Source organism: Streptomyces sp. NPDC058051 (assembly GCF_042885475.1).
In the GTDB taxonomy this organism is placed as follows: Bacteria; Actinomycetota; Actinomycetes; order Streptomycetales; family Streptomycetaceae; genus Streptomyces.
This window is the reverse complement of the sequence record NZ_JBHVRW010000011.1, coordinates 110,312-221,858: the sequence shown is the minus strand read 5'-3', so window position 1 is coordinate 221,858 and position 111,547 is coordinate 110,312. Positions and strand designations below refer to the sequence as shown.

Below are 111,547 nucleotides of genomic sequence, written 5' to 3'. Positions count from 1 at the left end.
GCAGCCAGACCTCTCGTAGCCCGCCAGCCGAACGAACGGCTCCAGGCGCTCATTCAGGAAGCCGGATGCTCCAACGCCGGCCTCGCCCGTCGCGTCAACATGGTCGGTGCGGAGCGCGGGCTCGACCTGCGGTACGACAAGACCTCCGTGGCCCGTTGGCTGCGGGGGCAGCAACCACGCGGCAGGGCACCGGGAATCATCGCCGAGGCACTTGGCCGCAAGCTCGGCCGTACGGTCACGATCGACGAGATCGGCATGGCCAACGGCAAGAATCTGGCGTCCGGCGTGGGCCTGCAATTCGCCCCGACCGTGATCGGGGCGATCGAGCAGGTCTGCGAGCTGTGGCGCAGCGATGTCGGCCGCCGCGACTTCCTGTCCGGTTCGACGATCGCCTCGTCGGCGCTGGTCGAGCCCAGCCGCGACTGGCTGATCACGGGCGCCGACCCGCAGGTCGAACGGGCCGCCGGGGCCCGCGTCGGGATGTCGGACGTGGCGGCGGTGCGAGCGATGACGGCCGCCCTCGTCGACCTCGACCACCGGTTCGGCAGCGGCCATGTGCGGCCCGTCCTGGTGCACTACCTGAACAGCGTGGTCTCCGGACTGCTCTCGGGGGCGTACCGCGAATCGGTCGGACGGCAGTTGTTCGCCGCGGTCGCGCGGCTCACCGAACTCGCCGGGTACATGGCGGTCGACACGGGCCAGCCCGGGCTCGCCCAGCGCTACTACATCCAGGCGCTGCGCCTGGCGCAGGCGGCGAACGACCGGGCGTACGGGGGTTACGTACTGGCCGCGTCGATGAGCCACCTCGCCGCGCAGCTCGGCAATCCGCGGGAGATCGCCCAACTGGCACGGGCCGCGCAGGAGGGCGCACGCGGACATGTCACCCCCAGGGCGGAGGCCATGTTCTACGCGGCGGAGGCGCGCGGACACGCCCTCCTCGGCGACGTCCGCACCTGCCAGGCGGTGGCGGGCCGGGCGCAGACGGCCCTGGAGCACGCCGATCCGGGCACCGGGGACGACCCGGACTGGATCGCCCACTTCGACCACGCCTATCTCGCCGACGAGTTGGCGCACTGCTACCGCGACCTCGGCCAGCCGGATGCGGCGGCGCGCCGGGCGAAGGAGTCCCTGGACGGCCACCCGGAGTCCCGGACCCGCCGCCGGGGCATCGGCCTGGTGCTCCTCGCCACGGCCCAGGTCCAGTTGCGCGAGGTGGAGCAGGCTTGTCACACGGGCACGCGGGCCATGGAACTGCTGGGTTCGGTGCGTTCCAGCCGCGGAGTGGAGTACCTCGACGACCTGCAGCAGCGGCTGATGCCGTACGGGGACGAGCCGGCGGTACGGGAGTTCGGGGCACGGCTGGAACTCCAGGCGGCGTGACGAGCGGACGGAACGGCGGCCGACGGTGTCCGCGCGCCGGATCGCCGGGCGGGGGACTCCGCGTCGTGCGCCCCTATAACTGCGTCGTGCGAGCCCTGGGTGTTACAGCGGCTGTGAAGGTGGGTGAGTGACATCACGCGCTTGGCGAACGGCGCCGACCACCCGATAGCGTGAGCCGACGATTCCGTAGGTTCACACGTAGGAGTCCCGGTGACGCAGAGCGGACAGGGTGACGAGCAGCAGCTCCCTGCTGTACGGCCCGCGCACGAAGGTGTCGTGCTGCCCGCGGGTGGCGGCGAGCCCTGGATACCCGGAGGGGCCGCGGACCAGGCCGCCCCGCAGGGCGGCCAGCCGTGGGGGCAGCCCTGGGGGCCGCAGGCGGCGCACCAGGACGCCCCGGCGCAGCCGCAGGCACCCGCCCAGGGCCAGGGGACGTACGGGCAGGAGCAGTACGGACAGTACGGACAGGCGCCGCACGGGCAAGCACCGTACGGGCAAGCACCGTACGGCCAGGGACAGCCGCCCCAGGCGTACGGCCAGCCGCAGGGCCAGCCTCTCCCGCAGGCCCAGCCCCTGCCGCAGCCCCAGCAGCCCCAGCAGTCGTACGGGCAGCCGCTGCCGCCCGAGGCCGTGCCCGGCGCGGGCAGGGGCGGGGACGCGGAGGCCACGCAGTACATCGCGCCGGTGCCGGGCGGTCCCGCGCCCGGCGGGCTGCCGCCGGAGAACCCCGCCGAAGCCACGCAGTTCCTCGGCCAGGGCGCACCGCAGCCGCAGGCGTACCAGCAACCCCAGGCACCCGCGCACGGCGGTGACGTCGACGCGACCCAGTACATCCCGCCGGTTCCCGGCGGCGCCCCGTACGGCATCAGGCCCGGTGCCCCCGGCGACCGCCAGCCGCCCGCCGAGTTCGACAACCTGTTCCGCGACGAGGGCCACGCGGGTGCCACCCAGCAGATGCCCCGGTTCGATGCCCCGCAGCAGCGCCAGGGCGCCCATCAGCCTCCGCAGGCCCCGCAGTCGCCGTACCAGCCCGTGGACCAGGGACCGCGGACCGCGTACCAGCCCGTGGACCAGGAGCCGCAGGGCCGGACCGGACAGCCCAGGAAGCGGGCCCACGTCACGCTCATCGCGGCGGTCGTCGTCGGCTGCGCCGTCGTCGGCCTCGGCGCGGGTGCGCTGCTGAGCGGCGGCGACAGCAAGGGATCGGACAACAAGCAGCCGGTGGCCTCAGCGAGTTCACCCGCGGCCGAGTCCTCCACGCAGGCGGCGGCCGATCCGGCGAAGCCGCAGGCCGAGGCGCTCGACAAGCTGCTGGCGGACAGCAACAACAGCCGTGCCGCGGTCATCGGGGCCGTCGAGAAGACCAAGAACTGCAAGGACCTGGACCAGGCCGTGACCGATCTGAACGGCGCCGCCCAGCAGCGCCGTGATCTGGTGACACGGCTCCAGGCCCTGAGCGTCGACGAGCTGCCGAACCACGCGCAGCTGACCGCCTCCCTCACCAAGGCCTGGCAGGCGTCCGCCGCCGCCGACGAGCACTACGCCGCGTGGGCGGGGCAGGCCAAGGACGGCAAGAAGGTCTGCAAGCACGGCAAGGCCCGTCAGACCTCCGAGGCGCAGAAGGCCGCCGCGCAGAGCAGCGAGGCGAGCAAGGCGAAGCAGCAGGCGTCGGGCCTGTGGAACTCGATCGCGTCGAAGTACGGACTGACCCGGCGGGTGGCGACCGACCTCTGACGGGGACGCGGGGGCCGTGGCCGGCCCCCGGGCGCCTCACCCCTTCGCGCTCGCGTCCGACAGCGTCCGCAGGACGTCCACGAACCCCTTCCGGTCCGCGACGAGCCGCCCGTCGCGGACCACCTGGGACGTCACCCTGGTGTTCACGATGCGCGGATACGCGGACGAGCCGAGCATGTCCTTCAGGCGCCAGCGCAGCACCGGCGTGAGTCCTCCGGTGTCGGCCGGGGTGCCGCGGTTGAGGGCGGACGCGAGTTTCCTGGCGGTGATCTCCGAGGTGTCCATCGCCTTCACGACCTCGTTCAGCACGGTGTACGCGATCCAGGTGGTCTGGACGCCGGTGTCGTCGGGGTCGATCCGGTTGTCACCGAAGGCGTGCTTGCGGATCACCTCCCGCATCCGGTCCCAGCGGGCATCGCCCGAGTCCGGGTACCAGCCGGTGACGTACGCCCCCTCGAACGGGCTGTTCCGCCCGCCGGTGCTGTCGATCAGCGGCTGTCCGACGCTGCCGAGGACGGACGAGATCCGCACGTCCCCGTACGACGGTTCGAGCCGGCGGAAGGAGTCGAAGAACGTCTCCGTGCGGTCCCCGAGCACGGCGGTCACACAGCCGTCACCCGTTCCCGCCGCCTGGAGGGCCTGCCCGGCGGCCACGTCGTACGACGTGGCCGACTCCGCCGCCCGGATGTCGGCGGGCGCGGGCCGGCCGGCCTCGGTGAGACCGGTGCGCAGGATCCATGCCTGGTCCTCGCCGGCCAGGGTGTCGGGCCGCACCACGGACACCCGCTCGCAGCCGCGGGCGAGCTGTTGGGCGTTGCCCGCGAGCAGCGCCGCCTGACCGCCGTTGACGGGGTAGGAGGTGTAACTGCTGAACTCCTCGTCGGAGGCCCCGTAACCGCCGATGTAGGGGATCCCGGCGGTCTCCAGCGGGGCCATGAACGAGGTCCCGTGCCGGCTGTACGAGCCGACGACCGCCACGGCCTTCTCCTTGACGGCCCGCCGGGCGCAGTCCGCCGCGCCGGCCGAGGTGTCCGCCTCGTCGCACGTGACGACGCGCAGCTTGTGCCCGTCGAGCCCGCCGTCGCTGTTGGCCCAGCGGGCGTACGCGCGCGCCATCGCGGTCATGCCCGCCATGTTCAGCGCGTCCGGCCCGGCGGTGCCGCCCGGAGCCCATGTCACGACGGTGAGCGGCTCCCTGGAGTCCCCCGAAGCCCCAGGGAGCGCACCGCAACCGGTGACCAGCAACGCCGCGACCGCCGCCGTACTTGTGAGGAACCTGTAGGGGCGGGGTGGGGTGAGGCGTCGCCGTCCGGTCATGGGCATGAACGTTTCCGCCCGTGGGGGAACGCCACAGTGTGCCCGGCGCAACGCACGGTGACATCCGGGTGAATTACGGGGGCCGGTGCGGAGGGCTCGGAGGGGAACGTACGATCGACAACCGTGCAGCAAGGTTCGGAGAACTCTTCCCGTCGCGGCCGTCGCTCCTCCACCATGGGCGGCATGCCGCTGAATGACATGCCGTGGTGGCGCTGGCGCAGCAACGTGCGCTCGGCGCTGCACATGCTCTCCGACCCCGTCTTCCACCACGAGTGCTGGCTGTCCGGCCGGGAAGGGTACGGCGACATCACCGACGCCGTGTACCGCCTGGTCGAGGACACCTGGCTGGACAACTGGTCCGCCGAGAAATACGTCGGGACGATCTTCCGGGACTCCAACGAGTCCGCCCTCGTCGACGTCGCCGTGCTCCGGGTGCTGCGCATCATGCATCAGGTCGGCGCGGACGCCCCCGTGTCGGTGTATCTGGAGCACCACGCCTGGCCGGAGGCCGTACGGGCCGCCCGCGAGGCCCATGTGCTGCTCGCCACCAACGACGGTGAGGATCCGGACACGCCGCCGCGCTCCCTGGACGTGCTCCGCATTCTGACCAGGTCGGCCTGATCGTGGTCCGGTATGGCACGCTACGGGCATGACCGCGCCGCAGCCTGCCGAGACCACCCCGGACCAGTACGTCCTCACGCTCTCCTGCCCGGACAAAAAGGGCATCGTGCATGCCGTGTCGAGCTATCTCTTCATGACCGGCTGCAACATCGAGGACAGCCAGCAGTTCGGGGACCACGACACGGGCCTGTTCTTCATGCGGGTCCACTTCTCGGCGGACAGCCCGGTGACGGTGGAGAAGCTGCGGGCCAGCTTCGCCGCGGTCGGTGACTCCTTCCGGATGGACTGGCAGATCCACCGCTCCTCGGAGCGGATGAGGGTCGTGCTGATGGTCAGCAAGTTCGGGCACTGCCTCAACGACCTGCTGTTCCGGTCCCGGATCGGGGCGCTGCCGATCGAGATCGCCGCCGTCGTCTCCAACCACACGGACTTCGCCGAGCTCGTCGCCTCGTACGACGTCCCCTTCCGGCACATCCCGGTGGCCAGGGACAACAAGGCCGAAGCGGAGGCGGAGCTGCTGGAGCTGGTCCGTGAGGAGAACGTCGAGCTGGTCGTCCTCGCCCGCTACATGCAGGTCCTCTCGGACGACCTGTGCAAGCAGCTGAGCGGCCGGATCATCAACATCCACCACTCCTTCCTGCCGAGCTTCAAGGGCGCGAAGCCGTACCACCAGGCGCACGCCCGAGGAGTGAAGCTGATCGGCGCGACGGCGCACTACGTGACGGCCGACCTCGACGAGGGGCCGATCATCGAGCAGGAGGTCGAGCGGGTGGGCCACGGAGTCACGCCTGACGAACTGGTCGCCGTCGGACGCGATGTGGAGTGCCAGGCGCTGGCGCGGGCCGTGAAGTGGCACGCGGAGCGCCGCATCCTGCTCAACGGCCGCCGTACGGTGATCTTCTCGTAGGGCGCGGGAGGGCGCGGGAGGGCGCGGGAGAGTGCGGCCCGACGGCACACAGCCCTCAGGGCGCGCCGTCACCCTGCCGATGGCGCACCGCGCGACAGCTCACCATCATCACGATGAGGCCGGCCAGCAGCAGCACGCTGCCGGTCAAGGTCCCCCACTGGCGTGTGTCGGGGTCGCTGAGCACCAGAAGGAAGAACATCTGCCAGCACAGGGCGAAGGCGACCGTCAACTGGCCCCAGCCGTGGACGCGGGGGCGGTGGACCGCTCGCCGGTTCGTGGGGAGCACCCAGCCGCGCGTGACCGCCGCCGCGCCGGAGGCGGCGATGAGCAACGCCACCAGAACGACAGGTACCGCGAGGTAGAACTTCATGGCTCTTCCCTGCGCGTCGGACCCGCGCCGACGCCTGGGTGATCATGACACCCCTCGTACCGCGCGTCCACGCGCACCCGCGTGATCGCCCGGACAGGGATCCGGCCGGCTGTTCCGGCTAGAGCCGGCTCAGCGACGCCGCCGTGAACAGCACGTCGCGGATCGCCTCACGGTCGCCTTCCTGACCGGCCGCGGCGTCCACCGGCGGCACGCGTCCGGCCACCAGCTGGCAGAACTCGGCGCCGTCGAGCGCGATCTGCGCCACCGTGTGCGCGGGCGAGCCGACCGCCGCCGGGGAGTCCAGCGGGATGTACCAGTCGCCGCCGCCCGAGCCCTCGATCTCCAGGTGCAGCGAACGGCCTGGTGAACCGGCCGGCACCAGATGGCGGGCGGGCCCGGCCAGCCCCTTCCGGCGACGCTCGGCGAGTGCCGCCGGAAGGAGCCGGGCCGCCAGGCCGATCATCCGGTGGAGATGGGCGGGCGACGGCGCCTCGTACGGATAGTCCACCGCGTCCGCGACGTCGCCGCCGTGCACCCAGCACTCGAAGGCGCGGTCCAGCAGCGCGTCGTACATCGGGAGGGCGAAGTCCCCGTAGGAGACGGAGAGTTCGGCGACGTTGCGACCGGCGAAGGACACCGTGCGGATGAGGGCGTGGCTCTGCCCGCGCCACGGCTCGCGGATCGCGCGGGTGGCCGGCCGCAGGGCGGCCGACCAGTACATCTCCGTGCGTGCGGTGGGCGGGAGCGGCCAGTCGGCGCCCGGGCCCGTGGTGCCGTCGCCGAGCGGCACGTCGAGGCCGAGGGCGGTGCCGACCAGCCCGTCGACGGTCATGAGATGGCCGATGACGCCCGCGACTGTCGTCTTGCGGCGGACCTGCTGCTCGTTCTCGAACCACTTCAGCCGCACCGGGGCGTGCCACTCCGCGTCGCCGAAGTCACGCAGCAGCGCATCGAGCCGCGCGGTCTCCGCGTCGTACGGGGCGGCCCAGTCCGGCACCGGGATACCGGCCGGGCGGCGGCTCAGACAGGCGTCGATCACCCGGGAGCGCAGCGTCGGGTCGAGATCCAGGCTGCGGTCGGTCTGGAGCAGGCCGACCGCGTCACGCAGCCGCAGGGCCTCCTCCGCGCACGCGGCGCACTCGGTCAGGTGCGCCTCGACGGCCTCGGTCTCCTCCGCCGAGCAGGCGGACAGGGCCCAGGCGCCGAGGAGGGCCGTGAGGACGCGGTGGGGCAGCACGGGCATCGGTGCCGAGATCCGGTCGGCGGGGCCCGGTGCTGCCACGGCAGGTTCGGGCCCCGCGGCGGCGGGCCCCGGCTCCGGTGCTGGTTCCTGCTCCGGCTCCGGCGGTCGCGGGTCCGGTCGCGGCTTCTCGGGCGGGCTCATGGGTGCGGGCGGCGGCAGGGGCACGGCGCCGAGGTCGAAGTCGTCCGCGGCGGCCCGTGGGCCGGGTATGCGCGGCGCGCCTCGCACCTCGTCGTCGCCCCCGAGCCCGTTCGCGTCGTCACCGGTCACAGTGGCCGCCCGTATCCCGGCGGCGACGCCCCCTGCAGCGGGAGGGTGTGCGCGGTGGAGAGCAGTTGCAGCCCGAGCCGCAGCCGACGGCGGGCCTCGTCCTCGGTGACCCCGAGGTCGGCGGCCGTCTGCCGGTAGTCCCGGCGCTGGATGTACGCGAGTTCCAGTGCCTCCCGCAGCGGCGCGGGCATGGACGCCACGATGTAGTCGGCGCGGGCCGCGGCCGTGGCCCGGCGCACCCGCTCCTCCAGATCGGTCCGGGCCGCCGCCCCGGTCTCCTCGTCCGCGCCGTCGGGGACGCCGTCCTCCTCGCGCAGCCGCCGCACCGACTGGCGGTGGGTGAGCCGGGCCACCCAGGACCGCATCGAGCCCTGCTTCGGGTCGTAGGCGTCCGGGTTCTCCCACACGTAACCGAACACTTCGCGGGTCACCAGATCGGCGGCGGTCTCGTCGTCGAGCATCCGGTGGGCCTGGCTGTGCACGAGCGAGGCGAACCGGTCGTAGAGCTCGCCGAGGGCCGCCGCCTCGCCGCGTGCCAGCCGCTGCTGCATCTTGCGGTCCCAGCGGGGTGGTGCGTTCTTCGTCATTCGACCCCCAGCCCTGTTCCCCTCGTCACACCGAATGTAGTCGGAGGCACCGGCGATGCACGCCCTTCGGGGCAAGTGCGCCCCTGATAGAGCCAGGGATGATAGAGAAAGCACCCTCCGACGACGGCAGGTCCCGGTTGTGTGCCACCGGGTGGCTCGGTGTTTCATGGATCCGCGGCGGGGCAGCCGCGAGAAGGAACGGAAACTTCCGGAACGTCGGAACCCCCGGACGAGAGGCCCAGTCGCGTGACATTGAAAGTGGCCGAGACCGTGCAGGACGACTGGACCGTGCTGCGCATAAGAGGCGAACTGGATCTGGTGACGTCGCCCACCGTTCGCCAGTCGGTCCACGACGTGGTCGCCGTCGGCCGCCACGACGTGGTGCTCGATCTCTCCGAGGTCCAGTTCTGCGATTCCAGCGGGGTCGGCGTGCTGATCGCGGCCCGCCGTCTGATGCACTCCTGCGGGGGCCGGCTGCGGCTGATCCTGCCGGCCCGCGGCGCGGAAGAGGGTTCCCACGTCAACCGGGTGCTCGCCGCTCTCGGCGTGCGTCGGCTCTTCGACGTCTACCCCGACCGGTACGCGGCCGTCGACGACGAGGCCCGGCCGCTCTCGGCGTGAAACCTTCCGGAACCGGGTCGGCGCACCGAAAAACCGTCCGGAACCGGGTTGTCGCACCAGTGGCGCGCGTAAGCGGCACCTGACGCCTGTCGGCGTCGTACGCTCCCCGCATGGACAGCGCAGAGTATGAGCGCAAGATCGCCTTCCGCTTCGCCGCCTTCGACCAGGACGGCAACGGATACATCGATCGCGCGGATTTCAGTGCCGCCGCGGCCCGGCTGCTCACCGAATTCGGTACGACTCCCCGCAGCGACAGGGGTCAGGCGCTCTACACCGGGGCCGAGGCCCTCTGGCAGGGCATGGCGGGCATCGCCGACGTCGACGGGGACCAGCGCGTCACGCGTGAGGAGTTCGTCGGCGGGGCCGTGAAACGGCTGCGTGACAATCCGGAGCGCTTCGCGGAGATCGCCCGCCCGTTCCTGCGCGCGGCGATCGCCGTGGCGGACGGGGACGGCGGAGGGACGGCGTCCGTGCCCGCTGTGGAGCGGGCGCTGAAGGTGCTGGGCGCGAGCGCGGAGACGGCGGCCGTCGCGGCGCGGAGCCTGGACGCGGACCAGGACGGCAGGATCGCCGAGAACGAGACGGTGGCGGCGTTCGCCGACTACTTCACGGTGATCGCGCCGGACATGTGACCGGCCCGTCCGGCGCCCGCCCGCCGCCCGCGCCCGCCGGGCAACGGGCAACGGGCGCGGGACCGTGCTGTGCCGCCGGACGACGGGGCCCGCGCATGCCCCGCGCCGCCGGACGACGGGCGCGGGAGCGCCTCGTGTCGCCGGACGACGGGCGCGGGACTGCCTCGTGTCGCCGGTCGACGGGCGCGGGACTGCCTCGTGTCGCCGGTCGACGGGCGTGGGGGTGCCCCGTGCCGCCGGTCGACGGGGCTCAGGACCGCCCCGTGCCGCCGGACGTGCCGGGGGCGGAGAACCGCTCCCGCAGCTTGTACTTCAGTACCTTCCGCAGCGTCTCGTTGCGCGGCAGCGCGTCCACCACCTCCAGCCGTTCGGGCAGCTTGTGCACGGAGAGGCCCTCCGCCCGCAGGTGAGCGGTGAGCTCCGGCAGCGTCAGCGGAGCGGCACCCGCCGGCTGCTCCACGACCGCGCAGACGCGTTCGCCGCGCTCCGGGTCCGGAAGGCCGATCACCGCCACGTCCCCGACGCCCGGGTGCCGGTGCAGCAGGTCCTCGATCTCCTTGGCGGAGATGTTCTCGCCCTTGCGGATGATGATGTCCTTCAGCCGTCCGGTGAGCACCAGGTGCCCGCTCGCCTCGACGTGCCCGACGTCGCCGGTGATCAGGAATCCGTCCGCGTCGAAGGCCGCCGCCGACGCCTCCCGGTTCAGATAGCCCTGGCAGACGGCCTCTCCGCGGAGCCGTACCTCGCCGTCCGTGCCGTACGGCAACGGCGTGCCGTCCTCGCCGGTGATGCGTATCTCCATGCCCCCGGGCGGGCGTCCCTCCGTCGTGGCGAGGTGTTCCGCCGTGTCGTCGGGGGCACCCATCGTGATCATGGGGACCTCGGTCATGCCGTACCCGTGGGTGAGCTGGACGCCCATCTCCCGGACCACCGCGTGGTAGAGCTCCGGCGGTTTCGGTGCTCCGCCGCCCGCCAGCAGCCGGAGGGTGGGGATCAGCTTCCGGTCCGGGGTCCTGCGCTGCTCGGTCAGGAACATCGAGTAGAACGCTGTGGACCCGCCCGCGACCGTCACCCCGTGCCGCCGGTAGTCCTCCAGCGCCTCCGGCATCGCGAAGTGCTCGAAGAGGACCGCCGGGAAGCCGTACAGCAGCAGCATCACCGTGTAGTCGGGTCCGGCGACATGGGCGAAGGGGAAGGCCATGGAGCCGGTGTCGTCGGCCGACAGGCGCAGCGCGTGGGCCAGGCAGGAGCCCCCCGCGATCAGGCTGCGGTCGGTGTGGAGGACCCCCTTGGGGTCGGAGGTGGTGCCCGAGGTCCAGTAGATCCAGCGCACCGCCGTCCCGTCGGCGGGCGGGGGCGGCAGCACGGACGGATCGCCGTCCGGCAGTGACGCGTACGCCTCGAAGACCGAAGGCGGGTGCTCCGCCTCCGCGGCCAGCCGGTGCGCCATCGCCGTGTGGTCGAAGCCGCGCCAGACGCCGGGCACGGCGAAGAAGCCGGCCTTCGACTCGCGCAGCGCGAAGCCGACCTCGCGGTCCCGGTAGAAGGGGATGACGGGCGTCTGTACGGCCCCGACGCGGGTGAGGGCGAAGGAGAGCAGCGCCGTTTCGAGACGGGTCGGCAGCTGCCAGGCGACGACGCTGCCGGGGCGCACGCCCCTCTCCCACAGCCCGGCGGCGACCCGCTCGCAGCGGGTGCGCAGCTCGCCGAAGGTGAGGGTGCGGTCGTCCTGGATCAGGACGGGGCGGTCCGGGGTCAGTGCGGCCCGGCGCTCGATGAGTTCCCAGAAGGTGCCCGACGTGCCCAGGTCGTGTGCGGTCTCGTCCACTGCGTTCCCCGTTCGCCATAACTGACGGGTAGTCAGGTCGTGCCGAGAGCGTAGGGCGCCGCGCCTTGTCGGTCCAGGGGTGCGGGGCTAGCCTGAGTGCCGGAACTCAATCTGACGGACCATCAGATAGATGCCGTGTGCGCCGGAGGGGACACCATGACGGAACTGCCTCGGATCGTCAGCGTCGACGACCATGTGATCGAGCCGCCGCACCTCTTCTCGACCTGGCTGCCCGCCCGGTACCGCGAGCGCGGCCCGCAGCCGCTCACCGCGGGCATCGGCGAGCTGGCGTACACCGGAGGCAAGTACGTCATCACGATGGACCCGGACGGGCCGCCCACCGACTGGTGGATCTACGAGGACCTGAAGTTCCCGTACAAGCGGAACATCGCCGCCGTCGGCTTCGACCGCGACGACATGACGCTGGAGGGGATCACCCGGGCCGAGATGCGGCCGGGCTGCTGGGATCCGGCCGAGCGCCTGAAGGACATGGACCTCAACCACGTCGAGGCGAGCCTCTGTTTCCCCACCTTCCCGCGCTTCTGCGGCCAGACCTTCGCCGAGGCGCACGACAAGGAGGTCGCCCTCGCCTGCGTCCGCGCCTACAACGACTGGATGGTGGAGGAGTGGTGCGGTGACAGCGGCGGCCGGCTCATCCCGCTCTGCATCATCCCGCTCTGGGACATCGGCCTGGCGGTCGCGGAGATCGAGCGGAACGCGGCGCGCGGGGTGCGTGCGGTGACCTTCTCCGAGATCCCCACCCACCTCGGCCTGCCGTCGATCCACACCGGCTACTGGGATCCGTTCTTCGCCGCGTGCCAGGAGACCGGCACGGTCGTCAACATGCACATCGGGTCCAGCTCGCAGATGCCCGCCGCCTCGCCCGACGCACCGCCCGCCGTACAGGCCAGCCTCTCCTTCAACAACGCCATGGCCTCGATGATGGACTTCCTGTTCAGCGGGGTGCTCGTGAAATTCCCCCGGCTGAAGCTCGCCTACAGCGAGGGCCAGATGGGCTGGATCCCGTACGCCCTGGAGCGCGCCGACGACGTCTGGGAGGAGCACCGGGCCTGGGGCGGGGTGCGTGATCTGATCCCGGAGCCGCCGTCCACGTACTACTACCGGCAGATGTTCTGCTGCTTCTTCCGCGACAAGCACGGCGTCGCCTCGCTCGACGTCGTCGGGCGGGACAACGCCACCTTCGAGACCGACTACCCGCACGTCGATTCGACCTTCCCGCACACCAGGCAGGTCGCCCTCGACCACGTCGAGGGGCTGGACGACGAGACCGTCTACAAGCTGATGCGCGGGAACGCGATCCGGATGCTCGATCTGGACCTGGACAAGTAGGCGCGCGATGGACCTCGCGTACACGGAGGCCGAGGAGGAGTTCCGGGCACGGCTGCGCGCGTGGCTGACGGCCGTGCTGCCCGCACTGCCCGCGAAACCCGGCCCCGACGACTGGCCGGCGCGGCGCGCGTACGACACCGCCTGGCAGCGGATGCTGTACGAGGCCGGCTACGCGGGCCTGCACTGGCCGGCCGACGCGGGCGGGCAGGGCGCCACCCCGACCCAGCACCTGATCTTCCTGGAGGAGACGGAGAAGGCCGGCGCGCCGTACGTCGGCGCGAACTTCGTCGGGCTGCTGCACGCCGGGCCGACGATCGCCGCCGAGGGCACGGCCGAACAGCGGGCGCGCTGGCTGCCGCCGGTGCTGCGCGGCGACGAGGTCTGGTGCCAGGGGTTCAGCGAGCCCGACGCCGGCTCGGACCTCGCCTCGCTGCGGACCCGGGCCGTGCGCGACGGCGACCACTACGTGGTGAGCGGGCAGAAGACCTGGACCTCGCACGCGGAGGTCGCCGACTGGTGCGAACTGCTGGTGCGTACGGACCCCGCGGCGTCCAGGCACCGCGGGATCAGCTGGCTCGCGATGAGGATGGACGCCCCCGGCGTCACCGTCCGCCCGCTGCGCACCCTCGCCGGGTCCACCGAGTTCGCCGAGATGTTCCTCGACGAGGTGCGGGTGCCGGTCTCGCACCGCGTCGGCGCGGAGAACGACGGCTGGCGGGTCTCCATGGTGACCCTCTCCTTCGAGCGCGGTACGGCGTTCGTCGGCGAGGTCGTCGCCTGCCGCCGCACTCTGGCCGCCCTGGCCGCCGAGGCGCGGGCGAACGGCCGCTGGGACGACCCGGTCCTGCGCCGCCGGCTGGGCAGGCTGAACGCCGAGTTCCGGGCGCTGTGGCGGCTCACCCAGTGGAACGTCAGCGAGGCGCGGGGGGCCCGGCACGGCGGCGTGCCGGGCACCGGTGGCTCGGTCTTCAAGCTGCGCTACTCGCACGCCCGCCAGGAGCTGTACGAGACCGCCGCCGGGGTGCTCGGCGCGGACGCGGCCGACCTGGACCGGGCGTGGGTCCTGGACCGGCTCTCCTCGCTCTCGTACACCATTGCCGCGGGCACCTCGCAGATCCAGCGGAACATCGTCGCCGAGCGGATCCTCGGCCTGCCGAAGGGGCGCTGACGCGGCCATGGACTTCCAGCTCTCGGACGACCAGCGGGCCCTGCGGGCAGGGGTGCGGGACCTCCTCGCCGGCCGCTTCGGAAGGGACCGGATGCGGGCGGCCCTCGACGGCGGCGGGGGCATCGACCGCGACCTGTGGCGGGAGCTCGGCGAGGCCGGGTTCTTCGCCCTGCGACTGCCGGAGTCCCGGGGCGGCGCCGGGCTCGGGCTGCCGGAGGCTGTTCTCCTCTTCGAGGAGGCGGGGCGGTCGCTGCTGCCCGGTCCGCTGATCGCCACCCATCTCGCCGCCGGCGCGGTGAAGGGGGCGGCGGAGGGCGAGGCGGTGATCGCCGTGCTGGACGCCGGGCAGCCGGTGGGGCACCTCGGCGACGCGGACGCCCTGCTCGTGCTCGGAGAGCTGGAGGCGTCGGCCGTGACCGCGGGACCGGCACTGCGGGACGCCCTGCGGGAGGCCGCGAGGCCCGTACGGTCGCTCGACCCGCTCACGCCCCTGTGGCGGATCACCGGCCCCGTGGGACCGGGCGAGGAGGTCCTGCCGGGCGACTTCCCGCCGGGCGACTTCCTGCCCGGTGGCTTCCTGCCCGGTGGGGCGCGGCTGCGCGACGAGGGCGCCCTGCTCGCAGCGGCCGAACAGCTCGGCAGTGCCGCCCGCACGACCGAGACGGCCGTCCAACACGCCCGTGAGCGTGAACAGTTCGGTGCCCCGATCGGGTCCTTCCAGGCGGTCAAACATCTGTGCGCCGGGATGCTGGTCCGTGCGGAGCTGGCCCGTGCCGCCGTCTACGCGGCGGCCGTGACCGCGGACCGGATCGAGATCGCGGGCGCCAAGCTCCTCGCCGACGAGGCGGCCGTCGGCAACGCGCGCGACTGCCTCCAGGTGCTCGGCGGCATGGGCTTCACCTGGGAGGCAGACGTTCACCTGCACCTCAAGCGCGCTTGGCTGCGCTCGGGCCAGTGGCTGACGGCGGCGGCGGCCGAGGAGACGCTTGCGGCTGACCTGTGCTGATCGCGCACGGGTTCTGTGGAGACTTCGGACGCGCCGCGGCGGATGGAAACGGCCCGCACCCGGGTGACAGGCAGGCGGGGGAGCCTCACGCTGCGGAGTTACGCAGTGGAGTCGGCCGACTTCGATGCGGGCTTGTGTCCTTTGCGTCTTTCGTTACGGGGTGGAGTCGGTGCCGGGCTCGGGTACCCTCCGTTGGGTGCGAGAGGTTCTGGAACCGGACGATCCGGATGTTGCCTGTGCGGCGACTCCGGCCGGGAAGAGGTGCCCTGCTCGCATTCCAGGCAGGAGTGCCGGGCCTGCCCGGGGGACGACTCCCGCTGCCTCGGTGCGCCTCTGTTCGACTCCCCGCAACGTGCGTCGCACAGTATGCACCACGCGTACTCCTTCGCGCTGGAATATGCCCGAAGCGCTTGTTGCGGTGACTGTACGTCAACCATGCTGTCGCGTAAGGGAATCACGTTCCGTGACCCTGAGGAGGCGCGAGGCGATGTGTCCGCCGGTTCGGATGGTGTGAGCGGTGCAGGTGCTTCAGGTTCAGCTGGAGGTCGGGCCGGATCCCGCGGAGGTCGGGAGAGCCCGTAGGTGGGCGCGATCGAGACTGGTCGGGTCCGGGATGAGAGACGACGAGCCGCTGGCCGAGACGCTCATCCTGCTGATCTCGGAGCTGGTCACCAACGCGGTGGTCCACACCGGGTGCCCGGCCGTGCTGCGCATGCTCTTCGGCTCGACCGGGGCGGCCGGGACGGTGCGGGTCGAGGTGGCCGACGCCAGCTGTCGTCCGCCGCAGCAGCGTCACGCACAGGGCGAGGACACCGGCGGCCGGGGCCTGGAACTGGTCGACGGCCTCGCGGACCGCTGGGGCTGGCAGCCGGAAGGCGCGGGGAAGCGCATCTGGTGCGAGGTCGACCGGAGCGCCCCGCTGATGAAGGTGGTGCCGGCGCCCGCGGGCCCGGCGGGCGCGCAGAGGGGCCGGGGTGCCGCAGACGCATCCGACGGGGCGGGCACCCCTGGAGTCCCGGGCGCCTCGGGTGCCTCGGACGCACCGGCGGCGGACGCGGACCGCGAGGCGTACCGGCCGTCACGGGCCATGACGAAGCGTGCATAAAGGTTAAAGCAGGCTGTCCTGCTGTCTGACTGTCCGGACCGGCTGACCGGCTGTCCGTGGGCGGCCCGAACGGGCCTGATCGCCTTCAGGATCTGACCGCTTTCAGGGTCCGGTCTCCTTCAGGGTCCGCTCCCCTTCGGGATTCGATCGCTTTCAGGGTCCGCTTTCCTTCAGAGGAGGGCGACAGGGGCGACCGGAGTGCCGGTCGCGCCGACGAACGGTTCCGGCATCGCGGAGAGCAGGAAGCTGTACCGCTTCTCTTCCGCACAGGCTGTGGACAACTTCTCCAGGTTCCAGTTCTGGCCCTGGAGCATGCCCATCTCGACCAGATCCAGCGCGTGGACGCCCAGCCACAGATCCTCGATCTCGGGTGGGAAGATCTCGAAGGTCAGGGTGTCGTTGGCGACCGCTGCCGCATCGCGGACGCGGAACCACTCGGGCGTCCGGATCGAGAGACCGGGGGACGGATAGGCGTACCCGTGCCTGTCGCCCGCCAGATAGACCTGCATCTGCCCCGTGCGTACGAGCACGATGTCGCCGGACCGGACCCGGACCCCCGCCAGTTCTTCGGCCGCCTCCAGGTCCTCGGGCGTGACGGCGTGGTCGCCGGGCAGCCTGCCGACGCCGTGCGCGCGTGCCACGTCGAGCAGCACCCCGCGCGAGACGATGTGCGGGGCCTTGTCGATCCCGCTGAACCGCGCGCCGCCGTGCGCGGTGATCGTGTCGGCCGGACGGCCGTTGTAGATCTTCCCCGAGTGCGAGGCGTGGGTGAGGGCGTCCCAGTGGGTGGCGGTCTGGAGTCCCAGGACGGCCGTGTCGTCACTGGTGGCGACGGTGCCGGGGCCGAAGAGCTCCTGATTGATCTGGACCATGGTGTGCAGGGGGTTGATCCGCCCCGGGATCAACCCGCTCTGGACGCCGTCCTGCTGGAGGGGGAGCGCGAGCGGCACGCGCAGTCCGGTACGGACGGTGGCTGCCGCCTCCCGCACGACCGCGTCGGTGATCAGGTTGAGCGTGCCGATCTCGTCGTCCGCGCCCCAGCGTCCCCAGTTGCTGACCCGCTTGGCTATGTCGTGGAACTCGGCCGGCAGTGACACGGGGCCTCCCCGGGGCTTGTGTTCGTGGACCTGATGGCCCCTAAAATCTAACGGACCGTCAGAAACCGCGGGAAGGGGCCGGGCATGGGGAACTTCTTGGCAGGCAGAGTGGTGGCCGTGACGGGGGCCGGGCGCGGCATCGGGCGGGCGGTCGCGCTCGCGGCGGCGGCCGAGGGGGCGCGCGTCGTCGTGGGCGACTACGGCGTGTCCGTCGAGGGCGGTGAGCCGAGCGGTGAGATCGCCGAGTCCGTCGTCAAGGAGATCGAGGCGGCGGGCGGCGAGGCGGTGGCCGTCGTGGACGACATCTCCACGATGGCGGGCGGGCAGCGGATGGTGGACACGGCGCTCGCGCGGTACGGGCGGATCGACGGGGCCGTGTGCGTGGCGGGGATCCTGCGCGAGCGGATGCTGTTCAACATGTCCGAGGAGGAGTGGGATCCGGTGGTCGCCACCCATCTCAAGGGCACCTTCACCGTCTTCCGTGCCGCGTCGGCCGTGATGCGGAAACAGGAAGGCGGCGGCACACTGATCGGCTTCACCAGCGGCAACCATCAGGGCAGCGTCGCGCAGGCCAACTACAGCGCCGCGAAGGGCGGGATCATCTCGCTGGTGCGGAGCGCGGCACTCGGCCTGCACAAGTACGGCGTGACGGCGAATGCCGTCGCTCCGGTCGCCCGGACCCGGATGTCCGCGAACGTCCCGATGGAACTGAAGGAGATCGGCGACCCGGAGGACGTGGCGGCGCTCGTCGTCTACCTGCTGAGCGACCGGGCCCGCGAGGCGGGCATCACCGGGCAGGTCTACACGATCGCCGGCCCGAAGATCGCGGTCTGGGCCCAGCCGAGGGAGCTGCGGGCGGGGTACGCGGAGGGTGCCTGGACCCCGGAACGCATCGCGGACTTCCTGCCGGGGACGGTGGGCACGGACCCTATGCCGATGCTGGAGCGCCTGGCGGAGATGGCCGCCGCCGCGGCGGCGAAGGCGAGGCCCAACGCGTGAGACCGGCGCCGTGTCCCGGTCCGGGACGCGGTGCGTGACGTCTCGACGCGGGGCTTCTGGGCTCGGACGAGATCCAGCGGAACATCATCGCCGAGCAGGTGCTCGGCCTACCGAGGGAGCCGAGATGAGAGGCGTCGTCTTCGACGGCACGCGGACCGAGGTCGTCGACGATCTGGAGATACGTGATCCGGGCCCGGGTGAGGTGCTGGTGGCGGTGGCCGCGGCCGGACTGTGCCACAGCGACCTGTCGGTGATCGACGGGACGATTCCGTTCCCGTCGCCGGTGGTGCTCGGACACGAGGGCGCGGGGGTGGTGGAGGCGGTCGGCGCGGGCGTCGGGCATGTGGTGCCCGGCGACCACGTGGCGCTGTCCACGCTGGCCAACTGCGGGGCGTGTGCCCACTGCGACCGGGGCCGGCCGACGATGTGCCGCAAGGCGATCGGGATGCCGGGGCAGCCGTTCTGGCGGCGCGGGCAGTCGCTGTACCAGTTCGCGTCCAACTCGGCCTTCGCCGAGCGGACCCTGGTCAAGGCCGTCCAGGCGGTGAAGATTCCGGCCGGTCTGCCGCTGACGTCGGCGGCCCTCATCGGCTGCGGGGTGCTGACGGGAGTCGGGGCCGTACTCAACCGGGCGAAGGTCGACCGGGGCGACACGGTCGTGGTGATCGGCACGGGCGGTATCGGACTCAACGTGATCCAGGGGGCGCGGCTGGCGGGCGCCCTGACGATCGTCGCCGTCGACAGCAATCCGGCGAAGGAGGCGGTGGCGCGGCTGTTCGGCGCGACGCACTTCCTGACGTCGGCGCAGTACGTACGGGACATCCTGCCCAGCGGCGCTGACCACGCCTTCGAGTGCGTGGGCCGTACGGAACTGATCCGGACCGCGATCGACCTGCTGGACCGGCACGGCCAGGCGATCCTGCTGGGCGTTCCCGCGGCGACGGCCGAGGCGTCGTTCCTCGTCTCGTCGATGTACCTGGACAAGTCGATCCTGGGCTGCCGGTACGGCTCCTCGCGCCCGCAGCGGGACATCGCGCTCTACGCGTCCCTGTACCGGGAGGGCAGGCTCCTCCTGGATGAACTCGTCACCGAGACCTACCCGGTGGAGGACTTCGCCAAGGCGGCGGACGACGCGCACCACGGCCGCGTGGCACGGGGCGTGCTGGTGTTCTAGGGCCTGTGCCGAGTTGAGATCACTGGTGTGGCTGTTTCGCTGTCCCGGCCGGACCGGGGAGGTGGACAGGCGGGATGACTCGGGGTGAGCTCACGGACGACGAGTGGACCGTGTTCGAGCCGCTGCTGCCGCTGGGCGAGCGCGGTCCCATTCCTGACCTGCGCAGGCTCGTCAACGGCGTGATGTGGCGGTTCCGTACGGGCGGTCCACGGCGGGGCATGCCCGAGCGGTACGGGCCCTGGTCCACCGTCTACGGGCGGGTTCCACCTCTGGGCCCGGTCCGGGGTCTTCCAGACGCTGATGGAGGCGGTGATCGCCGAGGCCGACGCGCGCGGTCGCTGTCGAGGTGTCTCAGGGGCGCCGGGTGATCCCGGCTGTGGCGCGCTCAGCTGACGGCAGGGAGCCGGCGGGCGAAGCGGCGGACGGCATCGGTGAAGGCATCCGGGTCGTCGAAGTTCGCGAGGTGCCGTGCCCGCGGGATCAATGCGATGAAGGGAGATGCCAGAAGGTGCTCAAACGGCCAACTGCGGTCGTGGGAATCGCGCCGCAGCTCACCGACGCCGAGCTGGTCACCCTCGCGATGATGCAGGCCATGCTCGGTTTCACCTCCGAGGCAAGGTGGCTCCGGCGTGCCCGGGCCCACCTGCGGCACCCCTTTGTGCACCCTGCAGTGCGGTCCCGCAGCCTCGAAGTCACCCGTCGCCGCGGGGGAGGGTGCCGGCCGCGGCCCGCGGGGCAGTCGGGATGTGGGAACCCACCGGTGCGGGCGTGGACGGGGGCTCGGGCGGCTGGGAAGAAGGAGGCACGGTGGGCACGGGCGGGGCGAGCGGCACGGGAGTGCTGTCGGTGCCGCCCGCCCCCGAGAAGCCGGTCACCGCGGTGACGGCACAGGCGGCGCCCAGCAGGGCGCCCGCTGCGGCGAGCGCGGCGCGGCGTCGCCGGACCCGACGGCCGCCGGTGACGGCCGCGTCGACGACACCGGGCAGCGGCGGTTGCGGCCGCGCGTCGAGGACCGCCTCGAACGCGGCGCGCAGGGCGTCGCTGTCGTGCTCGTCCATCCGCTCGTCCCTCCGCTCGTCCATACCCGGCCTCACCTTCCGGCCCGTTCGCCGGTCAGCTCTTCGACGATCGTGCGCAGCCGGGCGAGGCCGCGGGCACTCTGGCTCTTGACCGTCCCTGGGCTCACCCGCAGCGCCTGGGCGGTCTGCTCGACGGTCCAGTCCTCCCAGAACCGCAGGACCAGCACGGCACGGTAACGCGGCGACAGTCGCATCAGCGCGTCCTGCATCATCAGGCGCAACTCCGGTGTCGTCGGCGCGGCGGAGGGCGGATCGGGCGGTTCGTCCACCGGCTCCTCACGCCAACTGCCCTTACGCTGTTGGTCGATGAAGGTGCGCGTCAGGATGGTGCGGGCGTAGGCGTCCACGTTTCCGTCCCGCCTGACCCGGCCCCAGGCCGCGTAGAGCTTCATCAGGGCGGTCTGGGTCAGGTCCTGGGCCTGGTGCCAGTCCCCGCACAGCAGGTAGGCACTACGCCTGAGCTGAGCCTGCCGCGCCTCGGCGAACTCCCGGAACTCCCGCTCCCGGACCGCTTCCTGCACCCTGCCGACCCTCCGCTCGCACACCACTCTGCCGGTCATACATACGGTGAATCGACCGGCGGGGTTGCATGCCGCGGGGAGAAACTCTTCCCTTGCGCTCGGTGCAACCCGTCCGCGCCGGCTTCCGTACTCCTCTCACATCAGGGCGCCGTGGCACAGGCGGCGACCCGCGAACCGAGACAGAGGAAGACTGTTGCCCAAGCACCGCACGTTCCCCCGAAGCCGCCGCAAGATACTCGGGCTCGCCGCCGGAGCCGTCCTGGCTGCCGCGGCCACAGCCGGCATCGCCACTGCCGCGACCCCGTCACATCAGGAGCAGTCGGCGCCCACCGCCCCCAAGGAGAGGGCGGCGACCCCGGCCCCGGTTCCTCCGACCGAGGAGAGGGCGGCGACCCCGGCCCCGGTTCCTCCGACCGAGGAGAGGGCGGCGACCCCGGCCCCGGTTCCCCCGGCCGAGGAGAGGGCGGCGACCCCGGCCCCGGTTCCTCCGACCGAGGAGAGGGCGGCGACCCCGGCCCCGGTTCCTCCGACCGAGGAGAAGACGGCGACCCCGGCCCCGGTCCCACCACACCACGCGTAGGCCGCGTCTAACACGGTGGGCTGACCACTGCGGGACAGGTCGTGCGTTGCGCCGTCCAACCGGACAACGCAACGCACGATCACCGGCCCGCGTTCTCTCCCGTACGGGATCCGTGCCGCACCACGGAAACGCGCAGGCGCCTGTCGCGCAGCCCCCTGATTCGGTGTTGTCGCGGGTGTTGCCCATCCCTTAAGAAGGGACAGGCAAAAGCCGGTGAACTGGACCGATTCCTTCGGCAGGAGGTCGGCCGGTTCCGGGCGCAGGCGTTCGAGGGTTGCCCGGGTCCTCCGGATGGACCGTCCACCCCGCATGGGGACAGCCCGAAGCGGCCGGACGGCGTGCGCCGCGTCGAACGCGCGGGAAAGCTGTGGCCGCGGACGAGGCGTACTCCTCTCGCGCCAATCTCGCCTACCTGCGTGGACGCAGGATCCGAGCGGTGATCCCGGAGAAGACCGACCAGGCGGTCAACCGCAAGAAGAAGGTCTCCGCAGCCTCACATGAAGGCCAGTGGGCCCGTCGGCCAGTGGGCCCGTCGGCCCGTCGGTCAGCCGCCGAAGGGGCCGCTGTCGCGCCGGGTGATGCCGGGCCGCGTGTTCACGGACCACATGTGGGTGCACTGCGGGCACTGGAGGTGGACGACCGGTCCGTTGTTGGATATCAGATAGCGCCAGTGCTCACCGCAGGTACGGAGGTCGGCGCAGGTCTCGCACTGACGGGCGTCGTCGCAGACGGGGCACGGCATCCAGGCGCGGCGGGCCGCGTCCGCCTGCGGATCAATGGGCAGCCGCACGGCCCGGTCCTCTCCCCGGCAGGACGCCGTTCGCCACCAGCAGGTCATAGGTGCGCTGCTGCTCGGCGTCCAGGCCCGAGTAGAGGAGGGCATACGCCTCGTCCTCACCCTGAAGCGCGGCGACCGGATCCCAGTCGGGCCCGAGCGCGGCCACGACCTCGGCCCGTCGTCGGACTTCCTCGATCGTCAGATCGATCGTGAAGGGTATGAGACTGTCTGGATTTTCCTTCTTCATGGCGAAACTTCCGATGTGAAGGTGGATATCCACCTGCTTATCAGGAGAAAGCGGCGGCAGGGAAGGGTGACCTCAGTCGCTCCGAGGGCGAGCGGCTTGCCGTTCCCGGGAAGGAATCTCCTGGATCGGTCGGCGGCGGCCCGTTGTTGCCGGCGCCAGGGCCTCGGTGGCGGACGCGCTCCCCGCCTGGCACTGTGACGCACTTCATGGCCGGGCGTCCGGTGTACCTGTTGTGGCCGGGGTGGCCGGGGTGGCCGGGGTGGCCGGGGTGGCCGGGGTGGCCGGGGTGGCCGGTCAGGTCCTTCCGGCGCGGAAGGTGCGCCGGTACGCCGTGGGGGACACCCCCAGTGCCGTCTGCAGATGCTGCCGCAGTGACGTGGGCGTCCCGAAGCCCGAGTCCCTCGCCACCTGGTCGATCGACAGGTCCGTCGACTCCAGCAGGTGCCGGGCCCGCTCGACCCGCTGCCGCGTCAGCCACTGGACGGGGCTGACGCCGACCTCCTCCCGGAACCGGCGGGTGAACGTCCGTACGCTCATCGACTCCTGCTGCGCCATGTCGCGCAGCAGGATCGGACGGTCGAGCCGGCCGAGCGCCCAGGCGCGCGCGGAGGTGGTGGCCGTGAACGACGCGTCGGGCACGGGGCGTTGGATGTACTGCGCCTGCCCGCCTTCCCGGTGCGGGGGTACGACCGTGCGGCGGGCGACCTCATTGGCGACGGCCGTGCCGTGGTCCCGGCGCACGATGTGCAGGCAGAGGTCGATTCCGGCGGCGACCCCGGCGGAGGTCAGGACGTCCCCGTCGTCGATGAACAGGACGTCCGGATCCACCTGGACCTGGGGGAACAGCTGTTGGAAGTGGTCGGCCGACGACCAGTGCGTGGTGGCGGGGCGCCCGTCGAGGTACCCGGCGGCAGCCAGCACGTAGCCGCCCGTGCAGATGGAGACCATGCGGGTGCCGGGCCTGATGTGCGCGAACGCGGCGGCGAGTTCGCCGGTGAGCCTGCCCTCCGTGTAGACCGGGCCGAGTTCGTACGACGCGGGGATCACGACGGTGTCGGCGGTGGCCAGCGTCTCGGGGCCGCGTTCGACGGTGATCGTGAAATCCGCGTCGGTGCGGACCGGGCCGGGCGGGCGTACGGAACAGGTCACGACTTCATAGAGCTTGCGACCCCTGTTGTGCGGCTCGGAACCGAGCGAAAGCCCGAAAATCCTTTGGGGGATGCCCAGTTCGAAGGGGAGCAGCCCATCGAGGGCCAGGACGACGATGCGGTGCGGCACGGGCGGACTCCCTTCACCCCTAGTGGTATAGACCTTAAGCTGATACTTGTCACTGCTGTGAAGGAAAAGCCGGCAGAGCACATGCGCATTCCCGCCGTCGACCGCGAGGGTGTCACGCTTCCCGCGCCCCGCGCGCCTCATTCGCCGAGTGCGGGACCGGGGGGCGGAGGGCCGGGGGACGGCCTGGGCGGAGGGCCGGGGGACGGCCTGGGCCAGGATGCGGGCGGCGGCCTGGGCGGAGTGCCAGGGGGCGGCCTGAGGCGAGTGCCGGGGGGCGGCCTGGGCGGAGGGGCGGCGACCGCGCTCTGGAACCGCAACTTCCGGCTCTTCTTCGTTGCCCGTACCGCCGCGCTCTTCGGTGACGGCATGATTCCGGTGGCGCTCACCGCGGGCCTGCTGGGGGCCGGCCGGCCGCACGCGTCGGTGGGGTTCGCGCTGGCGGCCTGGATGGGGCCGCTGGCACTCTTCGTGCTCTTCGGCGGCGTGCTGGCGGATCGTTTCACCCCGCGCCGGATGATGCTTGTCGCGGATGCGTTGCGCCTGGTCGGGGCCTCGGTGCTGGCGGTCGCCTTCGCCACCGGCAATCCGCCGTTGTGGGCGGTGTACGCGCTCAGCGCCGTGGCCGGTGTGGGGGCCGCGCTGTTCCAGCCGGGGGTCGCGTCGACCGTGCCGCGGGTGGCCGCGGACGTGCAGCGCGGCAACGCGGTGCTCCGGGTCTCCGAGGCGCTGATGACCATGGCGGGCCCGGCCTTCGCGGGTGTGCTCGTCGGACTGACCGGCGCCGGAGCGGTGTACGCGGCGAACGCGTCGACGTTCCTCGTGTCCGGCCTCTGCCTCTTCCTGCTGCGGCTCGCGCCGGCCCCGTCGGACGAGGCGCGGCGCGGCACCTTCGTCGCCGAACTGGTCGACGGATGGCGGGAGTTCCGGGCCCGAAGCTGGCTGTGGGGCGTGATCGCGGTCTGGACGGTGTACGGCTTCGCGGTGCTCGGCCCGATGCTCCCGCTGACCGCGGTCGAGGTCACGGAGGCGCACGGCTCGGGAACGTACGGCGTGATGATGGCGGTGAACGGCGCGGGCAGCGTCGTCGGCGGGCTGTTCGCCCTGCGCCTGAGACCGCGCCGCCCGCTCGCGGCGGGGGCCGTCGCGCTGACCGCGGTCTGCGTGAACCTGGTGGCGCTGGGCCTCGGGCTTCCCGTGGCGGCGCTCGGGGCGGGGCAGTTCGTGGCGGGTGCGGCGTCCGCGTTCTGGCTGGTGATGTGGTCGACCACGGTCCAGACCCACGTGCCGCCCGAGGCGCTGAACCGCCTGCACGCGTACGACGTGGCGGGCTCCCTGCTCATGCTGGCGGCGGGCCGGGCGCTGGCGGGACCGGTCGCGGACCGCGTGGGCGCGCCGAAGGTGCTGCTGGCCGGCGCGGTGATCAACATGGTGGCGGTGGCGGTACTGCTGGCCGCCCGGCCGATCCGCCGGCTGGAGCGGATCGGCTGAGGGAGGGGGCGGGCCGTCGAGGTGCGAGGCGCTGCCCCGTGGCCGGTACCGCCTCGGTAGTCGGTACTGCCCCGGCGGTCGGTACTGCCCCGGCTACTTGTTCCGGGAACGCTCCTCGGACTGCTGCATCTCGATGACTTGCAAGACATGGGTGCTGGTCTGCTTGCGCACGGTACCGGCCACGAACAGTGCCGCACCGAAGACGGACAAGGGTGCCGAGATCCCCAGAATGGTCAGCTGCTTGGGCCACGCGGTGACCATCTCGCAGTGTGTGGTGACCGTGAAGCAGACCGTGTCGTGCTGGTCCACGAGCAGGAAGCCCAGCCACACCCACAGAACGCAGGCGACGATCAGCAGCGCGGCACCCCACAACTGCATGAGCACGGAGCCGCGGTCGAAGTAATGGCGTGCTTCCCACTGCATGAGATCCCCCGGTTCGGCTTACGTCGAAGGCGCGGCGCACGGGTCGCCGACCGATGCGCCGAAGGCGCGGCGCACGAGGCGCCGGCCGACAGGCGATCGTACGCGCATACGAGTCGCTGCCCGGCTGGAAGCCGTCCGCCCTTGTGGCCCGATTCCTGCGAAGCATGTCCCTCCGGCCACTCGTGAGGCGTACGTGGCGGCCCGATGCTGAGTGACGTGACCCAGACAACCGAAAGCGCAGCCCGGGACGACGACCGCCGGGCAGGCCGCACGCCCGCACCGCAGCCCTCCCGGCGGCGCGTCCACCGCGCCTGGATCGTCGCCGTCGTCACCTTCGTGACGATCATCGGCGGCGCCGCCTTCAACTCCCTGCCCGGTCTCCTCATCGACCCGCTCCACACGGAGTTCGGCTGGTCGCGAGGGCAGATCGGGCTCGCCGTCTCCATCGACCTGGCGCTGTACGGGCTCACCGCACCGTTCGCCGCCGCGCTGATGGACCGCTTCGGCATCCGCCGGGTCGTCGTCGTCGCGCTCAGCACGGTGGCGGTCGGAGCGCTGGGCAGCGTCTGGATGACGGCGGCCTGGCAGCTGATGCTCTACTGGGGGCTGCTCGTCGGACTCGGTACCGGCTCCATGGCGATGGCCTTCTCCGCAACGGTCACCAACCGTTGGTTCGTCGCCCGGCGCGGCCTGGTCACCGGCATCCTCACCGCGGCGGGCGCCTCCGGCCAACTGGTCTTCCTGCCGCTGTGCGCCTGGATCGTGGACGCGCACGGCTGGCGCCCGGCCTCGGTGACCGTCGCGCTCGCGGCCCTGGTCGTCGTCCCGTTCGTCTGGCTCCTGCTGCACGACCACCCGGCCGATGTGGGCCTCGCCCCGTACGGCGGCACCTACGTGGAGAAGCCCGCACCCGCGCGCGGGGCGGCGAGGCGCACCCTGCGTGTACTGATCGACGCCGCGCGCACCGGACCGTTCTGGCTGCTGGCCGGCACGTTCGCGATCTGCGGGGCCTCGACCAACGGTCTGATCCGGACACACTTCGTGCCGTCGGCCCACGACCACGGCATGCCCATCACCGCCGCGGCCTCGCTGCTCGCCGTCATCGGTGTCTTCGACGTCATCGGCACCGTCTTCTCCGGCTGGCTCACCGACCGTTTCGACGCCCGCAGGCTCCTCGCCGCCTACTACGCCCTGCGCGGCGTCTCCCTGCTGTTCCTGCCGATGCTGATGGCGCCGTCGGTGCATCCGCCGATGCTGTTCTTCATCGTCTTCTACGGGCTGGACTGGGTCGCCACCGTTCCGCCGACGCTGGCCCTGTGCCGCGAGCAGTACGGCGAGGACAGCGCCATCGTCTTCGGCTGGGTCCTCGCCTCCCACCAGGTGGGCGCGGCGCTGGTGGCGTTCCTGGGCGGTGTGGCACGCGACGTGTTCGGCTCGTACGACGTGGTCTGGTACGCGGCGGGTGCGGCGTGCGCGATGGCGGCGCTGATGGCGCTGGTGATCCGACGGGTCCGGGAGCCCTCGGACGCCGCCGCCGGACTCGGCTGATGACGGTGGCGGACTCTGCTGAGGTGGCGGTCGCCGTGGCGGACCCTTCGACCGGCTGACCGAGATTCACGGGCGTCGTCCGGCACGCCCTCGGAGCGGGCCGGTCGTCCGCCGGTCGTCCGCCGGTCCGGTCCGATCGTCTGCCGATCCGGTCCGGGGACCGGCGCACGCTCATCCGGGCAGCGGTCCGAATCGCCCGAAAACACCCCGGTGGAACAGCAGTGGATCACTTCCGTCCGCCGCCGCCCCCAGCGCCTCCACCCGGCCGACGACGATCAGATGGTCACCCCCGGTGTGGACGGCCTGGACGCGGCAGTCGATCCAGGCCGGTACGGAGTCCAGCAGTGGCGACCCGGTCGCGGGAGCCGGCCCGTACGCCACCCCCGCGAACTTGTCGGCCCCGCTGACCGCGAAGCTCCGGCACAGCGCGCCCTGGTCCGCGCCGAGGATGTTGACGCAGAACGCCCCGGCGCGGGCGATGCGGGGCCAGGTCGTCGACGTACGGGCGACCATGAACGTGACCAGGGGCGGGTCCAGGGAGAGCGAGGCGAACGACTGGCAGGCGAAGCCGGTCGGCGCGCCTGTGTTCTCCGGGTCGTGCGCGGTGACGATCGTGACTCCGCTGGCGAAGTTGCCCAGCACGCTGCGGAATTCGGCCGGGTCGACGGGTGGCCGCTCGTCATCGGCGACGGCCCGCAGATCCGGACGCGGCAACGGATCGACCGGCGCCGGCCCGGCGGTGGTGGAGGCGCCGACGGACCTGAGGTACCGGACGGCGGTGGCGGCCATGCCTGCGTGTCCCATCACGCTTTCATTGAAACTGACACGCTGTCAGATAGGAAGGGCAGGGGCAGGGTTCCCCGCGCGAACCGTTGGGCGGTGAGCCCGGGCCCGTCCCCCTCGCAAGATCGTCCGGGCCGCGCTCGGCCTCGTACCGTGACCGTCACCACCGGGTCGTGGATGTCCGCGATCCGGTGGTCCGGGACGCGGCGGCGCGCGACATCAAAAGCCCAGAGAACGTGGGCAATCACCCTTCCCTGACCCACCCTGCCTCCCGTCACCCACACGAGTGAGGTTCGCCAACTGAGCTGGAAATCGGTCCGCTTGGCTGACATATGCTCGCCGCGACCACCCCAGACATGCGACGGCCCCCGGCCGGGACTGGCATCCCGATCGAGGGCCTGACCAACGAGGAAGAGAACGCTTCCCGATGGATACCCAGCAGATTAGCGCGCCCTCGCGCGCCCCGTCCCGCGTACGCAGGGACGGAACGCCGTCATCCGGTGTCGTGCACGACAATTCCCGGCACACCAGCCGCTTCACGGTTGTCGGAAACCACCTCACCCAGCACCGCGAGCTCTCCCTCACCGCGATCGGGCTCGCCGCGCACATCCAGTCCCTGCCCGCCGGGGCGAAGGTCGGCATCAAGGAGCTCGTCGGCCGCTTCCCCGAGAGCGAGGCCCGGATCGCCGCCGCGTTACGCGAACTCGAAGCGCATGGCTACCTGCGACGCACCAGGGCACGCCTGGCCAATGGCCGGATCGTCACTCGTACCGTCTCCTGCAACCAGCCTGCCGACCGGCGGCTCACAGACGCTCTGCCGGGCCGCGCGTGTCCGCCGCGCCCGCAGCGTACGGCCCGGCCGTCGGTGCCCGTCCGGCCCTGTGGGGAGCCCGAGGCCGACGACGCGCGTCCGGCCAGGTCCCGGACCCGCGCCACGCCCCCGCCCCGTCGTGAGCCCGCGCCGCTGCTCGTACCGCGTCCTGCCTTCCCCGCAGCGCCTCTCCTCCGGACCGCCACCGACCTGCTCGTCGGACTGCACCACCAGGACCCGCGCCTGCTGCTCTCCGCACAGGACGTGGATGCCCTGACTCCGGGGGTCGCCGCGTGGCTGGAGCGCGAAGTCGGCCCCGGCGCCGTGGAGCACGCCCTGACCAGCGAACTGCCGGCCGAAGGACTGCGCCGACCGGCGGGGTTCCTCGCACACCGGCTCACGGCCCGGCTTCCGGCACCGCCTCCGTTCCGGCCCCCGACCGCCTCCTCGTCCCGGCCGCTCCCGCTGCAGAACTGCGAGGGCTGCGACCGGGCATTTCGCGCGACGGACCCGGGAGAGTGCCCCGACTGCCGGACCGACCACTCTCATCCGACCGCCCGACAACTCTAGGAAACCCACATGGTCAGCTCGTCCCACGAGGCGATGCACCGCATCTTTCAGGAGTTCCTGGGGCTCTTCTCCCGCGTCTCCGAGGTACTGGGGGTCGAGATCGGCCCACCCGCCTCGGCCACCGTCGTGCCCACGGACCTCACCGAGAACCGGCCTGTCGAACGCCGCGTCGACACCCTTCTGCGCATCGACATGGAGGACGGCCAGTCCTACCTCCTGGCGATCGAGGCCCAGGGCAAGAAGGACCCGGAGAAGCCGGTGAGCTGGATGTACTACCTGTCGTACCTCCAGGCGAAGTACAAACTGCCGCCCATGCTCCTGGTCGTCTGCCAGGACCGGGCCACGGCCGAATGGGCCGCACACCCGTTCACCGCCGGCCACCCGCGGTCGCCCGTGCTCACCCTGCACCCCCTCGTCGCCGGTCCGCACAACATGCCGGTGATCACCGACGTGGCCGAGGCCCGCAAGGATCTGGCACTGGCCACGCTGGCGGCGATCACTCACGCAGGCGATCCGGACATCGATGCCATACTGAAAACGCTGTCGACCGCTCTGCGGGACGTACCGGAAACCATCGCCGACCCCATCGTCGAGCTCACCGCACAGGGCCTGGGCAACCGTCCGGCCGCACAACAGTGGAGGAACCTGGTGGCCGTGGACCTTTCCTTTTACAAGTCACCCCTGTCGGAGGAGATCCGGGACGAGGGGCGAGCAGAGGGCCGGGCGGAAGGTATCGCGCGGGGCATCTTGCTTCTTCTCGCGCAGGTCGGTGTCGAGGTGTCCGACGAGGCGCGGGAGCGCATCACTGGCTGTACTGATCTTGATGTGCTGAGTCGTTGGCTCCTGCGTGCCCCTACTGCCGTGTCGGTCGAGGACGTCTTTGCCGAGAAGTAGGTGAGGGACTGCGACCGGGGCCCCGGATCCCTCACCGCCCCCGGTACTTCGGAGCGCGCCGCTCCAGGAAGCTCGCCACGCCTTCGTCGGCGTCCTGCGTCGTCATGTTGATCTCCTGGGCCATCGCCTCCGCCGCGAAGGCTGTCGCACGGTCGGAGTCCAGGGACACGTTCACCAGGTGTTTGGTGAGGGCGATCGCCCGGGTCGGGCCGTCGGCCAGGCGCTGAGCCCATGCGCGGGCCGCCGTCTCCAGCTCCTCGTCCGGGACCACCCGGTTGACCAGCCCCAGACGTTCCGCGTCCGTCGCCGGGAGCGAGTCGCCGAAGAACATCAGCTCCTTGGCGCGCTGCGGACCGAGCAGGCGCGGCAGCAGGTACGCGCCGCCGCCGTCCGGCACGAGACCGCGACGTACGAACACCTCGATGAATTTAGCCGACTCGGCGGCCAGCACCAGATCGCACGCGAACGCGAGGTGCGCGCCGAGGCCGGCGGCCGTGCCGTTGACGGCGGCGATGACCGGCTTCTCGCAGTCCAGGACGGCGGCGATCAGACGATGCGCGCCGAGCCGGATCGTACGGGCCACATCACCCGGCACCCGGTCGCCCGGCACCCGGTCGCCCGGCACTCGGTTGTTCGTTGTGGGGGCTCCTGTCGCCGGGGCACCCGCCGACGGTGTGCCGCGCAGGTCGGCGCCCGCGCAGAAGCCTCGGCCGGTGGCGGTGAGGACGACGGCCCGGACCGCAGGGTCGGCGGAGGCCTCGGCGAGGAGCGCGATGACGCGTTCCCGCTGGTCCCAGGTGACGGCGTTCATCGCTTCGGGGCGGTTGAGCGTGATCCAGGAGACGCCGTTGTCAGTGGCGTGGAGTATCAATGAATGGAGCGGGTCGGCCGGTGCGGCGGGCCCGGTCGGTTCGGTGTGCTCGGCGGTGTCTTCGGGGGAGGACGGCATGAGGCAGCTCCTTGGCGGGTGGTGGCGGGACGGTCGGCGGGCCCGGTGGCGCGGCAGCCGGGGCCGGGGCGGGCGGCGCGCCGGCCGGTCAGCGGCAGACGGCCAGCGCGTCCAGAGCCACCGCGCCCTGGCCCCGCCCCAGCACCATCAGCGGGTTGATGTCCAGCTCGGCAAGGTCGTCGCCCAGTTCCAGCGCCATCCGCTGCACGCGCAGCACGACCTCGACGAGCGCGTCCACATCCACCGGTGGTCCGCCGCGTACACCCTCCAGCAGGGCCCGGCCGCGCAGCTCCGCCAGCATCGACCGCGCCTGCTCCTCGCCGAACGGTGGTACGCGCACCGCCGCATCGTGCAGCACCTCGACCAGTACGCCGCCGAGCCCGACCGTCACCGTCGGCCCGAACAGCGCGTCCTGCGTGATGCCGACCATCATCTCGACACCCCGCTCGATCATCTGGCAGACCAGGATGCCGTCCAGTTCGACATCCTCGTAGCGTGCGATGTCGGTCAGTTCGCGGTACGCGTCCCGCACCTGACTGGCGGAGGTGAGACCGACCTTGACCAGGCCCAGTTCGGTCTTGTGGGCGAGCCGGGCGCCCGACGCCTTCATGACGACCGGGTAGCCGACCAGTCCCGCGGCCCGGACGGCCGCCGCGGCGCTGGTCACCAACTGCTCGCGCGGTACCCGGATTCCGTACGCCCGGAGCAGCTGCTTCGCCGCGTGCTCGCTCAGCTGCTGACCGGGGCGCATCAGTGCCTGCGCCTTGCGGAACGACGGCGACGGTGTGCGCGGAGCCTCGTCGAACGGGGAGCGGTAGGAAGCGGCGAACCGGTGGTGGTCCAGATAAGCCTTCACCGCGGTGATGCAGTTGCCGAAGGTCCGGAAGGTGGCGACGCGGGACGAGCCGAGCAGCGTCGTACGGTAGGCGTCCTCCGTCCCGACGGGCGAGCCCCAGACCACGCACACCAGCTTGTCCGTGGTCTCCGCCGCATCCACCAGGTCCTGGGCGAGTTTGTCGCTCATCGGGGGGAAGGGGCCGGTGATCGGACAGATCAGCACCCCGACGCCCGGGTCGGCGAGGATCGCGTCGATGATCTTCCGGCCGCGCCAGTCGCCGACCGGATGGCCGCCGTTGTCGACCGGGTTCGCCACGTTCAGATAGCCCGGGATCCACTCGTGCAGTTCACGCTGCTTCTCCTCGGACAGGGCGGGCAGCTTCAGCCCGGCTCCGGTCGCCAGGTCCGAGAAGTGAGCGCCTGTGCCGCCCGAGATCGAATACACGACGACCCCGTCCGCCTGCGGCTTCCGTGCCCGGGCCAGCAGGGCCGCGGTGTCCTGGAGTTCGTCGAGCCCGTCCACCCGGATGACGCCGAACTGCCGCATCGCGGCATCCACCACCTGGTCCGCGCCGGTCAGCTTGCCGGTGTGTGACGCGGCCGTCCTGGCCCCCGTCTCCGTACGCCCCACCTTGACCGCCACGACCGGTACACCGGCCCTCGCCGCCCGGTCGGCGGCGAGGAGAAAGGAGCGCCCGTCCTTGAGCCCCTCCACGTAGCAGGCGATGGCCCCGACCTCCGGGCGTTGTGAGAAGTACGAGATGAAGTCGGCGGTCTCCAGGTCCGCCTCGTTGCCCGTGGGCGCCCAGTGCGAGAGCCGTACGCCCAGTTCCTGAAGGGTGTAGACGGGGCGTCCCTGGTGGCCTGACTGGGTGATCAGCGCGATGGCCGGGCCGTCCAGATCCTCCCGGAACCTCTCGAAGGCGTTGAGGTTGGTGTTCGGGCCGAGCAGCCGAAGCCCGGACCGTTCCACCGCCGCGGCCAGCCGGGCCTGGGCGGCGGCGCCCTCCTCGCCGGTCTCGGCGAATCCGGAGGCGAAGGCGACGGCGAACCTCACCTTGGCCTGGCTGAGTTCCTCGATCACCGGAAGCGGGTCGCCGACCAGCAAGACGGCCAGATCGACCTGTTCCGGCAGGTCCGCGACGGAAGGAGAACAGGGCCGCCCGAAGACGGACTCCCTGGTGGGATGCACGGGGTGCAGCCGGGCCCCGACCCGGTCGGCCCAGGCGACCAGTTGCCGGGTGATCCCGGTGTTGGGCCGCCCGTCGGTGTCGGACGCGCCGATGACGGCCACGGACTCGGGCCGGAAGAACCGGTCCAGATCCGGCACGGGCGCGTGCAGCGGACGGCCGCTGACATCGAGATCGCCCTCCGTGGCGGCAGCCGCCATGCTGTGGACGATGGCGTACGGCTCTTCGCCGCAGGCCACCACCCTGGCGCGGAAGTCGGTGGTGAGGGTGCCGTGAGTCGATCCAAGCATCGTTCCGCCCACTCCTGCTCGAAGTCGTCGGGTGATCGTGCCCGGTCAGCCTGAAACTGACACATTGTCAGGTTAGCGAACTGACGGCCCGTCAGGAATGGGTGTGCAGACAACGGCTGAGAGGCCGGATGCCTCGACGGGGCAGCCTGTGGGGAGGGGGTGGGGGAGGGGGAGGCAGGAGAAGGCAGGTCGGGCGGGGTCGGGCGGGGTCGGGCGGGGGAGGGCTGGGTGTGGTCGGTCCGGCTGGGTGTGGTGGGGCCGGGCCAGGCCGGGTGTGGGTGTGGTCGGTCCGGGCTGAGCGTGGGCCGGGCTGGGTGTGGTCGGGGCGGCCCGCGCCATGGAGGCGAAGACCGCTGTCGATTTCAGTGGCGCCCGGCGAGTTATCGCCCAGGCATGTCGGCCGCCTCGACGACGGCCATGCCCTCGAACTGAAAACGCTCCAAGTCGTCGTAGTAGTCAGGAAATCCGCCCCTCCGTGTGGACAGCTTGACGGTTGCTCCGTGGTCGAGGAAGTCGTCGTCCACGCCGATGGAGATGATGCCGACCAGCAGGTCCGCCGATTCCAGGCCGTGAGCGGATTTCATCGCGCAGGAGAGGAATTCTCTCGCGCGTGCCACGAGTCCGGGCAGGAAAACATCCCTGCTCTCGTCGAGTCCGGTGGGTGGAATCCAGACATCGTTCACATCGAGCTCGTGCCGTGAGACCTCTTCACGGGTCCAGTCGGACCGCCAGCCGGATCCATGCATCCCCCGGAGGAGCAATGATCCGGCCGGCCCGACCTCCCACCCCTCGTCGACAAGGCTTCTCAACTCGCCCGGAAGGTCCTCGCCCGGAAGGTCCTCGCCCGGGAGGTCTTCGCCCGGCAGGTCTTTGCGTGGGAGGTCCGCAGGCTCGCGCCAAAGAGGCCGCATCGACGAATTCATTCTCATGGGGCTTCCATGTCAAAATACTGATACGCCTTCGTGATGGCGCTTCGGGGGACCTGCCTGGCAGTTTTCGAGGAGAGCTGTTTCCCGGTTTCCGAGACCCAGCTGCCATTGGTCGGATTGTAGTAGTACTTGGTGGGGTCCGCGCCTCGTCCCATGAACTGAAGATGGATACCGGCTCCAGGCTTTCCGGGGCTCTGGTTCTCGATATCGACGCGGAATGAATTGTCCTTCGCCTTGAACACCGTCTTGCTGTTGATCGTCGGCGCGTCCTTCGGCGTGGTGATGGAGCAGGGGCCGGGCGGGGTGTTGTGGACGAGCACGCTGCTTGAGCCCACGCCGACGTAGTACGAATGGAGACCGGCGACGGTCAGGTCGTGGGTGGTCTCCCGCCGGGTGAAGTGAGCGACGGACACGACGGGGAGGGCGGCCCCTGAAGGCAGCCGGAGCAGGTCGCCGGCTGTGAGGTCGTCGGCGTCGGCCCAGCGGCGTTCGTCGACCAGCCAGAACGGGTGCGTGCCGGTCGTGGTGACCGTCCCGGCGGCGGTCGTGAGCCGGACGAAGTCCTTGTCGGCCTCGGTGGTGATGACATGGGTCACCGGCCGCGCGGCGGTGAGGCGCTGCTCCGGGTCGGTGGCGGTCACCCGGTCCCCGACGCGGATGTCCTCGATGGCCCGGCGGGTACCGTCGGCGAGGAGGACCAGCGTGCCGGACGGGAAGCTGTGGGGCTTGACGCAATGCGCGGTGTCCCGTTCACGTTGCGCCCCTTCGACGAGCTGTTTCGCCTCGACGGCGGCCAGGGCGCGGGCGTCGATGAGGGTGTTGGCCCGCAGCGGGATGGTGTAGCGGACCGTCCTGCCGCCGCTGGCCCGTGACTCGGCCTCGGCCTGTGCCTTGTACCGTGCGGCGACCGAGGAGTAGACCGACCCGGCGCCCGGATTGGAGCACCTCAGAGTGCCGGAGACGCTGTTGCCGGTGATGGGGAAGGTGCCGCGCGGGCTGGTGCACTGGCCCGCCGACTGTCCCCCGATGGAGAAGGTCGCGCTCAGAATGGCGGTGACCTCCCCCTTGGTGACGCGTTCCTCCCGGGCTGTGGAGGAGACCTGGCCCGTGAAGTTCTGGACGACGGAGCAGCCGGACGAGCCGCAGTTCATGTCCCCCGAGCCGTCGAGGGTGAAGTTGATGCCGTGGTCGCTCGCGTCCTTGAGCTGGTCGGCGTACTTCAGCAGGGTGTCGAACATGGCATCTATCGCCGCACCGACGATCGGCGTCAGGTCCATGCCGTCGGAGTCGCCCCCCGCCAGCGGCCCGGTGGTCACCTTGGGGATCTCCGTCGGTGTCTTCCCGTCCCGGAGCCGGTCGAGCGCGTCGGACACGTCGTAGGGCTCCAGGCGCAGCACACGATGGGGTTCCTGCTCGGTCACCAGCAGCCGGCCCGCCGAGGTGTCGACCCCGAGCGCGGGTTTCCCGCCCACGGTCAGGGGCTGCTGCGTATCGTTCGCCGGCTGTGGTGTCTCTTCGAGTTCGGCCAGGGACTTCGACAGCACCGCCGCAAGCTCCGCCGGGGCCGGCGTGCGGCTGAGCGCCTCGTCCACGAGTTCGGAACCGTCGTCGAGTCCGACCATCCACTCGCTGGGCTTCTCGGTGCCCGGCTCGGCATCCTGGGCGGGGGCCGGGTCGTCCTGCCACCGCAGGAAGGTCTTGCCGCCGATACGGAGGACGTCCCGATCGGTCTTCTTGTTACCGGAGCTCGTGGTGCCGAACTGGCTTCCACCGGCGGTGACGGTGATCTCGTTGTCCGTGATGCCGAAGGCCGATGTGTCCTGGTACGTCAGACCGGAGGCGTTGGCCAGGCCGGCGACGGCTTGATGGAACGGCTTCAGGTTCCGCCTGGCCTTCGCGTCGTCGGACCCGGAGGAACCCGAACCCACCCACGCCAGCAGCCCGGCCACCAGGGCCAGGACCAACGTCCCGATCCCGCCGAAGAGCAGCACGCGCTGACGTCCGGACAGCGCCCGGAACCTCAGCGCCCAGGAACGACGCCCCACCGTCGGGGCGTAGGCGGGCGGTGGCGGCACGAACCTCGCGTCCGCATCCGGCCCGCCTCCGGCCGATGGTTTTCCCTCGACGGGCCCGGGCTCTTCCATGACGTCCCCCTGTGATCAGCCGATGACGCACCGCCGTGTCGAGATCACCGGGTCCGTGGTCAGACGCACGTCATGTATGGCCTCGGCAAAGGGAGTTGAGCCCCTTGCCGCACCGGTGCCGCTCGGCGGATACCGAGGTGGTGTCTACCAGCCGCCCGGCAAGAGGCATATCCGGTTTCCGGTTCTTCTTCCGGTTCTTCACGAATGCTGCGCATGGCGGCGGGGCTGAGGGGCGGAGGGGGTGCGGGGGTGCCGAGGCGTGGGCGGGCGGTGTGGCGACGGGTTCGGCACGACGGGTGAAGAAATACGACATGAGGTGTCGGGTTTGGGGTCGAGCATGGTCGCACCGGTCGGCGTCGATGGCGCGCGTGCACCGGGCCCCATCGATGGACGAGGACCTCAATGGAATTCATGCGCGAAACGTCGGCACCGGACCTCCACGGAAAGATCGCGCTGGTCGCGGGGGCCACGCGGGGCGCCGGGCGCGGCATCGCGGTCCAGCTCGGCGCGGCGGGTGCGACGGTCTACGTCACCGGCCGCACGACTCGGCAGCGGCGCTCGGAGTACGACCGGCCCGAGACGATCGAGGAGACCGCGGAACTCGTCACCGCCGCGGGCGGAACGGGCATCGCCGTGCCGACCGACCACCTGGTGCCCGAGCAGGTCCGTGCGCTGGCCGAGCGCGTCGACGCCGAGCAGGGGCGGCTCGACGTGCTGGTCAACGATGTCTGGGGCGGCGAGCGGCTGTTCGCGTTCGACCGGCCGGTCTGGGAGCACGACCTCGACGACGGACTGCGGCTGCTCCGGCTGGGTGTGGAGACGCACGCGATCACCAGCCACTTCCTGTTGCCGCTGCTGGTGCGGCAACCCGGCGGGCTCGTGGTCGAGATGACCGACGGGACCTCCGCGTACAACGCGACGCGCTACCGCAACTCGTACTTCTACGACCTGGTCAAGAACAGCGTGCTGCGCATGGCGTTCGTGCTCGCGCACGAGCTGGAGCCGCATGGCGGTACGGCGGTGGCGCTCACCCCGGGCTGGCTGCGCTCGGAGATGATGCTCGACACCTTCGGCGTCACCGAGGACAACTGGCGCGACGCGCTGGCCACAGTGCCGCACTTCTGTATTTCGGAGAGCCCGTCGTACGTCGGACGCGCGGTCGCGGCGCTGGCCGGCGACACCGGCGTCGCGCGCTGGAACGGCCGGTCGCTGTCCAGCGGGCAACTGGCGCAGGAGTACGGCTTCACCGACCTTGACGGCTCGCGCCCGGACTGCTGGCGCTATCTGGTCGAGGTCGACGAGGCCGGCAGATCAGCGGACGCGGCGGCGTACCGGTGACGGACACCGCTCACGGGCGGTGGTCGGACGTGCGACGCCGCGGGCCGTGGTCGGGTTCAACGCCGCGGGTCGGCGTGGGCGGCGGTGTGTCCCGGCTGCCGGCCGGTCCGCGCGGGGCTGCCGGCCGGTCCGCGGCGGGCCGTCGGCCGGTCCCGCCCTGTCCAGGCCGCCGGCCGCTCCCGTCCCGTTCCGTCCAGGCCGCCGGCCGGTCAGCCGACGCGTGACAGCCGCTTGGCGATCTTCCGTGCGTCCAGGGCCATTTCGCGGAACATGCCGCTGATCGGGTTGGTGAACCCGGTGAAGTACAGGCCGGGGGCCTGCTTGGGGGTGCGACCGCCGTGCACCAGCGGTCGGCCCCGCGCGTCCAGGACGCCGAGGTGGCCGACCAGCCCCTCCAGGGCCCGTCGGTAGCCGGTCGCCGCGATCACCGCGTCCGGGGTGACCCGGTCCCCGTCGGCCAGCACCACCGCGTCCTCGTCGAACGATTCGACGGCCGCCACCGGTACCACCCGGCCGCTCCTCACCGCGTCGATCAGCCCCACGTCCTGCACCGGAATGGCGCCGTCCTTCACCCGTGAGTAGAGGCCGGTCTCCGGGCGGGGCAGCCCCTGGGCTGCGAGGTCGGGCACGGCCATCCGGGCCATCAGGCGCCCGGCGCGGTCGACGAGCCGGACCGGCAGTCTGCGTACCAGGATCCCGGTCGCCTGTGCGGGCCAGCCCGCCGTCGAGCGGCGCACGATGTGCGGCACGGTGCGCACGGCGATCCGTACCCGGGACGCTCCGCCCTCCACCAGGTCGGCGGCGATCTCCGCGCCCGTGTTGCCGATGCCGACGACGAGGACGTCCCGGCCCGCGTACGGGGCCGGGGCGCGGTAGTCGGAGGCGTGCACCAGATCGCCGGTGAAGGTGTCGCGGCCGGACCAGTCGGGGATGCGCGGGGTGTGGTTGTAGCCGGTGGCGACGATGACGGCGCGGCCGGTCAGCACCCGGCCGCCGGTCGCGGTCAGTTGCCAGTCCGCCCCGTCGGGGGCCCGGTCGATCCGCGACACCTCGACGCCCGTCACCACTTCCAGCTCGTGGTGCTCGGCGTACTTCTCCAGGTAGCGCACCACATCGTCCCTGGCCACCCAGCGTCCGAACCGGCGCGGCATCGCAAGCCCCGGCAGCGCCGACCAGCGCCGGGTCGTGTGGAGGTGAAGGCGGTCGTAATGGCGGCGCCAGGACGCCCCCACGTTCGCGGACTTCTCCAGCACGACCGCCCGTACCCCCTGCTCGCGCAGGGCCGCCGCGGCGGCGAGGCCGCCCGGGCCGCCGCCGATGACGTATACGGGACGGTCCTCGGTGAGGTCTATGCCGGTCGGTGCGGTGCTACCGGCGGTACGTGCGCTGTCGGGCATGGTTCGGAGCGTAATCGCGCCCTCACGCGATGGGTCTCGGCCGAGACCGGAATCGGTTGCGAATTGATCACGGGCGTGCGGATCCCGCGCGCTTCCCGTACACCCCTTGCGCATGTCGGCGCCATCGGGTCAACTGACGTACCGTCAGATACCTGATGTGGGAGGCCCCGTGCAGACGATCTGGCTCGGCGGCGCCGAGTGGCTCGCCGTCCTCCGGATAGGCCTCGGCCTGTGGTGGCTGGAGAGCTGGCGGCACAAGGACAAGAAGGGCTGGTTCGAACGCGGTACGGGCATCGCCTGGGCCGCGGACGTGGCGGGCAAGCACCGGTGGGCGGCCGTGCGCACGGGATTCCAGCGGATCGTCGCTCCGCGCCCCGGGTTCATGGCCCACGTCGTCGTGTACGCCGAACTCGCCCTGGGTCTCGGCCTGATCGCCGGATTCCTCACCCCGGTCGCACTCGTCGCCGGGCTCCTCCTCAACCTCCTCTACCTGGTGCTGATGATCCACGACTGGGCCGAGCAGGGGCAGAACGCGATGATGGCGCTCATCTCGCTCGTGGCACTGTTCGCGATGTCCTGGCAGACCTGGTCCCTCGACGAGGCGATCGGACTCTTCCTGTGACCACGCCCGCCGCGCGCTTCGACCGGCCCGAACCCGACGCCTTCACCCGGCCCTACTGGGACGCCGCCGCCCGGGGCCGGTTGCTGCTGCGCCGCTGCCGCGCCTGCGGGCGCGCCCACCACTACCCCCGCGAGTTCTGTCCGCGCTGCTGGAGCGAGGACGTCGTCTGGGAACAGGCGAGCGGGTACGCCACGCTCTACACCTGGTCGGTCGTCCACCGCAACGACCTGCCGCCGTTCGGCGCCCGCGTTCCGTACACCGCCGCCGTCGTCGACCTGGCCGAGGGGCCGCGGATGATGACGGAGATCGTGGACTGCGCGGAGTCGGACCTGGCGATCGGCATGCGCCTGCGGGTTGCCTTCCGGCAGGAGGAGGGTGCGGAAGCGGTCGCGGTCTTCCGCCCCCGGTAGCGCGGCACCGGGGGCGATTGAGGTTGCCGAGGGGCGGTCGGCGAAGAGGGCGGCCGGAGGTTCAGCGCGTTCGTCGGTCGGCGACGGCCTCGGCGCGTCGGGCGAGAGCCTTGTTCATTGCGTGGAACTGGGGAAGCGTGTCCGACGTCAACTGCCCTTTCACGAACGGCACGGCGACGCCGGTGAAGCTCTCGCGCTGGGTCAGGCGAACCCTGCCGGGCCCGGTCTCCTCGATGACGAAGCGGTGTTCACCGTCCGCGATCCATCCAGGCTCCACCCTGCCCAGCCAGCGCAGTTCGTGTTCCGGTCTGACGGTCAGGGCTTCGGGGGTGAACGTCGACTCCCCACCGGCGTCGCGCATGACGATGCGCATGCGGGCCCCTTCTTCGAGGCGGCCGCCCGACGACGTCACCTCGGCCGAGACCATGAACGGATTCCACTGCGGGTACGTGGCGAAGTCCGTCAGCACCTGCCAGACCTCCTCGGGCGTCGCCTCGATCTCTATCGAGGCGACGAGCCGCACCGGCCGCAGGTTGGACCATGCGGTGTAGCCGGCCAGCAGGGCGATGACGGCCGTCAGCGCGGCGAGCGCGCGGCGCCGGCGGCGGGAGAGGCGGGAGAGCCGGGAGAGACGGGAGAGGCGGGAGAGGCGGGGGAGAGTGGGCGGGGCGGAGGGAAGGGAGGGGGCGGGCGGAGCGGGCTCGGAGGACTGGGGTGCACGGTCCATTCTCGGTTCCTCTTCTCTTCTTCGGGTTCTTCTTTCACGTCAGGTCGCGCGAGGCTCAGGTCAGGTGACGTCAGGTGACGTCAGGTGACGTCAGGTGACGTCAGGTCGTGTGAGGCTTGCGTCGGCTTGTGCCGGGTCGCGTCGGGACGCGCGAGGTCGCGTCGCGTCGGGGAGGTGGTGCGGTCGTGCTGGAGCGGCGGGACGGGGCGCGTCAGGCGTACGCGCCGGAGAGCGCCCCGGTGACCAGCCGCTCGACGTACGCCGTGTCGAGGGGCTGCCCGGTGATGAGCAGCCGGTAGTAGAGGGCGCCGGCGAGCTGGTCGAAGAGGACGCCCGGATCGATGTCGGCACGCAGCTCCCCTCGTGCCCCGGCCCGCGCGATCAGGTCGAGCGCCAAGGCGTTGCGCCGCGCGAACATCGCGCGGACCGCCGCTCCCACATCGGAGTGCCGTGCCGCGGCGGCCGTGATCTCCGCGACCAGACCGGCGGACGACTCACCCGCCGAAGCGGGGAGCCCCGCCCGCCGCATCCGGTTGAGCCCGTCGACGATCTCGTCGAGATAGCGCGTGAGGTCGGCGCGGATGTCGCCGCTGTCCTCGACCGGTACCCGGTCCTGCATCCGTGTCACCACGGCGACGATCAGATGGTCCCTGGTCGGCCAGCGCCGGTAGAGCGTCGTCTTCGCCACGCCGGCGCCGACGGCCACGTCGTCCACGGAGAAGCGGTCGTACCCGCGGTCGAGCAGCGATTCCAGGGCAGCGTCGAGGATGCGGGCATCCGTGTGTTCCGCGCGGGGGCGACCGCGCCGTGCCGGTGGCTCCATGACCCAACCTCTTTTCGCTACGACCGTTTCGTAAAGAGGTTAGAAGAGAGTCATGAATAACGCAACGGTCGTAGCGAAATGAGCGGTGAGGTGTTCGCTCTTCCCGGCCGCGTGGGTGCGGCTTCGTGTGTACGACCTCGCGTGGACCGGCTTCGTGTGACGGCCGCGTGCGGCCCGGTCCCGGCCCGGCCCCGGCCGCCGTGTGCGCCTACAGTCCCGGGGCTCCCCACACCGGGAACCACCGGGCCAGGTCCTTCTCCATCCTGAGGTCGTCCCCGAGCGTCGCCCGGACCTGCAACTCCAGCTGGTTGTCACGCTTCTCGCCGCTGCCCGGCACCGGCGCGAACGGATAGAACGTGCCGCGCTTGTAGAGGTAGACCAGGGCCAACGAACGGTCCCGCCCGTCCCGGAAGCCGATCAGGGAGCAGAGCAGCTGCGGGCCGAAGCCGCCGTCCTGGAGCAGGGTGTTGACCGCGTGCAGGTCGTTGACCAGGGAGGCCGTGTCGTCGGACGGCTGGCGGGCGAGCAGCCAGGTGTAGCCGTACGCGTCCTGGCTGAACTCCACCGGGATGCCGCCGCGCTCGGTGTCCGCGTCGAGCAGTTCGCGTACGTCCTGCTGGATACGGGCGAAGGCGCCGCCCTCGACTCCGGCGAAGCAGACGGAGCCGAGGCCGGTGGGGGTGAATCCGGCGCCGGCCTGGAGGGTGAGGGCGGCGGAGGGGACGGCGAACAGCTGGTCGAGGTCGGGGCGGACCGGTTTGCTGCGGCCCAGGATGACGTCGAGAAGACCCATGGAACGTTCCTTACGGACGGGCGAGGTCGGCGGAGATGCGGGCCAGTTGGTCCAGGCGCTGTTCGAGGGTCGGGTGGGAGGAGAGCAGCCGGCTCAGGCTCTCCTTGGAGGAGAACGCGGGAACGAAGTAGAAGGCGTTGTACGGCTCCGCCTTCCGCAGGTCCTCGGTCGGGATACGGGCCATCTGGCCGCTCACCTTCGTGAGGGCGGAGGCGAGTGCCGAGGGTCGGCCGGTGAGCAGGGCGGCGGTGCGGTCGGCGGAGAGCTCCCGATAGCGCGAGAGCAGCCGGGTGAGCAGGAAGCTCAGCACGTACACGACGGCACTGACCAGCGGGATCAGCATGACCGCGATGCCTACGGGGTCGTTGCTCCGGCTGCCGCGGGACAGGCCGCCCCACAGAGCGACACGGGTCAGGATGCCGGCCAGCACTCCGAGGAAGGAGGCGATCGTCATGACGGCGACATCGCGGTGCGCGACGTGCGACATCTCGTGCGCGAGCACACCCTCCAGCTCTTCCGGTTCCAGCCTGCGGAGCAGTCCGGTGGTGGCGCAGACGAGGGCGCTCTTCTCGCTCCGGCCGGTGGCGAAGGCGTTCGGTACGTCGCTCTGCGCGATCGCCACCCGGGGCTTGGGCATATTGGCCAGGGCGCAGATCCGGTCGACGGCGCCGTGCAGTTCCGGTGCCTGCTCGGGGGTCACCTCCCGGGCGCCCATGCTGAAGGCCGCGATGCGGTCGCTGAACCAGAACTGGGCGATGAAGAGTCCGCCGGTGATGATCAGAATGAGCGGCCAGGCGCCGCGCACCGCCGCGAGCAGCACACCGACCAGCACCACGTACAGCAGCCCGATCAGGAACATGGTCGTCACCATGCGCGTGGTCAGCCCGCGGTCGGGGGCGTAACGGGAACGGGTTCGGCTCATCGGTGCCTCCAGTCCTCACCTTCTCCCATAGTGCCCCTTTGCGGTTGAATTCGAATAAATTCGAATAAAGCGGTGGCCTGGGGTGGACGCTGGAGCGGCGGCCCGGGTGCGGGCCGGGCCCGGGCCCTACGGCCAGAGCAGTTCCCGCGCCCACTCCGCGCCGTCCCGGCGGTAGCGCAGCCGTACATGGCGCCGTCGCGCGTCACCCTGGAAGAACTCCACCTCCCGCGCCTCGACCACGTACCGTGTCCAGCTCGCCACCTCCACGTCCGGTTCCGCGCGGGCCCGCTCCCAGGCCGCGTCCGAGGCGCGGTTCAGCTCCTGGCAGGAGCCGAGCACCTCGCTCTGCCGCCCGACCAGTGCCGATGCCAGCGCCCCGGTCGAACGGGCGTGCAGATCGGCCCGGCTCTCGGCGGGCGCGCAAGCGGTGACGGGACCTCGCACCCGTACCTGACGCCCCTGTACCGGCCAGTAGAAGCCGAGTGCGGCATGCGGTCGTGCGGCGAGCTGGCGGCCCTTCACGCTGGTGCGGTGCGTGGCGAAGTGCCAGCCGCGCTCGTCCGCGTCGTGCAGCATCAGCGTCCGCACATCGGGCCGGCCCTCGGTGTCGACGGTGGCCAGCGACATCGTGTGCGGTTCGGTCTGCCCGGCGGCCACGGCCTGCGCGAACCAGGTGTGGAACAGGGGGAGCGGGGCGGTCGGCGCGGCGGCCGGATCGAAGGCGGGCAGCTCGACATCCCATACGCGCTGCGCGTGGAGCAGCTCCTGGAAGGCGTGGTGGGCGGCGTGCGGATCAGGAGTCGCATCGTTCATGGGGCCCCATCATGCACGCAGGACAGTCCACAGGGTGCCGGACAGCCCACAGGGCGCCGTCCCGGCCATGGGGGATGCCGGGTGGCGCCCTGTGGGCGTGCGCTCAGAGCGGTGAGCGCACGGTCATGTGGTCGTGCGGTCGTGCGGTCATGCGGTCATGCGTGGGCAGTCGTGCGGTTGGCAGTCGTGCCGTCGTGCGGTTCGCGGTCCTGCCGTCGGTCGTCCGGCCGGGTGGCCGGGCGGCCTCAGTGCGCCGGGGCGTATCCGGGCTTCGGGTCCTGGCCGTGCGCGTTCTGGCCGCGGTCGCCCTCAAGGCACATGAGGACGAACAGCGTGATCTCGCCCACCAGCGGGACTATGCCGAACAGCAGCCACCAGCCGGAGCGGCCGGTGTCGTGCAGGCGGCGCGCGCCGACGCCGAGGGTGGGCAGGATGATGGCGACGTAGTAGATCGCCACGATGACCGGCGTCGAGCCGATCACCGCGTCGATGATCGCCAGGATGATGATGGCGATGATGTTGAACAGCGTGTACATCCAGAACTCCTGGCGACGCGCCCGGCCGCTGAACACGGCGTACTTCTTCAGGACATCGAGATACCAGTGCATGTGTCCCCCCAGGGGCAGCGGTGAGCTCGTCCTCGATGGATCGAGCCCGGAACGCCAGAACATAAATGGCTTGAAGTGCCCGGGTCAAAAAGTTATGAAGAGGGCGTTCCCGGGCAGCCCCTGTCCGGGCGCCGACGCCTCATCCCCGCCCCAGCACGACCGTCCCCGACGAGCAGAACCAGCCACCCGTTCCCGATGCCACCGCCAGCTCCGGGAGCCGCCCGCCCGGCCTGCGCACCTGGCGCTCACCCGCCTCGCCGCGCAACTGCCGTACCGCCTCCACCAACAGGAACAGCCCCCGCATCCCGGGGTGGCAGGCTGACAGGCCGCCGCCGTCCGTGTTGACCGGCAGCTCGCCGCCCAGACCGGTCCGGCCCTTCTCCACGAACGGGCCGCCCTCGCCCTTCGCGCAGAAGCCCAGGTCCTCCAGCGTCACCAGCGTCATGTAGGTGAAGGCGTCGTAGATCTCGGCGAGGTCGATGTCCGCGGGCCGCACCCCCGCCCGTGCGAACGCCAGACGGCCCGAGACCGCCGCGGGGGAGACCGTGAAGTCGTCCCACTCGGACAGGGCGGAGTGCGAGACGTGTTCACCCGAACCGAGGATCCACACCGGTTCCTTCGCCGTGTCCGCCACGTACTCCTCGGCGGCCAGCAGCACCGCGCAGCCGCCGTCGCTGCGCACGCAGCAGTGCAGTTTGGTGAACGGATCCGCGATCACCGGCCCCGACAGGACGTCTTCCACGGTGATCGGGTCACGGAACATCGCGTCGGGGTTGGCCGCCGCGTTCGCCCGCGCCCGGACCGCCACCTCGGCGAGCTGCTCCAGCGTCGTGCCGTACTCGTGCATGTGGCGGCGGGCGGCCATCGCGTACTTGGCGATCAGCGAGTGCCCGTACGGCACCTCGAACTGGAGCGGGCCGCGCGCCCCGAAGGAGAGGTTGGACGTCCGGCGCCCCGCCCTGATGTCCGCACGCGCCGTCGATCCGTAGACCAGCAGTACGGCACGGGCGTGACCGGCGGCGATGGCGTCCGCCGCGTGGGCCGCCATCACCTCCCACGTCGCGCCGCCGACCGCGGTGGAGTCCACCCAGGTGGGCTTCAGCCCCAGATACTCCGCGACCTCGACCGGGGCGAGCGCGCCCAGTCCGGCGGAGGCGAAACCATCGACGACGGACCGGTCCAGACCCGAATCCGCCAGCGCCCGGCGGGCGGCCTGGGCGTGCAGGGCGTACGGCGTGGCCTCGTCGACGCGTCCGCAGTCGGCGAGGGATATGCCGACGACAGCGACCTTGCGGTGGGAAGAAGGCATGGATCTGACGGTACATCAGATAATGGGCGGACGGACCGCCCGGGCGAGGCCGGGACCTTCCCTCGCTCCCGCGTGTGCGGCTCTGTGCATCTGCCGGATTCGGGCCTAGCATGACGGACCGTCAGATCAGGGGCTCGGCGCCTCTGAGGGGAAGGAGCCCGATGATGGACGCCGCCTTCACCGCGGAACAGGACGAGATCCGCCGCACCCTGCGCCACCTGCTGGCCGAACACGGCGGACCCGACGGCCTCAGGAGCGGCGCACGGACTGCCGCCGGGTACGACGAGGCCCTGTGGCGGACGCTCGCTCGGGACCTGGGGCTGCCCGGGCTCGCCTTCCCGACGGAGCTCTCGGGCGCCGGCCGCGGGCTACCGGCTGAGGACTCGGGCGCCGGCCGCGGGCTACCGGCTGAGGACTCGGGCGCCGGCCGCGGGCTACCGGCGGAGCTCTCGGGCGCCGGCCGCGGGCTCGCCGAACTTGCCGTCGCCTGCGAGGAGACCGGCCGTGCCCTGCTGCCGTCGCCCCTCATCGCCACCGTCGCACTCGCCGCTCCCCTGATCGCCGCCCTCGGCACCGAGGCCCAGCGCGCCGCCCTGCTGCCGCGCATCGCCACCGGCGGACTGACAGCGGCCCTGGCCGTCCCCGGCACCTCGCTCGCCACCGCGCTCGGCCTCACCGGCGACCTCACCGGCGGCACCTGGGCGGGTGGCGGCCGGGCGGGCGGCATGCAGGCCCGGCCCGTCGGCGGCGCGGCCGGCTGGCGGCTGTACGGGGAAGCCGCGCAGGTCCTCGACGGGCACCGCGCGGGACTTCTGCTGGTCGCCGCCCATGCCGGTGGCTTTCCGCGCAGTCGCACACTGCTCTTCCTGGTGCACCCGGACGCGGCGGCCGGGGTGGTCCGGACCCGCCGGACCTCACTGGACGAGACCCGCCCGCTGGCCCGGATCCAGCTGCGCGACACCGGCGCGGAACTCCTCGGCGCGGACGACACCCTGGATGTCACCGGCGCACTCGCCGCAGCCGGACAGAGGGCCGCCGCCCTGCTCGCCGCGGAGGCGGTGGGGGCGGCGGCGAGCGCACTGGAACGGGCCGCCGCCCACGTCATGGCGCGCGAACGGCCCGGTCCGGCGACCGGCCCCATCCAGGGTGTGAAGCACCACCTCGCGGATCTGTACGTGCGCGTGCAGGCGGCCCGCTCCGCCGCGTACTGCGCGGCCCGGGATCCGGCCACCGGGGGCCTCGCTCTCGCCCAGTGCCTGGAGGCGCTGCGCATCACCGCCGCCGAGACCGCCCCGTTGCCCGGCGGCCCCGGCGTCACGGGGGAGCAGGAGGCGCACCCGTACGTCGGACGGGCCGCGGCCGACGAACTGCTCTTCGGTCCCGTCCACCGGCTGCGCGACCATGCGGCGCGGCAGGCGGGGCTGTTCGCGTCACCGGCGGGACAGCGGTCCGTGCCACCGGCCGGGCAGCCGTCCGCGTCCCGCGCACGCGTTGCCCCGGCGTCGGCCGAGGAGGTGGCGGTCTGATGGCGCCCGGGGTCCGGCTGGTCCAGAAGGTCTCCTCGACGCGCACGTTCGCGAGGATCGCCCCGTACGTCGTCCCCGCCATGGACCGTGCGGTGCACCGGCTCACGCGCGGCAAGGTGCTGCTCAGCGCCCGGATGCTGCCGGGGCTGATCCTCACGGTGCCGGGGGCGAAAAGCGGTCTGCCCAGGACCACTCCACTGGCCTGCATGCCGGAGAACGGGCAGGACGGGAGCTGGATCCTGGTCGGCAGCAACTTCGGCCGCACGGGGCACCCGGCCTGGACCGCGAACCTGCTGGCCCGTCCCGACGAGGCCGTCGTCAACTGGAAGGGCCAGGACATCCCGGTGCGCGCCACCTTGCTGAAAGGGGCGGAACGGGACGCCGTATGGCAGGCGGCGCTGACGTTCTGGCCGCCGTACGCGACGTACCAGGCGCGGGTGGAACGGGAGATCCGGCTCTTCAGGCTGGAGCGTCGGAGTGACGCCGGAGCGTGAGGCGCGCCCCGGTCGCGATGGTCATGCGCGGGGGCGGCGCGTGGAGATGGTGCGCGGAAGTGGCGCGTGGCGACTGCGCGCGGGGGCGGTGTGCTGAGGCGATCCGTGAACACGGGGCGCTGGAAGGGCTGGTGGGGTGCTGCGCGGAACGGTCCGGGCGTGCCGACGGCGGACCACCTGAGTGGTCCGCCGTCGACGAGACAGGACCTGGAACGCCCGGAACGTTCCGCGCGATGCCCAGGAGGTGAGTGGCCCGGCGCGGCGCTACCTGGTCGGCTTCTTGCCGGTGATGCCGAGATGCACCAACAGTGCGAGATTCGGCTTGAGTTCGGCCTGCTTCACGCCCCAGGTCGTGAAGCCCTTCTGGTGCGAGGCGACCGCGGCGAGCATCGCGACCAGCGAACCGGCCATCGCGGCGGCGCTGACGTCCTTGTCGACCTTGCCCTTGGCCTGGAGCTCCTTCACCGACTCCGTAAGGGAGTTGGTGACCGAGTTCAGGATCTTCATGCGGATCTTGTAGAACCGCTTGTCGCCCTCGGCCGCCCCGAGATCGACCACGCGCAGGATCGCGTCATGATGTCGCCAGAAGTCGAGGAATCCCTCGACGAGTTGTTCGGCGGTCTGCCATCCGGCCTTGCCGGCCCAGGAGCGGCCTGCGACCAGACCGGTCAACTCGGCGCCCTCCTTGGCCATTTCTTCGGCGATTTCGAGGACGGCGCCCTCGACGTCCGGAAAGTATTGGTAGAAGGTCGCGGGGGAAGTCCCCGCCTTGCGGGCGACGTCGATGACTTTGACGTCCCGGTACGGCGAGGAACTGAGCATTTCGCTGAGGCAGTCGAGCAGCTTCTGCCGCGTAGCCTGTCCGCGTCGACCGGCCACGCGGCCGTCGACGGTGCGTACTTGTCCTGTCATGCCGTCAGCTTACCGAGGGGTGATCGGAGCGCGATTCGGCCGAGTGCAAATGGGGAGCGCCGCAGACGCGCTGGGGGGCGTGGCCGGATGTCGACGGGTGCACCCACAGGGGGATAAGTGTTATCAACAGCCTGTGGATAACTTCGGTGGATAACTTTCTGTGCCGCGGCGAGCAAGGAACTCTTTTGCCGAAAATCTGTTCGATCCGGACAGGTCGAGGCGCGGCGCGCGGCGCCCGCGGTTACGTTTGCCGTGACGAGCGTCACCTCTGCGAGCGACGGTTGCCCGCGTGCGCATGCGGACAGCTGCCGATGAACCGTGAACAGACAGACCGCGAACAGACAGACCGCGAACAGATCGACCGCGACCCACCGCGACCCACCGCGACGGAAGGACCCGGGCCCATGGCCGCATTCGCGCACTCCGTGCCGTGCTGGGTGGACGTGCAGCTTCCCGACCTGGAGGCGGGCAAGCGCTTCTACGGTGGGCTGTTCGGCTGGACCTTCCGGGCCGGTGACGGCCCGTACGCGGACGCCTTCAGCGAGGGGAAGCTCGTCGCCGCGCTCGCCGCGAAGCAGGATGGCCGGATGCCGACCGCCTGGGGCATCTACTTCGCCACCGACGACATCACCGCGACCGTCGCCCGCATCAGGGAGGCGGGCGGTCAGGTGATCACCGACCCGATCCGGGCCGGCCGGGCCGGAGCGCTCGCCCAGGCGGCCGACCCCGGCGGAGCCGTCTTCGGCCTCTGGCAGGCCGGTGACCGCGAAGGCTTCCAGAAGCACCACGAACCGGGTTCCTTCTGCTGGACCGAGGTCTACACCCGGCAGGAGGACCGCGTCGACGCCTTCTACGAGGAGGTCTTCGGCTTCCAGGGAACGGATCTCGGCGGAACCGGTGCGGAAGACTCCGGCGCGGACGAAGCCGGTGCGGGCGGACCCGAGCAGCGGGAACCAGGGCAGGGCAAACCTGAGCGGGGCGAACCCGAGCAGCGCGAACCCGAACGGCGCGAACCCGCGGCGGCCGAGACAGGTGCGGCCGAGGCCGGCGTCACCGAGGCCGGCGTCACCGAGGCCGGTCCGGGGGGAGCCGAGCAGGGCGGACCCCGTGCTGCCGAGTCCGGCGCCGACTTCCGGATGTGGTCCCCGGCGGGCACGGAACCCGGACCGGACACGGCGATCGGCGGGCGCAGCGTCATCACCGACGCCTTCCCCGCCGAGATGCCCAGCTACTTCCTCAGCTACTTCGCCGTCGAGGACTGCAACACCACCGCCGGGCACGCCGTGCGCCTCGGCGGACGCATCTCCGCGCCGCCCTTCGACATCCCGTACGGGAGGATGGCGGTCCTCCAGGACGATCAGGGTGCCGTGTTCGCCGTACTTCAGCCCGCTGTGTCCGAGAAAGGGGCAGAGTGAGCTGTGACACCCCGGACCGCCCCCGGGTTCGCAACCGGAGCTTCAGCCAGGAACAATCGGGGTGCGCACCGCCGGGTGGTGCCCAGTGGTGAGACGCCGTACAGAGCGGGTTTTCGCGGACTTCTGTTGCTGAGGTCCGTACGGGGAGGTGGCAGGCACGTGATGGAGCAGCTGACGCAGCACGACCCGAGAAGGATCGGCCCGTTCGAGGTGCTGGGACGGCTCGGGGCCGGCGGCATGGGGCTGGTCTATCTCGCCCGCTCGGCTTCGGGCCGACGGGTGGCGATCAAGACGGTGCGCACGGAACTCGCCGAGGACCAGCTGTTCCGGGTCCGCTTCACGCGCGAGGTGGAGGCTGCCAGGGCCGTCAGCGGCTTCTACACGGCCGCGGTGGTGGACGCCGACCCGCGGGCCGCCGTGCCGTGGCTGGCCACCGCCTATGTGCCCGCCCCCTCGCTCGAAGAGATAGTGAACGAGTGCGGGTCCATGCCGGTCCAGGCGGTGCGCTGGCTGGCCGCCGGTATCGCCGAAGCCCTCCAGTCGATCCACGGTGCGGGGCTCGTCCACCGCGACATGAAGCCGTCGAACGTGCTCGTCGTCGAGGACGGCCCGCGGGTGATCGACTTCGGGATCGCGTCCGGGGTGTCCAACACCCGGCTGACCATGACGAACGTCGCCGTCGGCACGCCCGCGTACATGTCGCCCGAGCAGGCACGGGACTCGCGCAGCGTCACGGGCGCCAGTGACATCTTCTCGCTCGGCTCGACGCTGGTCTTCGCCGCCACCGGCCATGCGCCGTTCCACGGGGCCAACCCCGTCGAGACCGTCTTCATGCTGCTGCGCGAGGGCCCGGATCTGGCGGGCCTTCCCGACGAACTGCGGCCACTGATCGACTCCTGCATGCAGATGGACGCCGGGCTGCGCCCCACCCCCGCCGATCTCCAGGCCCAGCTCGCCCCGCACCTCTTCGCCTCCGAGGACGACAGCGGCACCGCCTCGGCATGGCTGCCGGCCTCCGCCACCGCGATGATCGAGCAGCGCCGCGGCGGAGGCCGCAGAACCCCGGCGCCCGCCCCCGCCCCCGCCCCCGCCCCCGCTCCCGCACCTGCCCAGGCCCCGGCGCCGCCCCAGCAGCCGCCCGGCGCCGAACAGGACACCTTCTGGCACGGCGGCGAACCGGTCTCCCCGGCCCCGCAGGCGCCCGACGGAGGCGGTCCGGTGCGGCTGGCCGGCGCGAAGGTGCCGATCGGTCCCGGCCCGCGCGCCCAGGACGTGCGGGCCACCGCGACGGCCACCGCGGACGCCGGCCCCGCGACCGGCTGGGTGCGCCCGCCCGCCGGTGTGAACGGCACGGCCCCCGTCGCCCCGCCCGCCCCCCTGCCTGCGCCCGCGCACGCCCCCGAGGCCGCGCCCCCGGCTCCCGACCGCTGGCGGCCCTGGCGGTTCCGGATGTCCAACGACGTCTGGGGAACGCCCGTCGTCGCCGGGGACCTCCTCTACGTCACCTCGTTCGAGGTGCACGCCCTGGACATCGGCAACGGGCGGCGCCAGTTCAAGACCCGGGACGTCGCCTGGGTGATGGCCGTCGAGGGCGGCCGGATCCACGCCTCCGACGGGCCGTCGCTGTATGCCCTGGACGCGGCGACCGGCGCCGAGCTGTGGCGGCTGCAGACGGACGGCTGGGTCTACTCCCTCAAGGCCGAGCGCGGCACCGTCCTCACCGGCACCCGCGGCGGCGGCGTCCAGGCGTGGGAGGCGTCCACCGGCGAGAAGCTGTGGGAGGGCGGCGGCGTACAGACCGACTTCGAGACACCGGAGGCCGGGCCCGCGATCCACGACGGCACGGTCTACCTCTGGCAGGACGCCCGGCTGCGCGCCGTCGACGCCCGTACCGGCAGGGAACGCTGGTCGTACCCCATCGGCGACGCGGCCTCCTGCGGCGGTGTGCCCGTCCGGGTGACCGCGGCGCCGGACGGTTTCGTGTACGTCAGCGCGGGGGCACGGGTCCTGGCCGTCGACACCGTGTCCGGTCATGTCCGCTGGCACTTCGAGTCGCCCGCGGTCTTCCTCTCGCCGCCCGGGTTCGCGCCCGGGCCCGCCGTCACCGGCGGCGGCGTGTACCTCGCCGACTACCTCGGCACGGTGTACGCGATCGACGCCTCGACCGGCAAGGACCGCTGGCGCATCGCCACGGAGGCCCGGCAGTCGGTCGAACCGGTCCTGGTGGCGGGCGGGAACGTCCATGTCGGCAGCGGCAGCGCGCTGTACACGCTCGACGCGGTCACCGGCACCCCGAAGTGGCGGTTCGCGGCGGGCGGCGAGGTGGTGGGAGCGCCGGTGGTCGCCGACGGCCGGATCCACTTCGGCTCCGCCGACCACGTCCTGTACACCCTGGACGCGGCGGGCGGCCAACTGCGGTGGAAGCTGGCGACGGGCGGCGAGATCACGGGGTCGCCGGTGGCGCGGGGAGGCGTCGTGTACGCGTGCAGCAAGGACCGCTGCGTGTACGCGCTGGACGCCCTGAAGGGCACCGGCACGGGCAGCCGCCCCCGTAGTTGAGGCTCCGCGAACGTAAGGCTCCGTGCGGGGAGGCCCACCCTCGTCCGGTTTCCGGTCTCCGGCCGAAAGTCGCCCGACAGGCTCTCAGGAGCGCCAAAGGCGTCTGCGGTGCGGCGGCCGGTCCTCGCCGTGGTCCGCGTCCGGCGCGACGGGGTGCGGCGCCGTGTCCTGGTCCTCGGGGGCCGGGCGGCCCGCTGAAGCGGGGTCTCCGTGCGCGTCCGGGCGGCCCGTCGGAGCAGGGCCTGTGTACGGCTCCGCCTCGGGCTCCGGCAACGTGCTCGTCTGCACGGACGGCCCCGGCTCCTGCGTGGGCGGCCAGGTGTCCGGGTGCTCCGTGCCGGGTGCGGGATAGGGCCGGTCGCTGCCCGTGCGGGAGGGACGGCGCCCACCACGGCGCCCACCATGCCGCCCCGACATGAGCGCGGCGCCCAGCAGCAGCAGCACCCCGCCGCCCACCGCGCCCGCCACCCCCCACCACAGCCCGGAACCGTCGCTCGCGACCGACAGACTGCCCGCCGCCAGGCCCTGGCGCACCATCCACAGCACGGTGAATCCGAGCACCACCACACCCGCCGCCGCCACCAGCAGCCGCGAGCGCAGCACCACGCCGACCACTGTCAGTACAGCGGCGACGAGAAAGGCCAGGAAGATCGAGCCCAGCAGTCCGGGCCGGCCGGCGGTGACACCCGTACCGGTGAACAGTTCCTCGATCCGGTAGTGGCGGCCGAGACGGCCGTCGTACCAGTCACGGAAGGGGCTCAGCACGGCGGCCGCCGCTCCTACGAGAGCGAGGACCGAGCCGAGGACATTGCGGATCATCGTCGGCCTCCTGCCTGCGGGCCGACCGCTGTCACGGTTCAGCACCGCTCTCCGCCTCGACGCTACGCCCGGCCCATGCCCCTCGCCACCGTGCGCTACGGTGTCGCGCGGTCGTTCGAACACATGCACTGCGCGTACGGAAATACACGTCAGTACGGACATCGACACAAGGGGGGCTGCATCGATGATGCGGCAGCACATAAAGCTTTCGGCGGTACTCGTCGTCGTGGTACTCGCGCTCACCGGCTTCTCGACCTCCAGCCACGGCGGCCGAAGCGGCAAGAGCAAGAGCAGGGGATCCAGCAGCAGCGGCGGCGGCTGCTCCAACTCCAAGAAGAGCAACGGCAGTTACCACAGCAGCGACTACGACGACAACGACTCGTCGAGCGGATCGTCCACCGGCAACACCGGTTACGAGACACCGGCCCCGAGCGCCACAGCCTCGGACGAGCCCCAGGCGTACGTCTTCCGCTGCGCCCAGCCCGGCAAGGGCAAGCGCAAGGCCGTCACCTCCTCCGCCGTCCGGCTCACGGCCGGCGCCGCCGGTTCGCACACCTACGAGGTCGATGTGACCTTCCTCGACGCGGCGGGCAACACCGTCGACACGGGTGAGGCGAACGTGGACGTCGAGGGCGGCGAGACCGAGACCGTCACGGTGCGGATGGACAGCCCGCGCAAGGTCTCCCAGGTGAAGAAGTGCCGGGTCGAGGCCGAGCTGAGCTACTGACCTCAGCGCACCCGGAACGCGTTGCCGCCCCGCCCCTGAAACATCTCGGCCTGCCGCTCCGCCGGCAGGTTCCCGAGTGCGATCAGGTGCGGGGCATGGGCCAGGGCCTGCGCCCTGGCCGCCTCCTTCGCGGACCACACCGCCCGCACCGTCCCCTGCACGGCCCGGGTCGGGTACGCGGCGATCACCTCCGCCGCCCGCAGCGCCGCCGCCACCGCGCCGCCGGGCGCCGTCACCTCACTGACCAGCCCGATCTCGTACGCCCTGCGGGCCGAGACCCGTTCGGCCGTACCCATCAGGGACATCCGGGCCACCTCGCCGAACGGCATCCGCTGGGCCATGGAGATCGCCTCGAACGCGCTGACCATGCCGTACGTCGTGTGCGGGTCGAAGAACGTCGCCTCCTCGGACGCGATCACGAACTCCGCCTCGCCCAGCAGATAGAACGCCCCGCCGCAGGCCATCCCCTCCACGGCGGCGATCACCGGCTTCCACAGGTCGTTCGCCTTCGGTCCGATCGCGATCAGCGGGTCGTCGATCGTGTACGGGGACGACGGCTGCGGCACCTCCGCACCCCGGTCGATCCCCGTGCTGAAGGCCCGCCCGCCCGCACCGGTGACGACGACGGCCCGCACCCCGTCGTCGTACCGGAACGCCCGCCAGGCGGCGGCCAGTTCGGCAGCCGTCGCCAGGTCGATCGCGTTGAGCCTCCCGGGCCGGTCGAGGGTGACGAGCGCGACCCCGGTCTCCTCGTCCGTCTCCGTCCGCAGCGCCATCGCCGCTCACCTCTCCAGCAGCCAGCGCACCAGGGTCACTTCGGGACCGGCCGGGCAGAACACCGCCCGCACCGGCGCCCCGATCCGCAGCCGCCCCGGATCGACGGAGTTCAGCGGGGCGTCCGGGCCGCTCACCACGTTCCCGACCAGCCTGATCTCCGGTGCTTCCGCCAGTTCGACCACGACGGCGTTGTACGGGGCCTGCGCGGCGTACGCGGGCAGCAGCGGCGGATGCGGCAGCACGTACGACCAGACGCGGCCCCGTCCGCTCATCGGCCGCCACTCGCTCGCGAAGGACCGGCAGCGCGGGCAGCACGGCCTGGGCGGGAAGCGCAGCCTTCCGCACTCCGGGGCCGCGCACGCCTGGACGCGGAGTTCGCCGCGGGCCGCGTACTCCCAGAAGGGGGCGCCGTCCTCGTCCACGACGGGCAGCAGCAGGGCATCCATCCCGGTCAACTCCTCAGTTCCTCAGCAGTACGGCGGATGTGGGTACGCCCTCACCGGCGGTGACCAGACACGTTCCGGCGTCCGGCACCTGGGCGGTGGAGACGCCGCGCAACTGCTTCACGCCCTCGGTGATGAGGTTGAAACCGTGCACGTACGCCTCGCTGAGCCCGCCGCCCCCGGTGTTGATGGGCAGCCGCCCGCCGCTCTCCAGCGCCCCGCCCTCGGTGAACGCGGCGCCCTCGCCGCGCCCGCAGAAGCCGTAGCCCTCCAGGGAGAGCGGAATGAGCGGCGTGAACGCGTCGTAGATCTGCGCGACATCCACCTCGTCCGGGCCGAAGTCGGCCTGCTTCCACAGCTGCCGGGCGGCCGTCCAGGCAGGTCCGCTGAGCGGGTCGTCGTTCCAGTAATTGACCATGCCGTGGTGCTGGGCGGGCAGTCCCTGGGCGACGGAGTGGATGTAGACGGGCTTCTGCCGGCAGTCGCGCGCCCGCTCGGCGGAGACGACGACGCAGGCCAGCGCGCCGTCGGTCTCCAGGCAGTTGTCGAAGAGGCACAGCGGCTCGCTGATCCAGCGCGAGGTCATATACATGTCGCGGGTCAGCGGGCGCTCGTACATCACCGCGTCCGGGTTCTGGTTGGCGCGGTTGCGGCAGGCGAGGGCGACGTTGAAGAGATGGTCGCGGGTCGCCCCGTACTCGTGCATGTAGCGCCGCGTCAGCATGCCTATCTCGTCGGCCGGCCGCAGCAGCCCGTAGGGCCGGGTCCACTGGGCGGGGGTGGGCAGTTGGACGGAGGTGTTCCGCCAGGGCCGGGGCCCCGATCCCCGCTTCCGTGACCGCCAGGCGACCCCGACACCCGCCTGCCCGGTCGCCACGGCGGCGGCGAGATGCGCGACCGTCGCGCAACTGCCGCCGCCCCCGTACCCCACCTTGCTGAAGAAGGTGACATCGCCCGCCCCGATCGCCTTGGCGACCTCGACCTCGTCGGTCTCCTCCATCGTGTACGACGCGAAGGCGTCCACCTCCGAGGCGGCGATGCCCGCGTCGTCGAGCGCCGCGACGATGGCCCGGCAGGCCAGGGTCTTCTCGGACTCGGGCAGTCGCTTCGCGAAGGCCGTCTGCCCGATACCGGCTATCGCTGTCACGTCCTTGAGTGCCGCCACCGCCACCTCCGAGACCGTCACGACCGCTGACAGCGGCTGAGGCTACAGCTAATCTGACGGATAGTCAGCTACTGCGTCAGGGAGGGCCGGCGATGCGCGGTGACGAGGAGTGGGGCAGCGTTCCGGAGCTGGTACGGGCGGCAGCGCGACGGTACGGGGACCGGGAGGCGGTCGTCGACGGCCGGACCCGGATCTCGTACGCCGAACTGGGCGACCGCGTCGAACGGGCCGCCGCCGCCTGCATGGCCTCGGGCGTCGAGCCGGGGGACCGGGTCGCGGTCTGGGCCCCGAACAGCCTGGACTGGATCGTCAGCGCACTGGGCGCCGTCACGGCGGGAGCGGTCCTCGTCCCCCTCAACACCCGCTTCAAGGGCACCGAGGCGGCGTACGTCCTGGAACGCAGCCGGGCGAAGCTGCTCTTCGTCACGGGCACCTTCCTCGGCACGTCGTACGTGGCGTCCCTGCGCCGGGCCGACGTGCGACTCCCGCACCTGGAACGGGTGGTGGTCCTGGCGGACAGCGCCCCCGACGACTACGTCACCTGGAAGGACTTCCTGGCGGCGGGGGAGCGGGTGGAGCCGGAAGCGGTGCGCTCCCGGGCCGCAGCCATCGCCCCCTCGGACCCCTCCGACATCATCTACACCTCCGGCACCACGGGCCGTCCCAAGGGTGCCGTCATCACCCACGCCCAGACCCTGCGCTGCTACGCGATCTGGAGCGAACTGGCGGATCTGCGCGAGGGCGACCGCTATCTGATCGTGAACCCCTTCTTCCACACCTTCGGCTACAAGGCGGGCGTCATCGCGTGCCTGATGCGGGGCGCGACGATGGTCCCGCAGCCGGTGTTCAACGTGGACACGGTCCTGGCCAACATCGCCGCCGAACGCATCTCGGTCCTGCCGGGCCCGCCCACCCTCCACCAGTCCCTCCTGGACCACCCCGCCCGCGGCGCGCACGACCTCTCCGCCCTCCGCCTGGTGGTGACGGGCGCGGCGGTGGTCCCCCTGCACCTGGTCGAACGCCTGCGCACGGAGCTCGGCATCACGACGGTCCTCACCGCCTACGGCCTCTCCGAGGCGAGCGGCATCGTCACGATGTGCCGCCGCGACGATCCGGTGGAGACGATCGCCTCGACGTCCGGCCGGGCGATCCCCGGCACGGAGATACGTGTCCTGGCCGCCCCGGGTACCCCCGGTGAGGTCGTGGTCCGCGGCTTCCACGTGATGCAGGGCTACTTCGAGGACCCGCAGACCACCGCCGACGCGATCACCTCCGACGGCTGGCTCCACACCGGCGACGTGGGCGTCCTCGACGAGGACGGCAACCTCCGGATCACCGACCGGATCAAGGACATGTTCATCGTCGGCGGCTTCAACGCGTACCCCGCGGAGATCGAGCAGCTTCTGGGCCTGCACCCGGATGTGGCCGACGTGGCGGTCGTCGGTGTGCCGGATCCCCGGCTGGGCGAGGTGGGCATGGCCTACGCGGTGCGCAGACCGGGCGCGACGGTGACGGCCGACGACCTGATCGCCTGGTCCAGGCGCGAGATGGCGAACTACAAGGTCCCGAGGGCGGTCGAGTTCGTGGCGGAGCTGCCGCGCAATGCGAGCGGCAAGGTGGTGAAGGGGGAACTGCGGGAGCTTCGGCCCGAGGGGTGAAGAAGAGGCGCGGTTGCGCCGGCCGGACGCGGACGACCAGCGGCCGCGACGGCTCCCCCTCCGCGCCGCCGCGGCCGCTCCCCGTGCTGGAGAAGGTCTTAGTTGGGCTTCGGTGCCGACGCGTGGGCGTCCAGGGTGGTGATCTCCTCGCCGGACGCGTGCGCGTCGGTCGGCTTGAGCGGTTCGCTCGACGCGTGAGCGTCCTGCGTGGTGACTTCCTCGCCGGATGCGTGCGCGTCGGTCGGCTTGAGGATGCTGTTGTTGTCGGCCATGAAGGTCAACTCCTGAAAGCGTGGACGTAATGGTTGGTGTGCCCGTCCGGCGGTTCCCCCGTGGATCGCCGGACGGGCATTCCAGGGCCGTTCACCCTAGCGGTGAGGCCACACGCCGACCCGTCTGCCCCCCGACGCGACGGACCGGTGTGTAAGAGAGTGCCGGGGAGCGATAAACGAATGATGAACGCGGTACACGAACCTCAGATCACTGTGGCCGGATACAGAAGGGCGCGCACATGGGCGGCTTCGGTCGCCCCCAGGTCCTCGAAGACCGTGAGCGCCTCACGCCAACAGGCCTGCGCCCGGTCGGTCTGACCGAGAGGGGTGAGACTGAGGCCGAGCACCGTGAGGATATTGGCACGTCTCCACTCGCCGCCGATTCCGTGCAGTACGGCGAGGGCCTGCTCCGCCTGTGCGGCAGCCTGCGCAGGTTCGTGGGCGGCCAGGTCCGCCTCTGCCAGCCGGAACAGCGTCATGCCGAACCAGAACTGCTGCCTGCTGTCCCGGAAGACGTCCAGGGCCTCGGTGAGTACCCGCCGCGCCTGGGACGTCTGGCCCGCACCGGTGAAGGCCAGACCGAGAGCGTATTTGCCGTTGGCCAGGCGGAGGGCCTGTTCTCCGCCATCCGATTCGTAGAGGGCGATGCCCTGCTGGGCCAGACTCACCGCACTCATCTTCCGGTCCGTGGCCAGGTGAACCCTCGACATATTACAGAGCGCCGATGCTTCGGCCGACTTGTTGTTGTCCGCTCGGAAGGCGGCCAGAGCCTGGGTGAAATGGGATTCTGCGTCGGCATGGCGGTTCTCGTAGAGGGCGATGATCCCGAGTTGGTTGGGGGCCTGACCGGACGAGACCGGGTCTCCTGCGGCCAGCCCCAATTCCCAGGCCCGCTGTGCGTCGTTCTCCGCATCGGTGAACCGGCCCGAGATGCTGTGCACATGGGTCAGCATGGTGCGCGCGCGAGCTTCTGCGTGAACGTCGCCCGCGGTCCGGGCCGCCTCGGAGACCGCAGTCGCCGCCTGGGTGAACTGGTGTGAATTGGCTCCCGATTCGCCCAGATCCACAGCGGCCATGAGGAGATCGGCCGCTTTGCGGAGCATGCCCAGCGCCGCGGACTGCCGGGCGCATGCGAGCAGTCCGCTGGACTCGTTGAAAAGCCAGTCCAGCGCCGCCGCGGGGGTCGAGAACGACAACCCCGGGCAGAGCGTCGGTTCGAAGTGGTCGAGCACGCGCTCCCCCGGCCGCTCCAGCGCGTACACCTCCGCCGCCGTGGCCAGATAGAAGTCCAGCAGCCGCGACAGCGCCAACGTCCGCTCCTCCGGCTGCTGTTCGTCCCGTTCCACGCAGGAACGCGCATAGAGCCGCACCAGGTCGTGGTAGCGGTACCGGCCCGGCGCCGCCGACTCCAGGAGGCTGGTGTCCACCAGGGCCTCCAGCAGGTCCTCGGCCGCGTGCGCCTCCAGGTTGAGCAGGGCCGCCGCGGCGGCCAGGGAGATGTCCGGGCCGTCGGCCAGGCCCAGGAGGCGGAAGGCGCGGGCCTGGGCGGGCTCCAGCTGGCCGTAGCCGAGCTCGAAGGTGGCCTTCACCGCGAGGTCACCGGCCTGGAGTTCGTCCAGCCGGCGGCGTTCGTCGGCGAGCTTGGCAGCCAGCACGGAGACCGTCCAGGTGCGGCGGGCGGCCAGGCGGGAGGCGGCGATGCGGATGGCCAGGGGGAGGAAGCCGCAGGCGGCGACCACGTCGAGAGCGGCCTCGCGCTCGGAGGCGATGCGCTCCTCGCCCACGATGCGGGTGAAGAGCTGGAGGGCTTCCTCCGGAGACATCACGTCCAGGTCGACCAGGTGCGCACCGGCCAGGTCGACCATGCGGACACGGCTGGTGACCAGGGCCGCGCAGCCCGCGGTGCCGGGGAGGAGCGGGCGGATCTGGGCGGTGTCGTGGGCGTTGTCGAGGAGGACCAGGACGCGGCGGCCGTCGAGCGTGGAGCGGTAGAGGGCGGCGCGTTCGTCCAGGGAGTCGGGGATCGCCGAGTCCGCCGTGCCCAGGGCGCGCAGGAAGGCGCCGAGGACTGTCTCCGGTTCGGCGACGCGCGCACCGGCGCCCTGCAGATCCACGTACAGCTGGCCGTCCGGGAAGTGCTGCCGTGCCTGATGGGCGACGTGTACGGCGAGGGTCGTCTTGCCGACGCCGCCGATGCCGGCCAGGGCCGAGACGGCCATGACCGAACCCTCGGCGGTGGCCAGCCGGTCGCCCAGGTCCCGCACGAAGGAGGTACGGCCGGTGAAGTCCGGGACGGTGGCCGGGAGCTGGGCCGGGCGCACCGGTGCCGGTGCCGGGGCCGGTTCGTCGGCCGGGCGGGCCAGTTCCTCGTCGGCCCGCAGGATGCGCTGCTGGAGCTGGGACAGTTCGGGGCGCGGGTCGACGCCCAGTTCGTCGGCGAGGAGCCGGCGGGTGTCGGCGTACACCGCGAGCGCCTCCGCCTGCCGCCCGCTGCGGTACAGGGCGATCATGAGGAGTTCGCGCAGCCGTTCACGCAGGGGGTGCGCGGCGGTGAGCGCGGTCAGCTCGGAGACCGCCTCCGCGTGGCAGCCGGACTCCAGGTCGAGGTCGAGGCGGGTCTCGGTGAGCTGGAGTCGCCATTCCTCCAGGCTGGTGCGCTGATTCTCGGCGTACGGGCCGGGTACGGAGGCCAGGGCCTCGCCGTCCCACAGACCGAGCGCCTTGTTGAAGAGGGCGCGGGCCTCGGAGCGGTGGCCGCCGGCCCGGGCCTTCTCCGCATCGGCGGCCAGCTCCTGGGCCACGGTCAGGTCGAGGGCGTCCTGCCTGGTGCGGATCGCGTAACCGCCGGCGTCGCTGGCCAGTGTCTGCGGGTCGAGGATCTTGCGGAGCCGGGAGGCGTACGTGCGAACGGCGGCGAGCGCCTGCGAGGGCGGTTCCTCGCCCCAGATGGCGTCGATGAGTTCGGCCGCGGTGGCCGTGCGGCCGCCGCGCAGGAGCAGCGCGGTCAGCAGGGCGCGCTGCTGCGGTGAACCGGACGGCAGCGCCTCTCCGCCCCGCCACGCCCGCACCGGGCCGAGCACGGAGAAGCGTAGATCGGCGCCGTCGGCCGGCCGCTGTTGCGGAGCGCGCTGCTCCGGAACACGCATGCGCGGCCGGTTGTCACGGTCCATTGCTGCCCCCTGCCCTGCTCGCCCCGCCGATCATGCTGGTGCTGTCCGCTGTGCATTCGCATGGTCCACCCACGGGCCCGTCCGGCGCCGGGTGGATCCGGATCGTTCGGTACCGCTGGTAGCGCGCTCAACAGTCTGCCTTGTTTTGGGCGGACACGTCAGCAGCGGGTGACTCTCTGCACAAGCCCTCGACAACGATTATGGGACGATGGGCGGCACCGGGAGCTGACGGTTCGTCAGATCGGCGCTACCGTGGTGGGCATGGAGACCTTCCCGAAGATCATCTCGGTGGACGACCACACGGTGGAGCCCGCTCATGTCTGGCAGGACCGGCTCCCGTCCAAGTACCTCGACCGCGGTCCGCGCATTGTTCGCGCGCCGCTCAAGGAAATGACCTTCATGGGCGGCAGGTTCGCGCCCGTGATGGGCGCGAAGGGCGATGACGGGCCGATCGGCGACTGGTGGGTGTACGAGGATCTGCACCGACCGCTCACCCGGCTCGACACCGCGGTCGGCTACGACCGGGACGAGATCAGGCTTGAGGTCATCACATACGAGCAGATGCGTCCGGGTTCGTTCTCGGTCCCCGACCGGCTCGCCGACATGGACGTCAACCATGTCCAGTCCGCCCTCTGCTTTCCCACCTTCCCCCGGTTCTGCGGCCAGACCTTCACCGAAGCGAAGGACCGCGAGCTGGGACTGCTCGCGGTGCGGGCGTACAACGACTGGATGGTGGAGGAGTGGTGCGGACCCGAGGCGCGGGGCCGGCTCATCCCGCTCACGCTGATCCCGCTCTGGGACGCGCGGTTGGCCGCGGACGAGGTCCGGCGGAACGCGGCGCGCGGGGTGCGCGCGGTCGCGTTCTCCGAGATACCTCCGCATCTCGGGCTGCCGTCCATTCATACGGACGAGTGGGATCCGTTCCTGCGGGCGTGCGACGAGACGGGGACGGTGATCGCGATGCACATCGGCTCGTCCTCGAAGATGCCGTCCACCTCGCCCGACGCCCCGCCCGCCGTCGGTTCCACCATCACCTTCGCCAACTGCTGCTTCTCGATGGTCGACTGGCTGATGAGCGGCAAGTTCGAACGGTTCCCGAACCTCCGGATCATGTATGCGGAGGGGCAGATCGGCTGGATTCCGTACATCCTGGAACGCGCCGACGTGGTCTGGGAGGAGAACCGGGCCTGGGGCGGTGTCTCCGACAAGGTCCACCGCCCGCCGTCGGAGCTGTTCGCCGAGCACGTCCACGGCTGCTTCTTCGATGATGCCTTCGGGCTGAAGAACCTGGAGTCGATCGGCGTGGGGAACGTCCTGTACGAGACGGACTACCCGCACTCCGACTCCACATGGCCCAAGTCGCGCGAGGTCGGCGAGGCGCAGATGGGGCACCTGGACGCGGAGACCGTGGACCGCATCGTGCGCCGCAACGCGATCGACCTGCTGGGGCTGACGGACGACGGGCTGTGGGCCGGGCCCGGAGGGCGGTAGGTGCCCGGAAGAACGTGACACCCGGGCCGTGGAGTGTCACGTTCTTCCGGCCCAAGGGCCGTCCGGCAATCCGTCGCGCGCCCGCCAGGGACTACGCGACTGCCCTTACGCGCGCGCGGAGGAGCCCATGCCTTCCTGCGCGCGTGCGGACGTGCTCATGCCTACGCGCGTGCGGAGGAACTCATGCCTACGCGCGTGCGGACGAACTCATGCCTTCCGGACCGGTTCCTGAAGTTCCGTCACCCACTTCTTCCGGTCCTCCGGACACTCCAGGCTGATCTCGCGGGCGTACCCGGCGGACCGGTAGCCGTTGGCGTCGATCCAGCGGGCCAGGGCCTGGGACGTCGGGAGCACGCCGTCCATCGAACCCCGGTGGACGATGGTCGCCGCCTCGAAGGGGGGCAGTTCGACCACCGTGACCCCGGTGCCGCCGACCGGACCCACCGGGGCGGAGACCGTCACGCCGGCATGGACGACGACCGCGCCGCCGCCCTCCGGAGCATCCGCGTAGTACGCGATCCCCGGGCCGCTCGGGCTGACCCCGGCCGTTTCCAGCAGCGGGAGGAGCCGGTCGTACAGCGGGCCGATCACCGGAGTGATGCCCTCCGGCTCATAGCTCGCCGCCGTGCCGGTCAACTCGGCGACCCGTACCGCGGCAACACTCTTGACTACTACATCGTCGACAGACATGCGTCCCTCGCTCTCGATCGATCGGAGCCTCGCCTCGACCTGAGCCAGCCGGGCGGCCGCAGCCGCCATGGCCGCTTCCAGCTCCGCCTGCCGCAGCCGCAGCATCCCGCGCAGCTCCTCCGGCCCCACCTGCTCGTCGAGGATCACCCGCACCTGCTGCAGCGTGAAGCCGAGATCCTTGAGAGCGATGACGCGGTTGAGGCGGGCGAACTGGGCGGCACCGTAGAAGCGGTAACCGGTGGCGTGGTCGGTGCGGTCGGGGCGCAGGAGCCCGATGGCGTCGTAATGGCGCAGCATCCGGGCCGACACCCGTCCGAACCGGGCGAACTCTCCGATGGTGAACATGATGTCTCCCAGTGCACCGGTTCACACGGTGTCAAGGTCAACCACGGCGGCGGTGCCGGTCCCCGCCGGGGCGCGAGAGAAGACGGGGCAAGGCAGGAGCCCTGCTCCTCCACCGAGGTGGAGGGGCAGGGCTCCTTGGGTACTGCTAGCCGGCCGCGATCGGCCGACCCGGGCAACTAGGCCGGGGTGACGTTCTCAGCCTGCGGACCCTTGGGCCCCTGAGTGACGTCGAAGTTCACGACCTGGTTCTCCTCAAGGGAGCGGAACCCGGACGCGTTGATCGCGGAGTAGTGGACGAAGACATCCGGGCCGCCGCCGTCCTGGGCGATGAAGCCGAAGCCCTTTTCAGCGTTGAACCACTTGACGGTTCCGGTAGCCATAAGCCCTCCTTGGGCCAAAGGGTTGCCCTGCTCCAGAACCTGCAAAGAAGTCTGAAAACTACAAAAGCCTGCGGGTTACATGCTCCGCAGGCTCTGTACTGCAAGGGAAACCAAACTGCAACTTGCGTCGAGCCTAGCACGCAGGGTGTACGGAAGGGTAGAGGGAAAGATCACTTCACCCGGATGTTTGATTGCCGCGCTGATCGGCTGACGAAGCGGGTGTCCCGGGGCGTGTCGTGGAGGCGCCTTCGAAGGCCGTCGGAGAGAGACTTCGACGCGCCTCGCGGGACGCCGGGGCGGGCTCCCGGGGGCGCCGTGGACACCGCGGCGGGGGCTCCCGCGGTGGTGCCGACGCCTCCCCGGGAGTGGCATCCGGTACGCCCCGCGCACCCGGTGCCGTCCGCTCGGCCCCGCGGGTCTAGCCTCGCGATGTGGACAATTCAACCGTCTCAACCGTCGCAGGCGACCACCGTCGCATCCGGCCGCGTGTCGGCCACATCCAGTTCCTGAACTGCCTCCCCCTGTACTGGGGTCTGGCCAGGACCGGAACCCTGCTCGACATGGAGCTCTCGAAGGACACCCCGGAGAAGCTCAGCGAGCAGCTGATCAGAGGCGATCTGGACATCGGCCCCGTCACGCTGGTCGAATTCCTCCGCAACGCCGACGACCTGGTCGCCTTCCCGGACATCGCGGTGGGCTGCGACGGTCCCGTCATGTCGTGCGTGATCGTGTCGCAGGTGCCGCTCGACCAGCTGGACCGGGCCCGGGTGGCACTCGGCTCGACCTCGCGCACCTCCGTACGCCTGGCCCAGCTGCTGCTCGCCGAGCGCTACGGGGTCAGCCCGGACTACTACACCTGCCCGCCGGACCTCGGCGTGATGATGCAGGAAGCGGATGCCGCCGTGCTGATCGGCGACGCCGCGCTGCGCGCCAACCTGCACGACGCGCCCCGGCTCGGCCTCCAGGTCCACGACCTGGGCCAGATGTGGAAGGACTGGACCGGGCTGCCGTTCGTCTTCGCGGTCTGGGCGGCCCGCAAGGACTATCTGGCAGCCGAGCCCCATCACGTGAACAAGGCGCACGAGGCCTTCCTGGCCTCGCGGGACGTCTCCCTGGAAGAAGTCACCAAGGTCGCGGAACAGGCGGCGCGCTGGGAGTCCTTCGACGCGGAGGTGCTGGAGCGGTACTTCACGACCCTGGACTTCCGCTTCGGTCCGGACCAGCTGAAGGGCGTACAGGAGTTCGCGCGCCGGGTCGGCCCGACGGCCGGCTTCCCCGCGGACGTCAAGGTCGAGCTGCTCGGCGGCTGACCGGTACGGGCCGACCGGTACAGGCCGACCGGTACGAGGGGTGACGGGAGGCGGGACGCGGGAGCGGAGGCGGGCGTCGAGCGCGCCGCGCACACGAATGGGCCGGGATATGGGGGAATCCCGTGCCGCCGGGTCGGAAATCCCTTCCGGTCCCTTCTCCCCGTCCTTCTTCCGGCCCTTCTCCAGCCGTCTTCCGGTCCTTCTCCAGCCGTCCGTTTCTCCTCGCTCGGCTATCGATTCGATTCGGGTAATACGCGGCGAATAGTCGAATCCCGGATGGCGTCCCGGGAGAGTCCCGGTCACGTACGGGAATCGCTCGGGTGAACGACGCATTCACGCCTTTTGTTGTGTCGAAAGCGGGTGTTCGTTCCCTTGAGGGGGAAAAGGGCGGATGGTTTCCTCTGTGACCCGATGACCTTCGCCGCCTAGGCTTCGGTCGGACAGGTCCGGCCGGTCCACAGGGGGGAAGTCCATATGCAGCCGCTGGAAGCCGGCGAACCGCTGACCATCGGTGCCTACCGACTGCTCGGCAGGCTCGGTGCGGGCGGCATGGGCCGGGTCTATCTGGGGCGCAGCGCGGGCGGACGCACCGTCGCGGTCAAGGTCGTGCACCCCCACTTCGCTCTCGACGAACAGTTCCGGGCCCGCTTCCGGCGGGAGGTGGACGCGGCGCGGCGGATCGGTGCGCAGTGGACGGCGCCCGTCCTGGACGCCGACCCGGACGCTCCCATTCCGTGGGTGGCCACCGGCTACGTGGCCGGTCCCCCGCTGTCCCTCGCGGTCGCCGAGCACGGGCCGCTGCCCGAGCACGCGGTGCGGACCCTGGGCGCCGGACTCGGGGAGGCGCTGGCCGCGGTGCATGCCCAGGGCCTCATCCACCGCGACGTGAAACCGTCCAACGTGCTGCTCGCCCTCGACGGCCCGCGGCTGATCGACTTCGGGATCGCGCACGCCGTCGGAGCCTCGCTCACCTCCACCGGGGTCTCCGTCGGCTCACCCGGCTACATGGCACCGGAGCAGATCCGGGGCGGGGACATCTCGGGTGCGGCCGATGTCTTCTCGCTCGGTGCGGTGCTCGCGTACGCGGCGACCGGCACCGCTCCCTTCCTCGGTGACTCCTCCGCCGTACTGCTCTACAAGGTGGTGCACGAGGAGCCCGAACTGGGGGAGTTGGAGGGCGAACTGCGGGACGTCGTCGCCGGATGCCTGGCGAAGTACCCGGAGGACCGGCCGACCCCCACGGAGCTGGCCCGGCAGTTGGCGCCGGGCGGAGCGGCCGCACTGGTCGCGGCGGGCTGGCTGCCCGGCCCGCTGGTGCGCGAGGTCAGCCGGGCGGCGGTCGCGCTGCTGGATCTGGAGCCGCAGGACGCACCGGCGCAGTCGGGGCCGGTGCCGTTCAGCGGCGCGTCGTGGGGCGCGAACGGTGGGTTCGGCGGGTTCGGCCCACCGGTGGAGCCGCCCCCGGCGCATGAGCCGACCCGGCCGGCGTCGTGGCCCGCCGCCGCCCGTACGGACGAGACGGCCGGTCCGGCCGGGCTCCCCGGACAACGTGCGGCCGACCCCCGTTTCTCCGTCACGCTCAACGCGGACTCCGGCCCGGTCCGGCCCGATGCGCACCGGGGCCGGAGGCTGAGCTGCACCGTCGCTCTCGCCGTGGCGGGTGCGCTCGCCGCCGTCACCGTGGGCGGTGCGTTCCTCTTCGATCTGCTGCCGGGCGGAGACGGCCGGAACACCGCCGAGCACGGCGACACCGGCCACACGCCACCGGCCGCCACGCCCTCCGAGGCGTCCCCGCGGCCGTCGGGCTCGGACACCGACGGTGCGGAGCAGATCAGCGAACTCCCGAAGGCGTTCGTCGGCACGTGGAAGGGCCCCCTCACCGAGAAGACCACCGGGCAGCCGCACGGCACGCTCACCGCCGTGTTCACCGCGGGCAGGAAGGGCTCCGACGTGGTCCGGATGACCACGGAGATCAGCGCGCTCGGCCTGACCGTCCGCTGCGACAGCATCGCCACCCTCTCGTCCGGCACCGACAGGGAACTGACGCTGCGGGAGCGCGCCGACCCCGAGCGCCCCGGCGACGGGGCCCTCTGCACCTCCACCACCACCGACGTCCACTTCACGCGAACCGCCGACGACACCCTCCTGTTCCGGTCGGAGGAGAACGGCGCGGGGCTTCCGCACGGCACGCTCAGCCGGTCCGGCGGCTGACGCCGGCAGGGGCTGGCGTAGGGTGAACCGGTCCGTGGATCCGTTGAAAAACTGCCGAAAGGTGACAGCCCGGTGACCGAGAAGGCCGACCTCCAGCCCATCCTCGACCGAGCCGCCGAAGGCGGTCGGATCACTCCGGAGGAGGCCCTCGACCTCTACCGGTCGGCGCCGCTGCACGCGCTGGGAGCGGCGGCCGACGCCGTGCGCCGACGCCGTTACGCGGGCACGGAGCACATCGCGACGTACATCATCGAGCGGAACATCAACTACACGAACGTGTGCGTCACGGCGTGCAGGTTCTGCGCCTTCTACGCCGCTCCGAAGGACAAGGAGAAAGGCTGGTCCCGCGACCTCGACGACATCCTGCGCCGTTGCGCGGAGACCGTCGAACTCGGCGGCACGCAGATCATGTTCCAGGGCGGCCACCACCCGGACTACGGCGTCGAGTACTACGAGAAGCACTTCTCCGCCATCAAGCAGGCGTTCCCGCAGCTCGTCATCCACTCGCTCGGCGCGTCCGAGGTCGAGCACATGGCCCGGATCTCCAAGGTCTCCGTCGAGGAGGCCATCCAGCGCATCCACGACGCCGGCCTCGACTCCTTCGCGGGTGCGGGCGCCGAGCTGCTGCCGGCCAGGCCGCGCAAGGCGATCGCTCCGCTCAAGGAGTCCGGCGAACGCTGGCTGGAGATCATGGAGATCGCGCACCGGCTCGGTGTCGAGTCCACCTCCACCATGCTGATGGGCACGGGCGAGACCAACGCCGAGCGCATCGAGCACCTGCGGATGATCCGCGACGTGCAGGACCGGACGGGTGGCTTCCGCGCGTTCATCCCGTACACGTACCAGCCGGAGAACAACCACCTGAAGGGGCAGACGCAGGCGACGCTCTTCGAGTACCTGCGGATGATCGCCATCGCCCGGATCTTCCTCGACAACGTCGCCCACATCCAGGGGTCCTGGCTGACCACCGGCAAGGAGGTCGGCCAGTTGTCGCTGCACTACGGCGCCGACGACCTCGGCTCGATCATGCTGGAGGAGAACGTCGTCTCCTCGGCCGGTGCCAAGCACCGCTCCAACCGGCTGGAGATCATCGACCTGATCCGCAAGGCCGGCCGCGTACCGGCGCAGCGCGCCACGACGTACGAGCACCTCGTCGTCCACGACGACCCGGCGAACGACCCGGTCGACGAGCGGGTGGTCTCGCACATCTCGTCCACCGCGATCGAGGGCGGCACCGCGCACCCGGAGCTGAAGCTCCTGAACGCCAACTGAGGCCGCTTTGCTGACGGTGCACGCCGCCGACGCGGTGCACGGCGCCCCCGACGGGGCCGACTCCGTGGCCGTGGACGGCGGCGTGATCGCCGCCATCGGTCCGTACGGGCAGCTGACCGCCGCCCATCCGCAGGCCCGGATCCGGCGGTGGTCCGGTCTGATCACCCCCGGGCTGCTGAACGCGGGAGCACCGGCGCTGCTGGAGGCCGCCTACCATCCGGATCCGCGCGAGGCGGACGAACTCGGCGGCGACCCGCTCACCGGTGACGCGCTCACCGCACTCGGCATGGACGACGCCCGCTGGGGCGCGAGTGCCCGGCGCGGACTGCAACGGATGCTGCGGCACGGCACGACCGCCGTCCGGGGCCCCTTCGCACGCCCCGCCGTGCGCACGGCGGTTGCCCGCTCGGGACTGCGCGTCCACGCCCCGGGCCCCGTGCCGGAGCCTGTCCGCCTCGATCCGCTGGCGTCCGTGGCGGCGCCGGAGGACGCGTTCGCGGCGCCGCTCGTCGTCGGCGGGCCCGCGGATCTGGCGGTGTTCGGGGTACGGGACCTCGCGGAGCTGCACACCGCGGGCGGCGGCAGCTGCGTCGCGACGGTGCTCGGCGGGCGGCTGGTCTTCCGCCGCGGCTGAGGCCCGTCCGACGCCGGGAGCGGGCCGTTCGCGGGACCGGCGACGGGCGGCCACGGGACCGGGGGCGGGGCGGACGTGGGACCGGGGACGGGGCGGACGTGGGACCGGGGACGGGCCGTTACCGGACCTGCGGGCCGCCCAGGTAGTGGCCCTCGGCGTCGTAGGGCCAGGCGTTGGAGACGCATCCCTTCAGCCCGTAGATCTGCTGCATCATCGCGGGGGCCGGGCGGCCCTTGCCCGGACAGGTCTCGTGGCCGTGGCCCAGCCAGTGCCCGACCTCGTGGTTGATGATGAGCGCCCGGTAGTCGGCGAGCGGGCCGTGGAACTCGGGCGAACCCTGTTGCCAGCGCTTGAGGTTGACGACGACGTCGGTGCCGACCCGGCAGTTGACCTCGCCATGGGTGTCGAGGCCGCCACGCCCGCAGATGGCGTCGGTCGTCCCCGGGGTGGCGATCCGGATGACCAGCCCCGCCGGGCCGCGGGTGACCTGGCGAAAGGTGTGCTCCCCGTCGTGCGACCAGCCCCGTGGCGCGGCCAGGACGCGGGCGATCTCGGCCGCGGCCACGTCGGCGTCGACACCGGAACCGTCCTCCACCTCGACCCGGTAGGCCAGGCCCCTGCCGGTGTCCGAGGCGCCCGCGCGGGCGACGGTGAACCTGCCGGTGTCCGACGAGGCCCCGGAGGACGCGGCCGTCCTCCCCTCGGCGCCGGTGCTCCCCCGGGCCCCCAGCACGGCGGTGGCACAGATCAGCACCGCCGGGACGACGGCCGCGGCGAGCAGCCGTTTGCGGTCGCGTTCCGGCCACCGTCGTCGGCGTGCTTGCTGTGCGGACATCTCAGCTCCCCTGACTCCCGTTGGAATGATGGCCCCTCCTTTACTGACCGTCAGTGGTCCGCATCGGTTCAGTCCCTCCGGGGCCGAGTGTCGACCGGTGCGAAGTACCACGGACCGGGCTGCTTGAATGGGCGGGTGACCCGAGCCTCCCTGGACAAGCAGCCGCACGAAGTCGCCACGATGTTCGACGGAGTGGCGGCGAACTACGACCTCACCAACGACGTGCTGTCGCTCGGCCAGGCCCGGCTCTGGCGCAAGGAGGTCGCGAAGGCGGTGGATGCCCGCCCCGCGCAGAAGGTCCTCGACCTGGCGGCGGGCACGGCGACGTCCTCGCTCCCCTTCGCCGCGACGGGCGCGTACGTCGTCCCCTGCGACTTCTCCCTCGGCATGCTGCGGGAGGGCAAGAAGCGCAATTCCTGGCTCCCCTTCACCGCGGGTGACGCCACCGCACTGCCGTTCCGCGACGAGACGTTCGACGCGGTGACGATCTCCTTCGGGCTGCGCAACGTCCAGGACACGGATGCCGCGCTGCGCGAGCTGTACCGCGTGACGAAGCCGGGCGGCCGGGTGGTGATCTGCGAGTTCTCGCAGCCGACCTGGGCCCCCTTCCGCACGGTCTACACCGAGTACCTGATGCGGGCGCTGCCACCGGTCGCGCGCGCGGTGTCGTCCAACCCCGACGCGTACGTCTATCTCGCCGAGTCCATCCGCGCCTGGCCCGACCAGGCCGGACTCGCGGCGAAGCTTCAGCAGGCCGGCTGGGCCAAGGTCGCCTGGCGCGATCTCACCGGTGGTGTGGTGGCGCTGCACCGGGGCGTACGCCCCTGAAGCAACGCTCCGGAGCTGTCCCGTCGGCGGGAGCCGGACGGTGGGGACGGCGCGTCCAGAGCTACGTCGCGGACGACGGCACCGAGTACGCCGTCCGCACCACCGAGCGCGACCTCCCCTGGTCCGACGCCCGGAAGACCTTCGACACGGCCCTGTCCACCCGGTCCTTCAACGACGTCGGCCCACCCCCGCGGTCACGGCGTCAGCGTCAACCGGAAGCAGTCGACCTGCCGCCCCGTCACCGGGGCGGCGAAGCTCTCCGCCCGCTCCATCCCCAGGCGCCGGGCCACGGCGACCGACCGGTCGTTCTCCGCGTCGATCGCCGCCACCACCCGCTCGACCCCGGCCGCGCGCAGCCGTTCCAGGGTGAGGCGGGCCGCGGCGGTGGCGTAGCCCCGGCCCCAGGCCGGCCGGGCCAGCCGCCAGCCGATCTCGATCTCGCCCACCGGGCCGTACGTGGTCGGCGGCCAGGGCTGGGCGCCGGTGAAACCGGCCACCGCGCCGTCCTCGCCGACCACCGTCCACAGGCAGTACCCCAGCTCCGCGTCGTGCCTGCGCTGTCGCGCGGTCCACTCCTCGTACATCGAGAATTCCGCCGGCTGACCGCCGAAGAACTCCATCACCTCGGGGTGGTCGAAGGCGCGGTGCCAGGACACGGCGTCCTCGTCGGTGGGGACGCGCAACTGCACGGCGGGAGCGGCGTAAGGCGCGGTCGACATCGGGGAGCCCTTCGGAAGGTTGATCAGCAGGCCCCCCTAGACTGCACGGGACAGGTGCCGCGCGGCACGCGATTTCGAGTCTTCGGGAGATCCGACCGTGACCGAGCCCCTCTCCGAACACAGCGCGGATGTGATCGTCGTCGGGGCAGGCCCGGCCGGCTCCACGACCGCGTACTACCTCGCCAAGGCCGGACTTGACGTCCTCCTCCTGGAGAAGACGGCCTTCCCCCGGGAGAAGGTCTGCGGCGACGGCCTCACCCCGCGCGCCACCAAGCAACTCGTCTCCATGGGCATCGACATCTCCGAAGAGGCCGGCTGGCTCCGGAACAAGGGCCTGCGCATCATCGGCGGCGGCGTCCGCCTCCAGCTGGACTGGCCCGACCTCGCCTCGTACCCGGACTACGGACTGGTCCGCAAGCGCGACGACTTCGACGAGCAACTGGCCCGCCAGGCACAGAAGGCGGGCGCGCGGCTGTACGAGCGCTGCAACGTCGGAGCCCCCGTGGTCGACGACCGCACCGGCCGCATCACCGGCGTGCACGCGAAGATCGGCGAGGAGAAGACCCCGGTCACCTTCCACGCCCCGCTCGTCGTCGCCGCCGACGGCAACTCCACCCGGCTGTCGCTCGCCATGGGCCTGCACCGCCGCGAGGACCGCCCGATGGGCGTGGCCGTGCGTACGTACTTCACCTCGCCGCGCCACGACGACGACTACCTGGAGTCGTGGCTGGAGCTGTGGGACCGCCGCGGCGCCCAGGACCGGCTCCTGCCGGGCTACGGCTGGATCTTCGGCATGGGCGACGGTACGTCCAACGTCGGCCTCGGCATCCTCGACTCCTCCTCCTCCTTCCGGGAGCTGGACTGGCGCGAGGTCCTCAAGGCGTGGTGCGCCTCCATGCCGGAGGACTGGGGCTTCACCCCGGACAACATGACGATGCCGATCCGCGGCGCCGCCCTCCCGATGGCCTTCAACCGCCAACCGCACTACACCAAGGGCCTGCTGCTCGTCGGTGACGCGGCGGGCATGGTCAACCCGTTCAACGGCGAAGGCATCGCGTACGCCATGGAGTCGGGCCAGATCGCCGCGGACGTCATCGTCCAGGCCCACGCCCGCGCCACGCCGGCCCAGCGCGAACTGGCGCTGACCAACTACCCGAAGGTGCTCAAGGAGACCTACGGCGGTTACTACACGCTGGGCCGTGCCTTCGTGAAGCTGATCGGCAACCCGAAGGTCATGAAGATCGCCACCCAGCGCGGACTGACGCACCCGGTACTGATGCGGTTCACGCTGAAGATGCTCGCCAACCTGACCGACCCGACGGGCGGCGACGCGATGGACCGGATCATCAACGGCCTGTCGAAGGTGGCCCCGAAGGCCTGACCGCGCGTCTCCGGGCGTGAGCCGGCCTGTCCGGGAGGTGCGCCGGAGTTTCCGGGGCTGTCCGGGAGGTGCGCCGGAGTTTCCGGGCGTGCGCCGGTGTCTCCCGGCGGTGGTGTGCCCGGGTGGCGGTTCGTCCGGGGGAGCGGTGGCCGTGGCGGATGCCCCCGCACCGCGGCGCGAGGGCTGTTCGCCCCGGTTCACAAGCGGCAGCAGTCCGGTGCCCGGCAGGTGCGCGCCGTGGGCGACGCCTGCCGCGGGCGAGGTCGCGTTTCGGTCGATCCAGGACGTTCCGAGGGGCGCGCGCCGGGTCGGCGCCGCACACGACGACGGGCCGTCGCTCCCGAGCGGGGGAGAGACGGCCCGTCGCCGAGCGCCGGGAAGGCGCTTGTGAATCAGAGAACGCGCCGGACCGGGTGAAACCGCCGGACCGGGGCGCTCCGCGGGCCCGCCGGGCCGGGTGGACCCGAACCGGCCGGCTCCGCCGGATTCCGCGGAATCAGAGCACGCGGACCGCGCCGGACGGCGGGTCGTAGGAGAGCGGACGCTGCACCACACCGGTGCTGGAGTTCTGCGCACCGACGAACTCGCCGCCGCCCACGTAGATCCCGACGTGGTACGCGCTGCCCGCGCCACCCCAGTACAGGATGTCGCCGGGCTGGAGGTTGCTCAGGGAGACCTGGGTGCCCGCGGTGGACTGGGCCTGCGAGACGCGCGGCAGGTCGACGCCGACCGAACGGAAGGCGGCCTGGACGAGACCGGAGCAGTCCCACGAGTTGGGGCCGGTGCCGCCGGACACGTACGCGTCGCCGACCTGGGCCTGCGCGAAGGCGATGACGGACGCGGCGGAGCCGGTGGCGCTCGACGAGGACGAAGAGGCGACGGCGGTGGAGCCCGAGGCCGCGCTGAGCGTCGTACGGGCGGTGGAGCGGGAAGCACGCTCGGCGGCCTCCGCCTTGGCCTTGGCGGCGGCCTCCGCCTTCTTCTTGGCCTCTGCCTTGCGGACCGCCTCGGCCTTGGCCTTCTTGGCGGTCTTGGCCGCGGTGGCGGCTGCGGCGTCCTCCTGCGCCTGCGTCTGAAGGTCCTGGGCGACCTGCTGCGTGGCCTGCGCGGACGCGGCGACGGCGGTGGAGAGCCCGGAGGTGAGGGTGGGCATCTCGATGGTCTGGGTCACCGGCTCCGCGTGAGCCGGACCGGCCGCGCCTGCGACCGCGATGGTGCTGAGGACGCCACCGGCAACTCCGGCCCGCAGCGCCGTCTTCGGCGCGTTTCGGCGGGGCTTCCGGTGGCTGGGTATGTGAGCGGTGTGGGACATGAGTACTAGCGCTATCAGGGCTCCGGGGTTCCCATCAAGAAACGTGTGTTGCGACACAGTTACGTCCGGAATCTGTGAATCCGCTTTCCGGCGGCCCTTATTGACGCCGTAACGGGCAAACCGGGCATGCCTCATCAGCGCCGTGATCACGGGCTTTCGGTAATACGCCCGAATTGCCCGCCACTTACCATCCGTTCACACCGATGGCCAAGCCCGCTTTTGTTGGGATCCACGCGCGGTGACGCAGGTCACAGGCGGGCGACGGTGCGGGGCGCGGGCGGGCGACGGTGCGAGGCGCGGGTGGGCGACGGTGCGAGGGAGTGCGAGCCCGCCTGTCGGCCGGAGCTCCGTCGGGGCTCGCGAGTGCCGCCCATTCGTCCGGAAGATCGCACATGTACGCACACGTCCACTTCGCTCCCCGGGGGCCCCTCGTGCGAGTGAGCCCAGAATGGGGCAGAACCCCTTATCACCCTCGGGCTGTCCATTGCCAATTTGCCTCCACGGGTATCTGATTGTTATGGGAAACATCGCGTTGACCAGCACTAACAGCATCAGATGTCACCTCTCGTGATCGCTCGGCCGCTTTGCGTGTGAAGATCACCGCTCAGGCGGCTTCGTGAGCCTTCGCCGGGTGGTGGAGATCACAAACTCGTTGTCGTACCCCGTGTCGCAGATCACAGGATGGCGGGCATAGGATGCGGGGCAGTCGGGCTTGTGAACTGCCTCACATGTGCACGATCTTGGTGGGGTGGCGAGCCGAATCGCCCGATGCGGTCCAACGGTCAAGGACGACTGGAAGGAGCGAGGAGCGTGAATGCCTACGCGCCCATCCTCGTGCTCGGCGCCCTCGGGGCAGGGTTTGCGATCTTCTCCGTGGTCATGGCCACGCTTATCGGCCCTAAGCGGTACAACCGAGCAAAGCTCGAAGCGTACGAGTGCGGCATCGAACCCACGCCCACTCCGGCCGGCGGCGGCCGCTTCCCGATCAAGTACTACCTGACGGCGATGCTCTTCATCGTCTTCGACATCGAGATCGTCTTCCTCTATCCCTGGGCGGTCACCTTCGACGCCCTGGGGATCTTCGGGCTCGTGGAGATGCTGCTCTTCGTGCTCACCGTCTTCGTCGCCTACGCGTATGTGTGGCGTCGCGGCGGTCTGGAATGGGACTGAGGGGCTGAGGGGCACACCATGGGACTCGAAGAGAAGCTGCCCAGCGGCTTCGTGCTGACCACTGTCGAGCAGGCCGCCGGCTGGGTACGGAAGTCCTCCGTCTTCCCCGCCACCTTCGGCCTCGCCTGCTGCGCCATCGAGATGATGACGACCGGGGCCGGGCGCTACGACCTGGCCCGTTTCGGGATGGAGGTCTTCCGCGGATCGCCGCGGCAGGCGGATCTGATGATCGTGGCAGGGCGGGTCAGCCAGAAGATGGCACCCGTCCTGCGGCAGGTCTACGACCAGATGCCGAACCCCAAGTGGGTCATTTCCATGGGGGTTTGCGCGTCATCGGGCGGAATGTTCAATAATTACGCCATTGTTCAAGGTGTTGATCATATTGTTCCGGTCGATATCTATTTGCCGGGTTGCCCGCCGCGGCCCGAGATGTTGTTGGACGCGATCCTCAAGCTCCACCAGAAGATCCAGGGCTCCAAGCTCGGGGTCAACGCGGAGGAGGCCGCCCGCGAGGCGGAGGAAGCGGCGCTCAAGGCACTGCCCCTGATCGAGATGAAGGGGCTGCTGCGATGAGCGAGAACCGGAACCACGACCAGCGGGACAGCAACGGCGTACCCGCGCCGCGCGACGAGTCCGGCGAGGTCATCGGCGTACGCCGGGGCATGTTCGGCGCCAACAACGGCGGCGACACCTCCGGCTACGGCGGCCTCGTCCGCACCGTGACCCTCCCCGGCGCCACGCCCCGCCCGTACGGCGGCTGGTTCGACGAAGTCGCCGACGAACTCGAAGGGGCCCTGGAGGAACAGGACCTGCTTCCCGCCAACGCCATCGAGAAGGCCGTCGTCGACCGCGGCGAACTGACCTTCCACATCGCGCGCGAGCACCTCGTCCGGGTCGCCCGGACCCTGCGCGACGACCCGGCACTGCGCTTCGAGCTCTGTACGGGGGTGAGCGGCGTCCACTTCCCCGGCGACAAGGGCCGCGAGCTGCACGCCGTCTACCACCTGCGCTCGATCACGCACGGCCGGCTGATCCGCCTGGAGGTGTCGGCCCCGGACAGCGATCCGCACGTCCCGTCCCTCGTCGCGGTCTACCCGACCAACGACTGGCACGAGCGCGAGGCCTACGACTTCTTCGGGCTGATCTTCGACGGGCACCCCGCCCTCACCCGGATCATGATGCCGGACGACTGGCAGGGCTTCCCGCAGCGCAAGGACTATCCGCTCGGCGGCATCGCCGTCGAGTACAAGGGCGCCCAGATCCCGGCTCCGGACCAGCGGAGGTCGTACTCCTGATGTCTACTCCCCACGCAACGCCCCGGGCGACGACCGAAGGGACCGTATACACGGTCACCGGAGGCGACTGGGACGAGGTCGTCGAATCGGCGGTCAAGTCCGACGACGAACGCATCATCGTCAACATGGGCCCCCAGCACCCGTCCACGCACGGCGTGCTCCGGCTGATCCTGGAGATCGACGGCGAGACCGTCACCGAGGCCCGCTGCGGCATCGGCTACCTCCACACCGGCATCGAGAAGAACCTCGAATTCCGGAACTGGACCCAGGGCACCACCTTCGTGACGCGCATGGATTACCTGACGCCGTTCTTCAACGAGGCGGCGTACTGCCTGGGCGTCGAGAAGCTCCTCGGCATCGAGGACCAGATCCCCGACCGGGCCAGCATCCTGCGCGTGCTCCTGATGGAGCTCAACCGGATCTCCTCGCACCTGGTGTGCATCGCCACCGGCGGCATGGAGCTCGGCGCCACCACGATCATGATCTACGGCTTCCGGGACCGTGAACTCGTCCTCGACCTCTTCGAGCTGATCACCGGCCTGCGGATGAACCACGCGTTCATCCGGCCCGGAGGACTCGCCCAGGACCTGCCGCCCGGCGCGATCGACCAGCTCCGCGAGTTCGTGAAGACCATGAAGAAGAACCTGCCGGAGTACGACAAGCTCGCCACCGGCAACCCGATCTTCAAGGCCCGCATGCAGGACGTCGGCTATCTCGACCTGACCGGCTGCATGGCACTCGGCGCCACCGGCCCGATCCTGCGCTCCGCCGGACTCCCGCACGACCTGCGCAAGACGGACCCCTACTGCGGATACGAGAACTACGAGTTCGACGTCCCCACCGCCGACAGCTGCGACTCCTACGGCCGCTTCCTCATCCGGCTGGAGGAGATGCGCCAGTCACTGCGGATCGTCGAGCAGTGCATCGACCGGCTCGCCCCCGGACCGGTGATGGTCGCCGACAAGAAGATCGCCTGGCCGGCCCAGCTCGCACTCGGTCCGGACGGGCTCGGCAACTCGCTCGACCACATCAAGAAGATCATGGGCACCTCCATGGAGGCCCTGATCCACCACTTCAAGCTGGTGACCGAGGGCTTCCGCGTCCCGGCCGGACAGGCGTACACCGCGGTCGAGTCGCCCAAGGGCGAACTCGGCGTCCACGTCGTCTCGGACGGCGGCACCCGCCCCTACCGGGTCCACTTCCGCGACCCGTCCTTCACCAATCTGCAGGCCATGGCGGCGATGTGCGAGGGCGGCCAGGTCGCCGACGTCATCGTCGCCGTCGCGTCCATCGACCCCGTGATGGGAGGCGTCGACCGGTGACCGAAGCACGTCAGGAAGTCAGTCTGGGGATGCCGCAGCTCCCCGCCCCCGCCTACCCGGCCGAGGTGCGCGCCAGGCTCGAAGCGGACGCGAAGGAGGTGATCGCCCGCTACCCCGACAGCCGCTCCGCGCTGCTCCCGCTGCTGCACCTGGTGCAGTCCGAGGAGGGCTACGTCTCCCGTACGGGCATGGCGCTCTGCGCCGAACTGCTCGGCCTCACCACCGCCGAGGTCACCGCGGTCGCCACCTTCTACACGATGTACCGGCGCAGGCCGAGCGGTGACTACCAGGTCGGTGTCTGCACCAACACGCTGTGCGCGGTGATGGGCGGCGACGCGATCTTCGACCGGCTCAAGGAACACCTCGGCGTCGGCAACGACGGGCCCGATATGACAACCGAGGACGGCAAGGTCACCCTCGAACACATCGAGTGCAACGCGGCCTGCGACTTCGCCCCCGTGGTGATGGTCAACTGGGAGTTCTTCGACAACCAGACCCCCGAGAGCGCGACGCGCCTGGTCGACGACCTGATCGCGGGGCGCACCGTCGAACCCACCCGCGGCGCGCCCCTGTGCTCGTACAAGGAGACGTCCCGGATCCTGGCCGGCTTCCCCGACGCGCGCCCCGGCGCCGTCGAGGCATCCGGCGGCGCGGGCCCCGCCTCGCTGGCCGGCCTCCGCCTCGCCCGGGGCGAGGAGCCGCACCCCAAGGTCGTCTCCCCGCGCGGCGAGCAGTCCCGCGGCGACCAGCCGCACGATCCGTCACCGTCCGAGCACCTCAGCTCGCACGACGCACCGCAGCAGACGTCGGCCTCCGACCCGGACCACCCGGCCGGTCCCGCCGCAAAGGAGGGGGAGTGATGACGTTGGCAGCCGAGATCAACGGGAACGGGAACGGTGGCAGCCCCGAGAAGCTGCTCGCCCCCGTCCTCTCCGCCTTCTGGGACGAACCCGAATCCTGGACCCTGGAGACCTACCGGCGTCACGAGGGATACGAGGGACTGCGCAAGGCCCTCGCCATGGCGCCGGACGACCTCATCGCCTACGTCAAGGACTCCGGTCTGCGCGGGCGCGGCGGCGCGGGCTTCCCCACCGGGATGAAGTGGCAGTTCATCCCGCAGGGCGACGGCAAACCGCACTACCTGGTGGTCAACGCCGACGAGTCGGAGCCCGGCACCTGCAAGGACATCCCGCTCCTCTTCGCCAACCCGCACTCCCTCATCGAGGGCATCGTGATCGCCTGCTACGCGATCCGGTCCTCGCACGCCTTCATCTACCTGCGCGGTGAAGTCGTCCCCGTACTGCGGCGGTTGCACGAGGCCGTGCGCGAGGCGTACGAGGCGGGCTTCCTCGGGAAGAACGTCCTGGGCTCCGGACTCGACCTGGAACTCACCGTGCACGCGGGCGCCGGCGCGTACATCTGCGGTGAGGAGACCGCACTGCTCGACTCGCTCGAAGGGCGACGCGGCCAGCCCCGGCTGCGACCCCCCTTCCCCGCGGTCGCCGGTCTGTACGCCTGCCCCACTGTGGTGAACAACGTCGAGTCCATCGCGTCGGTTCCCGCGATCCTGAACCGGGGCAAGGACTGGTTCAAGTCGATGGGCAGCGAGAAGTCCCCCGGCTTCACGCTGTACTCGCTCAGCGGCCATGTCGCGAGCCCCGGCCAGTACGAGGCCCCGCTCGGCATCACGCTGCGCCAGCTGCTCGACATGAGCGGCGGCATGCGCCCCGGCCACCGGCTGAAGTTCTGGACCCCGGGCGGCTCGTCCACCCCGATGTTCACCGACGAACACCTCGACGTGCCGCTCGACTACGAGGGCGTCGGCGCCGCCGGTTCCATGCTCGGCACCAAGGCGCTCCAGTGCTTCGACGAGACGACCTGCGTCGTGCGCGCCGTCACCCGCTGGACCGAGTTCTACGCCCACGAGTCCTGCGGCAAGTGCACACCCTGCCGCGAAGGCACCTACTGGCTCGTGCAGTTGCTCCGCGACATCGAGGCCGGCAAGGGACAGATGGCCGACCTCGACAAGCTGAACGACATCGCCGACAACATCAACGGCAAGTCCTTCTGCGCCCTCGGCGACGGCGCCGCCTCGCCGATCTTCTCCTCGCTGAAGTACTTCCGCGAGGAGTACGAACAGCACATCACGGGCCGGGGCTGCCCCTTCGATCCCGCCAGGTCCACTGTCTGGGCCGACGACAAGAACGCTCACCAGGGGGTGAACGCATGACAGTCACCACGAGTGCGCCCTCCGGGGGCGGCGAGGCGGCCCTTCCGCCCGAGGACCTCGTCACGCTGACGATCGACGGCATCGAGATCAGCGTGCCCAAGGGCACGCTGGTCATCCGGGCCGCCGAACTCCTCGGCATCGAGATCCCGCGCTTCTGCGACCACCCGCTCCTCGACCCGGCCGGCGCCTGCCGGCAGTGCATCGTCGAGGTCGAGGGCCAGCGCAAGCCGATGGCGTCCTGCACCATCACCTGCACCGACGGCATGGTCGTGAGGTCGCAGCTCACCTCGCCCGTCGCCGAGAAGGCGCAGAAGGGTGTGATGGAGCTGCTGCTCATCAACCACCCGCTGGACTGCCCGGTCTGCGACAAGGGCGGCGAGTGCCCGCTGCAGAACCAGGCGATGTCGCACGGCGGCGCCGACTCCCGCTTCGACGGCAGGAAGCGCACGTACGAGAAGCCCCTCCCGATCTCCACGCAGGTGCTGCTGGACCGTGAGCGGTGCGTGCTCTGCGCGCGCTGCACCCGCTTCTCCAACCAGGTGGCGGGCGACCCGATGATCGAGCTGATCGAACGCGGCGCGCTCCAGCAGGTCGGCACCGGCGAGGGCGACCCGTTCGAGTCGTACTTCTCCGGGAACACCATCCAGATCTGCCCGGTCGGGGCGCTGACCTCGGCCGCGTACCGGTTCCGCTCCCGGCCCTTCGACCTGGTGTCGTCGCCCTCGGTGTGCGAGCACTGCGCGGGCGGCTGCGCGACCCGCACCGACCACCGGCGCGGCAAGGTCATGCGGCGGCTCGCCGCCAACGACCCCGAGGTCAACGAGGAGTGGGTCTGCGACAAGGGCCGCTTCGGCTTCCGCTACGCCCAGCAGCGGGACCGGCTCACCACTCCGCTGGTGCGCAACGCGGACGGCGTCCTGGAACCGGCGAGCTGGCCCGAGGCGCTGGACGCCGCAGCCGCCGGTCTGAACGCCGCGCGCGGCAGGACCGGGGTCCTCACCGGCGGCCGGCTGACCGTCGAGGACGCGTACGCGTACAGCAAGTTCGCCCGGGTCGCGCTCGACACGAACGACATCGACTTCCGGGCCCGGGTGCACAGCGGCGAGGAGGCCGACTTCCTGGCCGCCCGCGTCGCCGGGCGCGGCCGGGACCTGGACGGCACGGGTGTCACGTACACCTCGCTGGAGAAGGCCCGGACGGTACTGCTGGTCGGGTTCGAGTCGGAGGAGGAGGCGCCCGGCGTCTTCCTGCGGCTGCGCAAGGCGAACCGCAAGCACGGACAGCGCACCTACGCCGTCGCGTCGCACGCCACGCGCGGCCTGGAGAAGGCCGGCGGCACACTGCTCCCCGCGGCTCCCGGCACCGAGACCGAGTGGCTGGACGCGATCGCGGGCGGCGTCGGACTCGACGGCGACGGTGCCGTGGCGGCCGAGGCGCTGCGCGGCAAGGACGCCGTGATCGTGGTCGGCGAGCGGCTGGCGGGCGTGCCGGGCGGGCTGACCGCGGTGCTGCGGGCCGCCGCCGCGACCGGGGCCACACCGGTGTGGATTCCGCGCCGGGCCGGCGAGCGCGGTGCGGTGGAGGCGGGCGCGCTCCCGTCGCTGCTGCCCGGCGGCCGTCCGGCGACCGACCCGCGGGCCCGGGACGAGGTGGCCGCCGTCTGGGGCGTCGCCGAACTCCCGTCCCGCTTCGGCCGTGACACCGGCCAGATCGTGGAGGCCGCGGCCACCGGCGAGCTGGGCGCACTGGTCGTCGCCGGGGTCGAGCCCGTGGACCTGCCGAACCCGGCACGGGCCCTGGAGGCGCTGGACCAGGCCGGCTTCCTGGTCTCGCTGGAGCTGCGGCCCAGCGAGGTGACCGAGCGGGCCGATGTGGTCTTCCCGGTCGCCGCGGTGGCCGAGAAGGCCGGCACCTTCCTCAACTGGGAGGGCCGGGCCCGGATGTTCGACGCGGCGCTGAAGCCCGAGCAGATGACGCGGTCGCTCGCGCCGACCGACGCCCGGGTGCTGCACATGCTGGCCGACGCCATGGACGCCCCGCTCGCGCTGCCGGATCTGACGTCCGTACGCCGTGAGCTGGACCGGCTCGGCGGCTGGAGCGGTTCGCACGCCGTCGATCCGAGCGAGCCGGCGCAGCCGCTGCCCAGGCCCGGCGACGGCGAGGCGATCCTCGCGGGCCACCGGATGCTGCTCGACCTGGGCCGGCTCCAGGAGGGCGACGACGCACTGGCCGGCACCCGGCACGCCTCGGTCGCCCGGCTCTCCGCCGCCACCGCGGCCGAGACGGGCGTCAAGGACGGTGACCTGCTGGCCGTCACGGGCCCGGCGGGCAGCGTCGCACTCCCGTTGAAGGTCACGGACATGCCGGACCGGGTGGTCTGGCTGCCGCTGAACTCCGTCGGGCGGGGCGTCCCGGCCGACACCGGCGCCCGGCCCGGCAGCCCGGTCCGGATCGGTCCGGCCGCCCCGGGCACTCCCGACGTCACACCGGAGGTGGGGGCGTGACTTCCTTCGCTGAACTGGCCGCGGCACCGCACAGTGCCGTACTCGCCGCCGAGGACCTGTCGATGTTCGGCACCGACCCGTGGTGGCTCGTCGTCATCAAGGCGGTGTTCTGCTTCGCGTTCCTGATGGTGACCGTGCTCTTCTCCATCGTGTGGGAGCGCAAGGTCGTCGCCTGGATGCAGCTGCGCATCGGCCCCAACCGGCACGGCCCCTGGGGCATGCTCCAGTCGCTCGCCGACGGCATCAAGCTGATGCTGAAGGAAGACCTCGTGGTGCGGCGCGCCGACAAGGTCGTGTACGTGCTCGCGCCGATCGTCGCCGCCGTACCGGCGTTCATGGCGATCGCGGTGATCCCGTTCGGACCGGCGGGCAACGAGGTCTCGATCTTCGGGCACCGTACGGCGATGCAGCTCACCGACCTGCCGATCGCGATGCTCTACATTCTCGCGGTCGCCTCGGTCGGGATCTACGGCATCGTGCTGGCGGGCTGGTCGTCCGGGTCGACGTATCCGCTCCTCGGCGGCCTGCGCTCGTGCGCGCAGATGATCAGCTACGAGATCGCGATGGGCGCCGCGTTCGCCTCGGTGTTCCTCTACTCCGGGTCGATGTCGACGTCGAAGATCGTGGAGGCGCAGCAGGACCGCTGGTTCATCCTGCTGCTGCCGGTCTCCTTCATCATCTACATCGTCACGATGGTCGGTGAGACCAACCGGGCCCCGTTCGACATGCCGGAGTCCGAGGGCGACCTCGTCGGTGGCTTCAACACCGAGTACTCGTCGATCAAGTTCGCGATGTTCATGCTCGCCGAGTACGTCAACATGGTCACCGTCTCCGCGGTCTCCACGACCCTGTTCCTGGGCGGCTGGCAGGCCCCGTGGCCGATCAGCACCTTCTGGGAGGGCGCGAACCACGGCTGGTGGCCGATGCTCTGGTTCGTCATCAAGGTCCAGTTGCTGCTGTTCTTCTTCATCTGGCTGCGCGGCACCCTGCCCCGGGTCCGCTACGACCAGCTGATGAAGCTCGGCTGGAAGGTCCTGATCCCGGTCTCCGTGGTCTGGCTGATGCTGGTCGCGACGGTACGGGCGCTGCGCAACGAGGGGTACGACTTCACCAGGATCGTGCTGTACGTGGCCGGGGCCGTGATCGCGATCCTGCTGATCTCCTTCGTCGCCGACATCTTCCGCGACAGGAAGGGCGGGGCCGCCGAGGCGGAAGCGGGACCGGAGCCGGGATTCGACCCGATGGCGGGCGGATTCCCGGTGCCGCCGCTGCCCGGACAGACCTTGCCGCCGGTACCGCGCCGCAGACCGCGGGGCGAGCGGGAGCTCGTTGTCAGTGGCGGCCCGGATACTGAGAGTGACGACAGTCGGATGGGCGGAAGTCCGAGTGACGGAAAGGAGGCTGACGGTGTCTGAGTCATCAGAGCCCTCGGGAGAGAAGTTCCAGAACCCGGTCGCCGGCTTCGGCGTGACCTTCAAGGCCATGTTCAAGAAGCGGCTGACCGAGCAGTACCCGGAAACGCAGAAGGTGACGGCGCCGCGCTTCCACGGCCGGCATCAGCTCAACCGCCACCCGGACGGCCTGGAGAAGTGCGTCGGCTGCGAGCTGTGCGCCTGGGCCTGTCCGGCGGACGCGATCTATGTCGAGGGCGCGGACAACACCGACGAGGAGCGCTACTCCCCGGGTGAGCGCTACGGCCGCGTCTACCAGATCAACTACGCGCGCTGCATTCTCTGCGGTCTGTGCATCGAGGCGTGCCCGACCCGGGCGCTGACGATGACCAATGAGTTCGAGCTCGCCAACACCACCCGCGAGAGCCTCATCTACACCAAGGACGAGCTGCTCGCGGGCCTGGAGGAGGGCATGGTCGACACCCCGCACGCCATCTACCCCGGGATGGACGAGCAGGACTACTACCGGGGCCTGGTCACCGGGGCCGCATCCGGCACGGTGCGCCAGACCGCGGTCACCAAGGGCGAGAAGCCGTCGGACGAAGCATCCGGGAACAGCGGCGACAGCGAGAACAGCGGCTCGGCGCAGGGGGTGGGCGCATGACCGGCCTGGCCGCCGCGGCCTCCCAGACCTCGACCGGGGAGGCCTTCCAGTTCTGGGTGCTGGGCACCGTCGCCGTGATCGGCGCGCTGTCCACCGTACTGATGAGAAAAGCCGTGCACAGCGCGCTGAGCCTCGCCGGGACCATGATCGTCCTGGCGGTGTTCTATCTGGCCAACGGCGCGTACTTCCTGGGCGTCGTCCAGATCGTCGTCTACACCGGCGCGATCATGATGCTGTTCCTCTTCGTGGTCATGCTCGTGGGTGTCACGGCGGCCGACTCGCTGAAGGAGACGCTCAAGGGCCAGCGCTGGCTGGCCGCGGGCTGCGGGCTCGGCTTCGGTGTCCTGCTGATCGCGGGCATCGGCAACGCCTCGCTGAACAGCTTCAACGGGCTCGGCACCGCCAACGCCGAGCACGGCGGGAACGTCGAGGGGCTGGCCAGCCTCATCTTCACCAAGTACGTCTTCGCCTTCGAGATCACCGGCGCCCTGCTGATCACGGCGACGGTCGGCGCGATGGTGCTCACCCACCGGGAGCGCACCGAACGGGCCAAGACCCAGCGGCAGTTGTCGGAGGAGCGCGTCCGGGGCACGCAGGTGCCGCCGCTGCCCGCCCCCGGCGTCTACGCCCGGCACAACGCGGTGGACATCCCGGGTCTGCTTCCGGACGGCACCCCGTCCGGGCTCACCGTCATGGGGACACTGCGCGACCGCGGGCAGATCCGCGATGTGTCGAAGGAGTCGCTCGACCAGCTCAAGGCGCTGGCGCAGCGCTCGGAGAAGCGGCTCGGCCGTGACAACGACGAAGAGGAGGTCGCCAAGTGAATCCGGTCAACTACCTCTATCTCGCGGCCCTGTTGTTCACCATCGGCGGGGCCGGGGTGTTGATCAGGCGGAACGCGATCGTGGTGTTCATGTGCGTGGAGCTGATGCTCAACGCCTGCAATCTCGCGTTCGTGACCTTCTCCCGGATGCACGGCAATCTCGACGGGCAGATCATCGCCTTCTTCACGATGGTCGTCGCCGCCGCCGAGGTCGTGGTCGGGCTCGCGATCATCGTGTCGGTGTTCCGTTCCCGCCACTCGGCCTCGGTCGACGACGCCAGCCTGATGAAGCTGTAAGGGGACGTTGAATCGTGGAGAACCTGATTGCGCTGCTCGTCGCGGCGCCTCTGCTCGGAGCCGCGGTCCTGCTCTGCGGCGGCCGGCGGCTGGACCGCGCCGGACACTGGGTCGGCACCCTGCTCGCCGCGGTGTCGTTCGTCATCGGCGTCGTGCTCTTCCTCGACATGCTGGGGAAGGGCGCGGAGGACCGGGCGCTGCACCAGAAGCTGTTCAGCTGGATCCCCGTCGAGGGTTTCCGGGCCGATGTGGCCTTCCAGCTCGACCAGTTGTCGATGACGTTCGTGCTGCTGATCACCGGTGTGGGCACGCTGATCCACATCTACTCGATCGGCTACATGGCGCACGACGAGCGCCGGCGCCGCTTCTTCGGCTATCTGAACCTGTTCCTCGCGGCGATGCTGATCCTGGTCATCGCCGACAACTACCTGCTGCTGTACGTCGGGTGGGAGGGCGTCGGTCTGGCGTCGTACCTGCTGATCGGCTTCTGGCAGCACAAGCCCAGCGCGGCCACGGCCGCCAAGAAGGCGTTCCTGGTCAACCGGGTCGGCGACATGGGCCTGTCGATCGCGATCATGCTGATGTTCACCACGTTCGGCACGTTCGCCTTCGGTCCCGTCCTCGGGGCGACCGGGGAGACGAGCGAGGGCAAGCTGACGGCGATCGGCCTGATGCTGCTGCTCGCGGCCTGCGGCAAGTCGGCCCAGGTGCCGCTGCAGTCCTGGCTCGGTGACGCGATGGAGGGCCCGACCCCGGTCTCGGCCCTCATCCACGCCGCGACCATGGTGACGGCGGGCGTCTACCTCATCGTCCGGTCCGGCGCGATCTTCAACGCCGCCCCGGACGCGCAACTGGCCGTCGTGGTCGTCGGCGCGGTCACACTGCTCTTCGGTGCCATCGTCGGTTGCGCGAAGGACGACATCAAGAAGGCCCTCGCCGGGTCGACGATGTCGCAGATCGGCTACATGATCCTGGCCGCCGGGCTCGGCCCGATCGGCTACGTCTTCGCGATCATGCACCTGGTGACGCACGGCTTCTTCAAGGCCGGGCTCTTCCTCGGCGCCGGTTCGGTCATGCACGGCATGAACGACGAGGTCGACATGCGGAAGTTCGGCGGCCTGCGGAAGTACATGCCGGTCACCTTCGTCACCTTCGGCCTCGGATACCTGGCGATCATCGGCTTCCCCGGCCTGTCCGGATTCTTCTCCAAGGACAAGATCATCGAGGCTGCCTTCGCCAAGGGCGGCACCGAGGGCTGGATCCTCGGTTCGGTGGCCCTGCTGGGCGCCGCGATCACCGCGTTCTACATGACGCGCGTGATGCTGCTGACGTTCTTCGGGGAGAAGCGCTGGCAGCCCGACGCCGAGGGACACGAGCCGCATCCGCACGAGTCCCCGAAGTCGATGACCATCCCCATGATCGTCCTGGCCTTCGGGTCGGTCTTCGCCGGGGGCCTCTTCTCCGTCGGTGACCGCTTCCTGAACTGGCTGGAGCCGGTCACCGGACACAGCCACGGACACGCCCCGGTCAGCGCCACGACCGTCACGGCGGCCACCATGGTCGTGCTCGTCATCGGTGTCGCCATCGCCTGGGCGATGTACGGACGGGGGCCGGTACCGGCCGTCGCCCCGCGCGGCTCGCTGCTCACCCGGGCCGCCCGCCGCGATCTCCTCCAGGACGACTTCAACCACGTGGTCCTGGTCCGCGGCGGTGAGCACCTCACCCGCTCCCTGGTATACGTCGACCACACCCTGGTCGACGGGGTCGTCAACGGCACGGCCGCCTCGATGGGCGGGCTCTCCGGCCGGCTGCGCAAACTGCAGAACGGCTACGCCCGCTCCTACGCGGTCTCGATGTTCGGCGGTACGGCGCTCGTCATCGCCGCGACCCTGCTGATGAGGGCGGTCTGATCACATGTCCTTTCCCCTCCTGACAGCGACGGCCGCGCTCCCGGCGATCGGTGCGATCGCCACCGCCGCCGTCCCGGCCGCCCGGCGCACCACCGCGAAATGGGTGGCGCTGGTCTTCTCGCTGGCCACGCTCGTGCTGGCGGGCACCGCGCTCGTCCGCTTCGAACCGGGCGGCGACCGCTACCAGCTCACCGAATCGCACGCCTGGATCAAGGACTTCGGTGTCCGCTACGAACTGGGCGTCGACGGCATCGGGGTGGCGCTCATGGCGCTCACCGCGCTGCTGATCCCCTTCGTCATCCTGGCCGGCTGGCACGACGCCGATCCCCTGGAGACCACGTCCTCGCGCTGGCGCCCGACCCAGGGCTTCTTCGCCCTGATCCTGATGGTCGAAGCGATGGTGGTCCTCTCCTTCGAGGCCACCGACGTCTTCCTCTTCTACATCCTCTTCGAAGCCATGCTCATCCCGATGTACTTCCTCATCGGCGGCTTCGGGGACCGGGCGCACACCGGCAGCGACGAGAACGCGGCGGCGCAACGCTCGTACGCCGCGGTCAAGTTCCTCCTCTACAACCTGGTCGGCGGCCTCATCATGCTGGCCGCGGTGATCGGCCTGTACGTGGTCGCGGGCACGTTCTCGCTCTCCGAGATCGCCGAGGCCCGGGCCAGTGGCTCGCTCTCCATGGCCACCGGCACGGAGCGCTGGCTCTTCCTCGGGTTCTTCTTCGCCTTCGCGGTGAAGGCCCCGCTGTGGCCGCTGCACACCTGGCTGCCCAACGCCATGGGCGAGGCGACCGCCCCGGTCGCCGTCCTGATCACCGCGATCGTCGACAAGGTCGGCACCTTCGCGATGCTCCGCTTCTGCCTCCAGCTCTTTCCGGAGGCCAGCAAGTGGGCGACCCCCGTGATCGTCGTCCTGGCGCTGATCAGCATCGTGTACGGGGCGCTGCTCGCGGTCGGCCAGCGCGACATCAAGCGGCTGATCGCCTACGCGTCCATCTCGCACTTCGGCTTCATCATCCTGGGCATCTTCGTGATGACCAGCCAGGGCCAGTCGGGCGCCACGCTCTACATGATCAACCACGGGATCTCGACCGCCGCGCTGATGCTGGTGGCGGGCTTCCTGATCACCCGGCGCGGTTCGCGGCTCATCGCCGACTACGGCGGGGTGCAGAAGGTGGCGCCGGTCCTGGCCGGCACGTTCCTGATCGGCGGCCTGGCCACCCTGTCGCTGCCCGGACTCGCCCCGTTCGTCAGTGAGTTCCTGGTCCTGGTCGGCGCGTTCAGCGCGTATCCGGCGGCGGGCATCGTCGCCACGACCGGCATCGTCCTCGCCGCGCTGTACGTCCTCGTCCTCTATCAGCGGACGATGACGGGCCCGGTGAAGGCCGAGGTCCAGGGCATGGCGGACCTCAAGGTCCGGGAGCTGGTGGTGGTTCTCCCGCTGATCGCGCTGCTGCTCTTCCTGGGGGTCTACCCGAAACCGCTGACGGAGATCGTCAACCCGGCGGTGCAGCACACCATGTCGGACGTCCAGAAGAAGGACCCCCAGCCTGAGGTGGAGGCCGCCAAGTGACCGCAACAGCTGTCCACAGCCTGTGGACAACGGCGGGCGGGGTGACATCGGCCGCCCCGGCCGAGAAGTTCAAGGCACCGGTCATCGAGTACACCCAGCTGACCCCGGTCCTCATCGTGATCGGTGTCGCCGTCGTGGGGGTACTCGTCGAGGCCTTCGTGCCGCGCCGGGCCCGGTACCACACGCAGGTCTTCCTGACGGTCGTCGCCCTCGCCGCCGCGTTCGCCGCGGTCGTCGGCCTCGCGGCCGGCGGGTACGGCACGACGAAGGCGCACATCGCCGCGATGGGCGCCCTCGCGATCGACGGACCGACGCTCTTCCTGCAGGGCACCATCCTGCTGACCTCGCTCGTCGCCGTCTTCACCTTCGCCGAGCGCCGGCTGGACCCCGCGGCGCACGGCAAGCACGTCGACTCGTTCGCCGCGCAGGCCGCTTCGGTCCCCGGCAGCGACAGCGAGAAGAACGCGGTCAGGGCCGGGTTCACCACCACCGAGGTCTTCCCGCTGCTCCTCTTCTCGGTGGCCGGCATGCTGGTCTTCCCGGCGGCCAACGACCTGCTGACGCTCTTCGTGGCGCTGGAGGTCTTCTCCCTCCCGCTCTACCTCCTGTGCGCCGTCGCCCGCCGCAAGCGGCTGATGTCGCAGGAGGCCGCGGTGAAGTACTTCCTGCTCGGCGCCTTCTCGTCGGCGTTCCTGCTCTTCGGGATCGCGCTGCTGTACGGGTACGCGGGCTCCGTCTCGTACGGCACCATCGCGAACGTGGTCGACGGCTCGATCACCCAGATCGACCCGGCGCTCGCCGACACCATGGGCAACGACGCGCTGCTCCTGATCGGCGGCGCGATGATCCTGACCGGTCTGCTCTTCAAGGTCGGCGCCGTCCCGTTCCACATGTGGACCCCGGACGTCTACCAGGGCGCACCGACCCCGGTCACCGGCTTCATGGCCGCGGCCACCAAGGTCGCCGCGTTCGGTGCGCTGCTGCGCCTGCTGTACGTGGTGCTGCCGGGCCTCGCCTGGGACTGGCGGCCGGTCATGTGGGCGGTCGCGATCGTCACGATGCTGGGCGGCGCGATCGTCGCCATCACCCAGACCGACATCAAGCGGCTGCTCGCCTATTCCTCGATCGCCCACGCCGGCTTCATCCTCGCCGGTGTCATCGCGACCACTCCGGAGGGCATCTCGTCGGTCCTCTTCTACCTGGGCGCGTACTCCTTCGTGACGGTCGGCGCCTTCGCCGTCGTCACGCTGGTGCGCGACGCGGGCGGCGAGGCGACGCACCTGTCGAAGTGGGCCGGGCTCGGGCGGCGCTCGCCGCTGGTCGCCGCGGTCTTCGCGGTGTTCCTGCTGGCCTTCGCCGGTATCCCGCTCACCTCCGGATTCTCCGGAAAGTTCGCCGTCTTCAAGGCGGCGGCGGACGGCGGTGCGGGCGGCCTGGTCGTGGTCGGTGTGATCTCGTCGGCGATCGCCGCGTTCTTCTACATCCGGGTGATCGTGCTGATGTTCTTCAGCGAGCCGAGGGCGGACGGCCCGACGGTCGCCGTCCCGTCCCCGCTGACGACGACGACGATCGCGGTCGGTGTCGCGGTCACCGTGGTGCTGGGCCTGGCCCCGCAGTACTTCCTGGACCTGGCGAGCCAGGCGGGAGTCTTCGTGAGGTAGCGCACACGCGCACAGCGGCATCGGCGCCGGACGGGCTTGAGAAGTCAAGCCCGTCCGGCGTTGTCGTTGGCGGCGCCTATCGTGGCAGGGGACGGCGGCAGGACAGAACGGGACGACCTCGGGGGACCGGGCAATGGGCGCGACAGGCGGAACCATGGACATGACCGAGAGCGATGCGCGGCAGACGCTGCACCGGGTTTTCGGATACGAGGCGTTCCGCGGCGAGCAGGAGGCCGTCGTCGACCACGTGGTGGCGGGCGGCGACGCCGTCGTGCTCATGCCGACCGGTGGCGGGAAATCCCTCTGCTACCAGATCCCGGCCCTGGTCCGTGCCGGTACGGGCGTCGTGATCTCCCCCCTGATCGCGCTGATGCAGGACCAGGTCGACGCGTTGCGGGCGCTCGGCGTGCGGGCCGGCTTCATCAACTCCACGCAGGATTTCGACGAGCGCCGCTCCATGGAGGCCCAGTTCGTCGCCGGTGAGCTGGACCTGCTCTATCTGGCCCCGGAGCGGCTCCGTCTGGACACCACGCTGGGCCTGCTCTCGCGCGGCGAGGTCTCCGTCTTCGCGATCGACGAGGCGCACTGCGTGGCCCAGTGGGGTCACGACTTCCGCCCGGACTACCTGGCCCTCTCCGTCCTCGGCGAGCGCTGGCCGGACGTCCCGCGCATCGCCCTGACGGCGACCGCGACCGATGTCACGCACCAGGAGATCACCCAGCGCCTGGGCATGCACGACGCGAAGCACTTCGTCGCCGGCTTCGACCGGCCCAACATCCAGTACCGGATCGTGCCGAAGGCCGACCCGAAGAAGCAGCTGCTCTCCTTCCTCAAGGAGGAGCATGCCGGGGACGCGGGCATCGTCTACTGCCTCTCGCGCAACTCGACCGAGAAGACCGCCGAGTACCTCTGCCGCAACGGCATCGAGGCCGTCCCGTACCACGCGGGTCTGGACGCGGGCACGCGCGCCGCCCACCAGTCCCGCTTCCTGCGCGAGGAGGGCCTGATCGTCGTTGCGACCATCGCGTTCGGCATGGGCATCGACAAGCCGGACGTGCGCTTCGTCGCGCACCTCGACCTGCCGAAGTCCGTCGAGGGGTACTACCAGGAGACGGGCCGCGCCGGGCGGGACGGGCTGCCGTCCACGGCCTGGATGGCGTACGGCCTCCAGGACGTCGTCCAGCAGCGCAAGCTCATCCAGGGCGGCGAGGGCGACGAGGCGTTCCGCCGCCGCGCGGCGTCCCACCTCGACTCGATGCTGGCCCTGTGCGAGACGGCCGGCTGCCGCCGCGCCCAGCTCCTGACGTACTTCGGCCAGGAGCCCGCCACGGCCTCCTGCGGCAACTGCGACACCTGCCTCACCCCGCCCGAGACCTGGGACGGCACGGTGGTCGCGCAGAAGCTGCTGTCGACCGTGGTGCGGCTGAAGCGGGAGCGCGGACAGAAGTTCGGTGCGGGCCAGATCGTCGACATCCTGCTCGGCCGCAAGACGGCGAAGGTCATCCAGTTCGACCACGACCAGCTCTCTGTCTTCGGTATCGGCGAGGAGCTGTCCGAGGCCGAATGGCGCGGAGTCGTACGGCAGTTGCTGGCTCAGGGGCTGATCGCGGTCGAGGGCGAGTACGGCACGCTGGTGCTGACCGAGGAGAGCGGTTCGGTGCTCGGCCGACAGCGCGAGGTGCCGCTGCGCAAGGAGGCGCCGAAGCCCGCGTCGCGCTCCACGAAGGGCGAACGCAAGACGAAGTCCCAGGCGGCCGTCGCCGAGCTGGCGCCCGAGGCCGTCCCGGTCTTCGAGGCGCTGCGGGCCTGGCGCGGCGCCCAGGCCAAGGAACAGGGCGTTCCGGCGTACGTCATCTTCCACGACGCGACCCTGCGCGAGATCGCCGCGCTGCGGCCGGACTCGGTGTCCGCGCTGGGCGGCATCAGCGGCCTGGGCGAGAAGAAGCTCGCGACGTACGGGGAGGGCGTGCTGGAGGTGCTCGCGGAGTTCACCGGGGCTGCGGTGGCGCCGGAGGCCGCTGCGGCGGCGGAGCCGGTGGCGGCCGGGCAGATGCCGGTTCCGGCTGTGGCTGTGGCTGCGGCTGCGGTGCCGGTGGCCGGTCCGGCGGCAGAGACGGGCCCCACGCCGGTTCCGGCTGCACCGGCGTTCGCCGACGCGGACCCGGAGTTCGGCTGGGACGAGGAGCCGCCCGAGTACGAGTGAGGGCCGGGCCCGGGCAGCTTCGGTGCGGGCGGCGGGCCTCCTGGGGTCCGCCGCCCGGCGGCGATCGCGCTGAGGTCGCGTGTGAGTGACCGGCCCGCCGGTGCCTGCCGGTCTACTCCGGGGCCGCTGCCCCGTGCCGTTTGACGATCGCGGTGAGGTCGACGTCGAGGGGGAAGGGAGTGTCGACCTTCATCCGGTCGTGGAAGATGCCGGTGGAGGTGTAGGTGCCGGTGGCCGGTTCCAGCTCGAAGACGTAGACCACTGCCCTGCCGTCGTGGTTCTCCACCCGCCAGTAGTGGGGGATCTTCGCCCGCGCGTACTTCAGGGGCTTGGTCTCCCGGTCCCGGGTCAGGGACTCGTCGGAAACGACTTCGACCGCCAGCAGCACCATCTCGGCCGGGAACCGTGTCTGCTGCAGACTCTCGACCGAATCGGCGCGCACCACGATCACATCGGGCTCAGGTCGGTTCTGCCAGTCGACGTCGATGGTGAATTCCCGGAAGACCTCCAGGTCGAGTGGTGCGCGTGACTGCAGCTGCCACTTGAGGAAGTCGATCGCGCGCTCGTGGAATACGGACTGCGGACTCACGAAAACCAGGCTCCCGTCGATCAGCTCCGTGTGCGGAGGCAGATTCGGGAGTGTGTCCAGGTCATCGGAGGTCCAGCCGCCCACGGGCGGAACCGCCCACCTGGGCTCGTTCGCCTCGGGTTCGACGCTCATCAGTGCTCCCATGCGCGGAAGTCTCGCGGTTCTGTCCAGCGTATCGGCCGGGAACCGGTTCCGAACCGCGCGAACAGGTGAACCAAGTGCGTGCGTTTGACGACCGCGCCCGGCAGGGGCGCGGTCGTCTGCCGGCAGGTGTCAGGCCGACGGAACGATCCGCCCCGTGACCTCGCCGAGCCCCACCCGGGTGCCGTCCGGGCCCGGGGCCCAGGCGGTCATCGTCACCGTGTCGCCGTCCTCCAGGAAGGTCCGCTTGCCGTCCGGGAGGTCCAGCGGGTCGCGGCCGTTCCAGGTGAGTTCCAGGAGCGAGCCGCGCTGTCCCGGCTCGTCGCCGCTGACGGTGCCGGAGCCGTACAGATCGCCGGTGCGCAGCGACGCTCCGTTCACCGTCATCTGCGCCAGCATCTGGGCCGCCGTCCAGTACATGGTGGCGAACGGCGGCTCGGCGACCGGCTGTCCGTTGATCGCGACGGAGATCCGCAGGTCGAGGCCGCCGGCCTCTTCCGCGCCCGCGTCGTCGAGGTAGGGCAGGAGCGGGAGGTCGCGGGCCGGGGGTGCGATCCGGGCCGAATCCAGGGCTTCGAGCGGGGTGACCCAGGCCGAGACGGACGTGGCGAAGGACTTGCCGAGGAACGGGCCGAGCGGGACGTACTCCCAGGCCTGGATGTCCCGCGCCGACCAGTCGTTGAGCAGGCAGAGCCCGAAGACGTGGTCGCGGAAGTCGCCGAGCGCGACCGGGCGGCCCTGCTCGGAGCCCACTCCGACGACGAAGCCGACCTCGGCCTCGATGTCGAGCTTGACGGAAGGGCCGAAGACGGGGGCCGCGTCGGCGGGCGCCTTGCGCTGGCCGGACGGGCGCACCACATCCGTGCCGGAGACGACGACGGTGCCCGACCTGCCGTGGTAGCCGATCGGGAGGTGCTTCCAGTTGGGCGTCAGCGCGTCGCCGTCCGGCCGGAAGATCCTTCCGACGTTGGTGGCGTGGTTCTCGCTCGCGTAGAAGTCGACGTAGTCCGCGACGGCGTACGGCAGATGGAGCGTCACGGACTCCACCGGGTGCAGCAGCGGTTCGATGTCCTCGCGGTGGGCCGGCACGGTCACCCAGGCGGTCAGTGCCCGCCGGACGTCGCGCCAGGCGGTGCGGCCCGCGGCCAGCAGCGCGGTCAGGTCCGGCTGGGCGAGCAGCCGTGCGTAGGGCGAGCCGAGTGCGTGTGCCGCGGCTCCGGCGTCCAGTACGTGGTTGCCGATGCGGACGCCGACCCGGCGGTCCTCGGGGTGGTCGGGGGTGGAGAACACACCGTACGGAAGGTTGTGCGGACCGAAGGGGTCGCCCTCGGCCAGATCGAGCGGGCTGCTCTGCTCGGGCATGTGTTGCCGCCTCGCTTTCCAGGTCGCTTGGGGGACACGTTACGTCGGTGCCGCCGCCTCGCGGGAGTGTCCCAACTGCTCCTGATGCCCGAAAAGTTCCGCCGTATGCCCCGGGGTGCGGGGGCGCGGCGCGGTGGCGGGTGCCGTCCACCGCGCCGCGCCACGGCGGCGGATCAACCGGCCGTGCGCGGGATCCGCTTCTCCCAGGTCCGGTGGAAGACGACCTCGCCGCCGTCCTTGCACACCACCTCGTCGGACGTGATGAAGTCGGTCTCGTCCGCGCTGATTTCGGAACGCGTCTCGATCCGCACGTCCCACGCCATCTCCGGCCGGTGCAGCCGGATCGTCCAGTCGGAGCGGGTGTGGGCGGAGAGCGGGTCGTTCTCCCGGATCGTGTACGTCTCCAGGGCGTCCTCGGTGAATTCCAAACCGTCCGGGTAGATACGGGTGCCGCCGTAGCGCGGGTCGACCTCCAGCCGCCATTCGCCCTTGGCCACATCGCGGACCACCAGGCGTTCGGGTAGCTGTGCGTCGAGGGTCACCGGGTGGACGACACCGAGCGGCTCCGACTGTTCCGGCTCCTCGAACCGGATCGCGGGGTCCTCGGTGTGCCGGCGCACCGGCAGTTCGACGAGGCTGCCGTCGGCGTCCAGGGTGAAGCCGACCGACCCGGGCTGCGGCCAGATCCACGGCCAGTACGCGGAGGAGACCGCGAGCCTGATGCGGTGGCCCGGCGGGAAGGTGTGCCCGATGCCGTTCAGCTCGAAGGTCACGTCCTCGGTGCCGCCCACCGGCCAGTCCTCCGCGTGGTCGCGGCCGTGCCGGGCCGAGAGGTTGAGCGCGCCGCGGGTCACCAGGGTGGAGGAGCCGTCCGGGGCGACGTCGCAGAGCCGGGCGATCGCCTGGCCGCGCGGCACGTCCATCCGGATGCGCAGCTTCACCCGGGGACGGCCCAGGATCTCGATCGGGGCGCCCTCGACGGGGAACTCGAAGCACACCGACTTGGCGTCCTCGTCGCGCTGGTCGGGCGGCAGGTCGGCGTCGTTGCCGAACGGGAAGAAGCGGCCCGCGTCCAGGCCGGTCTGCTGCGGGGAGTCGACGATCCGCGGACCGCCCTGGAGCGCGTACGCGACCGGGCTGACGTTCTCCGAGGGCCAGGCGGCATCGCCGACCCAGCGGCCGGGCAGCGTCTCGTACACCGTGGCGGGCCGGTGCGACTCGCTGATCCAGGACCGCAGCAGCGGCTCGGCCATGACACCGGTGTCCTCGTCCTTCAGGTGCTGGTCCCACCAGCGCAGCGTCTCCTGGAGGAAGCCGATGGCCGGGCCGGGCGGCAGACCCCGGTCGGGGTACTGGTGCGACCAGGGGCCGATCAGCCCGCGCACCCGGTCCGGGCCGAGGTGTTCGACGAGCCGCAGGACGGTGTCGCGGTACGGGTCGTGCCAGCCGCCCACCGCGAGGACCTTCGCCGTGATCGCGGAGTAGTCCTCGCAGACGCTGCCGTGCTTCCAGTAGGCGTCCCGGGTCTGGTGCGCCAGCCAGGTGTGAAGATACGGCTCGACCTTCTCCAGCCGCTTCAGCCACATGTCCTTCCAGTCCGTGCCGACCTGTGCCGGGTCCGGCGGCCGGGAGACGAAGGCCAGCATCGTGGCCGCCCAGGCGTGCATGTCGACGGCGAGGACCGAGCCGCCCATGTAGTGGACGTCGTTGTCGTACCGGTCGTCGGTCGAGCAGACGGTGACGATCGCCTTCAGCGGCTCGGGGGCCAGTGCCGCGATCTGGAGCGAGTTGAAGCCGCCCCAGGAGATGCCGAACATGCCGACCCGGCCGGAGCACCAGTCCTGTTCGGCCAGCCAGTGGATGACGGCGACGCCGTCGGCCAGCTCCGTCGCGTCGTACTCGTCGCCCGGCATCCCCTCGCTGTTGCCGTGCCCGCGCACGTCCACGCGGACCGAGGCGTAGCCGTGTCCCGCGTACCAGGGGTGGCGCTGCCGGTCGCGCGGCGCCGTCCAGTCGCTCAGCCGGTACGGCAGGTATTCGAGGAGCGCGGGGACGGGCTCCTCGGTGACCGGCCGCCAGATCCGGGCGTAGAGCCGGGTGCCGTCCGGCAGCGGGATGTGGACGTCCTCATGGGTGGTGTCGTACGGGAACGAGGTGCGGATGTGCATGGCGGTACCTCAGTGGATGGGGTGCATGGTGCGCTTGAGCCAGGGGGCCGCTGCGATGACGGCCACACCGGCCACCACCGCGATCGCGCCATTGACACCGAAGTAGGCAGGGTTGGAGACCTCGCCGTACAACTTCACGACCTGGGCCTGGATGCCGTTGGCGAGGGCCAGCGAGAGGAACCAGAGCGCCATCGTCTGGCTGGCGAACGCCCGGGGTGCGAGTTTGGTGGTCGCGGACATGCCGGAGGTCTCCAGCAGGATGTCGCCGAGGCCGAGCAGCAGGTACGAGCCGACGATCCACCAGGCGGCCATCCGGTAGGTGTCGCCGGTGTGGCCGGAGGTCGGCAGCACCATCAGCAGGAACGAGAGGCCGCCGAGGATCACCCCGATCGCGATCTTGTTGGAGGCGTGCGGCTGACGCGGGCCCATCCGGGCCCAGACCGCGGCGACCACCGGGGCGAGCGCGACCTCGAAGGCGCCGAGCGCGGAGGCGTACCAGCTCGCCGGGAAGTGGAAGCCGAAGATCTCGGTACGGGCGTTGGCCGACGCGAGCAGCATCATCGTCGAGTACGCCTGGAAGAGGATGAAGTTGAAGACGACGGAGGCCAGGAACAGCACGACGTACGGGCGCAGCCTGCCGCGTTCCTCGGCGGTGACGCGCGGGCTGCGGAACATCACCGCGAAGTACACGACCGGTGCGATCACCGACACGAGGGTGAGCAGGTCGACGAAGCGGTCCAGGGTCAGCAGCCCGGCGAGTGCCAGCGCGGTGGCTGCGGCGGCGACCACGACGGCGCCGGCCGCGATCAGCCGGACGGCGCGCCGCATCGGTGCCGGAGCCAGCGCGAATTCGGCGGCGTGCTTTCGGCCGACCAGGTGACGCCGGCCCAGCACGTACTGGATCAGACCGAGCGTCATGCCGAACGCGGCGGCCGAGAAGCCCCAGTGCCAGCTCGCGTGGTCGCCGAGCCAGCCGGTGACCAGCGGGCCGAGGAACGCTCCGACGTTGATGCCCATGTAGTAGAGCGCGAAGCCGGCGTCGCGGCGGTCGTCGGCGGTGCGGTAGAGCTTGCCGACCATGGTCGCCACATTGGGCTTGAGCAGACCGGTTCCGGCGCTGATCAGACCGAGCCCCGTCCATGTCATGGCGTCGGTGGGCACCGCCATGGCGTAATGCCCGCACGCGATGAGGATTCCGCCGTACAGCACGGCGCGGTACGAGCCCAGGATCCGGTCGGCCAGCCAGCCGCCCGCCACGGAGACCAGGTAGACCAGGGTGCCGTAGGCGGCCGAGACGGACGCCGCGGTACCGGCGGCCATGCCCATGCCGCCGTGGGCGACGGTGTCGGCGAAGTAGAGGACCAGGATCGCCTGCATGCCGAGGAACGAGAACCGTTCCCAGACCTCCAGGCCGGACAGGGTCATCAGGCCCCGTGGCTGGCCGAAAAAGGCATGGTCGTCGCCGCGTGCCGATGAGGTCGGCTCGGTGTCCGTCGCCGTGTGGGACAAAGGGAGAACTCCTGATCGTATGAGCTGATCCCGAACATACCGGCGGTGGCGGGAAGGCGCCCACGGTGATCCAAAGGGGACCGGATACGCTGACTTGAGTGATGACAGCGACACATCGACATTCCGTGTGAACGTCAGCAGACAGGAGATCCCCTCGTGACCGTCGTCGGGCCGTTCGGACTGAGCGTGCGGGACCACGCTCTTGAGGCCGATGTCCAGGCCGGTTTGGCTGCTGTCGAGTCGGGGCTGCTCGAAGCCACCAAGAGCGGCGTGCCCTTCATCACGGAGGCCGCGCAGCATCTCGTGCACGCCGGGGGCAAGCGTTTCCGGCCGCTGCTGGCCATGCTGGCCGCTCAGTTCGGCGACCCCGACGCGCCGGGTGTCGTGCCCGCCGCCGTCGTCGTCGAGCTGACGCACCTTGCGACGCTCTACCACGACGACGTGATGGACGAGGCGGACGTGCGCCGCGGTGTCGACAGCGCGAACACCCGCTGGGGCAACTCGGTGGCCGTCCTGACCGGCGACTTCCTCTTCGCCCGCGCGTCGCACATACTGGCCGACCTCGGTCCGGAGGCCGTACGCATCCAGGCGGAGGCGTTCGAGCGGCTGGTCACCGGCCAGATCCTGGAGACCGCGGGTCCGGGCGACGGGCGCGACCCGGTCGAGCACTACCTTGAGGTCATGCGCGGCAAGACGGGCTCGCTGATCGCGGTGGCCTGCCGGTTCGGCGCGATGATGGCCGGTGCGGACGAGAGCGCCGTCGACATCCTCACCCAGTACGGCGAGCGGCTCGGCGTCGCCTTCCAGCTCGCCGACGACGTACTCGACATCGCCTCCGACTCCCACGAGTCCGGCAAGACCCCCGGCACCGACCTGCGCGAAGGCATCCCGACGCTTCCGGTGCTCCAGCTGCGGGCCCGCGCTGCGGCCGACGGAAAGCCCGAGGACCTGGAGCTCGTGGCCCTGCTCGACGGCGACCTGAGCGACGACGCCCGGCACGCCGAGGCGCTGCGCAGGCTGCGCGCCCACCCGGCGCTGGAGCAGGCCCGGCGGGACACCGTCCGGTACGCCGAGGAGGCCCGCGCGACGCTGGCGCCGCTGCCCGGCGGCTACGCGAAGGCCGCGCTGGAGGAGATGTGCGACGCGGTGGTGCACCGGGCCGGCTGAGCGGGCCTGTGTGCGGCGGAGCCGTACGACGCGGTGAGGCGTGCCCCGGACCGGACCGGACCGAGCTGAGCGGGCCTGTGCTCGGCGTCCCCTACGGGTCGTCGGGCGTCCGGGCCCCGGGCGTCATACCGAAGAGGTAGGCGGGATTGCTCCCCGGGGCTGACGATTCCGCGCCGCCGTTTTGGTCAGATGGAGAACAACCACTCCTGAGCGAATCGGTGAGAATGGCGGCACGGAGTGGACGAGTGCATCCGGACGGAAGCCGCCGACCACGGAGGTAGGGCACACATGGCACCGAACGACAGCGCAGAGACCAGCGGCGGGACCAGGGGCACCGCCGTCGGCCGTCGAAAGGCGGCCCGCTACATCGTCCCGGTCGGGGTGGCGGGGGTGGCGGCGGCGACGATCGGGCTCGTCCCGGCGCTCGCGAGCACCGGTGACCCCGACCTGCCGGAGATCAGCGCACAGCGGCTCATCGAGAAGATCGCCGCCTCGGACACCCAGCAGCTCTCCGGCACCGTGAAGATCAGCACGGACCTCGGCATCCCGTCACTCGGCGGACTGGCCGGCGCCTTCACCGGAGGTTCCGGCGACACCGGAAAGGGCGGCTCGACCGCCGACCCGCAGACGAAGCTGACGGAGCTGGCGTCCGGCACGCACACCCTGCGGGTGGCCGCCGACGGCCCCGACAAGCAGCGGGTGTCGATCCTGGAGGACGCGGCGGAGTACAGCCTGATCCGCAACGGCGACCAGGTCTGGGCGTACGACAGCGGAACCAACCAGGCTTACCACGCCGTCGGGGACGGGAGCGGGAAGAGCGGCCGGTCCGGGCATGCGGCCGAGGCCCCCGAGTCCGTGCCGACCACGCCGAAGGCACTCGCCGAGCAGGTCCTGAAGGCCGCGGGCCCCACCACGTCGGTGACGGTCGACGGCACGGCGCACGTCGCCGGACGCGACGCGTACAAGCTGGTCATCAAGCCGCGGCAGAGCGGCTCCACGATCGGCTCGGTCACGGTGGCGGTCGACGCGAAGAACGGTGTGCCGCTGAAGTTCACGCTGCTTCCCCGCAGTGGCGGCAAGGCGGTCGTCGACGCCGGATTCACCCAGGTCGACTTCGCGAAGCCGGGCGCCTCCTCGTTCACGTTCACCCCGCCCAAGGGCGCGAAGGTGACCGAGGCCGACGACGCGGAGGCCCGGCAGAAGACGGACGGGGCCGGGGGCCTGGGCATGTTCCCGGGGCTCGGGGAACTGGGCGCAGGGGGAAAGGGCACAGCGGGGAAGGGCACAGCGGGGAAGGGCTCCGACACGAAGGTCATCGGCGAGGGCTGGAACGCGATCGCCGAGATCAGCACCCCGGGCGGCACCGGACTCCCCTCGAAGGCGTCGGGTGACGTACCGGGCGGGGCGCAGCAGTTCCTGGACGCGCTGGGCGACAAGGTCTCCGGCGCCTTCGGCTCGGGCACGGTCTTCAAGACCCGCCTGGTCAACGCGCTGCTGACGGACGACGGCACCGTGTACGTCGGCGCGGTCACGCCCGACGCGCTGGTCAAGGCGGCCGACAGCGCCTCCTGACGGCGGGGCGCGTCGCGCTTCCGCCGCCGGCCACCCGCCCCGCCGTACTCTCCGTACGGCGGGGCGGTCCGCTGAGGGGTGTCCGGCCCGATCCGGCGGACAGGCCCTACCCGACCCATGGGGGTGTACGCATGACAGAACCCGGGACCGTGACGGAGCCGGGGGCGGCCGGGCCCGAGGCCGCGGCCGGGCCTGAGGGCGTGGCAGATCCTGGGGCCGTGGCCGGGCCTGAGGGGGTGGCAGATCCTGGGGCCGTGGCCGGGCCCTCTGGGGCTGTGGCCGGGCCCGGGGCTGTGGCCGAGCCCGCAGTGATCGAGACACGGGGCCTCACCAAGCGGTACCGCGGCGGCCAACTCGCCGTCGACGGCCTCGACCTCAGGGTGCCCGGCGGCAGCGTCTTCGGATTCCTCGGGCCGAACGGATCCGGGAAGACCACCACCATCCGGATGCTGATGGGCCTGATCGACCCGACGTCCGGCACCGCGCGGGTCCTCGGCCGTCCCATGCCGGGCGCGGCCCGTGCGGTGCTCCCGCAGGTCGGAGCCCTGATCGAGGGCCCGGCGCTGTACGGCTTCCTGAGCGGCCGGGACAATCTGCTGCGTTACGACCGCGCCGACCCGACCGCGGATCCACGCACCCGCCGGGCCCGGGTCGGGCAGGCCCTGGACCGGGTCGGGCTCGCCGCCGCGGCCGGCAAGAAGGCCAGGGCGTACTCGCTCGGCATGAAACAGCGCCTCGGTCTCGCCGCCGCCCTCCTCCAGCCGCGCCGCCTGCTCGTCCTGGACGAGCCGACCAACGGCCTGGATCCGCAGGGCATGCGGGAGATCCGCACCCTCGTCCGGGAACTGGCCGCGGACGGCACCACGGTCTTCCTCTCCTCCCACCTCCTCGACGAGATCGAGCAGGTCTGCACGCATGCCGCGGTGATGGCCAGAGGCCGGCTGATCATTCAGGGCCCGGTCGCGGAACTGGCGGCAGGGGCGCGCGGTCGGCTGGCCGTCACCACCCCCGACCCGGGCGAGGCGGCCGGCGTCCTCAAGGGCCTGGGAGTCACCGGCATCACGCTCGACGGCGACCGGGTGAGCGCGGAGGCCCCAGCGGGCGACGTCGAGCTCGCGGACCTCAGCGCGGCGCTGGTGCACGCGGGCGTGCGCCTGCGGTCCTTCGGCGTCGAACGGGCCTCGCTGGAGGACGCGTTCGTCGCACTCACCGGAGAGGGTTTCGATGTCGCAGGCTGAATCCGCACCCGACGCAACGGCTGCACCCGAAGCACCCGCTGCCCCCGACGCGAGCGCCGCAGTGGTGGCAACGGCCGCAACCGACGCAACTACTGCAACCGACGCAACCACTGCACCTGCCGCAACCGCCGGGCCGGGCAGGGCGGGCAGGGCAGGCAGGCCGGGCAGGGCGCCGAGCCCGTTGTGGACCTTCGGGATCCTCCGCTCCGAACTGACCACCACCCTCCGCCGCTGGCGCACCCTCGCCCTGCTCGGGGTGCTGGCCGCCGTTCCCGTACTGATCGGGATCGCGGTGAAGATCGAGACGAACCACGGCTCGTCGCCCGGACCGGGCGGGGGCGACGGCGGGGGAGGCCCCGCGTTCCTCTCCCAGGTCACCAACAACGGCCTGTTCCTCGTCTTCGCGGCCCTCGCCGTGACGCTCCCGGTCTTTCTCCCGATGGCCGTCGGGGTCGTCGCGGGCGACTCGATCGCGGGTGAGGCCAACGCCGGTACCCTGCGCTATCTGCTGGTCGCCCCGGCGGGCCGGACCCGCCTGCTGCTGACGAAGTACGTCTCCGTCCTCACGTTCTGCCTGGTCGCGACCCTGGTCGTGGCCCTTGCGGCGCTCGCCGTGGGAGCACTGCTCTTCCCGGTGGGTGAGGTCACCACGATCTCGGGCACCCGGATCGGGTTCGGCGAAGGGCTGCTGCGGGCCGGGCTGATCGCGGTGGTGGTCGCGGCGTCACTGATCGGATTCGCGGCGATCGGCCTGTTCGTCTCCACTCTCACCAGCAGCGGGATCGCGGCCATGGCCGCCACCGTCGGGCTGCTGATCACCGTGCAGATCGTGGACACGATCCCGCAGCTGAGCGGCGTCCACCCGTATCTCTTCCCGCACTACTGGATGTCGTACGCGGATCTGCTGCGCGCACCCGTGTACTGGGACGAGGTGGTCAAGAACCTGGGACTCCAGGGCCTGTACGCGGCGGTGTTCGGCTCGGCCGCGTGGGCCCGCTTCACGGCGAAGGACATCACGTCCTGACGCCCGGAGCACGGCCCTGCGAAGGCCCTCGCGCCGTCGGCCGGGCGAGCCGTCCCCCGATCGGCTCGTCGCGGCACGAACGGCACGAACGGTGCGAACAGCAGGAACGACACGACACGGCACGTTCCGTTTCCGCTTGAACATTGTTCGACTTCTGGCGACAGACTGTCAACAAGGAATGGCTCAAACGCACCTATGCTCACCGAATGATCACATCGCAGAGTTCGCTGCGCCGTAGCGAGAGATCACGACGGGCGACCCTGGAGGCCGCCCTCGACCTGTGTACGGAGAAGGGGTACGGCCGCGTCACCATCGAGGCCATCGCAGCCAGAGCGGGTGTCAGCAAGAAGACGATCTACCGTTGGTGGCCGTCAAAGAGTGCGGTGATGCTGGAGGCGTTCACCGACGCGCTGGTCGGCTCGACACCGTTCGTCGACACCGGTGACGTCGCCGCCGATCTGCGGGCCAATGTGGCGGGTGCGGTGAAGCTGCTCTCCACGCCGCCCTACGGCCCCGCGTACGCGGGCATCCTCTCCGAGGTCCACCACGACGACGCACTCGCCGAAACGGTCAGGACGAAGCTGATCGACCCCCGCTTCGACGAGGCGGTCGCGCGCCTGCGCCGGGCCCAGGAGCAGGGTCAGGTGCCGCCGGGAGCGGATCTTCCCCTGGCGGTGGAGATGCTGTACGGCCCGGTGTACTACCGCCATGTGTTGCGCAAGCCGGTGCAGGACGAGGAGACGATCAGGGCGCTGGTCGATCACGTGCTGAGGTCGTTGGGCGCGCCGCAGCCGCAGCCGCAGGCGTATCCGCAGCCGATTCCGTCGCAACCGCTGCCACGGGACGGCGGGGGCGACGGGGACGGCGGGGACAGCGTCGATGGCTGACTGAGAACCACCGGCGCTGTTGTCACCCGTAGACCCGCTCCAGCACCTCCGCCACGCCGTCGCCCTCGTTCGACGATGTCACCTCGTGTGCCGCGGCCCGCACGTCCGGATGGGCGTTGGCCATGGCGACGCCGTGGCCGGCCGCGCGGAACATCGGCAGGTCGTTGGGCATGTCCCCGAAGGCGATCGCGGTGTGCGGGTCCATGCCCAGGTACTCGGCGGCCAGCGCGAGACCGCTGCCCTTGTCGACGCCGTACGGCTGGAGTTCGACGGTGCCGGGGCCGGAATGGGTGACAGAGGCGAGGTCGCCGACCACGGTACGGGCCGCGGCGGCCAGTGCCTCGTCGGTGAGCTCCGGGTGCCGGATCAGGACCTTGATGACCGGTGCGGACCACAACTCGTGGCGGTGACGGGTCCGTTGGGCGGGAAGCGTGGGGTGGGGCATCAGATATCCGGGCTCGATCAGCGTCCGGCCCTCGGGGCCGTCCTGGTCCACGGCCGCGTGGACCGGACCCACATGGGCCTCGATCTTGCCGAGCGCGGTGTCGGCCGCCTCCCGGTCCAGGGTGACCGTGCGCACCACCCGCCCGGCCCCGGCGTCGTACAGCTGGGTTCCCTGCCCACAGACCGCCGGTCCCCGGTAACCCAGTGCGGAGAGCAGCCCCCGTATGCCCGGCACGGGCCGCCCGGTGACGACGAGATGCCGCGCCCCCGCCCGCGCGGCCAGGGCGAGCGCGGCCCGCGTGCGGGGGCTCACGGTGTCGTCGTGGCGCAACAGGGTGCCGTCCAGGTCCGTGGCGACGAGGGCATATGCGGAGGGGATGGGCATGGATCAAGCCTACTGGTGGCTCTTCCCGCGTTCCGGTGATCGCCGGGGACCGTCGGCGCCCGCTCGCCGGCGCGGTCACTGTACGACGCCGACACAGCAACGCCCCACCGTGCGTTGCGCGATGGGGCGTTGCTGTGTTGCTGCGTCGGTGGTTCAGAGGGTGCTGAAGTCTCCGGCCTTGACGCCCGTCACGAAGGAGGCGAAGGCGTCGGCGGGGATGTCCAGGACCGGGCCGTGTGGGTTCTTGGAGTCGCGGACGGGGATCACGCCGAGCGAGTCGGCGAGGTTTGCGGCGACCTCCACACAGTTGCCGCCGTTGTTGCTGTAGGAGGACTTGAACCAGCGGGGGGATTCGGTCGTCACGGGGAGCCCTTTCGTAACTGGCTGATCACGGTTGCGGATGCAGCTTGGGGCAGCGCTTCGGCGGGACCATCGGACCCGCTCACTGGCACGGTCTCCATGCGAAGCCGGTACAGCGACGCCCGCCCGTTGCGTTGCGCGATAGGGCTTTGCTGCGTCGGTGGTTCAGAGGGTGCTGAAGTCTCCGGCCTTGACGCCCGTCACGAAGGAGTTGAACGCGTCGGCGGGGATGTCCAGGACCGGGCCGTGTGGGTTCTTGGAGTCGCGGACGGGGATCACGCCGAGCGAGCCGGCGAGGTTTGCGGCGACCTCGACGCAGTCGCCGCCGTTGGAACTGTAGGAGGACTTGAACCAGCGGGGGGATTCGGTCGTCACAGGATGCCCTTTCGCAACTGGCTGATCATGGCCACGGATGCCGCTTGGGACAGCGCTTCGGCGGGACCATCGGACCCGCTCACTGGTGACATGGTCACTATGCGATGCCGATACCGCAATGCCCCACCGTGCGTTGCGCGATGGGGCGTTGCTGCGTTGCTGCGTCGGTGGTTCAGAGGGTGCTGAAGTCTCCGGCCTTGACGCCCGTCACGAAGGAGGTGAACGCGTCGGCGCGGACGTCCAGGACCGGTCCGTGCGGGTTCTTGGAGTCGCGGACGGGGATCACGCCGAGCGAGCCGGCGAGGTTTGCGGCGACCTCGACGCAGTCGCCGCCGTTGTTGCTGTAGGAGGACTTGAACCAACGGGGGGACTCGGTCGTCACAGGATGCCCTTTCGCAACTGGCTGATCACGGCCACGGATGCCGCTTGGGACAGCGCTTCGGCGGGACCATCGGACCCGCTCACTGGTGACATGGTCACTATGCGATGCCGATACCGCAATGCCCCACCGTGCGTTGCGCGATGGGGCATTGCTGCGTTGCTGCGTCGGTGGTTCAGAGGGTGCCGAAGTCTCCGGCCTTGACGCCCGTCACGAAGGAGGTGAACGCGTCGGCGCGGACGTCCAGGACCGGTCCGTGCGGGTTCTTGGAGTCGCGGACGGGGATCACGCCACGTGAAGCGGCGAGGTTTGCGGCGACCTCGACGCAGGCGCCGCCGTTGTTGCTGTAGGAGGACTTGAACCAGCGGGGGGATTCGGTCGTCACGGGGAGCCCTTTCGTAACTGGCTGATCAGGGCCACGGATGCCGCTTGGGACAGCGCGTCGGCCTGCAATTGATGGTAGGCCGTCAACAGGGGCAGTGCCGAAGCGCTGTCCCGGTCAAGATGGCCTTGGTGGGCCGACTCCGCGTAGGACATGAGCTGTCGGTTCGGCAGCGTCAGTATGTACAGCGGCAGGTCAAAGGGGCGGCGCTCCGCCATTGCGAACGGGGCGATCTGGAGCACGGTGTTCGGCCGCTCGGCGAACTCTTCCAGACGCGCCAACTGTGCGTCCATGACGTCAGCCCTGCCAATGGGCCGGCGGACACAGCTTTCGTCCAGCACCGCAAGGATCAGCGGCGGTTGCGTGCGGGCGAGCGCGGCTTGCCGTTCCGCGACGATCGAGACCCGCTCGCTTGCCTGGTCGGCTGTGATCGCCCCCCGCTTGACGGCGCTCTGCGCGAGAACAGCCGCGTACTCGGGTGTCTGGAGCAAGCCTGGCATGACGCCCACTTCATACAGTCGGATCTCCGCAGCCCGGCCTTCGAACCCGACGTACTCAGGGAAGCCCTCCAATAGGCTCCCGTGCCGGATCTCCCCCCATGCGCGTTCGAAGGCTTCTGCTGTTCCGACGAGCCCGAGGGCGGAATCCAGGCTGCGCGAAAATCGGAGGGTTGGCGGTTTGCGGGCCGTCTCCACAGCAGAAATATGCTGACTGGAGTACCCCGTGTTCCCGGCCAGGTCTTCCTGGCTCCATCCGTGAGCCTCCCGCGAACTGCGAAGCCGCGCCCCGTAGGCCGCTTGTGGGCTGCGTTCAGGGTTTAAGTCCTTGCGGTTGACCATTGGTTATGTGACCCTCCCTTCCCTTCTGGCTAGTTGAAGAGATCCTGACCATAGGTCACGCTGGGCCGCCCTGGTAGTGGAATCACTACGGAGAGGAGCGGTCCGTGTCTGAGGAGAACGGCCCTTCGAACGGGCAGGCATCCGTCCGCGTTCCGGCGCCCGGTGCGCTCTTGGCGGATGTCAGCCGTGGCGGCCGGGTCGGGGAGTTCCGCGGGATTGCCGGCCCGTACTGGTCCCTTCGGCCGCTCGGCGGCGGGGCCGAGTGGGAGGCCGAACCCGAGTGGGTCCGCTCGCTCACTCCCGCTGAGCGGCTGTGCGCCGAGAACGCGTTGCGGAATCTCAGAAGCAGTCGGGGTGGGCTATGAGCGTGCAACCCGCTGCCACGCAGGGCCAGTTCGCCGCCGCAGCGTACGCGGGTGACGGACGGGCAGCCTTCTGTCTGGGCAAAACCCTCGTTGCGTCGCCCCGGCTCGCACTCCGGTGGCTCCGGGGGCAAGCCGAACGGCTTGCGGGCGGGCTGGATCCGGAACCTGACGCCCCATGGATTCACCGGTCCGTGTTACGGCGGGTGTCCCCGTCCGTACGTGACGCACCGGCCGAGTTGCGCGCCTGGGCCGCCGACGACGAGCGGCAGGACGCCGCGCTGCAACGCCTCGCCGCGGGAACCGAGTTCGCGTTCCTCACCAGAGACGACACGTGCTGGTACGGGCTCACCGCCCGCCCCTTGCCCCTACCGGAGTTCACCCCCGAGGCGGGCGCGCTGATCAGCGCGTAGCCCGCACGAGCCGCTGACCGGAGTCGCTGACCAGTGCCCCTGACCAGAGCCCTGTCCGGTTGCCCTCCCCAGGGTGGGGCTCTGTGTTGACCCGATACCTACAGAAGAGAACCGAAGTGTTACTGCAATGCACCGCCTACACCGGCGTTCCCGAGGCGGAAGCGCTCGTTGCGCTCGCCACCATGCCGGGCGGACCCGACGACCCCCCGGAAGCCCTCGACCGGGACGACTTCGTCCTGTGCGAACTCGGCGAGCACGACGACGGGACCGAGCACGCCGCGCAACTCTGGTCGGCCGAGACGCCCGCCGAACGGGACCTGTGGCTGTTCTGGACCGACGCCGGTGCGCAGGAGTGTACGTACCGCTTCGCCGAACTGTCCGCCTGCCCCGCCGTGATCAACAGCCAGTCGGTCCACGACGCGCACGCGTGCATGCTGTTCGTCCAGCACCCCGGCGCGCACTCCTGGGAGGTGACCGATCCGCTCGGGGATCTGCTGAACGAGCAGGCCTGGGACGACGTGCGACGGGTGCGGTACGGGGATGACCCGCTGGGCGGGGACTGAGGACTGCCCTCAGGAGCGTTCCGCCGGATCATGTACGCGTGATGGCGCCGAGTTGCTTCTCGCAGACCGAACCGCGCTCAGCGGCAAGGCGTTACGCACCCTCGGGTGCGGGCAGGACGGCCAGTGCGGTGTCCGCGATGCTCCGCAGTGTCTTCGGGGCCAAACCGGCCTTGCCCACTGCCTCGATACCGCGGACCACCGACAACAGCAGTGCCCCCAACTGCTCAGGGTCTGCGGCCCTATCGATGTCGCCATGACGCTGGGCGGCACTGACCTCCGCTCGCAGCAGGGCCAGGAGTGTCGTCATGGTTTCGGCCGAACGTCGGGCGATCGCCGGATCGTGCTGGGCCAACTCCGCTGCACCTTTGGCCACCAGGCACCCCCGGCGTTCGGTGTCGGAAGCGGCGTTCTCTGCCATCAGGCGCACGTATCCCGACAGCCGGGGCAGTGCCTCTTCGTCCGGGCCGCCTGTCAGCTGCCCTTCGGC

105 protein-coding genes and 3 pseudogenes (2 of these 108 cut by a window edge) are annotated in these 111,547 nt (G+C 70.9%); 58 read left to right on the top strand and 50 right to left on the bottom strand.

Going from position 1 to position 111,547, the window contains the following annotated elements:
- On the top strand, positions 1-1,380 hold the 3' portion of the coding sequence (locus ACFVUT_RS19710) for a transcriptional regulator (RefSeq protein WP_389652742.1). Its footprint begins 3 nt before the window's first position; the window shows 1,380 of its 1,383 coding nt (coding positions 4-1,383); its start codon lies off the left edge, out of view; the stop codon is at positions 1,378-1,380.
- Positions 1,381-1,590: 210 nt separating this feature from the next.
- Positions 1,591-3,114, top strand: a complete 1,524-nt coding sequence (locus tag ACFVUT_RS19705; protein WP_389652739.1) for a hypothetical protein — start codon at positions 1,591-1,593, stop codon at positions 3,112-3,114.
- Positions 3,115-3,150: 36 nt separating this feature from the next.
- Here the strand turns inward: ACFVUT_RS19705 and ACFVUT_RS19700 are convergent, their stop codons facing one another.
- Positions 3,151-4,431, bottom strand: coding sequence for an ABC transporter substrate-binding protein (locus ACFVUT_RS19700; protein ID WP_389652736.1), 1,281 nt, complete (start codon positions 4,429-4,431; stop codon positions 3,151-3,153).
- 174 nt (positions 4,432-4,605) lie between these two features.
- On the opposite strand from ACFVUT_RS19700, the gene ACFVUT_RS19695 reads away from it, so the two are divergent.
- Together ACFVUT_RS19695 and purU are read left to right on the top strand one after the other, a co-directional pair.
- Positions 4,606-5,052 (top strand): hypothetical protein, encoded by a 447-nt coding sequence (locus ACFVUT_RS19695; protein ID WP_389652966.1) that lies wholly within the window; start codon positions 4,606-4,608, stop codon positions 5,050-5,052.
- 28 nt (positions 5,053-5,080) lie between these two features.
- Positions 5,081-5,959 (top strand): formyltetrahydrofolate deformylase, encoded by an 879-nt coding sequence (gene purU, locus ACFVUT_RS19690; RefSeq protein ID WP_389652734.1) that lies wholly within the window; start codon positions 5,081-5,083, stop codon positions 5,957-5,959.
- A gap of 55 nt (positions 5,960-6,014) precedes the next feature.
- Here purU and ACFVUT_RS19685 read toward each other — a convergent pair whose 3' ends face one another.
- The 3 genes from ACFVUT_RS19685 to ACFVUT_RS19675 all read right to left on the bottom strand — a co-directional run bounded on the left by ACFVUT_RS19685 (position 6,015) and on the right by ACFVUT_RS19675 (position 8,429).
- Positions 6,015-6,329 (bottom strand): hypothetical protein, encoded by a 315-nt coding sequence (locus ACFVUT_RS19685; RefSeq protein ID WP_389652731.1) that lies wholly within the window; start codon positions 6,327-6,329, stop codon positions 6,015-6,017.
- A 118-nt stretch (positions 6,330-6,447) separates the two neighbouring features.
- Positions 6,448-7,842 carry a zf-HC2 domain-containing protein gene (locus ACFVUT_RS19680; protein ID WP_389652728.1) on the bottom strand — a complete coding sequence of 465 codons (1,395 nt, stop codon included), beginning with the start codon at positions 7,840-7,842 and terminating at the stop codon, positions 6,448-6,450.
- Positions 7,839-8,429, bottom strand: coding sequence for an RNA polymerase sigma factor (locus tag ACFVUT_RS19675; protein ID WP_389652725.1), 591 nt, complete (start codon positions 8,427-8,429; stop codon positions 7,839-7,841). Before ACFVUT_RS19675 ends, ACFVUT_RS19680 begins: the two co-directional genes overlap by 4 nt.
- 246 nt (positions 8,430-8,675) lie before the next feature.
- On the opposite strand from ACFVUT_RS19675, the gene ACFVUT_RS19670 reads away from it, so the two are divergent.
- Positions 8,676-9,050: an STAS domain-containing protein gene (locus ACFVUT_RS19670; protein WP_389652722.1), complete on the top strand. Its 375-nt coding sequence runs from the start codon at positions 8,676-8,678 to the stop codon at positions 9,048-9,050.
- Between the two features lie 110 nt (positions 9,051-9,160).
- Positions 9,161-9,682, top strand: coding sequence for an EF-hand domain-containing protein (locus ACFVUT_RS19665; RefSeq protein WP_389652719.1), 522 nt, complete (start codon positions 9,161-9,163; stop codon positions 9,680-9,682).
- A gap of 250 nt (positions 9,683-9,932) precedes the next feature.
- On the opposite strand, the gene ACFVUT_RS19660 is transcribed toward ACFVUT_RS19665, so the two are convergent.
- Positions 9,933-11,510, bottom strand: a complete 1,578-nt coding sequence (locus ACFVUT_RS19660; RefSeq protein WP_389652716.1) for a class I adenylate-forming enzyme family protein — start codon at positions 11,508-11,510, stop codon at positions 9,933-9,935.
- A 156-nt stretch (positions 11,511-11,666) separates the two neighbouring features.
- Between ACFVUT_RS19660 and ACFVUT_RS19655 the strand changes: the two genes are divergently transcribed.
- From ACFVUT_RS19655 to ACFVUT_RS19640, 4 genes are all read left to right on the top strand, one after another.
- The gene (locus ACFVUT_RS19655; protein ID WP_389652714.1) at positions 11,667-12,860 is read left to right on the top strand and encodes an amidohydrolase family protein; all 1,194 of its coding nucleotides are present in this window, start codon (positions 11,667-11,669) and stop codon (positions 12,858-12,860) included.
- Positions 12,861-12,867: 7 nt separating this feature from the next.
- On the top strand, positions 12,868-14,028 hold the full coding sequence (locus ACFVUT_RS19650) for an acyl-CoA dehydrogenase (protein ID WP_389652712.1): 1,161 nt from the start codon (positions 12,868-12,870) through the stop codon (positions 14,026-14,028).
- Between the two features lie 7 nt (positions 14,029-14,035).
- Positions 14,036-15,034: an acyl-CoA dehydrogenase family protein gene (locus ACFVUT_RS19645; RefSeq protein ID WP_389652709.1), complete on the top strand. Its 999-nt coding sequence runs from the start codon at positions 14,036-14,038 to the stop codon at positions 15,032-15,034.
- Positions 15,035-15,551: 517 nt separating this feature from the next.
- A complete protein-coding gene (locus ACFVUT_RS19640; RefSeq protein WP_389652706.1) occupies positions 15,552-16,139 on the top strand; it encodes an ATP-binding protein in 588 nt (195 codons plus the stop codon).
- Between the two features lie 170 nt (positions 16,140-16,309).
- Here ACFVUT_RS19640 and ACFVUT_RS19635 read toward each other — a convergent pair whose 3' ends face one another.
- Complete coding sequence (locus ACFVUT_RS19635; RefSeq protein WP_389652703.1) at positions 16,310-17,236, bottom strand: cyclase family protein; 927 nt, start codon at positions 17,234-17,236, stop codon at positions 16,310-16,312.
- An 84-nt stretch (positions 17,237-17,320) separates the two neighbouring features.
- On the opposite strand from ACFVUT_RS19635, the gene ACFVUT_RS19630 reads away from it, so the two are divergent.
- The 3 genes from ACFVUT_RS19630 (at position 17,321) to ACFVUT_RS19620 (ending at position 19,777) form a co-directional block, all read left to right on the top strand.
- On the top strand, positions 17,321-18,235 hold the full coding sequence (locus ACFVUT_RS19630; RefSeq protein ID WP_389652701.1) for an SDR family oxidoreductase: 915 nt from the start codon (positions 17,321-17,323) through the stop codon (positions 18,233-18,235).
- 124 nt (positions 18,236-18,359) lie between these two features.
- Entirely contained in the window at positions 18,360-19,409 is a 1,050-nt protein-coding gene (locus tag ACFVUT_RS19625) for a Zn-dependent alcohol dehydrogenase (protein ID WP_389652698.1), read from the top strand.
- 74 nt (positions 19,410-19,483) lie between these two features.
- Positions 19,484-19,777: a transposase gene (locus ACFVUT_RS19620; protein WP_389652696.1), complete on the top strand. Its 294-nt coding sequence runs from the start codon at positions 19,484-19,486 to the stop codon at positions 19,775-19,777.
- A gap of 17 nt (positions 19,778-19,794) precedes the next feature.
- Here ACFVUT_RS19620 and ACFVUT_RS19615 read toward each other — a convergent pair.
- Positions 19,795-19,899, bottom strand: a pseudogene (locus ACFVUT_RS19615) (alpha/beta hydrolase); the annotation flags it as partial.
- Positions 19,900-19,917: 18 nt separating this feature from the next.
- On the opposite strand from ACFVUT_RS19615, the pseudogene ACFVUT_RS19610 reads away from it, so the two are divergent.
- Positions 19,918-20,067: pseudogene (locus ACFVUT_RS19610) on the top strand (IS982 family transposase); the annotation flags it as partial.
- 34 nt (positions 20,068-20,101) lie between these two features.
- Here ACFVUT_RS19610 and ACFVUT_RS19605 read toward each other — a convergent pair.
- The 3 genes from ACFVUT_RS19605 to ACFVUT_RS19595 all read right to left on the bottom strand — a co-directional run bounded on the left by ACFVUT_RS19605 (position 20,102) and on the right by ACFVUT_RS19595 (position 21,603).
- The gene (locus tag ACFVUT_RS19605) at positions 20,102-20,491 is read right to left on the bottom strand and encodes a hypothetical protein (RefSeq protein WP_389652693.1); all 390 of its coding nucleotides are present in this window, start codon (positions 20,489-20,491) and stop codon (positions 20,102-20,104) included.
- A gap of 8 nt (positions 20,492-20,499) precedes the next feature.
- The gene (locus tag ACFVUT_RS19600; RefSeq protein WP_389652964.1) at positions 20,500-21,009 is read right to left on the bottom strand and encodes a SigE family RNA polymerase sigma factor; all 510 of its coding nucleotides are present in this window, start codon (positions 21,007-21,009) and stop codon (positions 20,500-20,502) included.
- A gap of 309 nt (positions 21,010-21,318) precedes the next feature.
- Positions 21,319-21,603: a hypothetical protein gene (locus ACFVUT_RS19595; RefSeq protein WP_389652976.1), complete on the bottom strand. Its 285-nt coding sequence runs from the start codon at positions 21,601-21,603 to the stop codon at positions 21,319-21,321.
- 335 nt (positions 21,604-21,938) lie between these two features.
- Here ACFVUT_RS19595 and ACFVUT_RS19590 point away from each other — a divergent pair.
- A pseudogene (locus ACFVUT_RS19590) lies at positions 21,939-22,070 on the top strand (IS5/IS1182 family transposase); the annotation flags it as partial.
- 63 nt (positions 22,071-22,133) lie between these two features.
- Here the strand turns inward: ACFVUT_RS19590 and ACFVUT_RS19585 are convergent.
- The 3 genes from ACFVUT_RS19585 to ACFVUT_RS19575 all read right to left on the bottom strand — a co-directional run bounded on the left by ACFVUT_RS19585 (position 22,134) and on the right by ACFVUT_RS19575 (position 23,892).
- Positions 22,134-22,379, bottom strand: coding sequence for a hypothetical protein (locus ACFVUT_RS19585; protein ID WP_389652690.1), 246 nt, complete (start codon positions 22,377-22,379; stop codon positions 22,134-22,136).
- A complete protein-coding gene (locus ACFVUT_RS19580) occupies positions 22,363-22,614 on the bottom strand; it encodes a DUF6400 family protein (RefSeq protein ID WP_389652687.1) in 252 nt (83 codons plus the stop codon). Before ACFVUT_RS19580 ends, ACFVUT_RS19585 begins: the two co-directional genes overlap by 17 nt.
- Positions 22,615-22,908: 294 nt before the next feature.
- Positions 22,909-23,892, bottom strand: coding sequence for a GlxA family transcriptional regulator (locus ACFVUT_RS19575; RefSeq protein WP_389652684.1), 984 nt, complete (start codon positions 23,890-23,892; stop codon positions 22,909-22,911).
- 57 nt (positions 23,893-23,949) lie between these two features.
- Here ACFVUT_RS19575 and ACFVUT_RS19570 point away from each other — a divergent pair, with 57 nt between their 5' ends.
- Positions 23,950-25,380: an MFS transporter gene (locus ACFVUT_RS19570; RefSeq protein WP_389652681.1), complete on the top strand. Its 1,431-nt coding sequence runs from the start codon at positions 23,950-23,952 to the stop codon at positions 25,378-25,380.
- A 93-nt stretch (positions 25,381-25,473) separates the two neighbouring features.
- Here ACFVUT_RS19570 and ACFVUT_RS19565 read toward each other — a convergent pair whose 3' ends face one another.
- Complete coding sequence (locus ACFVUT_RS19565; protein ID WP_389652678.1) at positions 25,474-25,803, bottom strand: hypothetical protein; 330 nt, start codon at positions 25,801-25,803, stop codon at positions 25,474-25,476.
- Between the two features lie 216 nt (positions 25,804-26,019).
- On the opposite strand from ACFVUT_RS19565, the gene ACFVUT_RS19560 reads away from it, so the two are divergent.
- Entirely contained in the window at positions 26,020-27,351 is a 1,332-nt protein-coding gene (locus tag ACFVUT_RS19560; RefSeq protein WP_389652675.1) for an MFS transporter, read from the top strand.
- Positions 27,352-27,522: 171 nt separating this feature from the next.
- Here the strand turns inward: ACFVUT_RS19560 and ACFVUT_RS19555 are convergent, their stop codons facing one another.
- Positions 27,523-28,140, bottom strand: coding sequence for a flavin reductase family protein (locus tag ACFVUT_RS19555; RefSeq protein ID WP_389652962.1), 618 nt, complete (start codon positions 28,138-28,140; stop codon positions 27,523-27,525).
- Positions 28,141-28,561: 421 nt separating this feature from the next.
- Between ACFVUT_RS19555 and ACFVUT_RS19550 the strand changes: the two genes are divergently transcribed.
- Together ACFVUT_RS19550 and ACFVUT_RS19545 are read left to right on the top strand one after the other, a co-directional pair.
- The gene (locus ACFVUT_RS19550; RefSeq protein ID WP_389652672.1) at positions 28,562-29,515 is read left to right on the top strand and encodes a helix-turn-helix domain-containing protein; all 954 of its coding nucleotides are present in this window, start codon (positions 28,562-28,564) and stop codon (positions 29,513-29,515) included.
- Between the two features lie 9 nt (positions 29,516-29,524).
- Positions 29,525-30,409: a hypothetical protein gene (locus tag ACFVUT_RS19545; protein ID WP_389652669.1), complete on the top strand. Its 885-nt coding sequence runs from the start codon at positions 29,525-29,527 to the stop codon at positions 30,407-30,409.
- Positions 30,410-30,440: 31 nt separating this feature from the next.
- Here the strand turns inward: ACFVUT_RS19545 and ACFVUT_RS19540 are convergent, their stop codons facing one another.
- The 4 genes from ACFVUT_RS19540 to ACFVUT_RS19525 form a co-directional block, all read right to left on the bottom strand.
- A complete protein-coding gene (locus tag ACFVUT_RS19540) occupies positions 30,441-31,358 on the bottom strand; it encodes an enoyl-CoA hydratase/isomerase family protein (RefSeq protein ID WP_389652667.1) in 918 nt (305 codons plus the stop codon).
- A gap of 88 nt (positions 31,359-31,446) precedes the next feature.
- Positions 31,447-33,675: an acetate--CoA ligase family protein gene (locus ACFVUT_RS19535; RefSeq protein ID WP_389652664.1), complete on the bottom strand. Its 2,229-nt coding sequence runs from the start codon at positions 33,673-33,675 to the stop codon at positions 31,447-31,449.
- Positions 33,676-34,055: 380 nt separating this feature from the next.
- A complete protein-coding gene (locus tag ACFVUT_RS19530) occupies positions 34,056-34,604 on the bottom strand; it encodes a hypothetical protein (RefSeq protein WP_389652661.1) in 549 nt (182 codons plus the stop codon).
- Positions 34,601-36,748 (bottom strand): Hint domain-containing protein, encoded by a 2,148-nt coding sequence (locus ACFVUT_RS19525; RefSeq protein WP_389652658.1) that lies wholly within the window; start codon positions 36,746-36,748, stop codon positions 34,601-34,603. Before ACFVUT_RS19525 ends, ACFVUT_RS19530 begins: the two co-directional genes overlap by 4 nt.
- Positions 36,749-37,159: 411 nt before the next feature.
- Between ACFVUT_RS19525 and ACFVUT_RS19520 the strand changes: the two genes are divergently transcribed.
- Entirely contained in the window at positions 37,160-38,086 is a 927-nt protein-coding gene (locus tag ACFVUT_RS19520; RefSeq protein WP_389652656.1) for an SDR family oxidoreductase, read from the top strand.
- Between the two features lie 209 nt (positions 38,087-38,295).
- Here the strand turns inward: ACFVUT_RS19520 and ACFVUT_RS19515 are convergent, their stop codons facing one another.
- On the bottom strand, positions 38,296-39,483 hold the full coding sequence (locus ACFVUT_RS19515) for a flavin-containing monooxygenase (RefSeq protein WP_389652653.1): 1,188 nt from the start codon (positions 39,481-39,483) through the stop codon (positions 38,296-38,298).
- Between the two features lie 169 nt (positions 39,484-39,652).
- Here ACFVUT_RS19515 and ACFVUT_RS19510 point away from each other — a divergent pair, with 169 nt between their 5' ends.
- Together ACFVUT_RS19510 and ACFVUT_RS19505 are read left to right on the top strand one after the other, a co-directional pair.
- Positions 39,653-40,105 (top strand): DoxX family protein, encoded by a 453-nt coding sequence (locus tag ACFVUT_RS19510; protein WP_389652650.1) that lies wholly within the window; start codon positions 39,653-39,655, stop codon positions 40,103-40,105.
- Complete coding sequence (locus tag ACFVUT_RS19505; RefSeq protein ID WP_389652647.1) at positions 40,102-40,515, top strand: Zn-ribbon domain-containing OB-fold protein; 414 nt, start codon at positions 40,102-40,104, stop codon at positions 40,513-40,515. The genes ACFVUT_RS19510 and ACFVUT_RS19505 overlap by 4 nt, the downstream gene beginning before the upstream one ends.
- A 61-nt stretch (positions 40,516-40,576) precedes the next feature.
- Here ACFVUT_RS19505 and ACFVUT_RS19500 read toward each other — a convergent pair whose 3' ends face one another.
- From ACFVUT_RS19500 to ACFVUT_RS19470, 7 genes are all read right to left on the bottom strand, one after another.
- Positions 40,577-41,242, bottom strand: a complete 666-nt coding sequence (locus ACFVUT_RS19500; protein ID WP_389652644.1) for an SRPBCC family protein — start codon at positions 41,240-41,242, stop codon at positions 40,577-40,579.
- A gap of 211 nt (positions 41,243-41,453) precedes the next feature.
- Positions 41,454-42,065, bottom strand: a complete 612-nt coding sequence (locus ACFVUT_RS19495; RefSeq protein WP_389652641.1) for a TetR/AcrR family transcriptional regulator — start codon at positions 42,063-42,065, stop codon at positions 41,454-41,456.
- A gap of 208 nt (positions 42,066-42,273) precedes the next feature.
- Positions 42,274-42,858: a hypothetical protein gene (locus ACFVUT_RS19490; RefSeq protein ID WP_389652638.1), complete on the bottom strand. Its 585-nt coding sequence runs from the start codon at positions 42,856-42,858 to the stop codon at positions 42,274-42,276.
- Positions 42,859-42,868: 10 nt separating this feature from the next.
- Positions 42,869-43,780, bottom strand: coding sequence for a zinc metalloprotease HtpX (gene htpX / locus ACFVUT_RS19485; protein ID WP_389652635.1), 912 nt, complete (start codon positions 43,778-43,780; stop codon positions 42,869-42,871).
- A 126-nt stretch (positions 43,781-43,906) separates the two neighbouring features.
- Complete coding sequence (locus ACFVUT_RS19480; RefSeq protein ID WP_389652632.1) at positions 43,907-44,593, bottom strand: pyridoxal 5'-phosphate synthase; 687 nt, start codon at positions 44,591-44,593, stop codon at positions 43,907-43,909.
- A gap of 245 nt (positions 44,594-44,838) precedes the next feature.
- Positions 44,839-45,201: a DUF805 domain-containing protein gene (locus ACFVUT_RS19475; RefSeq protein WP_389652629.1), complete on the bottom strand. Its 363-nt coding sequence runs from the start codon at positions 45,199-45,201 to the stop codon at positions 44,839-44,841.
- A gap of 139 nt (positions 45,202-45,340) precedes the next feature.
- Positions 45,341-46,510, bottom strand: coding sequence for an acetyl-CoA acetyltransferase (locus ACFVUT_RS19470; protein WP_389652627.1), 1,170 nt, complete (start codon positions 46,508-46,510; stop codon positions 45,341-45,343).
- Between the two features lie 164 nt (positions 46,511-46,674).
- On the opposite strand from ACFVUT_RS19470, the gene ACFVUT_RS19465 reads away from it, so the two are divergent.
- Positions 46,675-48,036 (top strand): acyl-CoA dehydrogenase family protein, encoded by a 1,362-nt coding sequence (locus tag ACFVUT_RS19465; RefSeq protein WP_389652959.1) that lies wholly within the window; start codon positions 46,675-46,677, stop codon positions 48,034-48,036.
- Positions 48,036-48,530 (top strand): nitroreductase family deazaflavin-dependent oxidoreductase, encoded by a 495-nt coding sequence (locus ACFVUT_RS19460; protein WP_389652624.1) that lies wholly within the window; start codon positions 48,036-48,038, stop codon positions 48,528-48,530. The genes ACFVUT_RS19465 and ACFVUT_RS19460 overlap by 1 nt, the downstream gene beginning before the upstream one ends.
- Before the next feature lie 264 nt (positions 48,531-48,794).
- On the opposite strand, the gene ACFVUT_RS19455 is transcribed toward ACFVUT_RS19460, so the two are convergent.
- Positions 48,795-49,442 carry a TetR family transcriptional regulator gene (locus tag ACFVUT_RS19455; protein WP_389652621.1) on the bottom strand — a complete coding sequence of 216 codons (648 nt, stop codon included), beginning with the start codon at positions 49,440-49,442 and terminating at the stop codon, positions 48,795-48,797.
- 404 nt (positions 49,443-49,846) lie between these two features.
- On the opposite strand from ACFVUT_RS19455, the gene ACFVUT_RS19450 reads away from it, so the two are divergent.
- Together ACFVUT_RS19450 and ACFVUT_RS19445 are read left to right on the top strand one after the other, a co-directional pair.
- On the top strand, positions 49,847-50,857 hold the full coding sequence (locus ACFVUT_RS19450) for a VOC family protein (RefSeq protein ID WP_389652618.1): 1,011 nt from the start codon (positions 49,847-49,849) through the stop codon (positions 50,855-50,857).
- 162 nt (positions 50,858-51,019) lie between these two features.
- Positions 51,020-53,416, top strand: a complete 2,397-nt coding sequence (locus ACFVUT_RS19445; protein ID WP_389652615.1) for a PQQ-binding-like beta-propeller repeat protein — start codon at positions 51,020-51,022, stop codon at positions 53,414-53,416.
- Positions 53,417-53,500: 84 nt separating this feature from the next.
- Here ACFVUT_RS19445 and ACFVUT_RS19440 read toward each other — a convergent pair whose 3' ends face one another.
- The gene (locus ACFVUT_RS19440; protein WP_389652613.1) at positions 53,501-54,235 is read right to left on the bottom strand and encodes a hypothetical protein; all 735 of its coding nucleotides are present in this window, start codon (positions 54,233-54,235) and stop codon (positions 53,501-53,503) included.
- A gap of 184 nt (positions 54,236-54,419) precedes the next feature.
- On the opposite strand from ACFVUT_RS19440, the gene ACFVUT_RS19435 reads away from it, so the two are divergent.
- Positions 54,420-54,962: a hypothetical protein gene (locus ACFVUT_RS19435; RefSeq protein ID WP_389652610.1), complete on the top strand. Its 543-nt coding sequence runs from the start codon at positions 54,420-54,422 to the stop codon at positions 54,960-54,962.
- Positions 54,963-54,964: 2 nt separating this feature from the next.
- Here the strand turns inward: ACFVUT_RS19435 and ACFVUT_RS19430 are convergent, their stop codons facing one another.
- The 3 genes from ACFVUT_RS19430 to ACFVUT_RS19420 are packed head-to-tail and all read right to left on the bottom strand — an operon-like array spanning position 54,965 to position 57,347.
- Positions 54,965-55,738 carry an enoyl-CoA hydratase/isomerase family protein gene (locus ACFVUT_RS19430; protein WP_389652608.1) on the bottom strand — a complete coding sequence of 258 codons (774 nt, stop codon included), beginning with the start codon at positions 55,736-55,738 and terminating at the stop codon, positions 54,965-54,967.
- 6 nt (positions 55,739-55,744) lie between these two features.
- The gene (locus tag ACFVUT_RS19425; protein ID WP_389652605.1) at positions 55,745-56,185 is read right to left on the bottom strand and encodes a Zn-ribbon domain-containing OB-fold protein; all 441 of its coding nucleotides are present in this window, start codon (positions 56,183-56,185) and stop codon (positions 55,745-55,747) included.
- Positions 56,186-56,198: 13 nt separating this feature from the next.
- Complete coding sequence (locus ACFVUT_RS19420) at positions 56,199-57,347, bottom strand: lipid-transfer protein (protein ID WP_389652956.1); 1,149 nt, start codon at positions 57,345-57,347, stop codon at positions 56,199-56,201.
- 92 nt (positions 57,348-57,439) lie between these two features.
- Here ACFVUT_RS19420 and ACFVUT_RS19415 point away from each other — a divergent pair, with 92 nt between their 5' ends.
- Positions 57,440-59,005 (top strand): FadD3 family acyl-CoA ligase, encoded by a 1,566-nt coding sequence (locus tag ACFVUT_RS19415; protein ID WP_389652603.1) that lies wholly within the window; start codon positions 57,440-57,442, stop codon positions 59,003-59,005.
- A gap of 98 nt (positions 59,006-59,103) precedes the next feature.
- Here the strand turns inward: ACFVUT_RS19415 and ACFVUT_RS19410 are convergent, their stop codons facing one another.
- Positions 59,104-59,277 (bottom strand): hypothetical protein, encoded by a 174-nt coding sequence (locus ACFVUT_RS19410; protein WP_389652600.1) that lies wholly within the window; start codon positions 59,275-59,277, stop codon positions 59,104-59,106.
- A 203-nt stretch (positions 59,278-59,480) separates the two neighbouring features.
- On the bottom strand, positions 59,481-62,447 hold the full coding sequence (locus tag ACFVUT_RS19405; protein ID WP_389652597.1) for a BTAD domain-containing putative transcriptional regulator: 2,967 nt from the start codon (positions 62,445-62,447) through the stop codon (positions 59,481-59,483).
- Positions 62,448-62,708: 261 nt separating this feature from the next.
- On the opposite strand from ACFVUT_RS19405, the gene ACFVUT_RS19400 reads away from it, so the two are divergent.
- Positions 62,709-63,938 (top strand): amidohydrolase family protein, encoded by a 1,230-nt coding sequence (locus tag ACFVUT_RS19400; RefSeq protein WP_389652594.1) that lies wholly within the window; start codon positions 62,709-62,711, stop codon positions 63,936-63,938.
- A gap of 207 nt (positions 63,939-64,145) precedes the next feature.
- Here ACFVUT_RS19400 and ACFVUT_RS19395 read toward each other — a convergent pair whose 3' ends face one another.
- Both ACFVUT_RS19395 and ACFVUT_RS19390 read right to left on the bottom strand, forming a co-directional pair.
- On the bottom strand, positions 64,146-64,973 hold the full coding sequence (locus ACFVUT_RS19395; RefSeq protein WP_389652591.1) for a MerR family transcriptional regulator: 828 nt from the start codon (positions 64,971-64,973) through the stop codon (positions 64,146-64,148).
- A gap of 176 nt (positions 64,974-65,149) precedes the next feature.
- The gene (locus tag ACFVUT_RS19390; protein ID WP_003967102.1) at positions 65,150-65,353 is read right to left on the bottom strand and encodes a cold-shock protein; all 204 of its coding nucleotides are present in this window, start codon (positions 65,351-65,353) and stop codon (positions 65,150-65,152) included.
- 431 nt (positions 65,354-65,784) lie between these two features.
- On the opposite strand from ACFVUT_RS19390, the gene ACFVUT_RS19385 reads away from it, so the two are divergent.
- The 4 genes from ACFVUT_RS19385 (at position 65,785) to ACFVUT_RS19370 (ending at position 70,780) form a co-directional block, all read left to right on the top strand.
- Entirely contained in the window at positions 65,785-66,663 is an 879-nt protein-coding gene (locus ACFVUT_RS19385; RefSeq protein ID WP_389652588.1) for a menaquinone biosynthetic enzyme MqnA/MqnD family protein, read from the top strand.
- Positions 66,664-67,137: 474 nt separating this feature from the next.
- A complete protein-coding gene (locus tag ACFVUT_RS19380) occupies positions 67,138-68,874 on the top strand; it encodes a serine/threonine-protein kinase (protein ID WP_389652585.1) in 1,737 nt (578 codons plus the stop codon).
- A 72-nt stretch (positions 68,875-68,946) separates the two neighbouring features.
- A complete protein-coding gene (mqnC, locus tag ACFVUT_RS19375; protein ID WP_389652582.1) occupies positions 68,947-70,146 on the top strand; it encodes a cyclic dehypoxanthinyl futalosine synthase in 1,200 nt (399 codons plus the stop codon).
- A gap of 7 nt (positions 70,147-70,153) precedes the next feature.
- Positions 70,154-70,780: a hypothetical protein gene (locus tag ACFVUT_RS19370; RefSeq protein WP_389652579.1), complete on the top strand. Its 627-nt coding sequence runs from the start codon at positions 70,154-70,156 to the stop codon at positions 70,778-70,780.
- 118 nt (positions 70,781-70,898) lie between these two features.
- Here ACFVUT_RS19370 and ACFVUT_RS19365 read toward each other — a convergent pair whose 3' ends face one another.
- Positions 70,899-71,615 (bottom strand): DUF3152 domain-containing protein, encoded by a 717-nt coding sequence (locus ACFVUT_RS19365; protein ID WP_389652576.1) that lies wholly within the window; start codon positions 71,613-71,615, stop codon positions 70,899-70,901.
- A gap of 135 nt (positions 71,616-71,750) precedes the next feature.
- Between ACFVUT_RS19365 and ACFVUT_RS19360 the strand changes: the two genes are divergently transcribed.
- Complete coding sequence (locus ACFVUT_RS19360) at positions 71,751-72,443, top strand: demethylmenaquinone methyltransferase (protein WP_389652573.1); 693 nt, start codon at positions 71,751-71,753, stop codon at positions 72,441-72,443.
- A 194-nt stretch (positions 72,444-72,637) separates the two neighbouring features.
- Here ACFVUT_RS19360 and ACFVUT_RS19355 read toward each other — a convergent pair whose 3' ends face one another.
- Entirely contained in the window at positions 72,638-73,162 is a 525-nt protein-coding gene (locus tag ACFVUT_RS19355) for a GNAT family N-acetyltransferase (protein WP_389652570.1), read from the bottom strand.
- 97 nt (positions 73,163-73,259) lie between these two features.
- Here ACFVUT_RS19355 and ACFVUT_RS19350 point away from each other — a divergent pair, with 97 nt between their 5' ends.
- Positions 73,260-74,543, top strand: coding sequence for a geranylgeranyl reductase family protein (locus tag ACFVUT_RS19350; protein ID WP_389652567.1), 1,284 nt, complete (start codon positions 73,260-73,262; stop codon positions 74,541-74,543).
- A 496-nt stretch (positions 74,544-75,039) separates the two neighbouring features.
- Here the strand turns inward: ACFVUT_RS19350 and ACFVUT_RS19345 are convergent, their stop codons facing one another.
- Positions 75,040-75,855 (bottom strand): C40 family peptidase, encoded by an 816-nt coding sequence (locus ACFVUT_RS19345; RefSeq protein ID WP_389652564.1) that lies wholly within the window; start codon positions 75,853-75,855, stop codon positions 75,040-75,042.
- An 810-nt stretch (positions 75,856-76,665) separates the two neighbouring features.
- Between ACFVUT_RS19345 and ACFVUT_RS19340 the strand changes: the two genes are divergently transcribed.
- From ACFVUT_RS19340 to recQ, 15 genes are all read left to right on the top strand, one after another.
- Positions 76,666-77,025: an NADH-quinone oxidoreductase subunit A gene (locus ACFVUT_RS19340; protein ID WP_003992243.1), complete on the top strand. Its 360-nt coding sequence runs from the start codon at positions 76,666-76,668 to the stop codon at positions 77,023-77,025.
- 18 nt (positions 77,026-77,043) lie between these two features.
- The gene (locus ACFVUT_RS19335; protein WP_389652561.1) at positions 77,044-77,598 is read left to right on the top strand and encodes a NuoB/complex I 20 kDa subunit family protein; all 555 of its coding nucleotides are present in this window, start codon (positions 77,044-77,046) and stop codon (positions 77,596-77,598) included.
- Positions 77,595-78,320 (top strand): NADH-quinone oxidoreductase subunit C, encoded by a 726-nt coding sequence (locus ACFVUT_RS19330; RefSeq protein WP_389652558.1) that lies wholly within the window; start codon positions 77,595-77,597, stop codon positions 78,318-78,320. Before ACFVUT_RS19335 ends, ACFVUT_RS19330 begins: the two co-directional genes overlap by 4 nt.
- The gene (locus ACFVUT_RS19325) at positions 78,320-79,642 is read left to right on the top strand and encodes an NADH-quinone oxidoreductase subunit D (RefSeq protein WP_389652555.1); all 1,323 of its coding nucleotides are present in this window, start codon (positions 78,320-78,322) and stop codon (positions 79,640-79,642) included. The genes ACFVUT_RS19330 and ACFVUT_RS19325 overlap by 1 nt, the downstream gene beginning before the upstream one ends.
- 29 nt (positions 79,643-79,671) lie before the next feature.
- Complete coding sequence (nuoE, locus tag ACFVUT_RS19320) at positions 79,672-80,502, top strand: NADH-quinone oxidoreductase subunit NuoE (RefSeq protein ID WP_389652953.1); 831 nt, start codon at positions 79,672-79,674, stop codon at positions 80,500-80,502.
- Positions 80,499-81,872 carry an NADH-quinone oxidoreductase subunit NuoF gene (gene nuoF, locus ACFVUT_RS19315; RefSeq protein WP_389652552.1) on the top strand — a complete coding sequence of 458 codons (1,374 nt, stop codon included), beginning with the start codon at positions 80,499-80,501 and terminating at the stop codon, positions 81,870-81,872. Before nuoE ends, nuoF begins: the two co-directional genes overlap by 4 nt.
- A complete protein-coding gene (locus ACFVUT_RS19310; RefSeq protein WP_389652549.1) occupies positions 81,869-84,376 on the top strand; it encodes an NADH-quinone oxidoreductase subunit G in 2,508 nt (835 codons plus the stop codon). Before nuoF ends, ACFVUT_RS19310 begins: the two co-directional genes overlap by 4 nt.
- Entirely contained in the window at positions 84,373-85,791 is a 1,419-nt protein-coding gene (gene nuoH / locus ACFVUT_RS19305; RefSeq protein WP_389652546.1) for an NADH-quinone oxidoreductase subunit NuoH, read from the top strand. The genes ACFVUT_RS19310 and nuoH overlap by 4 nt, the downstream gene beginning before the upstream one ends.
- A complete protein-coding gene (gene nuoI, locus ACFVUT_RS19300) occupies positions 85,784-86,431 on the top strand; it encodes an NADH-quinone oxidoreductase subunit NuoI (protein ID WP_389652543.1) in 648 nt (215 codons plus the stop codon). The genes nuoH and nuoI overlap by 8 nt, the downstream gene beginning before the upstream one ends.
- A complete protein-coding gene (locus ACFVUT_RS19295; RefSeq protein ID WP_389652540.1) occupies positions 86,428-87,255 on the top strand; it encodes an NADH-quinone oxidoreductase subunit J in 828 nt (275 codons plus the stop codon). Before nuoI ends, ACFVUT_RS19295 begins: the two co-directional genes overlap by 4 nt.
- On the top strand, positions 87,252-87,551 hold the full coding sequence (gene nuoK, locus ACFVUT_RS19290; RefSeq protein ID WP_389652537.1) for an NADH-quinone oxidoreductase subunit NuoK: 300 nt from the start codon (positions 87,252-87,254) through the stop codon (positions 87,549-87,551). The genes ACFVUT_RS19295 and nuoK overlap by 4 nt, the downstream gene beginning before the upstream one ends.
- Positions 87,552-87,565: 14 nt before the next feature.
- Complete coding sequence (gene nuoL, locus ACFVUT_RS19285; RefSeq protein WP_389652534.1) at positions 87,566-89,461, top strand: NADH-quinone oxidoreductase subunit L; 1,896 nt, start codon at positions 87,566-87,568, stop codon at positions 89,459-89,461.
- 4 nt (positions 89,462-89,465) lie between these two features.
- Positions 89,466-91,037: an NADH-quinone oxidoreductase subunit M gene (locus ACFVUT_RS19280; protein WP_389652531.1), complete on the top strand. Its 1,572-nt coding sequence runs from the start codon at positions 89,466-89,468 to the stop codon at positions 91,035-91,037.
- Positions 91,034-92,698, top strand: a complete 1,665-nt coding sequence (gene nuoN / locus ACFVUT_RS19275; protein ID WP_389652528.1) for an NADH-quinone oxidoreductase subunit NuoN — start codon at positions 91,034-91,036, stop codon at positions 92,696-92,698. The genes ACFVUT_RS19280 and nuoN overlap by 4 nt, the downstream gene beginning before the upstream one ends.
- A 133-nt stretch (positions 92,699-92,831) precedes the next feature.
- A complete protein-coding gene (gene recQ / locus ACFVUT_RS19270) occupies positions 92,832-94,901 on the top strand; it encodes a DNA helicase RecQ (protein ID WP_389652525.1) in 2,070 nt (689 codons plus the stop codon).
- Between the two features lie 112 nt (positions 94,902-95,013).
- On the opposite strand, the gene ACFVUT_RS19265 is transcribed toward recQ, so the two are convergent.
- The 4 genes from ACFVUT_RS19265 to ACFVUT_RS19250 form a co-directional block, all read right to left on the bottom strand.
- Positions 95,014-95,622 carry a Uma2 family endonuclease gene (locus ACFVUT_RS19265; RefSeq protein ID WP_389652950.1) on the bottom strand — a complete coding sequence of 203 codons (609 nt, stop codon included), beginning with the start codon at positions 95,620-95,622 and terminating at the stop codon, positions 95,014-95,016.
- Positions 95,623-95,763: 141 nt separating this feature from the next.
- Positions 95,764-96,993 (bottom strand): fumarylacetoacetase, encoded by a 1,230-nt coding sequence (gene fahA / locus ACFVUT_RS19260; protein WP_389652522.1) that lies wholly within the window; start codon positions 96,991-96,993, stop codon positions 95,764-95,766.
- Between the two features lie 173 nt (positions 96,994-97,166).
- Entirely contained in the window at positions 97,167-99,161 is a 1,995-nt protein-coding gene (locus tag ACFVUT_RS19255; RefSeq protein ID WP_389652519.1) for a CocE/NonD family hydrolase, read from the bottom strand.
- A 9-nt stretch (positions 99,162-99,170) separates the two neighbouring features.
- Positions 99,171-100,670, bottom strand: coding sequence for a peptide MFS transporter (locus tag ACFVUT_RS19250; protein WP_389652516.1), 1,500 nt, complete (start codon positions 100,668-100,670; stop codon positions 99,171-99,173).
- A 156-nt stretch (positions 100,671-100,826) separates the two neighbouring features.
- Here ACFVUT_RS19250 and ACFVUT_RS19245 point away from each other — a divergent pair, with 156 nt between their 5' ends.
- From ACFVUT_RS19245 to ACFVUT_RS19225, 5 genes are all read left to right on the top strand, one after another.
- Positions 100,827-101,837, top strand: coding sequence for a polyprenyl synthetase family protein (locus ACFVUT_RS19245; protein ID WP_389652513.1), 1,011 nt, complete (start codon positions 100,827-100,829; stop codon positions 101,835-101,837).
- A 288-nt stretch (positions 101,838-102,125) separates the two neighbouring features.
- Complete coding sequence (locus tag ACFVUT_RS19240) at positions 102,126-103,409, top strand: outer membrane lipoprotein carrier protein LolA (RefSeq protein WP_389652510.1); 1,284 nt, start codon at positions 102,126-102,128, stop codon at positions 103,407-103,409.
- A 131-nt stretch (positions 103,410-103,540) separates the two neighbouring features.
- Positions 103,541-104,647, top strand: a complete 1,107-nt coding sequence (locus tag ACFVUT_RS19235; RefSeq protein WP_389652507.1) for an ATP-binding cassette domain-containing protein — start codon at positions 103,541-103,543, stop codon at positions 104,645-104,647.
- Positions 104,634-105,671, top strand: a complete 1,038-nt coding sequence (locus tag ACFVUT_RS19230) for an ABC transporter permease (RefSeq protein ID WP_389652504.1) — start codon at positions 104,634-104,636, stop codon at positions 105,669-105,671. Before ACFVUT_RS19235 ends, ACFVUT_RS19230 begins: the two co-directional genes overlap by 14 nt.
- Before the next feature lie 206 nt (positions 105,672-105,877).
- Entirely contained in the window at positions 105,878-106,558 is a 681-nt protein-coding gene (locus ACFVUT_RS19225) for a TetR/AcrR family transcriptional regulator (RefSeq protein ID WP_389652500.1), read from the top strand.
- Positions 106,559-106,580: 22 nt separating this feature from the next.
- On the opposite strand, the gene ACFVUT_RS19220 is transcribed toward ACFVUT_RS19225, so the two are convergent.
- The 6 genes from ACFVUT_RS19220 to ACFVUT_RS19195 all read right to left on the bottom strand — a co-directional run bounded on the left by ACFVUT_RS19220 (position 106,581) and on the right by ACFVUT_RS19195 (position 109,722).
- Positions 106,581-107,387: an HAD family hydrolase gene (locus ACFVUT_RS19220; protein WP_389652497.1), complete on the bottom strand. Its 807-nt coding sequence runs from the start codon at positions 107,385-107,387 to the stop codon at positions 106,581-106,583.
- 153 nt (positions 107,388-107,540) lie between these two features.
- On the bottom strand, positions 107,541-107,750 hold the full coding sequence (locus tag ACFVUT_RS19215) for a DUF397 domain-containing protein (protein WP_389652494.1): 210 nt from the start codon (positions 107,748-107,750) through the stop codon (positions 107,541-107,543).
- Between the two features lie 162 nt (positions 107,751-107,912).
- Complete coding sequence (locus ACFVUT_RS19210; protein ID WP_389652491.1) at positions 107,913-108,122, bottom strand: DUF397 domain-containing protein; 210 nt, start codon at positions 108,120-108,122, stop codon at positions 107,913-107,915.
- Positions 108,123-108,294: 172 nt separating this feature from the next.
- Positions 108,295-108,504: a DUF397 domain-containing protein gene (locus tag ACFVUT_RS19205; protein ID WP_389671010.1), complete on the bottom strand. Its 210-nt coding sequence runs from the start codon at positions 108,502-108,504 to the stop codon at positions 108,295-108,297.
- Positions 108,505-108,676: 172 nt separating this feature from the next.
- The gene (locus ACFVUT_RS19200) at positions 108,677-108,886 is read right to left on the bottom strand and encodes a DUF397 domain-containing protein (RefSeq protein ID WP_389652488.1); all 210 of its coding nucleotides are present in this window, start codon (positions 108,884-108,886) and stop codon (positions 108,677-108,679) included.
- Positions 108,883-109,722, bottom strand: a complete 840-nt coding sequence (locus ACFVUT_RS19195) for a Scr1 family TA system antitoxin-like transcriptional regulator (protein ID WP_389652485.1) — start codon at positions 109,720-109,722, stop codon at positions 108,883-108,885. Before ACFVUT_RS19195 ends, ACFVUT_RS19200 begins: the two co-directional genes overlap by 4 nt.
- 104 nt (positions 109,723-109,826) lie before the next feature.
- Between ACFVUT_RS19195 and ACFVUT_RS19190 the strand changes: the two genes are divergently transcribed.
- The 3 genes from ACFVUT_RS19190 (at position 109,827) to ACFVUT_RS19180 (ending at position 111,060) form a co-directional block, all read left to right on the top strand.
- A complete protein-coding gene (locus ACFVUT_RS19190) occupies positions 109,827-110,087 on the top strand; it encodes a hypothetical protein (protein WP_389652482.1) in 261 nt (86 codons plus the stop codon).
- Positions 110,088-110,278: 191 nt separating this feature from the next.
- Positions 110,279-110,497, top strand: a complete 219-nt coding sequence (locus tag ACFVUT_RS19185) for a hypothetical protein (protein WP_389652480.1) — start codon at positions 110,279-110,281, stop codon at positions 110,495-110,497.
- Positions 110,498-110,613: 116 nt separating this feature from the next.
- Entirely contained in the window at positions 110,614-111,060 is a 447-nt protein-coding gene (locus ACFVUT_RS19180; protein WP_389652477.1) for a hypothetical protein, read from the top strand.
- Positions 111,061-111,151: 91 nt separating this feature from the next.
- On the opposite strand, the gene ACFVUT_RS19175 is transcribed toward ACFVUT_RS19180, so the two are convergent.
- Positions 111,152-111,547, bottom strand: partial view of a TetR/AcrR family transcriptional regulator gene (locus ACFVUT_RS19175; RefSeq protein ID WP_389652475.1) — the 3' portion only. Its footprint extends 207 nt past the window's final position; the window shows 396 of its 603 coding nt (coding positions 208-603); its start codon lies beyond the right edge, outside the window; the stop codon is at positions 111,152-111,154.

What these genes read in the sequence shown, in the direction of transcription:
- fahA (WP_389652522.1), bottom strand. Translation starts at nt 96,993, where the DNA reads ATGCCCGAGCAGAGCAGCCCGCTCGATCTGGCCGAGGGCGACCCCTTC.
- ACFVUT_RS19460 (WP_389652624.1), top strand. Translation starts at nt 48,036, where the DNA reads ATGGCGCCCGGGGTCCGGCTGGTCCAGAAGGTCTCCTCGACGCGCACG.
- ACFVUT_RS19520 (WP_389652656.1), top strand. Translation starts at nt 37,160, where the DNA reads ATGCGCGAAACGTCGGCACCGGACCTCCACGGAAAGATCGCGCTGGTC.
- ACFVUT_RS19405 (WP_389652597.1), bottom strand. Translation starts at nt 62,447, where the DNA reads ATGGACCGTGACAACCGGCCGCGCATGCGTGTTCCGGAGCAGCGCGCT.
- ACFVUT_RS19435 (WP_389652610.1), top strand. Translation starts at nt 54,420, where the DNA reads ATGATGCGGCAGCACATAAAGCTTTCGGCGGTACTCGTCGTCGTGGTA.
- ACFVUT_RS19530 (WP_389652661.1), bottom strand. Translation starts at nt 34,604, where the DNA reads ATGAGAATGAATTCGTCGATGCGGCCTCTTTGGCGCGAGCCTGCGGAC.
- ACFVUT_RS19295 (WP_389652540.1), top strand. Translation starts at nt 86,428, where the DNA reads ATGACCGGCCTGGCCGCCGCGGCCTCCCAGACCTCGACCGGGGAGGCC.
- ACFVUT_RS19665 (WP_389652719.1), top strand. Translation starts at nt 9,161, where the DNA reads ATGGACAGCGCAGAGTATGAGCGCAAGATCGCCTTCCGCTTCGCCGCC.
- ACFVUT_RS19410 (WP_389652600.1), bottom strand. Translation starts at nt 59,277, where the DNA reads ATGGCCGACAACAACAGCATCCTCAAGCCGACCGACGCGCACGCATCC.
- ACFVUT_RS19535 (WP_389652664.1), bottom strand. Translation starts at nt 33,675, where the DNA reads ATGCTTGGATCGACTCACGGCACCCTCACCACCGACTTCCGCGCCAGG.
- htpX (WP_389652635.1), bottom strand. Translation starts at nt 43,780, where the DNA reads ATGAGCCGAACCCGTTCCCGTTACGCCCCCGACCGCGGGCTGACCACG.
- ACFVUT_RS19700 (WP_389652736.1), bottom strand. Translation starts at nt 4,431, where the DNA reads ATGACCGGACGGCGACGCCTCACCCCACCCCGCCCCTACAGGTTCCTC.
- ACFVUT_RS19225 (WP_389652500.1), top strand. Translation starts at nt 105,878, where the DNA reads ATGATCACATCGCAGAGTTCGCTGCGCCGTAGCGAGAGATCACGACGG.
- ACFVUT_RS19625 (WP_389652698.1), top strand. Translation starts at nt 18,360, where the DNA reads ATGAGAGGCGTCGTCTTCGACGGCACGCGGACCGAGGTCGTCGACGAT.
- ACFVUT_RS19525 (WP_389652658.1), bottom strand. Translation starts at nt 36,748, where the DNA reads ATGGAAGAGCCCGGGCCCGTCGAGGGAAAACCATCGGCCGGAGGCGGG.
- ACFVUT_RS19445 (WP_389652615.1), top strand. Translation starts at nt 51,020, where the DNA reads ATGGAGCAGCTGACGCAGCACGACCCGAGAAGGATCGGCCCGTTCGAG.
- ACFVUT_RS19425 (WP_389652605.1), bottom strand. Translation starts at nt 56,185, where the DNA reads ATGGATGCCCTGCTGCTGCCCGTCGTGGACGAGGACGGCGCCCCCTTC.
- ACFVUT_RS19465 (WP_389652959.1), top strand. Translation starts at nt 46,675, where the DNA reads ATGGACGCCGCCTTCACCGCGGAACAGGACGAGATCCGCCGCACCCTG.
- ACFVUT_RS19620 (WP_389652696.1), top strand. Translation starts at nt 19,484, where the DNA reads ATGACTCGGGGTGAGCTCACGGACGACGAGTGGACCGTGTTCGAGCCG.
- ACFVUT_RS19490 (WP_389652638.1), bottom strand. Translation starts at nt 42,858, where the DNA reads ATGGGTCTTCTCGACGTCATCCTGGGCCGCAGCAAACCGGTCCGCCCC.
- ACFVUT_RS19365 (WP_389652576.1), bottom strand. Translation starts at nt 71,615, where the DNA reads ATGTCCGCACAGCAAGCACGCCGACGACGGTGGCCGGAACGCGACCGC.
- ACFVUT_RS19345 (WP_389652564.1), bottom strand. Translation starts at nt 75,855, where the DNA reads ATGTCCCACACCGCTCACATACCCAGCCACCGGAAGCCCCGCCGAAAC.
- ACFVUT_RS19415 (WP_389652603.1), top strand. Translation starts at nt 57,440, where the DNA reads ATGCGCGGTGACGAGGAGTGGGGCAGCGTTCCGGAGCTGGTACGGGCG.
- ACFVUT_RS19255 (WP_389652519.1), bottom strand. Translation starts at nt 99,161, where the DNA reads ATGCACATCCGCACCTCGTTCCCGTACGACACCACCCATGAGGACGTC.
- ACFVUT_RS19335 (WP_389652561.1), top strand. Translation starts at nt 77,044, where the DNA reads ATGGGACTCGAAGAGAAGCTGCCCAGCGGCTTCGTGCTGACCACTGTC.
- recQ (WP_389652525.1), top strand. Translation starts at nt 92,832, where the DNA reads ATGGGCGCGACAGGCGGAACCATGGACATGACCGAGAGCGATGCGCGG.
- ACFVUT_RS19605 (WP_389652693.1), bottom strand. Translation starts at nt 20,491, where the DNA reads ATGGACGAGCGGAGGGACGAGCGGATGGACGAGCACGACAGCGACGCC.
- ACFVUT_RS19645 (WP_389652709.1), top strand. Translation starts at nt 14,036, where the DNA reads ATGGACTTCCAGCTCTCGGACGACCAGCGGGCCCTGCGGGCAGGGGTG.
- ACFVUT_RS19550 (WP_389652672.1), top strand. Translation starts at nt 28,562, where the DNA reads ATGGATACCCAGCAGATTAGCGCGCCCTCGCGCGCCCCGTCCCGCGTA.
- ACFVUT_RS19400 (WP_389652594.1), top strand. Translation starts at nt 62,709, where the DNA reads ATGGAGACCTTCCCGAAGATCATCTCGGTGGACGACCACACGGTGGAG.
- ACFVUT_RS19330 (WP_389652558.1), top strand. Translation starts at nt 77,595, where the DNA reads ATGAGCGAGAACCGGAACCACGACCAGCGGGACAGCAACGGCGTACCC.
- purU (WP_389652734.1), top strand. Translation starts at nt 5,081, where the DNA reads ATGACCGCGCCGCAGCCTGCCGAGACCACCCCGGACCAGTACGTCCTC.
- ACFVUT_RS19380 (WP_389652585.1), top strand. Translation starts at nt 67,138, where the DNA reads ATGCAGCCGCTGGAAGCCGGCGAACCGCTGACCATCGGTGCCTACCGA.
- ACFVUT_RS19495 (WP_389652641.1), bottom strand. Translation starts at nt 42,065, where the DNA reads ATGGAGCCACCGGCACGGCGCGGTCGCCCCCGCGCGGAACACACGGAT.
- ACFVUT_RS19695 (WP_389652966.1), top strand. Translation starts at nt 4,606, where the DNA reads ATGGGCGGCATGCCGCTGAATGACATGCCGTGGTGGCGCTGGCGCAGC.
- ACFVUT_RS19500 (WP_389652644.1), bottom strand. Translation starts at nt 41,242, where the DNA reads ATGGACCGTGCACCCCAGTCCTCCGAGCCCGCTCCGCCCGCCCCCTCC.
- ACFVUT_RS19685 (WP_389652731.1), bottom strand. Translation starts at nt 6,329, where the DNA reads ATGAAGTTCTACCTCGCGGTACCTGTCGTTCTGGTGGCGTTGCTCATC.
- ACFVUT_RS19280 (WP_389652531.1), top strand. Translation starts at nt 89,466, where the DNA reads ATGTCCTTTCCCCTCCTGACAGCGACGGCCGCGCTCCCGGCGATCGGT.
- ACFVUT_RS19265 (WP_389652950.1), bottom strand. Translation starts at nt 95,622, where the DNA reads ATGAGCGTCGAACCCGAGGCGAACGAGCCCAGGTGGGCGGTTCCGCCC.
- ACFVUT_RS19240 (WP_389652510.1), top strand. Translation starts at nt 102,126, where the DNA reads ATGGCACCGAACGACAGCGCAGAGACCAGCGGCGGGACCAGGGGCACC.
- ACFVUT_RS19470 (WP_389652627.1), bottom strand. Translation starts at nt 46,510, where the DNA reads ATGCCTTCTTCCCACCGCAAGGTCGCTGTCGTCGGCATATCCCTCGCC.
- ACFVUT_RS19480 (WP_389652632.1), bottom strand. Translation starts at nt 44,593, where the DNA reads ATGAACGATGCGACTCCTGATCCGCACGCCGCCCACCACGCCTTCCAG.
- ACFVUT_RS19195 (WP_389652485.1), bottom strand. Translation starts at nt 109,722, where the DNA reads ATGGTCAACCGCAAGGACTTAAACCCTGAACGCAGCCCACAAGCGGCC.
- ACFVUT_RS19430 (WP_389652608.1), bottom strand. Translation starts at nt 55,738, where the DNA reads ATGGCGCTGCGGACGGAGACGGACGAGGAGACCGGGGTCGCGCTCGTC.
- ACFVUT_RS19675 (WP_389652725.1), bottom strand. Translation starts at nt 8,429, where the DNA reads ATGACGAAGAACGCACCACCCCGCTGGGACCGCAAGATGCAGCAGCGG.
- ACFVUT_RS19325 (WP_389652555.1), top strand. Translation starts at nt 78,320, where the DNA reads ATGTCTACTCCCCACGCAACGCCCCGGGCGACGACCGAAGGGACCGTA.
- ACFVUT_RS19540 (WP_389652667.1), bottom strand. Translation starts at nt 31,358, where the DNA reads ATGCCGTCCTCCCCCGAAGACACCGCCGAGCACACCGAACCGACCGGG.
- ACFVUT_RS19475 (WP_389652629.1), bottom strand. Translation starts at nt 45,201, where the DNA reads ATGCACTGGTATCTCGATGTCCTGAAGAAGTACGCCGTGTTCAGCGGC.
- nuoE (WP_389652953.1), top strand. Translation starts at nt 79,672, where the DNA reads ATGCCGCAGCTCCCCGCCCCCGCCTACCCGGCCGAGGTGCGCGCCAGG.
- ACFVUT_RS19565 (WP_389652678.1), bottom strand. Translation starts at nt 25,803, where the DNA reads ATGCAGTGGGAAGCACGCCATTACTTCGACCGCGGCTCCGTGCTCATG.
- ACFVUT_RS19555 (WP_389652962.1), bottom strand. Translation starts at nt 28,140, where the DNA reads ATGGCCGCCACCGCCGTCCGGTACCTCAGGTCCGTCGGCGCCTCCACC.
- ACFVUT_RS19650 (WP_389652712.1), top strand. Translation starts at nt 12,868, where the DNA reads ATGGACCTCGCGTACACGGAGGCCGAGGAGGAGTTCCGGGCACGGCTG.
- ACFVUT_RS19395 (WP_389652591.1), bottom strand. Translation starts at nt 64,973, where the DNA reads ATGTTCACCATCGGAGAGTTCGCCCGGTTCGGACGGGTGTCGGCCCGG.
- ACFVUT_RS19310 (WP_389652549.1), top strand. Translation starts at nt 81,869, where the DNA reads ATGACAGTCACCACGAGTGCGCCCTCCGGGGGCGGCGAGGCGGCCCTT.
- ACFVUT_RS19580 (WP_389652687.1), bottom strand. Translation starts at nt 22,614, where the DNA reads ATGAAGAAGGAAAATCCAGACAGTCTCATACCCTTCACGATCGATCTG.
- ACFVUT_RS19630 (WP_389652701.1), top strand. Translation starts at nt 17,321, where the DNA reads ATGGGGAACTTCTTGGCAGGCAGAGTGGTGGCCGTGACGGGGGCCGGG.
- ACFVUT_RS19355 (WP_389652570.1), bottom strand. Translation starts at nt 73,162, where the DNA reads ATGTCGACCGCGCCTTACGCCGCTCCCGCCGTGCAGTTGCGCGTCCCC.
- ACFVUT_RS19455 (WP_389652621.1), bottom strand. Translation starts at nt 49,442, where the DNA reads ATGACAGGACAAGTACGCACCGTCGACGGCCGCGTGGCCGGTCGACGC.
- ACFVUT_RS19440 (WP_389652613.1), bottom strand. Translation starts at nt 54,235, where the DNA reads ATGATCCGCAATGTCCTCGGCTCGGTCCTCGCTCTCGTAGGAGCGGCG.
- ACFVUT_RS19655 (WP_389652714.1), top strand. Translation starts at nt 11,667, where the DNA reads ATGACGGAACTGCCTCGGATCGTCAGCGTCGACGACCATGTGATCGAG.
- ACFVUT_RS19515 (WP_389652653.1), bottom strand. Translation starts at nt 39,483, where the DNA reads ATGCCCGACAGCGCACGTACCGCCGGTAGCACCGCACCGACCGGCATA.
- ACFVUT_RS19230 (WP_389652504.1), top strand. Translation starts at nt 104,634, where the DNA reads ATGTCGCAGGCTGAATCCGCACCCGACGCAACGGCTGCACCCGAAGCA.
- ACFVUT_RS19545 (WP_389652669.1), top strand. Translation starts at nt 29,525, where the DNA reads ATGGTCAGCTCGTCCCACGAGGCGATGCACCGCATCTTTCAGGAGTTC.
- ACFVUT_RS19390 (WP_003967102.1), bottom strand. Translation starts at nt 65,353, where the DNA reads ATGGCTACCGGAACCGTCAAGTGGTTCAACGCTGAAAAGGGCTTCGGC.
- ACFVUT_RS19450 (WP_389652618.1), top strand. Translation starts at nt 49,847, where the DNA reads ATGGCCGCATTCGCGCACTCCGTGCCGTGCTGGGTGGACGTGCAGCTT.
- ACFVUT_RS19235 (WP_389652507.1), top strand. Translation starts at nt 103,541, where the DNA reads ATGACAGAACCCGGGACCGTGACGGAGCCGGGGGCGGCCGGGCCCGAG.
- ACFVUT_RS19220 (WP_389652497.1), bottom strand. Translation starts at nt 107,387, where the DNA reads ATGCCCATCCCCTCCGCATATGCCCTCGTCGCCACGGACCTGGACGGC.